General features: G+C 72.6%; 106 protein-coding genes and 1 other RNA gene. 55 read left to right on the forward strand and 52 right to left on the reverse strand.

Annotated features, from left to right (window positions below):
* Positions 1–143: 143 nt before the first annotated feature.
* The 3 genes from ACZ4VW_RS06480 (at position 144) to ACZ4VW_RS06490 (ending at position 3,314) form a co-directional block, all read left to right on the forward strand.
* Positions 144–2,246, forward strand: a complete 2,103-nt coding sequence (locus tag ACZ4VW_RS06480; RefSeq protein WP_467959035.1) for a PIG-L family deacetylase — start codon at positions 144–146, stop codon at positions 2,244–2,246.
* 125 nt (positions 2,247–2,371) lie between these two features.
* Positions 2,372–2,872, forward strand: coding sequence for a pyridoxamine 5'-phosphate oxidase family protein (locus ACZ4VW_RS06485; protein ID WP_467959037.1), 501 nt, complete (start codon positions 2,372–2,374; stop codon positions 2,870–2,872).
* A gap of 10 nt (positions 2,873–2,882) precedes the next feature.
* Positions 2,883–3,314, forward strand: coding sequence for a VOC family protein (locus tag ACZ4VW_RS06490; protein WP_467959039.1), 432 nt, complete (start codon positions 2,883–2,885; stop codon positions 3,312–3,314).
* Positions 3,315–3,428: 114 nt separating this feature from the next.
* Here the strand turns inward: ACZ4VW_RS06490 and ACZ4VW_RS06495 are convergent, their stop codons facing one another.
* The 4 genes from ACZ4VW_RS06495 to ACZ4VW_RS06510 all read right to left on the reverse strand — a co-directional run bounded on the left by ACZ4VW_RS06495 (position 3,429) and on the right by ACZ4VW_RS06510 (position 6,325).
* On the reverse strand, positions 3,429–3,950 hold the full coding sequence (locus ACZ4VW_RS06495) for a GNAT family N-acetyltransferase (RefSeq protein ID WP_467959041.1): 522 nt from the start codon (positions 3,948–3,950) through the stop codon (positions 3,429–3,431).
* A gap of 31 nt (positions 3,951–3,981) precedes the next feature.
* On the reverse strand, positions 3,982–4,392 hold the full coding sequence (locus ACZ4VW_RS06500) for a VOC family protein (RefSeq protein WP_467959043.1): 411 nt from the start codon (positions 4,390–4,392) through the stop codon (positions 3,982–3,984).
* Positions 4,393–4,402: 10 nt separating this feature from the next.
* On the reverse strand, positions 4,403–4,777 hold the full coding sequence (locus ACZ4VW_RS06505; protein WP_467959592.1) for a helix-turn-helix transcriptional regulator: 375 nt from the start codon (positions 4,775–4,777) through the stop codon (positions 4,403–4,405).
* A 186-nt stretch (positions 4,778–4,963) separates the two neighbouring features.
* Positions 4,964–6,325 carry a glutamine synthetase family protein gene (locus tag ACZ4VW_RS06510; protein ID WP_467959045.1) on the reverse strand — a complete coding sequence of 454 codons (1,362 nt, stop codon included), beginning with the start codon at positions 6,323–6,325 and terminating at the stop codon, positions 4,964–4,966.
* A gap of 224 nt (positions 6,326–6,549) precedes the next feature.
* Between ACZ4VW_RS06510 and ACZ4VW_RS06515 the strand changes: the two genes are divergently transcribed.
* From ACZ4VW_RS06515 to ACZ4VW_RS06530, 4 genes are all read left to right on the forward strand, one after another.
* Positions 6,550–6,927, forward strand: a complete 378-nt coding sequence (locus ACZ4VW_RS06515; protein ID WP_467959055.1) for a hypothetical protein — start codon at positions 6,550–6,552, stop codon at positions 6,925–6,927.
* Positions 6,928–7,012: 85 nt separating this feature from the next.
* The gene (locus ACZ4VW_RS06520) at positions 7,013–7,666 is read left to right on the forward strand and encodes a DUF3105 domain-containing protein (RefSeq protein WP_467959057.1); all 654 of its coding nucleotides are present in this window, start codon (positions 7,013–7,015) and stop codon (positions 7,664–7,666) included.
* A 2-nt stretch (positions 7,667–7,668) separates the two neighbouring features.
* Positions 7,669–8,304: a DUF305 domain-containing protein gene (locus ACZ4VW_RS06525; protein ID WP_467959594.1), complete on the forward strand. Its 636-nt coding sequence runs from the start codon at positions 7,669–7,671 to the stop codon at positions 8,302–8,304.
* Between the two features lie 177 nt (positions 8,305–8,481).
* The gene (locus ACZ4VW_RS06530) at positions 8,482–8,901 is read left to right on the forward strand and encodes a CBS domain-containing protein (RefSeq protein ID WP_467959059.1); all 420 of its coding nucleotides are present in this window, start codon (positions 8,482–8,484) and stop codon (positions 8,899–8,901) included.
* Here ACZ4VW_RS06530 and ACZ4VW_RS06535 read toward each other — a convergent pair.
* Positions 8,886–9,719 (reverse strand): alpha/beta fold hydrolase, encoded by an 834-nt coding sequence (locus ACZ4VW_RS06535; RefSeq protein WP_467959061.1) that lies wholly within the window; start codon positions 9,717–9,719, stop codon positions 8,886–8,888. The two genes, ACZ4VW_RS06530 and ACZ4VW_RS06535, sit on opposite strands and share 16 nt — an antisense overlap.
* On the reverse strand, positions 9,716–10,483 hold the full coding sequence (locus tag ACZ4VW_RS06540) for a DUF998 domain-containing protein (protein WP_467959063.1): 768 nt from the start codon (positions 10,481–10,483) through the stop codon (positions 9,716–9,718). Before ACZ4VW_RS06540 ends, ACZ4VW_RS06535 begins: the two co-directional genes overlap by 4 nt.
* A 160-nt stretch (positions 10,484–10,643) precedes the next feature.
* Here ACZ4VW_RS06540 and ACZ4VW_RS06545 point away from each other — a divergent pair, with 160 nt between their 5' ends.
* Together ACZ4VW_RS06545 and ACZ4VW_RS06550 are read left to right on the forward strand one after the other, a co-directional pair.
* Positions 10,644–11,489, forward strand: a complete 846-nt coding sequence (locus ACZ4VW_RS06545) for a DUF4190 domain-containing protein (RefSeq protein WP_467959065.1) — start codon at positions 10,644–10,646, stop codon at positions 11,487–11,489.
* A 67-nt stretch (positions 11,490–11,556) separates the two neighbouring features.
* Complete coding sequence (locus ACZ4VW_RS06550; protein ID WP_467959067.1) at positions 11,557–13,317, forward strand: NAD+ synthase; 1,761 nt, start codon at positions 11,557–11,559, stop codon at positions 13,315–13,317.
* A gap of 30 nt (positions 13,318–13,347) precedes the next feature.
* Here the strand turns inward: ACZ4VW_RS06550 and ACZ4VW_RS06555 are convergent, their stop codons facing one another.
* A complete protein-coding gene (locus ACZ4VW_RS06555; protein ID WP_467959069.1) occupies positions 13,348–14,571 on the reverse strand; it encodes an MFS transporter in 1,224 nt (407 codons plus the stop codon).
* Between the two features lie 214 nt (positions 14,572–14,785).
* Positions 14,786–15,808 carry an endonuclease/exonuclease/phosphatase family protein gene (locus ACZ4VW_RS06560; RefSeq protein ID WP_467959071.1) on the reverse strand — a complete coding sequence of 341 codons (1,023 nt, stop codon included), beginning with the start codon at positions 15,806–15,808 and terminating at the stop codon, positions 14,786–14,788.
* A gap of 295 nt (positions 15,809–16,103) precedes the next feature.
* Between ACZ4VW_RS06560 and panB the strand changes: the two genes are divergently transcribed.
* The 3 genes from panB (at position 16,104) to ACZ4VW_RS06575 (ending at position 18,986) form a co-directional block, all read left to right on the forward strand.
* Positions 16,104–16,967, forward strand: coding sequence for a 3-methyl-2-oxobutanoate hydroxymethyltransferase (gene panB, locus ACZ4VW_RS06565; RefSeq protein ID WP_467959073.1), 864 nt, complete (start codon positions 16,104–16,106; stop codon positions 16,965–16,967).
* A 145-nt stretch (positions 16,968–17,112) separates the two neighbouring features.
* Complete coding sequence (locus ACZ4VW_RS06570) at positions 17,113–18,105, forward strand: ATP-binding cassette domain-containing protein (RefSeq protein WP_467959075.1); 993 nt, start codon at positions 17,113–17,115, stop codon at positions 18,103–18,105.
* On the forward strand, positions 18,102–18,986 hold the full coding sequence (locus tag ACZ4VW_RS06575) for an ABC transporter permease (protein WP_467959077.1): 885 nt from the start codon (positions 18,102–18,104) through the stop codon (positions 18,984–18,986). The genes ACZ4VW_RS06570 and ACZ4VW_RS06575 overlap by 4 nt, the downstream gene beginning before the upstream one ends.
* 33 nt (positions 18,987–19,019) lie before the next feature.
* Here the strand turns inward: ACZ4VW_RS06575 and ACZ4VW_RS06580 are convergent, their stop codons facing one another.
* Positions 19,020–22,490: an AfsR/SARP family transcriptional regulator gene (locus ACZ4VW_RS06580; RefSeq protein WP_467959079.1), complete on the reverse strand. Its 3,471-nt coding sequence runs from the start codon at positions 22,488–22,490 to the stop codon at positions 19,020–19,022.
* 99 nt (positions 22,491–22,589) lie between these two features.
* On the opposite strand from ACZ4VW_RS06580, the gene ACZ4VW_RS06585 reads away from it, so the two are divergent.
* On the forward strand, positions 22,590–23,384 hold the full coding sequence (locus ACZ4VW_RS06585; RefSeq protein ID WP_467959081.1) for a site-2 protease family protein: 795 nt from the start codon (positions 22,590–22,592) through the stop codon (positions 23,382–23,384).
* Here ACZ4VW_RS06585 and ACZ4VW_RS06590 read toward each other — a convergent pair.
* The gene (locus ACZ4VW_RS06590) at positions 23,381–23,608 is read right to left on the reverse strand and encodes a hypothetical protein (RefSeq protein ID WP_467959083.1); all 228 of its coding nucleotides are present in this window, start codon (positions 23,606–23,608) and stop codon (positions 23,381–23,383) included. The genes ACZ4VW_RS06585 and ACZ4VW_RS06590 overlap by 4 nt on opposite strands.
* A 12-nt stretch (positions 23,609–23,620) precedes the next feature.
* Positions 23,621–24,319 carry an NADPH-dependent F420 reductase gene (gene npdG / locus ACZ4VW_RS06595; protein WP_467959084.1) on the reverse strand — a complete coding sequence of 233 codons (699 nt, stop codon included), beginning with the start codon at positions 24,317–24,319 and terminating at the stop codon, positions 23,621–23,623.
* Positions 24,320–24,421: 102 nt separating this feature from the next.
* Here npdG and ACZ4VW_RS06600 point away from each other — a divergent pair, with 102 nt between their 5' ends.
* Positions 24,422–25,024: a hypothetical protein gene (locus tag ACZ4VW_RS06600; protein WP_467959086.1), complete on the forward strand. Its 603-nt coding sequence runs from the start codon at positions 24,422–24,424 to the stop codon at positions 25,022–25,024.
* 102 nt (positions 25,025–25,126) lie between these two features.
* A complete protein-coding gene (locus ACZ4VW_RS06605; RefSeq protein WP_467959088.1) occupies positions 25,127–26,431 on the forward strand; it encodes an MFS transporter in 1,305 nt (434 codons plus the stop codon).
* Positions 26,432–26,462: 31 nt separating this feature from the next.
* Here ACZ4VW_RS06605 and ACZ4VW_RS06610 read toward each other — a convergent pair whose 3' ends face one another.
* Together ACZ4VW_RS06610 and ACZ4VW_RS06615 are read right to left on the reverse strand one after the other, a co-directional pair.
* Complete coding sequence (locus ACZ4VW_RS06610) at positions 26,463–26,801, reverse strand: MerR family transcriptional regulator (RefSeq protein WP_467959090.1); 339 nt, start codon at positions 26,799–26,801, stop codon at positions 26,463–26,465.
* A 785-nt stretch (positions 26,802–27,586) separates the two neighbouring features.
* Positions 27,587–27,817: a hypothetical protein gene (locus ACZ4VW_RS06615; protein ID WP_467959092.1), complete on the reverse strand. Its 231-nt coding sequence runs from the start codon at positions 27,815–27,817 to the stop codon at positions 27,587–27,589.
* A gap of 58 nt (positions 27,818–27,875) precedes the next feature.
* Between ACZ4VW_RS06615 and map the strand changes: the two genes are divergently transcribed.
* Complete coding sequence (map, locus tag ACZ4VW_RS06620; RefSeq protein WP_467959094.1) at positions 27,876–28,733, forward strand: type I methionyl aminopeptidase; 858 nt, start codon at positions 27,876–27,878, stop codon at positions 28,731–28,733.
* A gap of 113 nt (positions 28,734–28,846) precedes the next feature.
* Positions 28,847–29,497 carry a biliverdin-producing heme oxygenase gene (locus tag ACZ4VW_RS06625; RefSeq protein ID WP_467959096.1) on the forward strand — a complete coding sequence of 217 codons (651 nt, stop codon included), beginning with the start codon at positions 28,847–28,849 and terminating at the stop codon, positions 29,495–29,497.
* On the opposite strand, the gene ACZ4VW_RS06630 is transcribed toward ACZ4VW_RS06625, so the two are convergent.
* Both ACZ4VW_RS06630 and ACZ4VW_RS06635 read right to left on the reverse strand, forming a co-directional pair.
* On the reverse strand, positions 29,487–30,167 hold the full coding sequence (locus tag ACZ4VW_RS06630) for a PhzF family phenazine biosynthesis protein (RefSeq protein ID WP_467959098.1): 681 nt from the start codon (positions 30,165–30,167) through the stop codon (positions 29,487–29,489). The two genes, ACZ4VW_RS06625 and ACZ4VW_RS06630, sit on opposite strands and share 11 nt — an antisense overlap.
* The gene (locus ACZ4VW_RS06635; RefSeq protein ID WP_467959100.1) at positions 30,145–31,008 is read right to left on the reverse strand and encodes a hypothetical protein; all 864 of its coding nucleotides are present in this window, start codon (positions 31,006–31,008) and stop codon (positions 30,145–30,147) included. The genes ACZ4VW_RS06630 and ACZ4VW_RS06635 overlap by 23 nt, the downstream gene beginning before the upstream one ends.
* A 190-nt stretch (positions 31,009–31,198) precedes the next feature.
* Between ACZ4VW_RS06635 and ACZ4VW_RS06640 the strand changes: the two genes are divergently transcribed.
* Positions 31,199–32,197 carry an SCO2278 family lipoprotein gene (locus ACZ4VW_RS06640; RefSeq protein WP_467959102.1) on the forward strand — a complete coding sequence of 333 codons (999 nt, stop codon included), beginning with the start codon at positions 31,199–31,201 and terminating at the stop codon, positions 32,195–32,197.
* A gap of 97 nt (positions 32,198–32,294) precedes the next feature.
* Here ACZ4VW_RS06640 and ACZ4VW_RS06645 read toward each other — a convergent pair whose 3' ends face one another.
* Both ACZ4VW_RS06645 and ACZ4VW_RS06650 read right to left on the reverse strand, forming a co-directional pair.
* Complete coding sequence (locus tag ACZ4VW_RS06645; RefSeq protein ID WP_467959104.1) at positions 32,295–33,065, reverse strand: bifunctional DNA primase/polymerase; 771 nt, start codon at positions 33,063–33,065, stop codon at positions 32,295–32,297.
* A 143-nt stretch (positions 33,066–33,208) separates the two neighbouring features.
* Positions 33,209–33,829, reverse strand: coding sequence for a TetR/AcrR family transcriptional regulator (locus ACZ4VW_RS06650; RefSeq protein WP_467959106.1), 621 nt, complete (start codon positions 33,827–33,829; stop codon positions 33,209–33,211).
* A gap of 149 nt (positions 33,830–33,978) precedes the next feature.
* Here ACZ4VW_RS06650 and ddaH point away from each other — a divergent pair, with 149 nt between their 5' ends.
* A complete protein-coding gene (gene ddaH / locus ACZ4VW_RS06655) occupies positions 33,979–34,803 on the forward strand; it encodes a dimethylargininase (protein WP_467959107.1) in 825 nt (274 codons plus the stop codon).
* Positions 34,804–34,828: 25 nt separating this feature from the next.
* Here ddaH and ACZ4VW_RS06660 read toward each other — a convergent pair whose 3' ends face one another.
* Positions 34,829–35,812, reverse strand: coding sequence for a small ribosomal subunit Rsm22 family protein (locus ACZ4VW_RS06660; RefSeq protein ID WP_467959109.1), 984 nt, complete (start codon positions 35,810–35,812; stop codon positions 34,829–34,831).
* Between the two features lie 64 nt (positions 35,813–35,876).
* Positions 35,877–37,136 carry a Bcr/CflA family multidrug efflux MFS transporter gene (locus ACZ4VW_RS06665; RefSeq protein ID WP_467959596.1) on the reverse strand — a complete coding sequence of 420 codons (1,260 nt, stop codon included), beginning with the start codon at positions 37,134–37,136 and terminating at the stop codon, positions 35,877–35,879.
* Positions 37,137–37,226: 90 nt separating this feature from the next.
* Here ACZ4VW_RS06665 and ACZ4VW_RS06670 point away from each other — a divergent pair, with 90 nt between their 5' ends.
* Positions 37,227–38,228, forward strand: coding sequence for a Gfo/Idh/MocA family protein (locus tag ACZ4VW_RS06670; RefSeq protein WP_467959111.1), 1,002 nt, complete (start codon positions 37,227–37,229; stop codon positions 38,226–38,228).
* Here ACZ4VW_RS06670 and ACZ4VW_RS06675 read toward each other — a convergent pair.
* A complete protein-coding gene (locus tag ACZ4VW_RS06675) occupies positions 38,215–39,846 on the reverse strand; it encodes an alkaline phosphatase D family protein (RefSeq protein WP_467959113.1) in 1,632 nt (543 codons plus the stop codon). The genes ACZ4VW_RS06670 and ACZ4VW_RS06675 overlap by 14 nt on opposite strands.
* 135 nt (positions 39,847–39,981) lie before the next feature.
* On the opposite strand from ACZ4VW_RS06675, the gene ACZ4VW_RS06680 reads away from it, so the two are divergent.
* Entirely contained in the window at positions 39,982–40,737 is a 756-nt protein-coding gene (locus ACZ4VW_RS06680; protein WP_467959115.1) for an SDR family oxidoreductase, read from the forward strand.
* Between the two features lie 212 nt (positions 40,738–40,949).
* Here ACZ4VW_RS06680 and ACZ4VW_RS06685 read toward each other — a convergent pair whose 3' ends face one another.
* Entirely contained in the window at positions 40,950–41,273 is a 324-nt protein-coding gene (locus ACZ4VW_RS06685; protein WP_467959117.1) for a nuclear transport factor 2 family protein, read from the reverse strand.
* Between the two features lie 115 nt (positions 41,274–41,388).
* Between ACZ4VW_RS06685 and ACZ4VW_RS06690 the strand changes: the two genes are divergently transcribed.
* Positions 41,389–41,703: a MazG-like family protein gene (locus ACZ4VW_RS06690; RefSeq protein WP_467959119.1), complete on the forward strand. Its 315-nt coding sequence runs from the start codon at positions 41,389–41,391 to the stop codon at positions 41,701–41,703.
* Positions 41,704–41,809: 106 nt separating this feature from the next.
* Here ACZ4VW_RS06690 and ACZ4VW_RS06695 read toward each other — a convergent pair whose 3' ends face one another.
* A complete protein-coding gene (locus ACZ4VW_RS06695; protein WP_467959121.1) occupies positions 41,810–44,188 on the reverse strand; it encodes a hypothetical protein in 2,379 nt (792 codons plus the stop codon).
* 196 nt (positions 44,189–44,384) lie between these two features.
* Here ACZ4VW_RS06695 and ACZ4VW_RS06700 point away from each other — a divergent pair, with 196 nt between their 5' ends.
* Positions 44,385–44,933, forward strand: a complete 549-nt coding sequence (locus tag ACZ4VW_RS06700; protein ID WP_467959123.1) for a hypothetical protein — start codon at positions 44,385–44,387, stop codon at positions 44,931–44,933.
* Positions 44,934–45,042: 109 nt separating this feature from the next.
* On the opposite strand, the gene rnpB is transcribed toward ACZ4VW_RS06700, so the two are convergent.
* An RNA gene (gene rnpB, locus ACZ4VW_RS06705) (RNase P RNA component class A) lies at positions 45,043–45,441 on the reverse strand.
* A gap of 77 nt (positions 45,442–45,518) precedes the next feature.
* On the opposite strand from rnpB, the gene ACZ4VW_RS06710 reads away from it, so the two are divergent.
* Both ACZ4VW_RS06710 and ACZ4VW_RS06715 read left to right on the forward strand, forming a co-directional pair.
* A complete protein-coding gene (locus ACZ4VW_RS06710) occupies positions 45,519–46,283 on the forward strand; it encodes a MerR family transcriptional regulator (protein ID WP_467959125.1) in 765 nt (254 codons plus the stop codon).
* Entirely contained in the window at positions 46,280–47,116 is an 837-nt protein-coding gene (locus tag ACZ4VW_RS06715; RefSeq protein WP_467959127.1) for a hypothetical protein, read from the forward strand. The genes ACZ4VW_RS06710 and ACZ4VW_RS06715 overlap by 4 nt, the downstream gene beginning before the upstream one ends.
* Here ACZ4VW_RS06715 and ACZ4VW_RS06720 read toward each other — a convergent pair.
* Positions 47,067–48,509, reverse strand: a complete 1,443-nt coding sequence (locus ACZ4VW_RS06720) for an RNB domain-containing ribonuclease (RefSeq protein ID WP_467959129.1) — start codon at positions 48,507–48,509, stop codon at positions 47,067–47,069. The genes ACZ4VW_RS06715 and ACZ4VW_RS06720 overlap by 50 nt on opposite strands.
* Positions 48,510–48,606: 97 nt before the next feature.
* On the opposite strand from ACZ4VW_RS06720, the gene yaaA reads away from it, so the two are divergent.
* Together yaaA and eda are read left to right on the forward strand one after the other, a co-directional pair.
* Positions 48,607–49,371, forward strand: a complete 765-nt coding sequence (gene yaaA, locus ACZ4VW_RS06725; RefSeq protein WP_467959131.1) for a peroxide stress protein YaaA — start codon at positions 48,607–48,609, stop codon at positions 49,369–49,371.
* 66 nt (positions 49,372–49,437) lie between these two features.
* Positions 49,438–50,061, forward strand: a complete 624-nt coding sequence (gene eda / locus ACZ4VW_RS06730) for a bifunctional 4-hydroxy-2-oxoglutarate aldolase/2-dehydro-3-deoxy-phosphogluconate aldolase (RefSeq protein WP_467959133.1) — start codon at positions 49,438–49,440, stop codon at positions 50,059–50,061.
* A gap of 149 nt (positions 50,062–50,210) precedes the next feature.
* Here eda and ACZ4VW_RS06735 read toward each other — a convergent pair whose 3' ends face one another.
* The 5 genes from ACZ4VW_RS06735 to ACZ4VW_RS06755 all read right to left on the reverse strand — a co-directional run bounded on the left by ACZ4VW_RS06735 (position 50,211) and on the right by ACZ4VW_RS06755 (position 55,413).
* Entirely contained in the window at positions 50,211–51,056 is an 846-nt protein-coding gene (locus tag ACZ4VW_RS06735) for a GNAT family N-acetyltransferase (RefSeq protein WP_467959135.1), read from the reverse strand.
* A 74-nt stretch (positions 51,057–51,130) separates the two neighbouring features.
* Positions 51,131–52,726, reverse strand: a complete 1,596-nt coding sequence (locus ACZ4VW_RS06740; RefSeq protein ID WP_467959137.1) for a bifunctional RNase H/acid phosphatase — start codon at positions 52,724–52,726, stop codon at positions 51,131–51,133.
* Between the two features lie 8 nt (positions 52,727–52,734).
* The gene (locus tag ACZ4VW_RS06745; protein ID WP_467959598.1) at positions 52,735–53,478 is read right to left on the reverse strand and encodes a zinc ribbon domain-containing protein; all 744 of its coding nucleotides are present in this window, start codon (positions 53,476–53,478) and stop codon (positions 52,735–52,737) included.
* The gene (locus tag ACZ4VW_RS06750; protein ID WP_467959139.1) at positions 53,475–54,293 is read right to left on the reverse strand and encodes a Nif3-like dinuclear metal center hexameric protein; all 819 of its coding nucleotides are present in this window, start codon (positions 54,291–54,293) and stop codon (positions 53,475–53,477) included. The genes ACZ4VW_RS06745 and ACZ4VW_RS06750 overlap by 4 nt, the downstream gene beginning before the upstream one ends.
* 82 nt (positions 54,294–54,375) lie before the next feature.
* Positions 54,376–55,413, reverse strand: a complete 1,038-nt coding sequence (locus ACZ4VW_RS06755; protein WP_467959141.1) for an ABC transporter substrate-binding protein — start codon at positions 55,411–55,413, stop codon at positions 54,376–54,378.
* A 251-nt stretch (positions 55,414–55,664) separates the two neighbouring features.
* Between ACZ4VW_RS06755 and ACZ4VW_RS06760 the strand changes: the two genes are divergently transcribed.
* Positions 55,665–56,780 carry a hypothetical protein gene (locus ACZ4VW_RS06760; RefSeq protein ID WP_467959143.1) on the forward strand — a complete coding sequence of 372 codons (1,116 nt, stop codon included), beginning with the start codon at positions 55,665–55,667 and terminating at the stop codon, positions 56,778–56,780.
* 408 nt (positions 56,781–57,188) lie between these two features.
* Here the strand turns inward: ACZ4VW_RS06760 and ACZ4VW_RS06765 are convergent, their stop codons facing one another.
* The 6 genes from ACZ4VW_RS06765 to ACZ4VW_RS06790 all read right to left on the reverse strand — a co-directional run bounded on the left by ACZ4VW_RS06765 (position 57,189) and on the right by ACZ4VW_RS06790 (position 65,471).
* The gene (locus ACZ4VW_RS06765) at positions 57,189–58,133 is read right to left on the reverse strand and encodes a 3-oxoacyl-ACP reductase (protein ID WP_467959145.1); all 945 of its coding nucleotides are present in this window, start codon (positions 58,131–58,133) and stop codon (positions 57,189–57,191) included.
* Between the two features lie 14 nt (positions 58,134–58,147).
* Entirely contained in the window at positions 58,148–59,224 is a 1,077-nt protein-coding gene (locus ACZ4VW_RS06770) for a Zn-dependent alcohol dehydrogenase (RefSeq protein WP_467959147.1), read from the reverse strand.
* A gap of 26 nt (positions 59,225–59,250) precedes the next feature.
* Entirely contained in the window at positions 59,251–60,114 is an 864-nt protein-coding gene (locus ACZ4VW_RS06775) for a MaoC/PaaZ C-terminal domain-containing protein (RefSeq protein WP_467959149.1), read from the reverse strand.
* 302 nt (positions 60,115–60,416) lie between these two features.
* A complete protein-coding gene (locus tag ACZ4VW_RS06780) occupies positions 60,417–61,874 on the reverse strand; it encodes an MFS transporter (protein ID WP_467959151.1) in 1,458 nt (485 codons plus the stop codon).
* Positions 61,875–62,086: 212 nt separating this feature from the next.
* Positions 62,087–63,295, reverse strand: coding sequence for a lipid-transfer protein (locus ACZ4VW_RS06785; protein ID WP_467959153.1), 1,209 nt, complete (start codon positions 63,293–63,295; stop codon positions 62,087–62,089).
* Positions 63,296–63,308: 13 nt separating this feature from the next.
* Positions 63,309–65,471, reverse strand: coding sequence for an acyl-CoA dehydrogenase (locus tag ACZ4VW_RS06790; protein ID WP_467959155.1), 2,163 nt, complete (start codon positions 65,469–65,471; stop codon positions 63,309–63,311).
* A gap of 190 nt (positions 65,472–65,661) precedes the next feature.
* On the opposite strand from ACZ4VW_RS06790, the gene ACZ4VW_RS06795 reads away from it, so the two are divergent.
* Entirely contained in the window at positions 65,662–66,297 is a 636-nt protein-coding gene (locus ACZ4VW_RS06795) for a class I SAM-dependent methyltransferase (protein ID WP_467959157.1), read from the forward strand.
* 50 nt (positions 66,298–66,347) lie between these two features.
* On the opposite strand, the gene ACZ4VW_RS06800 is transcribed toward ACZ4VW_RS06795, so the two are convergent.
* A complete protein-coding gene (locus tag ACZ4VW_RS06800) occupies positions 66,348–66,938 on the reverse strand; it encodes an RICIN domain-containing protein (RefSeq protein WP_467959159.1) in 591 nt (196 codons plus the stop codon).
* Positions 66,939–67,191: 253 nt separating this feature from the next.
* Positions 67,192–68,751 carry a hypothetical protein gene (locus ACZ4VW_RS06805; protein WP_467959161.1) on the reverse strand — a complete coding sequence of 520 codons (1,560 nt, stop codon included), beginning with the start codon at positions 68,749–68,751 and terminating at the stop codon, positions 67,192–67,194.
* Positions 68,752–69,197: 446 nt separating this feature from the next.
* On the opposite strand from ACZ4VW_RS06805, the gene ACZ4VW_RS06810 reads away from it, so the two are divergent.
* The 4 genes from ACZ4VW_RS06810 (at position 69,198) to ACZ4VW_RS06825 (ending at position 74,513) form a co-directional block, all read left to right on the forward strand.
* Positions 69,198–70,088, forward strand: a complete 891-nt coding sequence (locus ACZ4VW_RS06810) for an N-acetylmuramoyl-L-alanine amidase (protein ID WP_467959163.1) — start codon at positions 69,198–69,200, stop codon at positions 70,086–70,088.
* A 90-nt stretch (positions 70,089–70,178) separates the two neighbouring features.
* A complete protein-coding gene (locus tag ACZ4VW_RS06815) occupies positions 70,179–71,018 on the forward strand; it encodes a DUF5336 domain-containing protein (protein WP_467959165.1) in 840 nt (279 codons plus the stop codon).
* Positions 71,019–71,117: 99 nt separating this feature from the next.
* Entirely contained in the window at positions 71,118–72,128 is a 1,011-nt protein-coding gene (locus tag ACZ4VW_RS06820; RefSeq protein ID WP_467959167.1) for an LLM class F420-dependent oxidoreductase, read from the forward strand.
* Positions 72,129–72,446: 318 nt separating this feature from the next.
* The gene (locus tag ACZ4VW_RS06825; protein ID WP_467959169.1) at positions 72,447–74,513 is read left to right on the forward strand and encodes a pectinesterase family protein; all 2,067 of its coding nucleotides are present in this window, start codon (positions 72,447–72,449) and stop codon (positions 74,511–74,513) included.
* A gap of 39 nt (positions 74,514–74,552) precedes the next feature.
* Here the strand turns inward: ACZ4VW_RS06825 and ACZ4VW_RS06830 are convergent, their stop codons facing one another.
* Positions 74,553–75,122: a hypothetical protein gene (locus tag ACZ4VW_RS06830; protein WP_467959171.1), complete on the reverse strand. Its 570-nt coding sequence runs from the start codon at positions 75,120–75,122 to the stop codon at positions 74,553–74,555.
* A gap of 111 nt (positions 75,123–75,233) precedes the next feature.
* Between ACZ4VW_RS06830 and ACZ4VW_RS06835 the strand changes: the two genes are divergently transcribed.
* Positions 75,234–75,527, forward strand: coding sequence for a hypothetical protein (locus ACZ4VW_RS06835; protein WP_467959173.1), 294 nt, complete (start codon positions 75,234–75,236; stop codon positions 75,525–75,527).
* Positions 75,528–75,654: 127 nt separating this feature from the next.
* Here ACZ4VW_RS06835 and ACZ4VW_RS06840 read toward each other — a convergent pair whose 3' ends face one another.
* The 3 genes from ACZ4VW_RS06840 to ACZ4VW_RS06850 all read right to left on the reverse strand — a co-directional run bounded on the left by ACZ4VW_RS06840 (position 75,655) and on the right by ACZ4VW_RS06850 (position 78,867).
* Positions 75,655–76,734, reverse strand: a complete 1,080-nt coding sequence (locus ACZ4VW_RS06840) for a prenyltransferase (protein WP_467959175.1) — start codon at positions 76,732–76,734, stop codon at positions 75,655–75,657.
* Positions 76,731–77,462 carry a class I SAM-dependent methyltransferase gene (locus ACZ4VW_RS06845; protein WP_467959177.1) on the reverse strand — a complete coding sequence of 244 codons (732 nt, stop codon included), beginning with the start codon at positions 77,460–77,462 and terminating at the stop codon, positions 76,731–76,733. Before ACZ4VW_RS06845 ends, ACZ4VW_RS06840 begins: the two co-directional genes overlap by 4 nt.
* 61 nt (positions 77,463–77,523) lie before the next feature.
* Positions 77,524–78,867: a glycosyltransferase family 4 protein gene (locus ACZ4VW_RS06850; RefSeq protein WP_467959179.1), complete on the reverse strand. Its 1,344-nt coding sequence runs from the start codon at positions 78,865–78,867 to the stop codon at positions 77,524–77,526.
* Positions 78,868–79,074: 207 nt separating this feature from the next.
* Here ACZ4VW_RS06850 and ACZ4VW_RS06855 point away from each other — a divergent pair, with 207 nt between their 5' ends.
* Entirely contained in the window at positions 79,075–79,719 is a 645-nt protein-coding gene (locus tag ACZ4VW_RS06855) for a TetR family transcriptional regulator (RefSeq protein WP_467959181.1), read from the forward strand.
* A gap of 8 nt (positions 79,720–79,727) precedes the next feature.
* On the opposite strand, the gene ACZ4VW_RS06860 is transcribed toward ACZ4VW_RS06855, so the two are convergent.
* From ACZ4VW_RS06860 to ACZ4VW_RS06870, 3 genes are all read right to left on the reverse strand, one after another.
* Positions 79,728–80,666, reverse strand: a complete 939-nt coding sequence (locus tag ACZ4VW_RS06860; RefSeq protein WP_467959183.1) for a hypothetical protein — start codon at positions 80,664–80,666, stop codon at positions 79,728–79,730.
* A 405-nt stretch (positions 80,667–81,071) separates the two neighbouring features.
* Positions 81,072–81,305 (reverse strand): ferredoxin, encoded by a 234-nt coding sequence (locus tag ACZ4VW_RS06865; RefSeq protein WP_467959184.1) that lies wholly within the window; start codon positions 81,303–81,305, stop codon positions 81,072–81,074.
* Positions 81,305–82,774, reverse strand: a complete 1,470-nt coding sequence (locus tag ACZ4VW_RS06870) for an aldehyde dehydrogenase (protein WP_467959186.1) — start codon at positions 82,772–82,774, stop codon at positions 81,305–81,307. Before ACZ4VW_RS06870 ends, ACZ4VW_RS06865 begins: the two co-directional genes overlap by 1 nt.
* A 130-nt stretch (positions 82,775–82,904) precedes the next feature.
* Between ACZ4VW_RS06870 and ACZ4VW_RS06875 the strand changes: the two genes are divergently transcribed.
* From ACZ4VW_RS06875 to ACZ4VW_RS06905, 7 genes are all read left to right on the forward strand, one after another.
* Positions 82,905–83,942: an MBL fold metallo-hydrolase gene (locus ACZ4VW_RS06875; RefSeq protein ID WP_467959188.1), complete on the forward strand. Its 1,038-nt coding sequence runs from the start codon at positions 82,905–82,907 to the stop codon at positions 83,940–83,942.
* A 285-nt stretch (positions 83,943–84,227) separates the two neighbouring features.
* Entirely contained in the window at positions 84,228–85,484 is a 1,257-nt protein-coding gene (locus tag ACZ4VW_RS06880) for a prenyltransferase/squalene oxidase repeat-containing protein (RefSeq protein ID WP_467959190.1), read from the forward strand.
* Entirely contained in the window at positions 85,481–86,188 is a 708-nt protein-coding gene (locus tag ACZ4VW_RS06885) for an SCO2322 family protein (protein WP_467959192.1), read from the forward strand. Before ACZ4VW_RS06880 ends, ACZ4VW_RS06885 begins: the two co-directional genes overlap by 4 nt.
* Complete coding sequence (locus tag ACZ4VW_RS06890; RefSeq protein ID WP_467959194.1) at positions 86,185–87,276, forward strand: energy-coupling factor transporter transmembrane component T; 1,092 nt, start codon at positions 86,185–86,187, stop codon at positions 87,274–87,276. The genes ACZ4VW_RS06885 and ACZ4VW_RS06890 overlap by 4 nt, the downstream gene beginning before the upstream one ends.
* Positions 87,273–89,195, forward strand: coding sequence for an ABC transporter ATP-binding protein (locus ACZ4VW_RS06895; protein ID WP_467959196.1), 1,923 nt, complete (start codon positions 87,273–87,275; stop codon positions 89,193–89,195). Before ACZ4VW_RS06890 ends, ACZ4VW_RS06895 begins: the two co-directional genes overlap by 4 nt.
* Positions 89,192–90,109 (forward strand): ECF transporter S component, encoded by a 918-nt coding sequence (locus tag ACZ4VW_RS06900; RefSeq protein ID WP_467959198.1) that lies wholly within the window; start codon positions 89,192–89,194, stop codon positions 90,107–90,109. Before ACZ4VW_RS06895 ends, ACZ4VW_RS06900 begins: the two co-directional genes overlap by 4 nt.
* Positions 90,110–90,369: 260 nt before the next feature.
* The gene (locus tag ACZ4VW_RS06905) at positions 90,370–90,795 is read left to right on the forward strand and encodes an aggregation-promoting factor C-terminal-like domain-containing protein (RefSeq protein ID WP_467959200.1); all 426 of its coding nucleotides are present in this window, start codon (positions 90,370–90,372) and stop codon (positions 90,793–90,795) included.
* A gap of 81 nt (positions 90,796–90,876) precedes the next feature.
* Here ACZ4VW_RS06905 and ACZ4VW_RS06910 read toward each other — a convergent pair whose 3' ends face one another.
* Positions 90,877–92,055: a steroid 3-ketoacyl-CoA thiolase gene (locus ACZ4VW_RS06910; protein ID WP_467959202.1), complete on the reverse strand. Its 1,179-nt coding sequence runs from the start codon at positions 92,053–92,055 to the stop codon at positions 90,877–90,879.
* A gap of 274 nt (positions 92,056–92,329) precedes the next feature.
* Between ACZ4VW_RS06910 and ACZ4VW_RS06915 the strand changes: the two genes are divergently transcribed.
* From ACZ4VW_RS06915 to ACZ4VW_RS06925, 3 genes are all read left to right on the forward strand, one after another.
* Complete coding sequence (locus ACZ4VW_RS06915; protein ID WP_467959204.1) at positions 92,330–93,577, forward strand: cytochrome P450; 1,248 nt, start codon at positions 92,330–92,332, stop codon at positions 93,575–93,577.
* A gap of 137 nt (positions 93,578–93,714) precedes the next feature.
* Positions 93,715–94,764, forward strand: a complete 1,050-nt coding sequence (locus ACZ4VW_RS06920) for a DUF2330 domain-containing protein (protein ID WP_467959206.1) — start codon at positions 93,715–93,717, stop codon at positions 94,762–94,764.
* A complete protein-coding gene (locus ACZ4VW_RS06925) occupies positions 94,761–95,429 on the forward strand; it encodes an O-methyltransferase (RefSeq protein ID WP_467959208.1) in 669 nt (222 codons plus the stop codon). Before ACZ4VW_RS06920 ends, ACZ4VW_RS06925 begins: the two co-directional genes overlap by 4 nt.
* Here ACZ4VW_RS06925 and ACZ4VW_RS06930 read toward each other — a convergent pair.
* Positions 95,393–96,523, reverse strand: a complete 1,131-nt coding sequence (locus tag ACZ4VW_RS06930; protein WP_467959210.1) for a serpin family protein — start codon at positions 96,521–96,523, stop codon at positions 95,393–95,395. The genes ACZ4VW_RS06925 and ACZ4VW_RS06930 overlap by 37 nt on opposite strands.
* A gap of 12 nt (positions 96,524–96,535) precedes the next feature.
* On the opposite strand from ACZ4VW_RS06930, the gene ACZ4VW_RS06935 reads away from it, so the two are divergent.
* Both ACZ4VW_RS06935 and ACZ4VW_RS06940 read left to right on the forward strand, forming a co-directional pair.
* A complete protein-coding gene (locus ACZ4VW_RS06935; protein ID WP_467959212.1) occupies positions 96,536–96,862 on the forward strand; it encodes an antibiotic biosynthesis monooxygenase family protein in 327 nt (108 codons plus the stop codon).
* A gap of 42 nt (positions 96,863–96,904) precedes the next feature.
* Complete coding sequence (locus ACZ4VW_RS06940) at positions 96,905–97,381, forward strand: GNAT family N-acetyltransferase (RefSeq protein WP_467959214.1); 477 nt, start codon at positions 96,905–96,907, stop codon at positions 97,379–97,381.
* Between the two features lie 3 nt (positions 97,382–97,384).
* On the opposite strand, the gene ACZ4VW_RS06945 is transcribed toward ACZ4VW_RS06940, so the two are convergent.
* Positions 97,385–99,439, reverse strand: a complete 2,055-nt coding sequence (locus ACZ4VW_RS06945) for an MDR family MFS transporter (RefSeq protein ID WP_467959216.1) — start codon at positions 99,437–99,439, stop codon at positions 97,385–97,387.
* A 179-nt stretch (positions 99,440–99,618) separates the two neighbouring features.
* Between ACZ4VW_RS06945 and ACZ4VW_RS06950 the strand changes: the two genes are divergently transcribed.
* Both ACZ4VW_RS06950 and ACZ4VW_RS06955 read left to right on the forward strand, forming a co-directional pair.
* On the forward strand, positions 99,619–100,554 hold the full coding sequence (locus ACZ4VW_RS06950; protein WP_467959218.1) for a peptidoglycan-binding domain-containing protein: 936 nt from the start codon (positions 99,619–99,621) through the stop codon (positions 100,552–100,554).
* Positions 100,555–100,733: 179 nt separating this feature from the next.
* Entirely contained in the window at positions 100,734–101,399 is a 666-nt protein-coding gene (locus tag ACZ4VW_RS06955; RefSeq protein ID WP_467959220.1) for an HAD family hydrolase, read from the forward strand.
* Between the two features lie 203 nt (positions 101,400–101,602).
* On the opposite strand, the gene ACZ4VW_RS06960 is transcribed toward ACZ4VW_RS06955, so the two are convergent.
* Entirely contained in the window at positions 101,603–102,376 is a 774-nt protein-coding gene (locus tag ACZ4VW_RS06960; RefSeq protein WP_467959222.1) for an ABC transporter permease, read from the reverse strand.
* A gap of 187 nt (positions 102,377–102,563) precedes the next feature.
* On the opposite strand from ACZ4VW_RS06960, the gene ACZ4VW_RS06965 reads away from it, so the two are divergent.
* The 4 genes from ACZ4VW_RS06965 to ACZ4VW_RS06980 all read left to right on the forward strand — a co-directional run bounded on the left by ACZ4VW_RS06965 (position 102,564) and on the right by ACZ4VW_RS06980 (position 106,441).
* Positions 102,564–103,235 carry an HNH endonuclease family protein gene (locus ACZ4VW_RS06965; protein ID WP_467959224.1) on the forward strand — a complete coding sequence of 224 codons (672 nt, stop codon included), beginning with the start codon at positions 102,564–102,566 and terminating at the stop codon, positions 103,233–103,235.
* A 60-nt stretch (positions 103,236–103,295) separates the two neighbouring features.
* Positions 103,296–104,948 (forward strand): alkaline phosphatase D family protein, encoded by a 1,653-nt coding sequence (locus ACZ4VW_RS06970; RefSeq protein WP_467959226.1) that lies wholly within the window; start codon positions 103,296–103,298, stop codon positions 104,946–104,948.
* Positions 104,949–105,218: 270 nt separating this feature from the next.
* Entirely contained in the window at positions 105,219–105,668 is a 450-nt protein-coding gene (locus ACZ4VW_RS06975; protein ID WP_467959600.1) for a DoxX family protein, read from the forward strand.
* Positions 105,669–105,829: 161 nt separating this feature from the next.
* Positions 105,830–106,441, forward strand: a complete 612-nt coding sequence (locus ACZ4VW_RS06980; RefSeq protein ID WP_467959602.1) for a DedA family protein — start codon at positions 105,830–105,832, stop codon at positions 106,439–106,441.
* Here ACZ4VW_RS06980 and ACZ4VW_RS06985 read toward each other — a convergent pair.
* Both ACZ4VW_RS06985 and ACZ4VW_RS06990 read right to left on the reverse strand, forming a co-directional pair.
* Positions 106,401–106,649: a DUF2277 domain-containing protein gene (locus ACZ4VW_RS06985; protein ID WP_467959228.1), complete on the reverse strand. Its 249-nt coding sequence runs from the start codon at positions 106,647–106,649 to the stop codon at positions 106,401–106,403. The two genes, ACZ4VW_RS06980 and ACZ4VW_RS06985, sit on opposite strands and share 41 nt — an antisense overlap.
* A gap of 31 nt (positions 106,650–106,680) precedes the next feature.
* Positions 106,681–106,905 (reverse strand): hypothetical protein, encoded by a 225-nt coding sequence (locus tag ACZ4VW_RS06990; protein WP_467959230.1) that lies wholly within the window; start codon positions 106,903–106,905, stop codon positions 106,681–106,683.
* A gap of 191 nt (positions 106,906–107,096) precedes the next feature.
* Between ACZ4VW_RS06990 and ACZ4VW_RS06995 the strand changes: the two genes are divergently transcribed.
* A complete protein-coding gene (locus ACZ4VW_RS06995; RefSeq protein WP_467959232.1) occupies positions 107,097–107,855 on the forward strand; it encodes a GntR family transcriptional regulator in 759 nt (252 codons plus the stop codon).
* Here the strand turns inward: ACZ4VW_RS06995 and ACZ4VW_RS07000 are convergent.
* Positions 107,797–108,591 carry an MBL fold metallo-hydrolase gene (locus tag ACZ4VW_RS07000; RefSeq protein ID WP_467959604.1) on the reverse strand — a complete coding sequence of 265 codons (795 nt, stop codon included), beginning with the start codon at positions 108,589–108,591 and terminating at the stop codon, positions 107,797–107,799. The genes ACZ4VW_RS06995 and ACZ4VW_RS07000 overlap by 59 nt on opposite strands.
* 374 nt (positions 108,592–108,965) lie before the next feature.
* On the opposite strand from ACZ4VW_RS07000, the gene ACZ4VW_RS07005 reads away from it, so the two are divergent.
* Positions 108,966–110,396 (forward strand): hypothetical protein, encoded by a 1,431-nt coding sequence (locus ACZ4VW_RS07005; protein WP_467959234.1) that lies wholly within the window; start codon positions 108,966–108,968, stop codon positions 110,394–110,396.
* 90 nt (positions 110,397–110,486) lie between these two features.
* Here ACZ4VW_RS07005 and ACZ4VW_RS07010 read toward each other — a convergent pair whose 3' ends face one another.
* Entirely contained in the window at positions 110,487–110,987 is a 501-nt protein-coding gene (locus tag ACZ4VW_RS07010) for a hypothetical protein (protein WP_467959236.1), read from the reverse strand.

The raw sequence follows: 110,987 nt of genomic DNA on the forward strand, positions 1-110,987 counted from the left end.
CGCCTTCGTTTCGCAGAGGATCACAGGTGATGTCTCGCACATTCCTTACTATTCGCCGGCGATGAACCGTACTCCTTGAAAGTCCGTCTTCCTGCCCGAAGTCCTGCCGAAGCCCGCTCGTCCTCCGAAAGCGCCCACCACCGATGCCCGTCCGTCTTCGCCGCCGTCCCTCCCTGCCGCCCCGCGCCCGGATCGTCACCGCCCTGACGGCGACCGCGCTCGTCGGCGGCTCCCTCGTGGGACTGCTCCACCTCTCCACCGGCACCGGCTCCGGTGCCTCGGCGACCGAGACGCCGGCGGGGGTCGGCCACGCGCCGCGCACGGCGGGGGTCCCCGGGCCCGCGCCGCGGCAACCGGTCCGCACGCGGGACGTCGCCGTGACGCAGATCGTGGCGCACCCGGACGACGACCTGTACTTCATGAATCCGGACACCGCCCAGTCCATACGCTCGGGCGCCTCCCTCACCTCGGTCTATCTGACGTCGGGCGAGTCGGACGGCGTCAACGCCCGGGCGCGCGCCCCCCACCGCCCCGCGCCCGACAAGGCGGCGTTCGCCGAGGCCCGGCAGAACGGCATACGTGCCGCGTACGCGGAGATGGCCACCGGCAACCGCACCAGCCCCTGGGACCGGACCTCCGTCCCGACGGCCGGCGGTGGCCACGCCGAGCTGGACGTCCTGCGCGCCGAGCCGCAGATAGCCCTGGTCTGGCTGCAGCTGCGCGAGGCAGGCTCCATCACCGGCGACCGCCCGCACAGCCTGAACGGGCTGTGGAACGGCCGCGTGACCTCGCTCGAGTCCCTGCGTGCCGCCGGTACACCCGTCGCCACCGACTTCTCGTACACGAGGGAGCAGGTGATCGACACCCTCACCGGACTCCTCACGCGGTTCCGGCCCACCTTCGTCCGGATGCAGGACCCCACACCGGGCCGCAACCCGAAGACCGGGGCGTACAGCGACCACCAGGACCATCTGTACGGCGCCCGGTTCGCCCAGGCCGCCCTCGCGCGGTACGGGACCACCACCGGCCGGCCGCACTTCGCCGTCCAGAACTACCTCGGGTACCCCGTCGGAACGCTGCCGCGCACCCTCGACCCGGCGACCGCGGGCGACAAGCTGCACACCATGAAGACGTACGCCTGGGTCGACGAGGTCAACGACTGCGCCGACCCGGCCGGGTGCGGCGACCTCAAGGTGGCCGGCCGCCCCGGGGGATGGGGCTGGACCGAGAGCATCCGCTACGCCCGCGGCACCTCCACCTCCTGGGTGCAGCGGGACACCGCCGGCGGCCTGCTCGCCTTCTCGGTGCTCGACGGACGCCTCGCGGTGTGGCAGAGGCCCGCGGGCGGGAAGCAGCCCGCGGACACCGCCACCGACTGGCAGGGCCCGTTCCTGCTCCCGGGCGACGGCCTGGACAGCGGGGTGACCTCCGTACGCCTCCGCGACGGCCGGATCGCCGTGTTCGGCACCCGTACGACGCTCGGGGGCCCGGAGCGGGCGTACGGCCGTGAGGTCGTGACGACCGAGCAGTCCGCGCCCGGTGGCCCCTTCGGACCCTGGCGGTCGCTCGGCACGCCCGAGCGGAACGACGCCCGGGGCACCTCCGACATCAGCGCCCCCGCCGTGGCCGTGGACGGCACCGGCCGGACGACCGTGCTGCTGCGCGACAGCCGCCACCGGCTGACCGCGCGCGAGCGGGGCACCGACGGCGCGTGGGGGCCCTGGCGCTCGCTGGGCGGCGGGAGCCTGTACGGCGATCCGGTGGCCACGACGGACGGAGCGGGCCGGATCCACGCGTTCGCCGGGACGAGGAGCACCGTCCTCACCTGGACGCAGCAGCGACCCGGCGGGCCGCTGTCGGGACCGCAGCGGACCGGACTGCCGACGACGACGCTGGCGCTGAGCGCGAGCCCCTCCCCGGACGGGCGGGGCGTGCGGCTCTGGTTCCGCAAGCCGGCCTCCGGCGTCCTGCGCACGGCCGACCTCTCCGGCGGGACCCTGGTCTCCCCGGTGACCGAGCTGGCCGGCGGGGTCGCGGGGTTCGGCCCGGTGAGCGGAGGCCAGGGTCTGCTGGCGGTCCGTTCCCGTACGGGCGTCCTGGCGACGGCCCCGGCGGCGGGCGCGGGTGAGCGGCCGCTCTGGACGCTGGAGAAGTTCCTGTTCTCCGGCGCTCCCGGCGGGGTCGTGGACGGAGTGGCGGCGATGGGCCTGGACGGGAAGCTGCACTGGACGCCCGCCGTGCGATGAGTTACGGGCCCCGCCCCGGTCCTTCTCCGTGAAGGCGCGTGTCGGCGCGTGTCGGCGCGCGTGGGCCTGTAGGTCTCTTCGGACCCGCCCAGGCCCGTACCGGCAGCTCTGCCCCGGAGGAGATCATGGCCCCGCAGACCACGCTCGACCCCCGCTTCAGCGACCCGAAGGCCCACCCCGCCCCCTGGTCCGAGGCCACCGTCCGGCTCGCCGAGGCGGAGGTCTACTGGCTGACCACCGTCCGCCCGGAGGGCCGCCCGCATGTCACCCCACTGATCGCGGTCTGGTCGGAGGGGGCGCTGCACTTCTGCACCGGCCCCGAGGAGCGCAAGGCGCGCAATCTCGCGGAGAACCCGGAGGTGGTCCTCACCACCGGGTCCGCCTCGCTCGGCGAGGGGCTCGATCTGGTGGTCGAGGGTACGGCCGTTCGGGTGACGGACGAGGGGCGGCTCCATGCCCTGGCCAGGGCGTATGTGGAGAAGTACGGTCCGGCTTGGCGATTCGACGTGCGCGACGGCGCGTTCGTGGGCGACGGTGGGACCGCCCTGGTGTTCGCCGTGGCGCCCCGCACGGCGTTCGGTTTCGCCAAGGGCGACCCCTTCGGCCAGACCCGCTGGCGTTTCTGAGGAGACCCCCATGAACCTGACGCTCGAAGTCGTGCCCGTCCCCGTCACCGACCTGGACCGCGCGAAGGAGTTCTACGGCGAGAAGTGCGGCTTCAAGATCGACCTCGACGACGAGGTCGCGCCCGGGATGCGCATCATCCAGGCGACGCCGCCCGGCTCGCGCTGTTCGATCGCGATGCTCAGCGGGATGCCGACGATGCCCGGTACGAAGGAGATGACTCCGGGCACCCTGCACGGCCTCCAGCTCTGCGTCACCGACATCGAGGCGGCACGCGAGGAACTCGTCGAGCGGGGCGTGGAGGTCACGCCGATCCGGCACGTGGGCGCGACGGGCTGGGAGGAGGGCAAGGGCGAGACCTGGAACTCGTTCATGTCCTTCGAGGACCCCGACGGCAACGGCTGGGTGGTCCAGGAGGCGCCGTCGGAGCTGTCGGAACGCTGAGGTACGAGAAGGGGTACGAGGCGGCGGGGGCGGCCCGGCGGGAAGGCGCGGGGCGGCCCGGCACGTCGGCGCCGGGCGGGCGCTCCAGATCACCGGAGTTCACCCCGCCGGAGTTCACCCCGCCGGCGAGCGCACCACCGGCGTGAACTCCGCCCGGTAGTACCGCACCCGCTCGTCCTGCCCCGCGTACCGCATCCCGGCCGCCTCCATCACCCGCTGCGAGGCGACGTTCGCGAGATCGGCGTCGCCCTTCGCGCCGGCGACGCCCTGCTCCCGCGCCAGGTCGAGCAGGGCCCGCAGTGCCTCCGTGGCATACCCGAGCCCGCGCACCCCGGGGATCAGCCCGTATCCGACGGTCACGAACCGCTCGTCGTCCGGCGGCCCGTGGAACCCGATCCCGCCGACGGCCGCCCCGTCCGCCCGCCGCCGTATCTCGTACGCGCCGAACACACCCGGGTCCCCGTGCGCGGCCCACCCGTCCAGGAACCCGCGGGCCCCGGACACGTCCCCCTCGGCCGGATAGCCCGGTGCCCACCGGTCCTCCCGCGCGGGCGCCGCGGCGACGACGCGTTCGGCCTCGGCGACGGTGAGCGGATGCAGCAGCAGCCGCCCGGTGACGAACGAGGTGATCTCCATCGGGGCAGTGTCCGCCGCACCCGGGGGGCCGTCAACGCGATTGCGTGAAGCGCACCATGTTGCCGGCGGGGTCACGGAAGGCGCAGTCGCGGACGCCGTACGGCTGGTCCACCGGCTCCTGCAGCACCTCACCGCCCGCGGCGCGGATCTTCTCGAAGGCCCCGTCGACGTCGTCGCTGGCGAAGATGACGCCGCGCAGCAGGCCCTTGGCCAGCAGCTCCGCCATGGCCTCCTTGTCGGCGGGCGAGGCGTTCGGATCGGCGAGGGGCGGCTCGAGAACGATGTTCACATCGGGCTGGGAGGGGGCTCCGAGGGTGACCCAGCGCATGCCCTCGAACCCGACGTCGTTGCGCACCTCCAGGCCGAGAGCGTCCCGGTAGAAGGAGAGCGCCTTGTCGTGGTCGTCGACGGCGATGAAGCACTGCGAGAGCGTGATGTCCATGCGCTTCACGCTACGGGCGGGGCTCGCGCTTCGCTTCTCCGTTCCTGACCGGTCGCGTGTAGATCTTGGCGAAGCAGGCGGGGATGGCGGCGCCCTCGTCATGGTCGCGGGCTCGGTAGGCGCTGGGGCTCTCGCCGACCAGCTCGGTGAACCGGGAGCTGAACGACCCGAGCGAGGTACAGCCGACCTCGAAGCAGACCTCCGTGACCGACAGGTCCCCGCGCCGCAGCAGCGCCTTGGCCCGCTCGATGCGGCGCGTCATCAGGTAGCTGTACGGCGTCTCCCCGAAGGCCGCGCGGAAGCTGCGGGAGAAGTGCCCGGCCGACATGAGGGCGACGCGCGCGAGCGCCTCCACGTCGAGCGGCTGGGCGTACTCGCGGTCCATCAGGTCGCGGGCCCGGCGCAGCCGAACCAGATCCTCCAGCGTCGTCACCCGACCACCCTGCCACAGCCGCGGGGCCGGGCGGGCGGCCCGAGGGCGGCCCGGGGCGCGGGGGACGACTCCGGGCCGGTGGCTCACCGCCACCGGCCCGGATCGGTACGTCGGTCGGACTGCGCCCGCGACCTGCGGTTACAGCACAGGAAGGTTCTTGCGGAGCTCGAAGGCGGTGACCTCGGAGCGGTACTCCTCCCACTCCTGCTTCTTGTTGCGGAGGAAGAAGTCGAAGACGTGCTCGCCGAGCGTCTCCGCGACCAGCTCGCTCTTCTCCATCAGGGCGATCGCCTCGCCCAGGTTCTGCGGCAGCGGCTCGATGCCCATCGCGCGGCGCTCCGCGTCGCTCAGCGCCCAGACGTCGTCGTCCGCGCCGGCCGGGAGTTCGTAGCCCTCCTCGATGCCCTTGAGGCCCGCCGCGAGCAGGACGGCGTACGTCAGGTAGGGGTTGGCGCCGGAGTCGATGGAGCGGACCTCGACCCGCGACGAGCCCGTCTTGCCGGGCTTGTACATCGGGACGCGGATCAGCGCCGAGCGGTTGTTGTGGCCCCAGCAGATGTACGAGGGGGCCTCGCCGCCCGCGCCCGCGCTGCGGGCCGAGCCGCCCCAGATGCGCTTGTAGGAGTTGACCCACTGGTTGGTGACGGCCGAGATCTCGGCGGCGTGCTTGAGCAGGCCGGCGATGAAGGAACGTCCCACCTTGGAGAGCTGGTACTCCGCGCCCGACTCGTAGAACGCGTTGCGGTCGCCCTCGAAGAGGGAGAGGTGGGTGTGCATGCCCGAGCCCGGGTACTCCGAGAACGGCTTCGGCATGAAGGTCGCCTGCACGCCCTGCTCCAGCGCGACCTGCTTCATGACCAGGCGGAAGGTCATGATGTTGTCGGCCGTGGACAGCGCGTCCGCGTACCGCAGGTCGATCTCCTGCTGGCCCGGCGCGCCCTCGTGGTGGGAGAACTCCACCGAGATGCCCATCGACTCCAGCATGGTGATCGCCTGGCGGCGGAAGTCCATGCCCACGTTCTGCGGGGTGTGGTCGAAGTAGCCGGAGTTGTCGGCCGGGGTCGGCTTCGAGCCGTCCAGCGGCTTGTTCTTCAGCAGGAAGAACTCGATCTCGGGGTGGGTGTAGAAGGTGAAGCCCAGGTCCGAGGTCTTGGCGAGGATGCGCTTCAGGACGAAGCGCGGGTCCGCGAAGGACGGGGAGCCGTCCGGCATGAGGATGTCGCAGAACATCCGGGCCGTACCGGGGGCCTCGGCGCGCCAGGGCAGGATCTGGAAGGTGCCCGGATCCGGCTTGGCGATCATGTCCGATTCGTAGACGCGGGCGAAGCCCTCGATGGCGGAGCCGTCGAAGCCGATGCCCTCGTCGAAGGCCTGCTCCAGCTCGGCGGGGGCCACGGCCACCGACTTCAGGAAGCCGAGCACGTCGGTGAACCACAGCCGCACGAACCGGATGTCACGCTCCTCGAGCGTCCGGAGCACGAATTCCTGCTGCTTGTCCATATCCACACCCATCTTCGCTGGTCAGGCCGCCTGTTCCCACCGCCTTGGGCACATCGGGGGGCACCTGAGCATCCCACCACATGGTTTCGCGCACGTTGCACACCCATAGTGCCTGCTCGGGTGTGACACAGGTAACGGGGGACCGTCCGATTCCGTGCGTCTGTTCCCCTTCCGTTCCCCCCGCCTGTCCCCTCCCGGCGCTCCGGCCACTACGATCTCGCCCCATGGGGGGCACTCCACTCGTACGCCTGAACCGGCGCGCGCGTCCCATGGCACTGGCGAGTGCCGTGGCGACGCTCCTCGCCGCGCTCTTCGTCTGTCTGGGTGCCGGTGACACCGTCGCCCACGACGAGGCGGCGCAGGCGCACCACCAGCGGACGGCCGGCGGCGGCGAGTACGTCTGCCCGTACGACCGCGGCGACTGCTCGCTGTTCCCCTCGCTCAGCCCGGCGGTCCTCACCGCGCCGCCGCTCGACCCGCCGCCCCAGGCGGAGGGCCGCCTCCCGCGCCTCGAACCGTCGTACGACGCCGTCGGGGCGCCCCGCCACGGTGCGCGGCCCCGCGCGCCGGACCTGTACGTCCTTCAAGCTCTGCGGACATAGCCGGGGGCCGCTTCCGCCCGCCCCATGGCTCACGCCCCACGGCTCGTGCCCCCGCCACCCCACATTCGAGAAGGACGACATCACCATGGCCGCCAACCGCTCCGTCACCGCCGCCTCCCGCGCCCGAATAGAGGAGATGCGCCGCGCCGAGCAGGCCCGCGAGCGCCGCAACCGTTTCATCACCATCGGTGTCTCCGCCGTGGTCGTGCTGAGCCTCGTCGGCTTCGGCGGCTACGTGATGAACCAGCAGTCCGAGAAGAAGGAGCGCCAGGAGGCCGCCGCCAAGGCCCCCATCAAGGACGAGAAGTCCTGGGACGCCAAGAAGCTCGGACGCAACCATGTGAGCACCCCGGTCGCGTACGAGATGAAGCCCCCGGTCGGCGGTGACCATGACCAGGTCTGGCAGAACTGCGACGGCGACGTCTACACGTCGAAGATCGCCGAGATGAACGCCGTGCACTCGCTGGAGCACGGCGCGGTCTGGGTCACGTACAACAAGAAGGCCGCCGAGGCGGATGTGAAGAAGCTGGCCGAGAAGGTCGGCAAGACCCCGTACTCGCTGATGAGCCCGGTCGACGACCAGGCCGGCGCGATCATGCTGAGCGCCTGGGGCAAGCAGGTGACCGTGGACAGCGCGAGCGACCCGCGGATCGACGCCTTCTTCACCAAGTACGTGCAGGGTCCGCAGACCCCTGAGCCGGGCGCGGCCTGCACCGGTGGCGTCGGAGCCGCCCAGTGAAGCTGACCCGTACGCACGGGGCCTCGATCGCCGCCGTCGTCCTCGCGCTGCTCTTCGCGGGAGGCGCCGTCACGGTCGCCTCCGCGGAGCGGGACGAGGCGCCGGCCACCCCCGTGTCGGACTCGGCGGACGCGGGCTTCGCCCGGGACATGTCGGTCCACCACCAGCAGGCCGTGGAGATGTCGTTCGTCGTCCGGGACCGCACCCAGGACGAGGAGGTGCGCCGGCTGGCGTACGACATCGCCAACACCCAGGCCAACCAGCGCGGCATGATGCTGGGCTGGCTGAACCTGTGGGGTCTGCCGAAGGTCGTGTCGGGCACGGAGCCGATGGCCTGGATGGGCATGGACGGTCACGGTGACACCGGTCCCCTCGACGGTGCGCTGATGCCGGGCATGGCCACGAAGACCGAGATGGACCGGCTGCGGAAGGCCGAGGGCAAGGAGGCCGAGATCCTCTACCTCCAGCTGATGACCGACCACCACAAGGGCGGCGTCCACATGGCCCAGGGCTGTGTGGACAAGTGCTCCGTGGAGGTCGAGCGGAACCTCGCGCAGGGCATGGTCGACGCCCAGGAGTCCGAGATCGCCCTGATGGCGGATCTGCTGAAGGCGCGGGGCGCGAAGCCGCGCGCCTGACGGACGGTGACGGAGCGGTCCGCCGTCGGCGGCGGATCGGCCCTCCGACAGCGGCGGAACGGCCCGCTCCGGCCCCCGTGACCCCAGCGGTCGCGGGGGCCACGGCGTGCGCGCAGAATGGGTGACGCTCGGGGACGTACGTACGACGACGTCGACGTTCTACGGAGGACGTACCTCATGACCACCGCGAAGGACATCATGCACACCGGGGCGAAGTGGATCCCCCGGCACGAAACGCTCGACCGCGCGGCGCAGCTGATGCGTGACCTCAACGTGGGCGCGCTCCCCATCGCCGACGAGAACGAGCGGCTGTGCGGCATCATCACGGACCGCGACATCGTGGTCGGCTGTGTCGCCATGGGTCACGACCCGTCGAAGATCACCTGCGGCGAGATGGCGCAGGGCACCCCGCGCTGGATCGACGCGAACTCCGATGTGAGCGAGGTCCTCGACGAGATGACGGGCCACCAGATCAAGCGCCTTCCGGTGATCGAGAACAAGCGTCTGGTCGGCATGATCAGCGAGGCCGATCTGGCGCAGCACCTGGACGACGAGCAGATCAAGGCGTTCTGTACGAGCGTCTACGCCACGTCCTGATCGCGCACCGCCCGCGCCACGGCGTCCGGGCGGTCCCACATCATCAGATGGCCCGACGGTTCGACCGCCTCGTAGTGGGCGTCGAGCCGCCGGGCCAGTGCGCGTTGGCGGCGGGCCCAGCGGGCCGATCCGTCCGGGGCCGCCAGGACGGTGACCGGCAGTCCCGGCGGCAGGGGGAACCGTGCGCGCAGGGCGAGGAGTTCGGCCGCGACGGCGCGGTAGTGGGTGTTCTCCAGGAGGGCGCCCCGCATCACCCGCGAGGTGCCGTACACGCGGCGGACGAGGGCGGCGGGCGCCGGGTCGCCGCCCGTCGCGCGGGAGAGCCGCACGGTGGCGCGACGGACGGCCGGTCCGGCGCAGGCCGGGGCTCCGGCGGCGGCGAGCAGGGCGCCCAGGGCGCGGGCGGCGGCGGTCCGCAGGGCCGGGGCGCGCGGTGTACGGGCGTGCTCCTCGACGGAGGAGTCGACGAGCAGGACTCCGGCGGCGCGGTCGGGGTGGAGCCGGGCGAAGGCCTCGGCGTGGAACCCGGCGATCGAGTGGCCGACGACGGTGGCGGGTCCCGGCAGGGACAGCGCGTCGAGGAGACCGGCGATCCGGTGGGCCTCGCCGGCGGCGCTGGGCGGGACGGCGGCCGGGGCGGAGAGCCCGTGGCCGGGGCGGTCGAAGCGGACGACCGTGCGGTGCGGCGCGAGCAGCGGCACGACGGCGTCCCAGTCGAACCAGCTCATGCCGAGGCCGGCGCTGAGCACGCAGACGGGTCCGGCGCCCTCGACGACGACGTGGTGGGCCACGCCTCCGACCCGTACGAACCCGCTCAAGCTCTCTCCCTGGCCGCGGAGACGGCGAACACTCCGAGCCAGACTGCCACGAGCAGGATCTGCAGCCGCTGTCCGGCCCCCAGCGAGAACGTGCCCCGGCCCGCCTCGAAGGCGGCGACGGCGGCCAGGGTCCAGACGGTGGCGAGGAGTTCGAGGGCGACGAGCCAGGGGCCGGCGCGGGCGAGGGGCCGCCAGATTCCGTAGCGGCGGGCGGCGAGCGTCAGCGCGACCATGGCGGCCAGGGCGCCGGCCATGGCGAGGGTGGAACTGACGGCGTGCGCGGCGTGGGTGGCGGGGACGAGCCCGGCGGTCTCGCGCGCGGCGCACTCCGGGTCGGCGGTGGGCGCGCAGCTGAGCGGCAACCGGGAGTCGACGGCGGTGGCGGCGCCGAAGAGCGCGAGGGCGAACAGCCCGGCGAGGACCCAGGGCCGGCGACCGGCCACGGAACTGGGACGGTGATGGGTCGGGGAGCCGGGACGGTGACCGGCCTCGGACCCGGGACGGTGACCGGTCACGGCTGCGGGCACACGGCCCGGCGGCAGCAGGGCGGCGAGGGCGCCCGCGAGAACCAGCAGGCCCGCGACCAGGTCCGTCGCGCGGAACAGGCCGCCCAGCGGCTGGTCCGCGGCGGCGAGTTCGGAGACGTACGTCCGGACCGGGTCGAGACCGGTGCGGACGACGACTTCGAGGACCCAGGCGGTGTACGCGAGGGCGCCGAGGAACAGCAGGAGGGCGGCGACCTGGCGCGTACGGCTCGTGGACATGGTGGTACGAGATGCTAAGGCGGCGCCTCCTCTCCCGGGCGGTTGGGGTGCACCCGGCGAGCCCCTGATGATCACGAACACATATCGTCCACAAAACCCCTGGCTTCTCCATGATCGGCTGGCTTACGGTCGGGCTTTCAGCCAGCGCGAAGGACGCCGCATGACCATGCCCACGAACACCCCCGGCCCGAACTCCTTCGGGCCGCCGCCCGCCATGCCGGGCATGCCGCCGCCGTTCCCGCCGCAGCCCCGTAACGGGCTCGGGGTGGCGGCGCTGGTCATCGGCATCGTGGGCGTGCTCATCGCACTCGTGTGGTTCATGTTCTGGCTCGGCGCCATCCTGGGTGTGCTGGCCCTCATCTTCGGCGTCATCGGCATCGGCAAGGCCGGCAAGGGCGAGGCGACCAACAAGGGCTCCGCCGTGACCGGCGTCGTCACCGGCGCGCTCGCCATCGTCATCTCGATCGTCTGGGTCGTCGTCCTCGCCACGGCGGTGAAGGACGTCGCCGACGAGAAGGAGAGCGAGAAGCTGAAGGACGTCACCACCGCCCCCGCCGCCCCCGGCAGCGACCCCTCCGACCCGGCCGAGCCCACCGAGACCGCCCCGGCGGCGCTCGCGTTCGGCCAGAGCCACACCTACCCGGACGGGGTCAAGGTCACCGTCTCCAAGCCGCGCGCCTACAAGCCCGACCAGTTCGCCGCCGGGCACGCGAAGGGCAACAGCGCGTTCCAGGTGACGGTCACGATCGTCAACGGCAGCAAGAAGGCCCTGGACGTCACCACCGCCCTGCCGGACGCGAGCGACGCGGAGGGCGCACCGGCCGACGCGGTCTTCGACGGCAGCGACGCGACCGAGATGTTCCAGGGGACGGTGCTCCCGGGCAAGCAGGCCAAGAGCGACTTCGCCTTCTCCCTGCCCGCCGGCGCCGACCACGAGATGCAGCTGGAGATGGCGCCGAAGATCCTGGAGTACGACGACGTGATCTGGACCGGGAAGACCAAGTAGCGCGACCCGGGGGCATCAGGTCTCGGTCCCCAGGACATAGCGTCGGTCTGACGATTACACTGGGCGCGTGCCTCAACTACGCCTCGCTCTGAATCAGATCGACTCGACCGTCGGCGATCTCGCCGGGAACGCCGAGGCGATCGTCCACTGGACCCGGCACTCCGCCGAGCAGGGCGCGCATCTGGTCGCGTTCCCCGAGATGGTGCTGACCGGCTACCCCGTCGAGGATCTCGCGCTGCGCTCCTCCTTCGTCGAGGCGTCCCGGGCCGCCCTGCGGGCGCTCGCCCGGCGCCTCGACGCCGAGGGCTTCGGGGAGCTGCCCGTGATCGTCGGCTACCTCGACCGTTCGGAGCGGGCCGAGCCCCGGCTCGGCCGCCCCGCCGGATCCCCGGAGAACGCCGCCGCCGTGCTGCACCGCGGCGAGGTGGCCCTGCGCTTCGCCAAGCACCACCTGCCCAACTACGGCGTCTTCGACGAGTTCCGTTACTTCGTCCAGGGCGACACCATGCCCGTCGTCCGGGTCCATGGCGTCGACGTGGCCCTCGCGATCTGCGAGGACCTGTGGCAGGAGGGCGGTCGGGTCCCGGCCGCCCGCAGCGCCGGAGCCGGGCTGCTCGTGTCGATCAACGCCTCGCCGTACGAGCAGAACAAGGACGACACCCGGCTCGAACTGGTCCGCAAGCGCGCCCAGGAGGCGGGCTGCACCACCGCCTATCTCGCGATGATCGGCGGCCAGGACGAGCTGGTCTTCGACGGCGACTCGATCGTCGTCGACGCGAACGGGGACGTCATCGCCCGGGCCCCGCAGTTCTCCGAGGGCAGTGTGCTCCTCGACCTGGACCTGCCGGCCGCCTCCCCCGACGCGCCCACGGGCCTGGTCGACGACGGGCTGCGCATCGACCGGGTGATCCTCTCCGAGGAGCCGCTGCCGGCCTACGAACCGGAGCTCACCGGCGGGTACGCGGACCGGCTCGAGGACGACGAGGAGGTGTATTCGGCGCTGGTCGTGGGCCTGCGCGCGTACGTCGCCAAGAACGGCTTCCGCTCGGTCCTCATCGGTCTGTCCGGCGGCATCGACTCGGCCCTCGTCGCCTCGATCGCCTGCGACGCGGTGGGGGCGCACCACGTGTACGGCGTCTCGATGCCGTCCAAGTACTCCTCGGACCACTCGCGCGGCGACGCCGCCGAGCTGGCCCGCCGTACCGGCCTCCACTTCCGCACGGTGTCGATCGAGCCGATGTTCGACGCGTACATGGGCTCGCTCGGGCTCACGGGTCTGGCGGAGGAGAACCTGCAGTCCCGGCTGCGCGGCACGATGCTGATGGCGATCTCCAACCAGGAGGGGCACCTCGTCCTCGCGCCCGGCAACAAGTCCGAGCTGGCGGTGGGCTACTCGACGCTGTACGGCGACTCGGTCGGCGCGTACGGGCCCATCAAGGACGTCTACAAGTCGACCGTCTTCCGGCTCGCGCGCTGGCGCAACCGGGCGGCCGAGGAGCGCGGCCAGACCCCGCCGATCCCGGAGAGCTCGATCTCCAAGCCGCCGAGCGCGGAGCTGCGCCCGGGTCAGGTGGACACCGACTCGCTGCCGGACTACGACGTCCTGGACCGGCTTCTGGCGCTGTACGTCGACCGCGACCAGGGCAAGGACGCCGTCGTGGCGGCCGGTTTCGACGAGGAGCTGGTGACCCGGACGCTGCGGATGGTGGACCTGGCGGAGTACAAGCGGCGCCAGTACCCGCCGGGCACCAAGATCTCGGCGAAGGGCTTCGGCAAGGACCGCCGCCTGCCGATCACGAACCGCTGGCGGGAGGCCCCGGCCCCCTGACGCGTCGGCCGGCCCCCGGAGCGGGGGCGGTCAGGCGGCTCGTTCCGGGTGGGGCGTGCGGTCGGCGGACGGACTCTTCGCGATCACGCGGGACGTTCCCTCCGCCGCACCTCCCGCACGGTCGAGCAGTCCGGCCACCGCGGCGATCGCCAGGCCGACGACGGCGAGGACCGCGCCGACCAGCGTCGGCGAGGTCCAGCCCCAGCCGGCGGCGACGGCCGCGCCGCCCGCCCAGGCCCCGCCCGCGTTGGCGAGGTTGAAGGCCGAGTGGTTGGAGGCGGAGGCCAGGGTCGGCGCGTCCTTGGCCTTGTTCATGACCAGCATCTGGAGCGGGGTGGTGGTCATGAAGCCGACGGCGCCCAGGACGACCACCGTCACCAGGGCCAGCCACGGCACGTGGATCGTGAAGCGGAACGCGACCAGGACGAGCGCGAGCGCGCCCAGGGAGCCGTACAGCGTCGGTCGCAGCGCCCGGTCGGTCAGCGGGCCCGCGGCGAGCGCGCCGGCCGTCATGCCGATGCCGAAGAGCGCGAGGACGAGGGTGACGGAGGACTCGCCGAAGCCCATCACCTCGGTCGTCATCGAGGCGAGGTAGGAGTAGACGGCGAAGACGCCCGCGAAACCGAAGACGGCGGTCAGCAGACCGAGCAGCACCTGCGGGCGGCCGAGCGCGCGCACCTCGCGGCCCAGGTTCTGGTGCGCCTCCACCGGGACGTACGGGACGAGCCGGGCCAGGGCCGCCATGGCCAGCAGACCGATGACGGTCACGACGAGGAAGGTGGCGCGCCAGCCGAGGTGCTGGCCGAGGAGGGTCGCGGCCGGTACGCCGAGGATGTTGGCGACCGTCAGCCCGAGGAACATCGTGGCCACCGCGCGCGCCTGCCGGTCCTCGCGCACGAGCCGTGCTGCGACGACGGCGCCGACGCCGAAGAACGCGCCGTGCGGGAGTCCGGCCAGGACCCGGCCGCCGATCAGCCAGCCGAAGCCGGGCGCGAGCGCGGAGGCCAGGTTGCCGACGACGAACAGCGCCATCAGCAGGAGCAGCATCTTCTTGCGCGGGACGCGGGAGCCGAGGGCGGTGAGCAGCGGGGCGCCGATGACGACGCCGATGGCGTAGGCGGAGACGAGGTGTCCGGCGGTGGGGACGGAGGTGCCGAGGTCGGCGGCGACATTGGGCAGCAGGCCCATCATCACGAACTCGGTGGTACCGATGCCGAAGGCGGAGACGGCGAGCGCGAGCAGCGCCAGGGGCATGGGGAGAGCCTTTCCAGAAGATAGTTCTTCGACTGAACAAATGCTCTCAGGTGAAATGTTCCCGCCGACCACCGCCCGGTGAAGGGGAGGTTTCGTGAGGGGCACGCCCCTCCCCCCGCGTGCGGGTCCCGCCGTACGCGCGGGCGAGGTACGCGCGTGTCGATCCGGGACGCGCGTGCCGTCCGCCACGCGCGCGTCCCGCCTCGTACCCGCGTCAGAGGCGGATGCGCGCCGCGATCGGCAGGTGGTCGCTCTTCGTCTCCGGCAGCGTCCACGAGGACACCGGCTCCACGTTCTTCACGAGGATCTGGTCGATCCGCGCCATCGGGAACGAGGCCGGCCAGCTGAAGCCGAAGCCGTCACCCGACGCGCCCTGGGTGGAGCGCATCTGCGACGTGACCGCGTTGAGCGAGCGGTCGTTCATCGTGCCGTTGAGGTCGCCGAGCAGGACGATCCGCTCCCGCCGGTCGTCGGCGATGGCCTCGCCCAGCAGGTCGGCGCTGTTGTCGCGCTGGTTCGCGGTGAAGCCCGCGTTCACCTTGACCCGTACCGACGGCAGGTGGGCCACGTACACCCGCACCTCGCCCTGCGGCGTGGCGACGGTGGCACGCATGGCGCGCGTCCAGCCCATGCCGATGTCCACCGGCTGCGGATCGTTCAGCGGGTACCTGCTCCACAGCCCGACCGTGCCCTGCACGGAGTGGTACTTGTACGTGGCCGCCAGGGCGCGCTCGTACACCGGGACCATCTCGCCCTTGAGCTCCTCCAGGGCGACGACGTCCGCGCCCGACCCGGCGATCTGGCGGGCGGTCCCCTCGGGATCGGGGTTGTCGGCGTTCACGTTGTGGGTGGCGACGGTGAGGTCGCCGCCGGCGGCGGACTTGTCGGTGACGAGCCCGCCGAAGAGGTTGGCCCAGACCATGGCCGGCAGGAGCAGCGCGATCAGCGCGGTGGCCGAGCGCCGCAGCAGCGCCAGGACCAGCAGGACCGGCACGCACACGCCGAGCCAGGGCAGGAAGGTCTCGGTGAGGCTGCCCAGGTTGCCGATCCTGTTCGGGATCTCGGCGTGGAAGACCATCAGCAGGGTCAGCAGCACCGAGCAGGCGGCCAGGAGGATCCCCCGGCGCCAGATGCCCCGGTCATGACGCCAGCGGTCGAGCGCCGCCCGGAACCGGGACCGGGAGCGCTCGTCCCCCGTGCCGCCGCTCTCGGTCTCCGCCATGTCCACCCGCGCCATCACTCAGTCCTCACTGCCTTGCTCTGTGACCCGACGTCGACACTAGGTGATGCCGGGCCTGCCGTACTGCCACGAGGGACGACAGACCGGCGCGGCGGGTTCCTGGCCGTGGTGCGGGGACGGTCGGCTGTGACAGAACGCGCACATTCGTACGTACGCGCCGAAATTCTTCCGTCCGCGCGGTGTGAAGAGCACCACTCCGGCCCACTTCCCGTGCCACCGCGCGAAGTGCCACCATGGACGGGATCCGGGGACGCCGTCAGGGCGCCTCGAGATGACGAAGGAGCCGTTCACCATGACGCTTCAGCCTGCCCCCAAGCAGTCCCCCGACAGCAGCAAGGCGCTGTACGGAGGCAAGGGCACGCGCCGTATCACCGTCCACGACATCACCGCGGCCAAGGCGCGCGGCGAGAAGTGGCCCATGCTCACCGCCTACGACGCGATGACCGCGTCCGTCTTCGACGAGGCCGGCATCCCGGTCGTGCTCGTCGGCGACTCCATGGGCAACTGTCATCTCGGCTACGACACCACCGTGCCGGTCACGATGGACGAGATGACCCTCCTGTCGGCCGCCGTCGTACGGGGCACCAAGCGCGCCCTCGTCGTCGGCGACCTCCCCTTCGGTTCGTACCAGGAAGGGCCCGTCCAGGCCCTGCGCAACGCGACCCGGCTCGTGAAGGACGCGGGCGTCGGCGCGGTCAAGCTGGAGGGCGGCGAGCGTTCGCTGCCGCAGACCGAGCTGCTCGTCCAGGCCGGGATCCCGGTCATGTCCCACCTGGGCCTGACCCCGCAGTCCGTCAACACCATGGGCTACCGCGTGCAGGGCCGCGGGGACGAGGCCGCGCACCGGTTGCTCAGCGACGCCAAGGCGGCCCAGGACGCGGGCGCGTTCGCGGTCGTCCTGGAGCTCGTACCGGCCGAACTGGCCGCCGAGGTCACCCGCTCGCTGCACATCCCCACCATCGGCATCGGCGCGGGACCGGACACCGACGCCCAGGTCCTCGTCTGGACCGACATGGCGGGGCTGACCGGCGGCAAGGTGCCGCGGTTCACCAAGCAGTACGCCAACCTCCGCGAGACGCTCGGCGACGCCGCGCGCGCCTTCGCCGAGGACGTCGCCGGCGGGGCGTTCCCCGCCGAGGAGCACACCTTCCACTAGTCACGCTTCCCCCCGGGGAACGACAGCCCGCCGGCAGCCTCACCGGCGGGCTGTCGGTGCGTCCGGCCCGCGTGCCGGTCGCCGTGTCGGTCGTCTGTCGGTCGTCTGTCGGCGGGCTGTCAGTGGCGGCTGGTCCCATAGGGGCATGACGCGATCCGCACACAACGCCGTCGAGGTACGAGGCCTCGTGAAGCACTACGGCGAGACGAAGGCCCTCGACGGGGTCGACCTGGACGTCCGGGAGGGCACGGTCCTCGGCGTGCTCGGCCCGAACGGGGCCGGCAAGACCACCCTGGTCCGCTGCCTGTCCACCCTGATCGTCCCCGACTCCGGGACCGCCTTCGTCGCCGGCTACGACGTGGTGAAGCAGCCCCGTCAGCTCCGCCGCACGATCGGTCTCACCGGCCAGTACGCGTCGGTCGACGAGAAGCTCTCCGGCTGGGAGAACCTCTACATGATCGGGCGGCTGCTCGACCTCTCCCGCAAGGACGCCCGGCGCCGCGCCGACGAGATGCTGGAGCGGTTCTCGCTCACCGAGGCCGCCAAACGCCCCGTGATGACGTACTCCGGCGGTATGCGCCGCCGGCTGGACCTCGCCGCGTCGATGATCGGGCAGCCCGCCGTCCTGTATCTGGACGAGCCGACGACCGGTCTCGACCCGCGCACCCGCAACGAGGTCTGGGACGAGGTCAAGCGGATGGTCGCCGAGGGCGTGACCGTCCTGCTCACCACCCAGTACATGGAGGAGGCCGAGCAGCTGGCCTCCGAGCTGACCGTCGTCGACCGGGGCAGGGTCATCGCCAACGGCAAGGTCGACGAGCTCAAGGCGCGCGTCGGCGGCCGCACCCTGAAGGTCCGCCCCATGGACACGGCCGACCTGCCCGCCATGGCGGCGGCGTTGCGCGAGTCGGGCCTGGACGGCATCGCGGGCTCGACGGTCCTCCCCGACGAGGGCCTGCTGTACGTGCCGATCCTCAGCGACGAGCAGCTCACCGCCGTCGTGGGCCTGCTGGGCACCCGGGGCTACGGCATCGCCCACATCGGCACGCATCTGCCCAGCCTGGACGAGGTGTTCCTGGCCATCACCGGCGAGAAGGCGTCCGTTTCCGACACGACCCCCGAGGAGGTCGCCGCATGAGCGCCACGACGCCCACGGCCACCACGACGCCGTCCACGCCGCTCACCAGGACTCCCTCCGGCGCCCCGGACCCGGCCCGGCCGCGCCCCGCGCCCGGCGGCGAGGGCCGGATCGGTCTGCGGGCCAACCTCCGCCACATCGGCGCCCTGGTCCGGCGCAACGCGCTGCAGATCAAGCAGGACCCGGAGTCGATGTTCGACGCCGTCCTGATGCCGATCATCTTCATCCTGCTGTTCGTGTACGTCTTCGGCGGCGCGATCTCCGGCAAGGGCAACAACACCGACTACGTCAACTACGTCACCCCCGGCCTGATGGCGATGATGGGCATGAACATCTCCATGGCCGTCGGAGTGGGCGTCAACGACGACTTCAAGAAGGGGGTCATGGACCGGTTCCGGACGATGCCGATCGCCCGGTCCTCCGTCCTCATCGCGAAGATCGTCGTCGAGGTCGGCCGCATGCTGATCGCGACGTCGATCCTGCTCGGCACGGGCTTCCTGCTCGGCCTGGAGATCAAGACCTCGGTCCTCGACCTCTTCGCCGCGATCGGCCTGTCGATGGTGTTCGGCGCCTCGCTGATGTGGATCTTCATCCTGCTCGGTCTCACCATGAAGACGGCGCAGGCCGTCCAGGGGATGGCCATGCTCGTCCTGATGCCGCTGCAGTTCGGTTCCTCGATCTTCGCCCCGCCGACCTCGATGCCGGGCTGGCTGGAGACCTTCACCGACTACAACCCGCTCTCCAACCTCGCCGACGCCGCCCGCAATCTGATCAACGGCGGTCCGGTCGCCGAATCGGTGGCGTGGACCCTCGGCTGGGCGGTGGCGATCACGGTCGTCACGGCGCCGCTCGCGGTCGCCAAGTTCCGCCGCAAGACGTGACGTTCGGCGTGCCGGCCTGTTCCGTACGGGGGTTCAGGACTCGGCGCGCCCGTTGATCGCGTCGGCGCTGTCGAGCAGGGCGGCGGCCTCCTCCAGGGAGAGGCCGCCGCCCTCGGCGTACGCGGCCTCGAACGCCTCGTCGCCGAGCACGGACCGGGTCAGCCGGGTGGCCTCCTCCAGGGTCTCCCGCTCGTGCGGGGAGCGCAGGTGCCCCGGTGGCAGGAGCGCTTCCGAAGCGCCGAGGAGCTGGGCGCCGAGCGTCGCGTGCGGTTCGCCGAGGCCGGCCAGGGCCCAGGCGACGGTGACCAGGTGGGCCGCCGGCATGTGCGGGGCGACCACCATGGACAGCGAGCCCCTGGACCGCTCCAGGGCCTCCCGCGCGCGCGGCAGCGCGGACGCGTACGCGCCGTCGAGGTTGTCGAGCCACCCCAGACTGCCGAGGGTGAAGCCCTCGAAGATCGACAGGGTTTCGGAGCTGAACTCCCCCAGCAGAGCGGTGAGATGTTCGCGCGCCTCGTCGGTGCGGCCGGTGCGGCCGAGGAGGATCGCGAGGAAGATCCGGGCGGCGAGCATCGGCTCGTGCCCACGGGTGGGGCCGGCCGCCAGGATCTCGCGCAGGACCGCCTCCCCCTCCTCCGCGCGGCCGGTGAGGGTGAGCATGTCCGCGTGACGGGCCCGCAGCAGGTCCGTCTGGGCCTGGGCGCCGATCCGTTCCGCGTACCCGATGGCGGCGGCGAAGTCCTCGGCCGCGCCCTCGTACTCGCACCGCTTCTCGCGGGCCTCGCCGCGCGCGGAGAGCGCCTCGGCCGCGCCCCAGGCGTCGTCGAGCTCCGTGAAGAGCGCGAGGCTCTCGTCGGCGTCGACGCTCGCCGAACGCGCCAGGTCGACACGGTTGGCGAGCATGTTGGCGCGCCACTGGAGGACGTTGGCGAGGTCCCAGGCGTAACCGTGGGCGCGGCACGCCTCGACGGTCGCGTCGAGCATCTCCCTCAGCCGGCCGGCCTCACCGGTGAGCATGTTGGCGAAGATGGCGAGGGAGCCGGGCAGCCGGCAGGTCTGGGGAAGCCCCGGGCGGTACAGGGCGGTGATGCGGCGCAGCCGCTCGACGCCCTCGGGCGTGGTCCAGCGGCCGGTGTGGTGGTCCATGTTGAGCAGTTCGACGAGCCGCACGCCGCGCCGTGCTTCCCAGAGCTGGTCCTCGCCGAGCGGCGGGCCGTCGGGGAAACGCTCGTAGAGCGGTACGACGGGGGGCGCGGCGGGCCCGAACGGGTCGGGGCCGAGAGCGGCGACCGCCTCCGCCCAGTGCAGGGCGTCGGCGCGCAGATCGCGCATCTGCCAGTACCAGAACAGGCAGTGGACCAGGACGAGGGCCTCGTGCTCGTCACCGGCGGCGACGGCGCGGCGCAGGGCGGTGCGCAGGTTCTCGTACTCGGTCCGGAACCAGGCGATGGCACGGAGCTGGCCGCCGCCGCGGAGCTCGGGATCGGTGGCGCGCGCGAGCTCGCGGAAGTGGACGAGGTGCCGCCGCTCGACCGCCGCGCGCTCCCCCGCCTCGTCGAGGCGCTCGCCGGCGTACTCGGCGACGGTCTCCAGAAGGCGGTAGCGCATCGCCCCGTCGTCGGCGGGCGCGGCGACGACCAGCGACTTGTCGACGAGCGACCCGAGCACGTCCAGGGGGTGCGGCTCCGGCTTCCCGGGCCTCGGGGCGGCGGAGGGCGGGTCTCCGGCGGGCGGCCGGTCGCCGGCGGGCGGGCCGAGGGGGTCGGTGCACACCGACTCCACGGCGTCCAGGTCGCAGCCGCCGGTGAAGACGGACAGGCGGCGAAGTACGGCCCGCTCGGACGCGTCGAGCAGGTCCCAGGACCAGTCGACCACCGCGCGGAGGGTCTGTTGCCGGGGCAGGACGGTCCGGGCTCCCGAGGTGAGGAGCCGGAAGCGGTCGTCGAGGCGGTCCGCGATCTGGCGTGGCGTCAGCAGCCGCAGCCGCGCGGCGGCCAGTTCGATCGCGAGCGGGAGGCCGTCGAGCCGTCGGCAGATCTCGGCGCACGCCTCGGGGTCGTCGCCGGGATCGAAGCCGGGGCGGGCGGCGGCGCCGCGCTCGCCGAGCAGGCGCAGTGCGCTCGCGGGCGGCAACGGCTCCACCGGGCGCAGGAACTCTCCCGGGACGCCGAGCGGTTCGCGGCTCGTGGCGAGGACCGTCACGCCCGGGCAGCGGGCGAGCAGCGACTCGGCGAGGGCCGCCGCCGCGTCCACCACGTGCTCGCAGTTGTCCAGGATCAGCAGCATCCGGCGGGCGGCGCAGTGGTCGACGAGGCGTCCGAGCGGGGTCTCCGTACCGCGCAGCTCCTCCGCGCCCGCGCCCCGCAGCACGGTCTCGCGCGCCCCGACGGCCCCGAGCACCGCCTCGGTGACGGCCTCGGGGTCGGTCACGGGGGCGAGTTCGGCGAGCCAGACGCCGTCCGGCCACGCCCCGGCGTCGGCGGCGTGCTCGGCCCCCTCCTGCGAGAGCCGGGTCTTTCCGGCGCCGCCGGGCCCGAGGAGGGTGACGAGCCGGCTGCCGTGCAGGTCGTCCCACAGCTGGGCGATGTCCTGCGCGCGCCCGACGAAACTGGTGAGCCGCGCCCGCAGGTTGCCGGGGGCCGGGGAGGCGGGAGAGGCGGCGCCGGTGAGGGCCGGGGAAGCGGGAGAGGCGGGAGAGGCGGCGCCGACGGGGGCCGTCGCCGCGACCGAGGCCGACGGTGTCGCCGCGGCGGGGCCCGTCGCCGGAGCGGGGGGCGGGGCCGGGGGCGGTGAGAGCAGTTCCGCGTGGAGCGTCCGCAGCGCCGGGGAGGGGTCCGTCCCGAGGCGGACGGCCAGGTCGCGGCGGAAGGACTCGTACGCGGCGAGGGCCTCCGCCCCGCGCCCCGTGTCGCGCAACGCCCTGATGCGCAGGGCCTGAAGGGGTTCGTCGAGCGGGTGGTCCTCGCAGAGGGCGGCCAGTTCGGGGAGGACCGACGCGCCCTCCCCGAGCGCGAGGGCGGCGCCGCAGCGGGCCCGGCGCGCGTCCAGCCGACGGGCCTCCCACCGGGCGGCCTCCGCCGCCCGGTCCGGCAGGTCGGCGAGCGCGGGCCCGCGCCACAGGGCGAGCGCCTCGTCGAGCAGCTCCGCCGCCCGCGACGGTTCGCCGGCGCCGAGCGCCCGTACGCCCTCGCCCGTCAGCCGCTCGAAGCGGTGCGCGTCCACGTCCCCGGAGCCGGCCGCCAGACGGTAGCCGCCCGGGGAGGAGACGACGGCGTGCCGGCCGAGCGCCCGCCGCAACCGTCCCACCAGGGCCTGGAGCGCCGCGGCGCCGTCCGCGGGCGGCGCCCCGTCCCAGACCTCGTCGACGAGGACGGTGACGGGGACGGTCCGCCCGGCCCGGAGCGCCAGGACGGTCAGCAGCGCCCGCAGCCGGGCCCCGCCGACGGCGACAGGGGTGCCGTCGGCGGTGTGGGCCCGGGTGGGGCCGAGGACGGAGTAGTACACAGGCTCTATTCTCCGTGAGCCGGGGATCTTCGCAGGAACTCACCCCCGCCCCGGCACGTTCCCCGCACACACCCCGCCACGTCCCAGGGAGCCCCACCGATGACCACGGCCACCACCCGCAGCCACGAGCGCAGGATCAGCCCGGTCTTCCTGGCGATCCTCGCCGTCATGGCGGTCACCGGCTGGGCCGTGTGGACCGGCTTCGCGGCCTCCCCCGGCCTGGCGATCTTCCTCTTCGTGACCTCGGCGTGGGTGGTCTCGCTCTGCCTCCACGAGTACGCGCACGCCCGCACCGCGCTGCACGGCGGGGACATCACCGTCGGCGCGAAGGGGTACCTCACGCTCAACCCGCTCGCCTACACCCATGCCGTGCTGAGCGTCATCCTGCCGGTGCTCTTCGTGATCATGGGCGGTATCGGTCTGCCCGGCGGGGCGGTCTTCATCGAGCAGGGCCGGATCCGGGGCCGCTGGAAGCACAGCCTGATCTCGGCGGCGGGTCCGCTGGCAAACGTGCTGTTCGCGATCGTGTGCACGGCGCCGTTCTGGCTGGACGCGCTGGACGGCGTCCCGACCGCCTTCCGGTACGCGCTGGCCTTCCTGGCGTTCCTCCAGGTGACGGCCGCGCTCCTGAACTTCCTGCCGGTGCCGGGCCTCGACGGCTACGGAGTGATCGAGCCCTGGCTGTCGTACAGGCTGAAGCGGCAGATCGAGCCGTACGCGCCGTACGGGTTCTTCATCGTGATCGCGCTGCTCTTCGTCCCGGCGGTCAACGGCGCGTTCTTCGACACGATCGACGCGTTGATGCGGGCGCTCGGCGTGCCGGAGATCTCCCGCTACTGCGGCTCGAACCTCTACCGCTTCTGGCAGGAGACGCCGGAGCTCTGCGCGATCTAGGAGGTCTCGACCGCTCGCGCCCGGCGGATGTAGTACCAGGCCATGTTGGAGGAGAGGCCGGCCAGCAGGACCCAGACGATCCCCAGCCAGCTGCCCGAGACGAAGGAGACGACGGCCGCGACGACCGCGAGGGCGCAGACGGCGAGGGCGTAGAGAGCGAGGCGGGGCATGGGGGTCGGCTCCTGTCCGGGTACGGCTGATGGTGCCCGTCCAGTGTCCCCCATGCCCGTGTGCGCTCAGACGTCGGTGACCCGGAGGCCGGCGTGGGCCTTGTAGCGGCGGTTGACCGAGATCAGGTTGGCGACCAGCGACTCGACCTGGTGGGCGTTGCGCAGCCGGCCGGCGAAGACGCCGCGCATGCCGGGGACGCGGCCGGCGAGCGCCTGGACGATCTCCACGTCGGCGCGCTCCTCGCCGAGGACCATCACGTCGGTGTCGATCTCGTCGATCGACGGGTCCTGGAGCAGGACGGCGGAGAGGTGGTGGAAGGCGGCGGTGACCCGGGACTCGGGCAGCAGTGCCGCGGCCTGCTCGGCGGCGGAGCCCTCCTCGGGCTTGAGGGCGTAGGCGCCCTTCTTGTCGAAGCCGAGCGGGTTGACGCAGTCGACGACGAGCTTGCCGGCGAGTTCGGCGCGCAGCGACTCCAGGGTCTTGGCGTGCCCGTCCCAGGGGACGGCGACGATCACGATGTCGCTGCGGCGGGCGCAGTCGGCGTTGTCGGCGCCCTCGACGCCGAGGCCCAGCTCGCCGGCGGCGGTCTGCGCGCGCTCGGCGGCGCGGGAGCCGATGATCACCTTCTGGCCGGCCTTGGCGAGGCGGTAGGCGAGACCGCGGCCCTGGTCGCCGGTGCCGCCGAGGACGCCGACGACGAGACCGGACACGTCGGGGAGGTCCCAGGGGTCCTTGGGAGCGGGCTTGCTGTCAGTCGTAGTCATGGCCCCGACATTACTGGCCGGTCGGGCGCGGGCGTCTCCCGTACGGGTGGATCCCCGGCATCCGGCCGCGCGGCGGGGCGGGGCTGCGGCAGGATGCGGCCCATGGATGCCGTACGCGTCGCGCTGCTGCGGGAAGTGCTGGCCGGGACCGAGTGGCCGGCGGCGGCCCGCGGTTTCGCGGGTTCCCTCCGGTCGTCCGTCGTGCCGCACGGGGGCGGGCTGCTCCTGGTGGGGACGGCGGGGTACGAGCCCTGGCACCTGGCGGCGCATCTGGTGGACGAGGCGGCGTGGTCGGGGCAGCCGGAGCTGGCGCCGACACTGGTGCGCCACCGGGTGCGGCCGGGTGACCCGGCGCATCTGGCGGTGGGGCTCGGCCGTCTGGAGTCGGCGGGGCGCGGGGCGACGCTGCTGATGGTGGCGCCGGAGCGGCCGGAGGCGGGTCTTCTGGAGCGGGTCCACGACGCGCGCAGGGCGGGGGCGACGGTGCTCTCGCTGGACGACGGCGACCCGGAGGTCCACGGCCTGGCGCACGAGACGCTGACGGTGCCCCCGGACGCGGAGGTCGACCTGGACACGGTCCAGCACCTGGTGAGCGCCTCGGCCGGCGAGAACAGCCTGCCTTCCCCCAGGGGCGGCCGCCGCTTCCGGGACCGCCTGTCCCGCCTGGCGGACCATCTGACCGCACCGCCACCCCCTGCCTGGTGACCGCCGCGCCCCGGTCCCACCGTGCGGCGTCAGGACCGCCCGCCCGCTCCGCGCCGTAAATCGGTTGCCCGAGGCGCCGGGACAGACGGAGCATGGCGCTTCGTGACCCCGAAGCTCTCCGCCGTGCTGCCCGATCTGACGCCGTGGCGGGCCTCCCGCGACTTCCGGCTGCTCTGGGTGCAGGGGCTCGTCGCCTTCTTCTCCAGCGCCGTGGCGATGATCGCGCTGCCGCTGCAGATCAAGGAGCTGACGGGCTCGCCCCTCGCCGTCGGCGCGATGGGAGCGGTCGAGCTGGTCCCGCTGGTCGTCTTCGGGCTCTACGGCGGCGCGCTCGCCGACGCCGTCGACCGGCGCAAGGTCCTCGTCGCCACCGAAGCCGGGCTGGCGCTGCTGGCCCTGCTTCTGCTCCTCAACTCGCTCCTGTCCGTGCCGTTGCTCTGGCCGCTGTACGTCGTCGCGGCCGGCGTCTCCGCGCTGGCCGGGCTCCAGCGTCCCGCCCTGGACTCGTTGCTCGCCCGGATCGTGCCGCACGACCAGCAGACCGCCGCCGCCGCGCTGAACTCGCTGCGCTGGCAGATGGGCACCATCGCCGGGCCGGCGCTCGCGGGCCTGCTCGTGGCGTACGCCGGTCACGCTCCCGCGTACGGCGTGACGATCGCCGGTTTCCTCGTCTCCGTACTCCTGTGTCTGCGGCTCTCCCCCGCCCCGCCGGCGCACGACGCGGACAAGCCGTCGCTCCGCGGCATCGTCGAGGGAGCGCGGTACGCCTGGTCGCGACCGGTGCTGCTCGGTACGTACGTGATCGACCTCGCCGCCATGTTCTTCGCCTTCCCGAACACGATCTTCCCGTTCCTGGCGGACGAGCTGGACGCGGACTGGGCGCTGGGGCTGATGTACGCGGCGGGTTCCGTCGGCTCGCTCGTCCTCGGTCTGACCAGCGGCTGGATGTCGCGGATCCGCCGGCACGGGCTCCTGGTCGTCTGCGGGGCGACGGTCTGGGGGCTCGCGATCGCGGCGGCCGGCTGGTTCTCCGACCTCTGGATCGTGCTGCTGTGCCTGGCGCTCGCGGGCGCCGGCGACATGGCGAGCGGACTCGGCCGCTCCACGATCTGGAACCAGACGATCCCGGAGGAGCTGCGCGGCCGGCTCGCCGGGATCGAGGTCCTCTCCTACAGCGTCGGCCCGCAGCTGGGCCAGGTCCGGGCGGGTGCCATGGCCGGCTGGACGGGCACGCGGGCCGCGATCTGGTCCGGCGGCGTGGCCTGCGTGGCCTCGGTGGGCCTGCTGTGCCTGGCCCTGCCGAGGCTCCTCACGTACGACTCCGACACGGACGAGGACGCGCTGCGCCACAAGGCCGCGCAGGAGGAACGGGAGCGGCGTGACACCTCGTCACCGAGCAGGGCGTAGAGGGTCCCGTGGCCGGCGGGCGCGCGCCGTGTCAGGCCGCGGCCGGTGGAGTGGGTGACCCGGCGGCGCGGCGGTACTCGGCGTTGATGCGCTGGGCCTCTTCGAGCTGGTCTTCAAGAATGATGATGCGGCAGGCGGCCTCGATGGGGGTGCCCTGGTCGACGAGTTCCCGGGCCCGCGCGGCGATGCGGAGCTGGTAGCGCGAGTAGCGGCGGTGTCCGCCCTTGGAGCGCAGCGGGGTGATGAGACGGGCCTCGCCGATGGCGCGGAGGAAGCCCTGGGTGGTGCCGAGCATCTCGGCGGCCCGGCCCATCGTGTAGGCGGGGTAGTCGTCGTCGTCGAGACGGCCGTACGAGTCGTCCGCTGTCATCTGCACCTCTCTGTGGAACGCGTAGAGGGGTCCTGGTGCCGTACGGCACCAGGACCCCGGAGGAACTGCTAAACCATCTGCCGGTCTCGGTACTGCGCCGGCTTTCTCTTTCCGCCCGCCCGACCTGGCTGCTGTCGGGGCTGCGGGGATCGCGGTTGCTTGACCGGAGACCACCTCACTATCGATGTCCTGCGGTACCCGGGTTCAGACATCCGCCCGGGCGATCCTGATGGCGCTTCGTTCCTCCGCTCTTCCCTCGGTGATCAACTGCTTACCATGGGGGGTACTGCGAACTGCGGGTACTGCGTACTGCACTTCACGGGCGCCGCGACTGCCATGACAGCGGCCCCGCTTTGGCGGCCCCTGATCACTGCGGGCCACCCGGTCCGGCCGTCAGTCCCGTCGCCGTCCTGCAACATCCCTGGCTTCGAAACTCCACCGCCGCACCGTCCTGCGCACTGCACCTACGGGTACTGCTCCCGGCAGTTCGTCTCTGCCGAGCTCTGCTGTCTCTTCGGGCTACGAGAGAAACCATAACGACGCCACTGCCCAATGTCTACTCCGGCGAGGTTAGATTTTCATGCGTCCGGCGAGGAGGTAATCGGCTGCGTCCGAGCGACCCGGTCAGGGTCGGGAAGACCCCCGCCGTTGCGACGGGGGCGAGGTGACCGCGGGTCATGGGACCGGCACGGACCGGCCCTCGATCGCCCGAGCGGCCGGAAGCGGCCCTTGTCCGCGGATCTCGCCGGGCGGCGGAGGGCCCGGCGAGATCCTGGGAGGGCGCTCTAGTCGGGTGTCTCGTCCGGCTTCGTGGCGTCGTGCCACTTCGGGTCGGTCTCCCACTCCAGGTTGCGTTCCCGCGCGGTCTCCATCGCCTGGGACGCCTCCTCACGGCCGGCGTACGGACCGAAGCGGTTCTTGGCCGGGCACTCCGGGCCCTCCTCGACTTTCTTGTGCTCCAGGCAGTAGTACCACTCGCCCGGTTTGCCCGTCGTGCGCTTCTTGAACAGGGCCATCATCGGCTCCTTCCTCTGAGGCCATGCTGCCCCAGACGTGGTCGTTAGACTCGCTGACATGTCTGGCCAGTCGCTGCTCGTACCGGGGGAGATCTCTCCCCACCGCTCCGTTCCGGGAGCCATCCGCCGTCCCGAGTACGTCGGGAAGCCCGCACCCACCCCGTACACCGGGCCCGAGGTGCAGGACTCCGACACCATCGAGCGGATGCGGATCGCCGGCCGCATCGCCGCGCAGGCGATGGAGGAGGCCGCCAAGCACATCGCGCCGGGCGTCACCACGGACGAGCTGGACCGGGTCGCCCACGAGTTCATGTGCGACCACGGGGCGTACCCCTCCACCCTCGGCTACCGCGGCTTCCCGAAGTCGCTCTGCTCCTCGGTCAACGAGGTCATCTGCCACGGCATCCCCGACTCAACCGTCCTCAAGGACGGCGACATCGTGAACCTCGACGTCACGGCGTACATCAACGGCGTGCACGGCGACAACAACGCCACGTACCTCTGCGGCGACGTGGACGAGGAGTCCCGACTCCTCGTCGAGCGCACCCGCGAGTCCCTGAACCGGGCCATCAAGGCGGTCAAGCCGGGCCGCCAGATCAACATCATCGGCCGGGTCATCGAGTCGTACGCCAAGCGCTTCGGCTACGGCGTCGTGCGCGACTTCACCGGGCACGGCATCAACTCGTCCTTCCACTCCGGGCTGATCATCCCGCACTACGACTCCCCGCACGCCACCACCGTCATCCAGCCCGGCATGACCTTCACGATCGAGCCGATGCTGACGCTCGGCACCCACGAGTACGACATGTGGGACGACGGCTGGACGGTCGTGACCAAGGACCGCAAGCGGACGGCGCAGTTCGAGCACACGCTCGTCGTCACGGACAGCGGGGCCGAAATCCTCACGTTGCCCTGACGCCGCCACGGGGTAGCGTCTTACCGACAGGCCGTCGGGAACCAGTTGACTTAGGTATGCCTAAGTAGCAGGATCTCCCCAGGTTCCCGTCCCATCGGTCACGGAGGCACGCCTTGGACACGCCCTTCTCGACGCTCATCCGCACCGCCTCGCACGAGCAGCACACCGAGGCCGAGACGTCGACCTTCATGAGCGACCTCCTCGGGGGACGCCTCGCCGTGGACGCCTATACGCGGTACACGGAGCAGCTCTGGTTCGTGTACCGCGCCCTGGAGGAGGGCGCCGAGGCGCTCAAGGACGATCCGGTCGCCGGGCCGTTCATACAGCCGGAGCTGTTCCGTACGGCGGCCCTTGAGCAGGACCTCGCCCACCTCCGCGGTCCGGAGTGGCGCACTGGGCTCTCCCCGCTGCCGGCCACCGCCGCCTATGCGGCGCGGGTGGCGGAGTGCGCGCGCGACTGGCCGGCCGGGTATGTGGCGCACCACTACACCCGCTACCTGGGCGACCTCTCCGGCGGTCAGATCATCCGCGACAAGGCGGAGCGGACCTGGGGCTTCGCCCGCAAGGGCGACGGGGTCCGGTTCTACGTCTTCGAGGAGATCGGGAACCCGGCCGCCTTCAAGCGGGCGTACCGGGAGCTGCTCGACGGGGTGAACGCCGACGACCTGGAGAAGCAGCGGATCATCGACGAGTGCAAGCGCGCCTTCGACTTCAACGGCGCGGTGTTCCGGGAGCTGGGGAGCGAGTTCCCGCTCAGCGCGTGAGGATTCCTTCGAGGCGGACCCGGCCGCCCAGCTCGACGACGCCGTCGGGGCCCGGGGCCGTGAGGATCTGCGACCCCCGGCCCTGTGTGATGTTCAGGGCCCGGCCCAGTTCGGCGGTGAGCAGCAGGGCCGCCGCGCCCGTCGCCTCGTCCTCGTCGATGCCGTCCCCGCGCCCCGGGAACGCCCGCGCCCTGATCCGGCCGGCCGCCTCGTCCTCCCAGGCCCAGGCGTAGATCCACGTACCGGGCTCGGGCACCTCCAGCGCGTCGACCTCCGCCGCCGATCCGTACCGCCGCAGCGTGCGCGGCGGGGCCCACTCGGCGCGGGCCTCGATCCAGGTGAACTCCCCGTCGCCGCGCACCCAGACCTCGCCCGCGGGCGGACGGACGACCTCCAGGTCGAGGAGCCAGGCCGCGCCGACGAGCGGGTGACCGGCGAACGGCAGCCGCGATCCGGGGGTGTAGATGTCGATGTCCCCGCGCTCCGGGTCGTCGACGAACACGGTCTCGCTGAAACCGAGTTCCTTGGCGAGCGCCTGCCGGGACGCCTCGTCGGGATGCGTGCGCCCGTCCCGTACGACGCCCAGGGCGTTGCCGAACCGGCCGTCGCCGGCACAGAAGACCCGCAGGACGTCGATGTCGGTGGCGTTACTCGTCACGGTCGTGTTCATGGCGGAATTCAAGCATCCAGGCGTCCCACTCGGCGGCCCCGCCCGGAATCGGCCAGGCACGGGTGCGGGCTTCGTCGTACGGGACGCCCGCGGCGAAGTCGGAGAGGCCCCGGACGAAGGCGGCCCGCTGCCGCTCCGGATCGGGGCCGGTGAAGTCGCGCGCCAGCAGCCGCTCGTACCTCTCGGGCACGGAATCGAGGAGCGCCGCCACAGTCTCCTCGTCCTCGGCGCGGTACAGCACGACCGTGCGCGGCGTCCGCCCCTCGGCGAGCGCGGCCACCGCGCGGTCGTGGCCGTCCAGGAGGAGCCAGCCGTCGAAGGCCGTCACCCACCACAGCAGCACGGGCGGGAGGCTGCCGTCCCTCGCCTGCTTGCGGTACGCCTTGACGCGCGGGGCGTCGGCCGGGGAGAGCCGTCGCAGCGGGACGACGCCGTTCCAGCCGTCGTCCCAGTCGAGATGGGCGTCGGGCCACGCCGAGAGGAAGTCGCTGCCCCAGACGTACGGCGGGAACATCTCCCGCGTCCCGAACACCCAGCGGCCCGGGTGCAGAGGGCCCTCCCCGGCCGCGGCCAACGCGCTCGCGTACCGCGGAGTCCAGTCCGGCCCCCGCCGGGCCTCGTCCGCCCGTATCGGCGGGAGCGGCGAGCGGTAGCCCGTGCGGCGGTGGAGTCGTATTCCGCCCCGGTCCTCGTCGACTCGGCCGAGGAGCACCGGCCGGTCGCCCTGGCGGAGCAGCATCCGGCGGCCGTCCGTCATCTCCAGACGCAGGGGCGGGGGTTCCGCCGGGCCGTCGACGGCGAGGACCACGGGCCCGGGAAGGTTCTCTCGGCGCAGGCGCATGCCCGCACGCTAACCGGGCGAGCGGCGGGGCCGCACCGCCGTTTCCGGTCCGGGGTGCCGCGGCCGCGGCCCGGGCCGACGGTTCGTCAGGTCACGGTGTGGGCGCACTGACCGGTCCCGGCGCCCGCCCTGTTCCCGGCCCCGGTAGGGTCGGGTCCGTCCGTGCCGGTGGAGAAGCAGAAGGCGACCGATGAGAAGGCTGAGGCGACCGTCGAGGGGACTCGTGGCGGCGACGGCGGTGACCGTGCTCGCCCTGACCGCGAGCGGCTGCGTGACGGTGCACGGCGAGCGGGAGCTGCTGCCGGCGGCGACGAAGGCGGAGGCCGAGCAGGCCCTCAAGGACTTCACCGACGCCTACAACAAGGCCGACAAGGCGTACGACCCGGCGCTCGACGCGGGCCGGGTCACCGGTCCGCTCGGGGCGATCAACCAGGCGGGTCTGACGTCCCGTTCGATCACCAACCCCGAGGGCAATCCCGCCCATCAGCCGCTGGAGCTGACGGACGCGAAGTTCGTGCTGCCCAGGAAGGCGGGCTGGCCGCGCTGGTTCGTCGCCGACACCGACTCCAACCGGGACACCGACCAGGGCAGCGGCGACAACCGCTGGCTTCTGGTCTTCGTGCGCAACGGCTCCCAGCAGCTGTGGGAGGTCGCCTATCTGGCGATCCTGACCCCGGACGAGATCCCGGCGTTCAAGAAGGACGCGGCGGGGTACGCGGTGCCGGTCCCGGCGGACTCCACCGAGCTCGCTGTCGCCCCGAAGGACCTGGGCCGGAGCTACGTCTCGTTCCTGGGCGGCGGGGAACAGGGCCAGTTCGCGGCGGGCCCGCACACCACCGAGTGGCGGGAGCAGCGGCAGAAGGGCGCCAAGCGGGTGGGTCTGGTGACGCAGTACGTCGACCAGGTCGCGGACGCCGGGGACTTCGCGCCGCTGGGTCTCGCGACGGAGGACGGCGGGGCGCTGGTCTTCTTCGCGACGCGCTACTTCGAGCAGCAGACCGCGGCGCAGGGCTACCGGCCGAAGGTCACCCCCGACGTGAAGGCCCTGATGACCGGCGAGGTGAAGAGCACGGTCACGAAGGAGTGGGTCTCGAGCCAGAGCGTCCTCGTGAAGCCGGCGGGCACCCAGCAGGACGGCGTCACGATCGCGGGCCGGCTCCAGGGCGTCACGGGGGCGAAGGGCTCGTAGCCCCTTCGCGCGACCTCTCGCACCACCTCGCACAGCGGCGCGCGACCGGCGCTCGGCGGAGGTGCGCCCGTTCCCCGTCAGCGCGGGCGACCCTCGCTCAGCGGCGCCCGAGCGGCCAGGCGACCTCGTGCCCGGTGTGCTGCTCGCCCTGCTCGGCGAGGTGCCGGGCGCAGGCGTCGGTGAGGGTCTCCAGCAGGTTCAGCGGATCGGGCAGGGCGTGCTCGGGCCCGCGGAGCCAGGAGACGGCCGGCCGTTCCTCCTCGTCGCCGATGAGCCGGGCCGGCGGTACGAGGACGTAGCTGCCGCGGCAGTGCCAGCGCAGCCCCGGGTGCTCGTCCATGGTCTCGGGGTGGCAGTCCAGCTCACAGGGCCACCACTCGTCCTCGTCCTCGGGCGTGCCGCGGGTGGCGGTGAAGAAGAGCATCCGGCCGCCGTCGCCGGCGCTCTCGGCGGACTCGGCGACGGGTCCGACGTCGACGCCCTGGGCGAGGAGTCGCTCCAGGGCGGCACGGCCGGCTTCCAGGGGGACGTCGAGGACGTCGTGGACCATGCCGGTGGCGGTGATGAAGTTGGCCTCGGGCTGACCCAGCGCCCAGCGCTCGATCTGGGCGCGGTCGGTGGTCGACTGGGTCTGCCAGGCGAAGGAGACGGGGTGCCGGGCGGGGGTCGGACAGCCGATGCGCTCACAGGAGCAGCGGTAGCCGACGGGGTACGCGGCGGGGGCCAGGGGCATTCCGGCGGCGGCGGTGGCCAGGAGCAGCGTCACGCGGTGGTTCTCGTCGTCCGCCGCGGTGCGCTTGGGACGCCTGCGCAGCCACTGCGCGAGTTTGCTCTCCGTGCCGCGGTAGCGGCCGATACCGTCGCCCATCTATCCCCTCACACCTTGCTCGCCCGTTCGGCTCTGCCCATGGTCCCACCATCCTGCGCCTTGGGTGACCGGAGTGGGGAACCGGGGTACATATCGGGGTTGCTCCCGGGGCGCGAGGGGGCGCTCGTGGGGGGCGCGGGGGGTCACGCGCGGGGTGCGAGCCCACGCAGCGCGTAGTCGACGAGGGTGTCGGCGTAGGCGTGGGTGAGAGGCAGCGTGCGGTGCAGCCAGCGGTGGTGCAGGGGGCCGACGAGGAGTTCGAGGGCGATGCGCGGGTCGACGGAGGGGTCGATGTCCCCCGCTGCCTGGGCGGCCTCGATACGGCGCACGTAGAGCTGGAGCTGGGGTTCGAGGAGCCGCTCCACGAACTGGGCGCCGAGTTCGGCGTTGACGACGCCCTCGGCGACCAGGGCGCGGGTGGGGGCGTCGTACGTCGGATCGTTCAGCTCGTCGACGGTGGCGCGCAGGACGTACGTGAGGTCGGCGGCGAGGTCGCCGGTGTCGGGGATCTCACTGTGGGCGTCCGCGCCCACCGCCTCGCCGGCCCGGGCGGCGAGGTCGAGGAAGGCGTCGAGGAGGACGGCGGCCTTGGAGGGCCACCAGCGGTAGATGGTCTGCTTGCCGACGCCGGCGCGGGCGGCGATGCCCTCGATGGTGGTCCTGGCGTAGCCGGCCTCGGAGACGAGGGCGAGGGCGGCGTCGAAGATGGCGCGGCGGGAGCGCTCGCTGCGGCGGGAGGCGTCGGGGGCCTTGGTGTCGGGCATGGGTTCAATCTAGCAGGACGGCGAGACGCGTCGTCTCGTTGTCTGATGTTCGGCCGAACCACCCGAACGGTCCACTGTGCGGAGGTGGGCGGAGGGCGGACCATGGGCTCCGTCCGACCATCTCGCTCTCCGTCCGTGAGGAGCCCTCATTGCGCCACACTCCGCGCGAGGCTTCGCCCCGCCGCTACCTGATGTGCCCACCCACGCACTTCCAGGTGACGTACTCCATCAACCCCTGGATGGACCCCACGAAACCGGTCGACCTGCCGCTCGCCCTCGTGCAGTGGGAGGACCTGCTGACCCGCTACCGCTCGCTCGGCCACACCGTCGAGCTCCTCGATCCCCGGCCCGGCCTGCCGGACATGGTCTTCGCCGCGAACGGCGCGACCGTGGTGGACGGGCGCGTGCTGGGCGCGAAGTTCGCCTATCCGGAACGTACGGACGAGGCGGCCGCGCATCTGGACTGGTTCCGGGCGAACGGCTTCCCGGAGGTGCGGGAGCCGGACCACGTGAACGAGGGCGAGGGCGACTTCGCGGTGACCTCGTCCTGGATCCTGGCCGGCCGCGGCTTCCGCTCCAGCCCGCTGGCGCACCACGAGGCGCAGGAGTTCTTCGGGCGCCCGGTCATCGGTCTGGAGCTGGTGGACCCGCGCTACTACCACCTGGACACGGCGCTCTGCGTCCTGGACCCGGCGGGTGAGGAGGTCATGTACTACCCCGACGCCTTCTCCCCCGGCAGCCGGGCGGTCCTGCGCCGCCTCTTCCCCGACGCCCTGCTCGCGACGGAGAGCGACGCGGCGGCGCTGGGCATGAACGCGGTGAGCGACGGCCGGCACGTCCTGCTGCCGCAGGCGGCGGTGGATCTGTTCGCCCCGCTCCGCGACCGGGGCTTCGAACCGATGGGCATGGACCTGACGGAGCTGCTCAAGGGCGGCGGCAGCGTGAAGTGCTGCACCCAGGAGCTGCGCTCCTGACACCGCCACGGGTGACGCCCGGCCGCTACTGCGGGGGCCAGGCGTCGCCCCACTCCGCGTCCCTCGCCGCCTTGTACAGCGCACCGTGACGCTTGCTGACCGTCTCCCGCGCGAGGCCCGTCTCCTCCGCGCCGCAGAGCTCCAGGAGGACCTGGCCCTTGCGGATCTGGGGCCTGCGGGTGACCCGGGAGAGGGCCGGTGTCACGGGGAACCGGGTCGCCGCGACGTAGCTGAACTTCTCGTCCTCGTACGGCAGCGAGCCGCCCTTCACCTGCCGGTGGAGCGACGACCTGCTCACCCGCGCCGCGAAGTGGCACCAGTCGGCGCCGGGCTCGATGGGGCAGGCCCCGCTGTGCGGGCACGGCGCGGCGACGGTGAGCCCGGCGTCGACGAGGAGCGCGCGGGCGGCGATGATCCGCTCGTAGCCGTCGGGGGTGCCCGGCTCGACGATCACGACGGCCTGCGCGACGCGCGCCGCCTCGGTGACGACCGCGCGGCGGTCGGCCTCGGTCAGCTCCTTCAGGACGTACGAGACGGTGACGAGGTCCGTCGCCTCCAGCTCCAGGGCGCCGCTGATCCGGGCCCGCCGCCACTGGGCCTCGAACGTGCCGCTCGCCAGCTCCCGCCCGAGGGCGAGCGCCGGCTCCGCCCAGTCCAGGACGGTCGTGCGGGCCGTGGACTCCCACGCCTCGGCGACCGCCCAGCTCGCCGCTCCGGTGCCGCCGCCGATGTCGGTGTGCGTCGCCGGCTCCCACGCGGGGGCGGCGTCCCGCAGCGCGCCGAGCGCCGCCCGTACCGCCTCGAAGGTCGCCGGCATCCGGTACGCGGCGTACGCGGCGACGTCGGAGCGGTCGCGCAGCACGGGGGCGTCGGTCGGGGTGGTCCCCCGGTAGTTGGCGATCAGCCGGTCGACGGCCTGGGCGGCCTGACGCGGCGGCAGCCCGCCGAGAAGCCCGGCGAGGGCGGCGCGCAGCGCGTCACCGGAGGCGAGGGAGGGGAAGTCGTCCACCTCCACATTTTAGGCGCCCCCCGGGAACACCCGGCTCCACCCGCGGCGCCCTCGCCCGGCGGGGTCAGGCGCGGGGCTGCCAGGGGCGGCACAGGGCCAGGAAGCACACCACCGCGGCGGCCGCGCAGGTCAGCTGGACCACCGCCATGGGGACGGCCGTCGTCTCGCCCGCGATGCCGACGAGCGGCGAGGCGACCGCCCCGACGAGGAAGGACGAGGTGCCCAGCAGCGCGGAGGCGGAGCCGGCCGCGTGCGGGGTGCGCATCAGCGCCTGCGCGTTCGTGTTGGGCAGCGCGAGGCCCATCGCCGACATCAGGACGAAGAGGCCCGCCGAGACCGGGGCCAGGCCCACCCGTCCGAACACGCCGCTCGTCATGAGCACCAGCGCCACCGACGCGAGCAGGATCACGCCCAGCCCCCAGCCCAGGACCCTGTCCAGGCTGACCCGTCCGACGAGCAGCTTGCCGTTGATCTGTCCGACGGCGACGAGGCCGACGGAGTTGAGGCCGAAGAGCAGGCTGAAGGTCTGCGGCGAGGCGCCGTAGATCTCCTGCACGACGAACGGCGAGGCCGAGATGTACGCGAAGAGCGCGGCGAAGGCGAGCCCGCCGGTCAGCGTGTAGCCGGTGAAGACGCGGTCCGCGAGCAGCCCGCGCATGGTGCGCAGCGCCTCTCCGACCCCGCCCGCGTGCCGCCGCTCCGGCGGCAGGGTCTCGTCGAGGAACTTCCACACCACGACCGTGAGCAGAACGCCGATGACGGCGAGGACGTGGAAGACGCCGCGCCAGTCGGTGATCCGCAGGATCTGGCCGCCGATGAGCGGGGCGATGATCGGTGCGACTCCGGAGATCAGCATCAGCGTCGAGAAGAACCGCGCCATCTCCACGCCGTCGTACAGGTCGCGCACGACCGCGCGGGCGATCACGATGCCGGCCGCGCCCGCCAGGCCCTGGAGCAGCCGGAAGGCGACGAGGAGTTCGGCGGAGGGCGCGAAGGCGCAGACCGCGGTGGCGGCGACGTACACGATCATGCCGATGAGCAGCGGCCGCCGGCGGCCCCACCGGTCGCTCATGGGGCCGACGACGAGCTGGCCGAGCGCCATGCCGGCGAGGCAGGCGGTGAGGGTGAGCTGGACGGTCGCGGCGGGCGCGCGCAGCGACTCGGTGACCTCCGGCAGCGCCGGGAGGTACATGTCCATGGAGAGCGGGGGCAGCGCGGTCAGACCGCCGAGCACGAGGGTGACGAGCAGCCCGACGCGGCGGGCGGCGGCCTTCGGCAGGGCGGATATGTGGTCCTGGGTGGTGGTCCGGCCGCTCTCCGGCATCGACAGCTCCATTTCGTTGAATCCTTCCCTATGCTCTCAGCTCGTCAGCAGTGGTCGAGACCTTTTTCGGGACGGGTAGGGGTGGGGCACATGAGTGGCACCGTGCGGTGGGGCGTGCTGGCGACGGGCGGGATCGCGGAACGGTTCACCACCGACGTACGGTCCATGCCGGACGCCGAGGTCGTGGCCGTGGCGTCCCGTACGGAGGCGTCGGCACGGGCGTTCGCGGATCGCTTCGGGATACCGCGGGCGTACGGGGACTGGGCCTCGCTCGTCGCGGACGAGGACGTCGACGTCATCTACGTGGCGACACCGCACCACGCGCACCGGGCGGCGGCCGGGCTCGCCCTGGAGGCGGGCAAGGCGGTCCTGTGCGAGAAGGCGTTCACGCTCAACGCCCGCGAGGCGGAGGAGCTGGTCACACTCGCCCGGGACCGGGGTCTCTTCCTGATGGAGGCCATGTGGATGTACTGCAACCCGCTGATCCGGCGGGCGGTGGAGCTGGTCCGGGCCGGGGCGATCGGCGAGATCCGCACCGTCCAGGCGGACTTCGGGCTCGCGGGCGCGTTCGGTCCGGACCACCGGCTGCGGGACCCGGCGCTGGGCGGCGGCGCGCTGCTCGACCTCGGCGTCTACCCGGTGTCGTTCGCGCAGCTGCTGCTCGGTGAGCCCGACTCCGTACAGGCGCACGCCCTGCTCTCGCCCGAGGGCGTGGACCTGAACACGGGGATGCTGCTCGGCTGGGCGTCCGGGGCGTCGGCCCTGCTGTCCTGCTCGATCGTGGCGGACACTCCGCTGACCGCGTCCGTGACGGGCTCGGAGGGCCGCATCGACTTCCCGCGCGGCTTCTTCTTCCCGGAGCGGTTCACGCTGCTGCGCAGCGGCGAGGAGCCGCGGGAGTACGTGAACGAGGACGATCCGCACTCGATGCGGCACGAGGCGGCGGAGGTGATGCGCTGCCTGCGCGCGGGTGAGACCGAGTCCCCGCTCGTCCCGCTGGACGGTTCACTCGCGGTGATGCGGACGCTCGACGCGGTACGGGACCGCGTCGGCGTCCGCTATCCCTCCGAACTGGCGGTCACGCCGGTGTGAGACCCGGGTTGCCCGCCTCCGTGACGAAGGAGCCGGCCGTGACGACCGGGGCGCCGGGGGTCGTCACGGCCGCGACCGTGCGGAAGTCCGCGCGGGCGCTCCGCTCGCCCAGTTCGACCGTCACGTAGCCGCGCCGCCCGTTGTAGAACCTCATGTGCGGATTGGCCGCCGTGAGGTTGTCGTAGTTGGCGGGCCGGTCGGCGCCGTCCTTGCCGCTGGCGATGGAGGTGGCGACGATCTCGGTGCCGAGGGTCCGGGAGGCCGGGTCGCGGTAGTCGGCCTTGATGTCGAGGCCGTATCCGACGTGGACGTCACCGGTCAGCACCATCAGGTTCTCCACCCCGGCGGCCGCCGCCCCGTCGAGGAGACGCCGCCGGGACGCCGGGTAACCGTCCCAGGAGTCCATGGAGAGCTTGAAGCCGGCCGTCGGCACGTTGCGCCGCTCGGCGAAGACGACCTGCTGCGGGAGGACGTTCCACAGCGCGCGCGAGTCGCGCCAGCCGTCGAGCAGCCACCGCTCCTGCGTGGCGCCGGTCATGGTCCGGCTCGGGTCCTCGGACTCGGGCCCGGGCACCTGCCAGCCGTCGCCGTACGCCTGGTCCGAGCGGTACTGGCGGGTGTCGAGGATGTCGAACTGCGCCAGCCGGCCGAAGCGGAGGCGGCGGTAGAGCCGCATGTCGGGGCCCTCGGGGCGCTGGGCCGTGCGGAGCGGCTGGTTCTCCCAGTAGGCGCGGTAGGCGGCGGCGCGGCGAAGCAGGAACTCCTCCGGCGGCACGTCGTTCTCGGGGGTCCCGCCCGCGTAGTTGTTCTCGGTCTCGTGGTCGTCCCAGGTGACGACGAAGGGGTGCGCGGCGTGCGCGGCCATGAGGTCGGGGTCCGACTTGTAGAGGGCGTACCGCAACCGGTAGTCCTCCAGGGTGATCGTCTCCCGGTTGAAGACGGCGGGCAGAGCACGATTCTTGTAGGCGCGGGCGCCGCCGGTGGCGTTCACGGCGTACTCGTAGAGGTAGTCGCCGAGGTGGAAGACGACGTCGACGTCCTCCCGGGCGAGGTGTCCGTAGGCGGTGAAGTAGCCGTCGTGGTACGCCTGGCAGGAGACGGCGGCGAGCCTGAGCCCGGATATCCGGGCGTCGGCGGCGGGCGCGGTACGGGTGCGGCCGACGGGGCTGATCCAGTCACCGGCACGGAACCGGTAGAAATACACGCGATCGGGGTCGAGGTGGTCGATCTCGACATGCACGGCGTGGTGGAACTCGGGGTGCGCGGTGGCCCGGCCGCGCCGGACGGTCCGGGTGAAGCGCTCGTCGTGGGCGAGCTCCCAGCGGACGGCGACCCGGGAACGGGGAAGTCCGCCGTCGGGCTCGAAGGGGCGGGGCGCGAGGCGGGTCCACAGGAGGACGGAGGCGGGCCGGGGGTCACCGGACGCCACCCCCAGGGTGAACGGGTCCTCGGTGATTCCGGCGGGGTTCAGCTCGGCGGCGCTCGCGGTCCCGGCGGCCGGCAGGCCGACGGCGAAGGCGAGCGCGGCGGCGGCGCCCGTGACGGTCAGGAAGCGGCGGCGCCCGAAGTGGCGTGCGGCGGCGCGCAGTTCCTCGCCGTGCTGGTGAACGTGTGTCATGTACCCCTCCCCAGGCGGATGTTGTCCGTCCGGTATTCGAGCGGGGCGGGACGACCTCAGGTTGTCGGGTACAGGACATCCACGTGTCGGACGGATGAGTTCATGGGGCACGCGTCTGCCGTACGCTGCGCGGCCATGAGAACTGAGTCGCGCGTCGCAGTGGTGACGGGAGCGGGTTCGGGCATCGGCCGCAGCGTGGCCCTCGCCCTGGCGGAGGCGGGCTGGTCGGTGGCGCTGGCGGGCCGCCGGCGGGAGCCCCTGGAGGAGACGGCCGCGTCCGCCTCCTCCCCGGACGTCCTGTGCGTCCCGACGGACGTGACGTCACCGGAGGCGGTGGCCGCCCTCTTCGCGGCGGTACGGGACCGGTTCGGCCGCGTCGACCTGCTCTTCAACAACGCGGGTACGTTCGCGGGCGGCGGCGTCCCGGTGGAGGACCTGGACCACGAGACCTGGCGCTCGGTGGTCGACGTGAACCTGACGGGCGCCTTCCTGTGCGCCCAGGCGGCCTACCGGGCGATGAAGGAGCAGTCCCCGCAGGGCGGCCGGATCATCAACAACGGTTCGATCTCGGCGCACGTGCCGCGCCCGCACTCGATCGCGTACACGGCGACGAAGCACGCGATGACGGGCCTGACGAAGTCGCTGTCGCTGGACGGGCGCCCGTACCGGATCGCCTGCGGCCAGATCGACATCGGGAACGCGGCGACGGAGATGACGGCGCGGATGCAGGCGGGGATCCTGCAGGCCGACGGGGAACTGGCGGTGGAGCCGGTGATGGACGCGGCGGACGTGGCGGCGACGGTGGTGCACATGGCGGGGCTGCCGCTGGAGGCGAACGTGCAGTTCGCGACGGTGATGGCGACGACGATGCCGTACATCGGGCGGGGGTAGGGGCGCGGGCGCCTTCGGGAGGCGGGGGCGCTTTGAGGGGCGGCGGACGCGCCTTGAGGGGCGGGGCGCCTTGGGGGCGGGGGCGCGCCTTGAGGGGCGGGGGCGCCTTGGGGGCGGGGGCGCGCCTTGAGGGGCGGGGGCGCCTTGGGGGCGGGGGCCGTTTCCGGGCCTTCCGGGCCTCGCCAGGCCCCGGGCCCCCGCCCGGTCGCGGACTACGCCTGGCCGGTCTCGAAACGGGCGATCTTGCCGCCCTCGACGACGAAGCGCCAGCGGGTACGCATCTCGCCCCAGGTGTCGTTGCGGAAGCGGGCGACGAGGGAGCGCCCGTCCTCCTTCACGGACTCGATCTCCATGTGGCCGCGCGAGGCGAAGACCTCCTTCTCGGTCCACTCCTCGATGTTCCGGTCCGAGCCGTCGTCGGACATGGTGGCGCCGGGTGTCAGGGCCGCCAGGAAGGCGTCGCGGTCGTTGGCGTTGAGGGCCGTGACGAAGGCGCGCACGGCGGGGTCGCTGAGTCTGTCCACGGGGATGGTCATGGCCTACCCGTACACCGCGCCGCCCGCGTACCCGTGGACCCGGGCCGAGGATGTGGCGCACGGCGGTGGCCGGAGTCGGCCACCTGGGCGAGCGGGACCGGCAGGCTTCGGCCCCATGACCGACACCTGGAACACCATCGACCGGCTGACGAGCTGGATCTCCGCGCACCACACCCTCCCGCCCGAGCAGGACGTCCTGCTGCGCGTCCTGAAGCTCTCGGAGGAGGTCGGCGAGGTGGCCGAGGCCGTCATCGGCGCGACGGGACAGAACCCGCGCAAGGGCGCCTCGCACACCTGGCAGGACGTCGAGTCCGAACTGTGTGACGTGATCATCACGGCGATGGTGGTGCTGCGGACGCTGACCCCGGACGCGCCCGATGTCTTCGCGGGTCACCTGCGGCGGGTGGCGGAACGCTCCCTGGAGCACTGACGACCCCGGGGCGACGGTCGAGAGGGCGGCCCAGGACAGCGGAACGGCCCCGCACCCTGGGGTGCGGGGCCGTTCGTTCGTATCGGGTGGTGCTGTGTGCTGCCGGTCAGCCCTGGGCGTGCGTCCGGCGGCGGCGCCACCACACGAGGAGTCCGCCGGCCGCCACCGCGAGGGCGGCGAGGGAGGAGATCAGCCCGATGGGGGTGTCCGAGCCGGTGTCGGCGAGGTCGCCGTCAGGATCCGGCGTGTTGCCGCCCGGCTTGCCCGGGACGGTCGCCGAGGGGTCCGGGGCCCCCGGGCCGGTCGGGGACGGGGTGGGGTCCGGCGTGCCGGGGTCCGTCGGCGTCGGCGTGGGCGTGGGGTCGGGCTTGCCGTCGTCGGTCCTGGCCGCCGCGTTGCCGCCGAGGAAGGCGGTGTCACTGTCGCGGGCGGAGGTCTCGGCGCGGACGGAGTCCTTCGTGGTCCGCGGCAGCTCACGGTGCCGGGTCTGGAACTCCGCACCGGTGATGTTGCGCTTCGGTGCCTGCGAGAAGTCCACTCCGCCGACGGTGAAGGTGTAGATGGTGCCGCCGGTAGGCCATTCGTACGTGAACTCGCCCTCGGTGAACGACTTGCGCATCTGCTCCCACACGGTGCGCTTGTCCCAGTTCTTGTTCTCCCCGCGCAGCGGCCACCGCTTGAGGTCGTTGCTGTTGATGATGGAGCGGAAGTCGGTGGCCTGCTTCGCGTCCTGCTGACGGATCCACTCGGCCGCGACCCGCGAGCGGTAGACCGAGCGCAGGTCCTGGTACTTCGGATCCTTGTTGACCTTCTCCTGGACCGCGGGCATGATCCACTGCTTCATCAGCTGGACGCTGTACTCCTTCTCGGCCTTCGTCAGCTTCTTGTCGCAGCGCTCACCGGGCACCGGCGTGGTGAAGTCCATCGGCGCGTGGTTGACCTTGAGCGGGGCGTCGAGGATGTAGATGCCGCCGTCCTGCTCGCGCACCTTCGCCCGGTCGGGGACGATCCAGTTGCGGCCCGGGCCCCAGCACGGGACACCGTCGACCTTCGGGGCCGCGGCCATGAACTCCCGCCCCGGGGACTTCTTCGGGTCCAGGGCACGGGACCAGTCCCGCTTCATCTCCATGTCGGCTTCGAGCAGGATCCGGCCGGCGTCGGTCTCGCCGAACGCCTTGTCCATGATCGTATTGGGCTGGTCCGGGTTCAGGTTCACCCACATCCGGTCCGGAGACAGCGCCAGCCAGGTGAAGAACGCGTCCGAGGCGAGGGTCAGCTTGGCCTCACCGCCCCATCCGGGTTCGGTGTCCTCGTCGGGCATGAAGTCGGCCTTCATGGAGTAGTCCATGCCCTTGCCCTTGACGGGGTTGCCGACGTACTGGAGCTCGAGGGTGGAGAAGTCCACGCCGCCGGGGCCGCGGCCGAGCGCGGAACGGGTGTCGACCCGGTTGTGCTCGGCCTGGATCTGGCGGGCCTGGGCCGGGTTCTTGCCCGACTGGTGGGCGAGAGAGTTGAGCGGACCCTGGGTGCCGGTGTTCGGCAGCGGGTTGAACACCGGGAAGGTCTTGGTGTACTTCGTCTGCGGCCACAGGCCCTTGGCGGTCGCCCTCCGCTCGGCGATCCGGATCGGGTTGTTACCGGTTCCGCGCTCGGCCCGCAGGGCCTTGTTCTCGGCCGCGTACTCGCGGCTGGTGACAGCGTTGGGCTTTTCACCGGTGAACATCGTGAACTTCGACTTCGTGAAGTCGTACTTCGCGTCCTTGTGGCGCAGGATGATCTTGTCGTTCCTGAACTGATCGATCTTGCGCTTGCCGTTGGACTTGAACTCGCCGAGATCGCCGGTCCGCTGGTTGTACGCGTCGTAGCGACGCGAGGCGATCTTCTTGCCGTCCTTGTCGTAGATCTCGATCGTGACTTCACAGAGCCAGTCGGGGCCGACGAGGTTGAAGTCCTGGACGGTCTTGCGCTCGAAGACGCCGCCCTTCTGCCCGTTGGCCTGGTTGTTGATCAGGTAACGGGTCATCCAGGAGCCGAACGGCTTGGGGCTCGCGGAGTCCAGCTTGTGTCGGTGATAGCGCGCGTAGATGGCGCGCCTCATGTCCTCGGGATCCTTGGACTTGGCGTACCGGGCGTCCCACTTGTCGATGTCCGCCCGCCCGGACCCGGCCGCGTTCAGGTCGGCCTGGGTGGGGACGGGAACGTTCTCGAAGCCCTTGAAGTCGTTGTTGTAGTAGTACTCCTCGTCCGGGCCCGACCGGGTCCAGTGGTGCTGCCCGGTGGGCGCGCCGGAGTTGTTGGGAGTGCGCGGGAACGTCTTCTTCAGGTGCATCTTGTCGCACCTGCCGCCGGATGTGATCTTGGCGTAGTCCCCGGGCGCGGCGGACGCGGAGGCGGGCAGACCCACCAGCAGCATCCCCGCGGAAGCGACGACTGCGAGGCACTCGGTCAGGCGCCGCCGCAGTCGGGTCGTTATCGGTGTACTCACGTACGTGTCCCTGTGGGGGCTCATGGGACAGGAAGGGAGGGCGGGGAAGGGCCCCCGTGACATGTCTCCGCCACTCCGTCGGCCAGCCTAGGGGCTGACGGGCCGTGAGGAGCAGCGCATTATCGACGTTGCATGTGTCAACTCAGTGAAGATCCCCACCCGTTGACCGACACACGGCCGCGCTAGCGTGAACGGCATGAGCGACCACACTCACCACCACCCGGCCGGCGACCCGGCACAGCACCCGGAACTTCTGGAGTGGCTGGCCGAACGACAGGCCGCCTTCCCGCACTGGGCCGAGAACGCCGGAGGAGCCGACCGCTTCGACTTCACCCCGGCCTCGCTGGACACCCTCGACGACCTGATCCGGGACAGGTTCGACAGCTCCGAGGACATCGACTCCCGGCGGCGGCGTGAGGCATTCGTGCAAGGCGCGGTCTGGTACGTCGGCGAGATGATGTGCCGCACGCACGGCATGGTGTGGAGGTACACGCCCGAACCCCTCGACGACGGCACGTACCCGCCGCTGTTCGACCCCGCCGACACCCCGGCCCTCGACACCCCCAGTGTCGCTTTCCCCGGCGCCGGCCCGTACGAGGGCTTCTACCCGCTCAACATCCTGCGCCGGATGCTCATCGACGAGGACGAGACCGGGATGCCGGTGGAGGAACGCCTGGTCGACTTCCTCGACCCCGACCACCTCAAGGACGAAGAGGACGACGAGGACGACGAGGACGACGAGTGACATTGCGTCCCTGACCGGCGGGCCTGACCGACACCGACGGGAGGCGGGGCCCGCCGCTCCACGCGAAAGGCTCCTGAGCAGTGATTTCACTGATCAGGAGCCTGAGGGGCAGACGAGTCGGGCTGTACGCCGGGTTCTGTACCCCGGGACCTCGCGGTCGTCGGGGCGACGGCCATCCATCTAGGGCCGGCGTTGCCACCGGCCTCGTGCGGTCTACCCGCGAACTCGGGCGGGCCGCCCTCGAACATTCGCGCAGGGACACCGGGGTGTCCCCTCTTGACCTTGCTCCGGGTGGGGTTTACCTAGCCGCCTGAGTCACCTCAGGCGCTGGTGGTCTCTTACACCACCGTTTCACCCTTACCGAGGACCGAGGTCCCCGGCGGTCTGTTTTCTGTGGCACTGTCCCGCGGGTCACCCCGGGTGGCCGTTAGCCACCACCCTGCCCTGTGGAGCCCGGACGTTCCTCGGGAGGATCCGGAGATCCCCACGCGGCCGCCCGCCCGGCTCGTCTGCCGTGCCGACCATGCTACCCGCCGCGCCGGGCAGGCTTGACCTTGTCGCAGCGTCAGGGTTTCTACTGGGCCCATGCGAATCGGCGAGATCGCCGCCCTCGTCGGGGTCACCCCTCGGGCCGTGCGGCACTACCACCACCTCGGACTGCTGCCCGAGCCCGTACGGCGGGCCAACGGCTACCGCGCGTACGGCATCCGGGACGCCGTCCTGCTCGCCCGGATCCGGCGGCTGACCGAGCTCGGTCTCGGGCTCGACGAGGTGCGGGACGTGCTCGCCGACGACGAGGGGCGGGAGCTCGTGGAGGTGCTGGAGGAGCTGGACGCCGACCTCGGGCGGCAGGAGGCGCTGATCCGCGAGCGGCGGGCGCGCCTCGCCGAGCTGCTCGGGGAGGCGCGGGCCGGGCGGCTGACCGCCGAGGGGCCCGTGTCGCCCGAGCTGTCCGGCCTGTTGGCGGGGCTGGGCGAGGTCCCCGAGTCGCCGATGGCCGCCGCGGACCGGGAGGTGCTCGTCCTGCTCGACACCGTGGCTCCGGACGAGGAGCGGGCGAAACTCATGAGCGCGATGCGCACCATGACCGAGGATCCGCGGGCCGTCGCGCGCGCCCACGAGATGTACGCCCGCCTCGACGCCCTCGTCGACGCCGATCCGGACGACCCGCGGGTGGCACAGGCGGCGCAGGCGCTCGCGGACTGTCTGCCGGACGCGGTGGTGGCGCAGCTCCAAGGCCAGGGCCTGCCGCAGGGGCGGCTCACCGAGGCGTTCTTCGGCGGCTTCTCCCCCGCCCAGACCGCCGCCGTCCACCACGCCCTGCTGCTGGTCCAGGAGCGTTCCCGGTGACCGCCGTGATCCGGCTGCTGCGCGGGCTCGCCTACGCCTCCCTCCCCGCCGAGGTCGTCCTTCTGATCTGTCTGGCCGCCGGTGTACGGATACCTGCGGCCGCGCTCGCCGCCGCCGAGGCCGCCGGCCTGCTGCTGCTCCTCCTGAGCGGTGCCGCGTTCCTCGGACTGCGGCGGCGCGGGCTCTCCGCGCGACAGGCCCTCGGCACCCTCGTGCCCCGGCCCGTGCTGCGGCTCGCGGGGCACGAGCTGCGCCTCATGGCGAGCCTCGGCCTGTGGGCCGCCCGGCGCCGCAGCGGCGTGCGCCCCGGCGACCAGGCGTTCCCGCACGCCCGCGACCAGGCCGCGCTCCTGTACGGCTTCACCTTCGTCTGCCTCGTCGAGACCGTCGGAATGGCGTACCTGCTCGCCGACGTGCCCGTGGTCCACGAGCTCGTACTCGTCCTGGACGTGTACACGGTGCTGTTCGTGCTCGGCCTGCACGCCGCCTCCGTCACCCGGCCGCACGTCCTCTCCGGCGACACCCTGCGCCTGCGGCAGGCCGCGCACGTCGACCTCCGCATCCCGCTCGACCTGATCGCCTCGGTCCGGTACGAGCTGCTCTTCTCGCACGCGAAGAAGGAGGGTGAGCTCGACCTGGCGGTCGGCTCCCAGACGTCCCTCACCATCGAGCTGACCGAACTGGTCGACGCGCCCCGTCTGCTCGGCGCGCCCCGTCCCGTACGGACCGTGCGCTGTCACGCGGACGACGCCCGGGCCTTCCGCCGCGCCCTCGACCAGGCCCTCACGCGGGCGCGAACAGCACCTTCGCCGACGCCGGGTCCGCCTCGGTGAGCCGTACCCGCAGCCGCTCGCCGAGCGGAAGCGGTGCCCCGTCGGCCTCGACCCGGCCGATCACGGCGGGCTCCCGCAGGTGGACGGTACCGACGTCCGGTTCCTGCTCCTTCACATCGACGACGACCGAGTCGAAGGTCTCGCCGATCCGGTTGCTCATCAGGGCCGCCTCGACGATGTCGACACACGCGCGTTCGGCCTTGTTGGCGAGCTTCGACCCCCTCGCCATGTCCTCGGGCAGGCCCTCCAGCGCGCGCAGCACCCACTCGGGCGGCTCGGCGCCCGAGGCGGCCGCCAGGCACAGCTCGCCCGTGTAGCGGTCGACGAGCCGGCGCAGCGGGGCCGTGCAGTGGGTGTACTCGTCGGCGACGGCGGCGTGGACCGAGGGCGTGGGGAGGTGCCCGCCGGTGAACGGGGTGTAGTCGGAGCCCCGCAGCAAGGTGGTGCAGTCCTGGAGGAAGGCGGCGTGCCGGCCGTCGCGCGGGTCGAGCGAGCGGATCAGCTCCGCGTACGAGACGTGGTGCGGCCACTCGATGCCGAGCGCCGTCGCCGAGCGGCGCAGACGGGCGACGGCCCCGTCCGGAGCGGTCGGCAGGGTCCGCAGGACGCCGGTGCCGGCCGCGATCATCAGATCGGCCGCCGCCATGCCGGTGAGCAGGGAGATCTGGGCGTTCCAGCCGTCGACGGGGAGCGGGGCCCGGTAGTGGAGGGAGTACGAGCCGTCGGTCTCGATGATCTCCTGCTCGGGAACGCTGAGCGAGACACCGCCGCGTTCGATCTCCCGGGCCTCCAGGAGGCGGCCGATGGGCTTGAGCAGGGCGAGCGGCTCCTCGGCGGCGCCGGTGTCGATCTGCGCCTGGACGCCCGCGTAGTCGAGCTTGGCGCGGCTGCGGACGAGGGCGCGCCGCACGTCGGTGGCGACGCGGCGGCCCTCGGCGTCGAGGTCGATCCGCCACAGCAGGGCGGGGCGGGGTTCACCGGGCAGCAGGCTCGCGGCGCCCTCGGAGAGGACGGCGGGATGGAGGGGCACCTTGCCGTCGGGGAAGTACAGGGTGAGGACACGCCGGTGGGCCTCGGCGTCGAGGGCGGATCCGGGGACGACGAAGGCGGCGACGTCGGCGATGGCGTAGTGGACCCGGTAGCCGCCGTCGGCGCGCCGGGCCAGGTGCATGGCCTGGTCGAGGTCCGTGGACGTCGGCGGGTCGATGGTGAAGAAGGGGATGTCGGTGGCGTCGTACCCGGGGAGCCGGGGCGCCTCCGCCGCCACCGCCGCCTCGGCGAGGACGGCGGGCGGGAAGGCGTCGGGGATCGCGAGCTCGGTACGGAGTGCGCGCAGGGCGGCCCGCAGCGGAGCCTCGGCTGCGCCGGTCACGTGGAGGTGGCGGCGGGGCATGCACCCGAGCGTAGGGCGAGGGGCGGGCCGCGGCACTTTGTAGGCTGAACGTTCTGGGGCCGCACCCCCAGCCCCGTACGTACGAAGGAGAACCACCGTGCTCGTGATGTTGCCGCCGTCCGAGGGTAAGGCCGCGTCCGGGCGTGGGGCGCCGCTCAAGCCGGAGTCCCTGTCGCTGCCGGGCCTGGCCGAGGCACGGGCGGCGGTCCTGGACGAGCTGGTGGAGCTGTGCGCCGCCGACGAGGAGAAGGCGCGCGAGGTGCTCGGCCTGAGCGAGGGGCTGCGCGGCGAGATCGCCAAGAACGTGGAGCTGCGGACGGCGGGGGCGCGGCCGGCCGGCGAGATCTACACGGGCGTGTTGTACGACGCGCTGGGTCTGGCGACGCTGGACGCGGCGGCGCGCAAGCGGGCGCGGGCGTCCCTCCTGGTGTTCTCGGGGCTGTGGGGCGCGGTGCGCGTGGACGACCGGATTCCGTCGTACCGCTGCTCGATGGGTGTGAAGCTGCCCGGGCTCGGGGCGCTGGGTGCGCACTGGCGGAGCGCGATGGCGACCGTCATGCCGGAGGCCGCCGGGGACGGGCTCGTCCTGGACCTGCGGTCCTCCGCCTACACCTCGGCGTGGAAGCCGAAGGGCGAGGTGGCGGCGCGGACGGCGACGGTACGGGTGCTGCACGCGCCGACCCGGAAGGTGGTCAGTCACTTCAACAAGGCGACGAAGGGGCGGATCGTACGGAGCCTGCTGAAGGCGGGCGCGGCCCCGAAGGATCCGGTGGAGCTGGTGGAGGCGCTGCGGGACCTGGGGTACGTGGTGGAGGAGGGCAGGGCGGGGGCGCTCGACGTGCTGGTGGACGAGATCCACTGACCCGCCTGCGTTGCGCACTGCGCAACGCTCATTGCACAGCGCGTTCGCCATGGGCAGGATGAGCCCATGACGAGCGTGCTTGACCTTGCCCCCGTCGTCCCGGTCGTCGTGATCGAGGACGCCGCCGACGCCGTGCCCCTGGCCCGTGCCCTGGTGGCGGGGGGTCTGCCCGCGATCGAGGTGACCCTGCGGACTCCGGCCGCGCTCGACGCGATCCGGGCCGTCGCCGCCGAGGTCCCGGACGCGGTCGTCGGGGCGGGCACCGTCGTCTCGGCGGCCGGGGTCGCCGACGCGGTGGGCGCGGGTGCGCGGTTCCTGGTGAGCCCGGGATGGACCGAGAGCCTGCTGGACGCCCTGCGGTCCTCGGGTCTGCCGTTCCTGCCGGGCGTCTCGACCACCTCGGAGGTCGTGGCGCTGCTCGAACGCGGGGTGAGCGAGATGAAGTTCTTCCCGGCGGAGGCGGCCGGTGGCGTCCCGTACCTGAGGTCGCTCTCCGGGCCGCTCCCGCAGGCCCGCTTCTGCCCGACCGGCGGGATCTCCCTGGCTTCCGCCTCTTCGTACCTGTCGCTGCCGAACGTCGGCTGCGTCGGCGGTACGTGGATGCTCCCGCCCGACGCGCTCGCCGCCCGCGACTGGACTCGGGTGGAATCGCTGGCACGCGAGGCGGCCGGGCTGCGGACCTCCCGCTGAGAACCCGGTCGGCCGTCCGGCCCGTCAGGCGACCGGTCGGCCGTCCAACCCGTCAGGCGACCGGTCGGCCGTCCGGTCCCTCGGACGGTTGGCCGGGCCGGCCTGTCCCTCGGACGGTTGGCCGGGCCGTCGGTCGGCCGTCCGGTCCCTCAGCGGAACGTCAGGCCGACGTGGTCGGTCACCGGCCGGTACCCGAGCCGCTGGTACAGCGCGTTGCTGGTGGGGTTGGAGAGGTCCGTGAAGAGCAGGACCTGCTGCGCGCCCGCGTCCAGGGCCGCCCGGCTGACCGCGCCGGTGACGGCGCCCGCGTAGCCGCGACCGCGGAGCTCGGCCGGCGTGTACACGGGTGACACCCGTGCCTGGCCCGCGACGATCGGCGAGACGCTCGCCATCGACACCGGGCCGTCGTCGGTCTCCCAGAAGTGCAGCCGGCCCTCGGCGACCCGCGGCTCGATGTTCGGGGTGTAGTCGATGTCGCCGTCCTCACCGATGTCACGGGCGAAGCCCCGCATCCAGGCCACGGCGAGAGGGGTGTCCTCGGCGGACGCCGTCCGCGCCCGCCCCGGTGGGGCGGGGTCCGGCGGGGTGAGCTCGCCGAGCCGGTACAGCCGCATCCGGCGCGTGGTCGTCCACGCCCGAGAGCCCGGCCCTCCGCCCGGCTCCCCGCACAGCTCCGCGGCGAACGCCTCCGCCGTCTCCCGCTCACCGCGCACACCGGTCACGTCGGCCGCGTCCGGCAGCGCGTGGACGAGGGCGCGGGCCGCCTGCACGGGCATCGGCCCGAGCGCCGGCTCGTGCGGGAGTGTGCACAGGAAGGCACCGGTGACCTTTCCTCCCGGCTCGGTCCACCAGCCGTACCGCGCGGACTCGACCGGCCGCCGGCGGGCGCCCTCGCTGAGGGTGAGCAGCACGGTGTTGCGCGCGGGGTCGGCGGCGAAATGGTCGTGGGCGGCGGCGCGGAAGGCACCGGCGTCCTCGGTGATGTGCCAGGTCATGGCGTCGATGGTGCTACGGAACGAGGGGCGGGGCCACGGATTTCCGTGACCCCGCCCCCTGCTTCCGTGCCGGGTCACCTCAGGTGCGAGGTGTCGTTCAGGAGCCGTACGGAGGCGTTGCCGTCCGCGTAGTACGCCACCGCCGACAGTGAGGCCGCCGACAGCTCCATCCGGAACAGCGACTCCGGCGGGGCGCCCAGGGCCAGCCGCACCAGCGTCTTGATGGGGGTGACGTGGGTGACGAGGAGGACGGTTCGGCCGGCGTACGCGGCGGTCAGCCGGTCCCGGGTCGCCGAGACCCGGCGCGCGACGGTCGCGAAGCTCTCGCCGCCACCGGTCGGGGCGGCCTTGGGCGAGGCGAGCCAGGCGTCGAGGTCAGCGGCGTACCGCTCCCGGACCTCGGCGAAGGTCAGCCCTTCCCAGGCGCCGAAGTCCGCCTCGCGCAGCCCGTCCTCGACGCGCACGTCGAGGCCGAGGCGGGCGGCGACGGTCTCCGCGGTCCGGCGGCAGCGCTTGAGTGGCGAGCTGACGATCTCCTGGATCGTCCCGCGCGCGGCGAGCGCGGCGGCGACGGCCTCCGCCTGACGCGTCCCGGCGGCGGACAGCTCGGGGTCGGTGCCCCCGCTCCCCGAGAACCGCTTCTCGGGCGTCAGCGCGGTCTCCCCGTGCCGGAGCAGGACGAAGGTGGCGGGCGCCCCCATGTCGGGTGCCCCCCAACCAGGGGCGGCGGCATCGCCGGTGCGGGTGGCGCCTTCGGTGCCGGGTGCGGGAACCAGCACGCCGTTCGCGGCCCGCTCCGGCCCCGCGACGGACGCCCCGGACACCGGCGCCTGCGGCCCGGCGAGGCCGGCCTCGGCCGGGCGGCCGTGGGCAGCGTGGCCGGGGTGGCCGAGGACGCCCGCCTCGGCCTCGAAGTCGCCGCTCGCGGTCGTCGCCGACTCGCGCTCGGCCGTGGAGGCGGCGGCCAGCGAGGCGCGGGCCCGGGCCGCGATCGTCTCGTCGGCGGCGAACAGGCCGTCGTCGGTGCGTGCGCCCGGGCCGCCGTCGACCCCGGCGCCCGCCGAGCGCCGTGCGGCGGCTCCCGTACCCGCACCGGCCGCGACGCTCGCTCCGGCACCGGCACCCGCGAGAGCCGCCCGCGCGCGGGCCGCGCCCGCCGTCGCGTCGCCCGGGGCTCCCGAAGGCGCCGTCGCCGTCGCCGCGTTGCGCGCGGCGGAGGCGTCCAGGGCCGCCGAGGAGGCGGAGGGCTCCCACTGCCTGCCCCGCTTGCCCGCGTCCATCGCCTCGTTCGCGAGGCGGTCCGCGTGCTTGTTCTTCTCGCGCGGGATCCACTCGTAGCGGACCTGGCTCGCCGGGAAGACCCGGGCCGCCTCGGCCGCCAGCGGCTTCATGTCCGGGTGCTTGATCTTCCAGCGGCCGGACATCTGCTCGACGACCAGCTTGGAGTCCATCCGGACGTGCACCCTGGCGTCCGGGAACAGCTCGCGCGCCGCCTTGAGACCGGCCACCAGGCCCTTGTACTCGGCGACGTTGTTCGTCGCGACGCCGATGTACTCGGCCCGCTCCGCGAGCGTCTCGCCGGTCACCGGGTCCAGGACGACCGCCCCGTACCCGGCGGGCCCCGGGTTGCCCCGGGAGCCTCCGTCGGCCTCGACGACGACTTCCCTCATGGCCGTCATTACAGGCCGGACTCCGACGTGCGGACCAGGATCCGACGGCAGTTCTCGCAGCGCAGCACCGTGTCCGCCGCGGCCGCCCGGACCTCGTTCACCTCGGTGATGTTGAGCTCGATGTGGCAGCCCTCGCACTTGCGCTGGTAGAGCCGCGCCGCGCCGACCCCGCCCTGCTGCTCGCGCAGCTTCTCGTAGAGCTTCAGCAGGTCGGCCGGGACCGAGGCGGCCACCAGCTCCCGCTCCTTGCCGACGGACGCCGCCTGGCTGTCCAGCTCGGCCTCCGCCGCGTCGCGGCGGGCGATCGCGTCGTCGGTCTTGGCCTGGACGGCGGAGGCCCGCTCGGTCAGCTCGGCCACCCGCTCCTGGGCGGACTCGCGGCGCTCCATGACCTCCAGGACGATGTCCTCCAGGTCGCCCTGGCGCTTGGCGAGCGAGGTGATCTCCCGCTGCAGGCTCTCCAGGTCCTTCGGGGAGGCGACGGCACCGGAGTCCAGGCGCTGCTGGTCCCGCACGGCGCGCTGGCGCACCTGGTCGACGTCCTGCTCCGCCTTGGTCTGCTCGCGGGCGCAGTCGCTCTCCTCGGTCTGCGCGGCGACGAGCAGGTCGCGCAGCTGGGTGAGGTCCTTGGTCAGCGACTCGATCTCGGCGTGCTCGGGCAGGGACCTGCGCTTGTGGGCGAGCTGCTGGAGGCGGACGTCCAGGGCCTGGACGTCGAGAAGTCGGATCTGGTCGGCGGGCGCGGCGTTCAGTTGGGGGCTCCAGGGGAGGTGTGGTGGGAGGACCAAGGGTCGGTGACCGTCTTCGAGACGTGGACGCGCAGGTCCCAGCCGTGGCGGTCGGAAATCTCGTCGAGCTGGGCGGCGGCCTGCTCGCACCAGGGCCATTCGGTGGCCCAGTGGGCGGCGTCGATCAGACCGATCGGTGCGCGCTGGGTGGCCTCGGAGACCGGGTGGTGGCGCAGGTCGGCGGTGAGGAAGGCGTCCACGCCCGCGGCCCGTACGGCGTCGAAGAGGCTGTCGCCCGAGCCGCCGCTGACGGCGACCCGGCGGAGCGTCGTCCGCAGGTCTCCGGCGACCCGGATGCCCTGCGCGGTGGCGGGCAGCCGCTTCGCGGCACGGGCGGCGAACTCGGCCAGTGTCTCGGGATGGTCCAGCTCGCAGATCCGGCCGAGGTTGTTCTCGGGGACCAGAGGGCCGGTGACCCGCAGGCCGAGCGCGCCGGCGAGGGCGTCGGAGACGCCGGGGTCGGCGGTGTCGGCGTTGGTGTGCGCCACGTGCAGGGCGATGTCGTGCTTGATCAGCGTGTGCACGACCCGGCCCTTGAAGTGGGAGGCCGCGACCGTCGTCGTACCCCGGAGATAGAGCGGATGGTGGGTGACGATCAGGTCGGCGCCGAGCGCGATCGCCTCGTCGGCGATCTCCTGGACGGGGTCGACGGCGAACAGGACGCGGGTGACCTCGGCATCGGGGTCGCCGCAGACCGTCCCGACGGCGTCCCACTGCTCGGCCCGCTCGGGCGGCCAGAGAGCGTCGAGCGCGGCGATGACTTCAGACAGACGGGGCACGGGGGAAAGGCTACCTGGCCTCCGTGCCCCGCCGTCCTGCCTGTGGGCAGGGAAGATTCCGCTTACGCGGTGTGACCGTGTGCTACTTCTTCACGAGGTCGGCGCGCAGGTCGTCGAGGACGCTGTCGGCCGCGGTCACGCCGAGGCCGAGGTACCAGGTCTCGTCCGGGACGTCCTTGGCCCGGCCGGACTTGACCGCCTCGAGGTTCTTCCACAGCGGGTTGGCCTGGGCGGTGTCGCGCTTGGTGGCCTTCGGGTCGCCGTAGACGCCGGTGAAGATCCAGTCGGCGTCGGCCTGGTCGATCTTCTCGGGGCTGATCTCGGCGGCGAGCTCGTCGATCTGCTGGTTCTTCGGCCGCGGCAGGCCCGCGTCCTCCAGGATCGTGCCGATGAAGGACGCCTTGGCGTAGAGGCGGATCTTGCCCGGGAGGTAGCGGACCATGGAGATGGTCGGCTTGTTCGGGCCGATGTCCGTGCCGAGCTGCTTCGCCTTGGTCTCGTAGGCGGCGAGCTTCGACTTCGCGTCGGCGGTCTTGTCCAGGGCCGCGGCGTTGAGGAGGTAGTTCTCCTTCCAGGTGAAGCCGGGGCGGATGGAGAAGACGGTCGGGGCGATCTTCGAGAGCTCGTCGTACTTGTCCGCGGCGCGCAGCTGGCTGCCGAGGATCAGGTCGGGCTCCAGGTTCGCGATCGCCTCGAGGTTGAGGTTGTTGATGGTGCCGACGGACGTGGGGCTGCCCGCGTCCTTCTTCAGGTACGCGGGGATGCCGTCGTCGCCCTCGGCGGGGGCGTAACCGACCGGCTTGATGCCGAGCGAGACCACGTTGTCGAGCTCGCCGACGTCGAGGACGACGACCCGCTTGGGCGCGGCCTTGATCTCGGTCGTCCCCAGCGCGTGGGTGAGGGTGCGGGGGAACTGGCCCGCCTTGGCGTCCGTGCCCATGGCCGCGGTCTTGGCCGCCGCGTCGCCGAAGTCCTTGCCGCCGGTGGCGACGTCCTTCTTGGCGGCGCCCTCCTTCTTCTCCGGGGCGCCCGAGGCGCCGTCACCGCTTCCGCATGCCGCGAGGGAGACCGCGGCGGCGAGGGCGAGGGCTGCGGCGGTGCCGCGGCGGCGGAGGGACATGAGGGTTCTCCTGTACAGGGACGGGGGCGGGGCGGCGGCTCGGCGACCGGTACGGGACATGCCCCGTACCCGGAGCCGCAGACTCCACTTAGGCTCGCCTTACCTTAGGCCCCACCCTTCTCTCCAGCACAACCACCCCCCTCCCCTCAGCAGAATCGATTCATGGCCACCCTTATGTGTGAAGTGACCGGGGTCGTGTTGTTCGGCAGGAAGTGCGAAAACTAGCTTCGGTGGCCGGAGGTGACGAGTCGATGACAGCCTGTGCCATCGAGACAGCGGCGGATGACGGCGGCGCGGCGTGGCCGGCGCGGTTCACGATCACGGCGAACGGGGCGTACGCGGCGCGGCTCGCCGGTGTGGGGGACGCCCTGTACGCGGAGCGGTGGACCCTGGACGGGCCGGAGCCGTACGCCGTACCCCTTCCGCTCGGCCAGCCCGAGGAGCCCCACACGCAGCTGCTGCCGCTCGCGGACGGGCGGGTGCTGACCGGCCGCCGGGTGGACGGCGACCGGCACACGTTCTCGCTGCTCTACCCGACAGGGCCGGGCACGGGGGAACTGTCCCTGGGATCCGTCGAGTCCGAGAACCTCACCCTGCTGCCCCCCTCGCCGGACGGCATCTGCGGGTACGCGATGTGCGTCGGCGCGAACACGACCACGATCTGGCTGGTGGCGGGCGGGGCGTTCGGCCCCGAGCAGGTCGCCGAGGTCAGGGGCCGCTGCACGGGCGGGGTGTGGCTCGACCGTACGGGACGGATGCTCGCCCTCGACCGGCAGCTGGACGACGGCCCGGTCAAGGCGGTGGCGGTCGACCTGGAGCGCGGCGGCGAGGTGACACCGCTGCTGCAGATCACCGAGGCGAGCGACGACCGGCTGCTGATGGCCGACCCGGACAGCGGGCTGCTGCTGATCCGCTCGGACGCTCCGTCACCGGGGCACGAGCGGCTCGGCTGGGGCGTCCTCGGCAGTCTGCTGCCGGTCCGGTTCCCCGACTGCCTGCGGCTGGACGACGCGGCGGTGACCCCGTTCGCCGTGCAGCCGGGACAGGTGCTGATGCCGGAGAACTGCTCGGTCGCGCTGCGGATCGACGCGGCGGCGGGGAGCTGGGTCGGGATGTGGCGCCCGGCCGACCGCCGGATTCACCAACTGGCCGCGCCCGTGGGGTGGGTGGCCGGATCAGGGGTCTGGACGGCGGAGGGCGTGCTGCGCCTCCCGTACGCGACGGAGGAGACGCCCTGCGGCCTCGCCGGCCTGGCGGTCCCGCCGGAACCGGAGCCGGAGCCGGTGACGGTCGTGGTGACACCGCGGATCTGCCGCCCCGTACCCCTGCAGCAGGCACCCCTCGCCGACCGAAAAGCCGCTGGTTAGACTCTCGGCCGCATGACAACAGCGAGCGCTACGGGGTGAGTCACACCATGTCGGAAGCACGGACGGACGGGACGGAGCCGCACGGCTCCGGAAGGCATCGCGGCGAGGCGGCGCCGTCGGAGGACTCCACGTCCTCTCCCCACGGCCGCCACCGCCGCGAAGCGGAGCAGTAGACCGCGACGGCACCGGCCACGGCAGCACCGGCCGCTCCGGGGGCGACCTCCCCGGACCGCCGGTCCACCGCGGTCGCGGAACGGGAAACGGCCCCGGCGGGGAGTATCCGCCGGGGCCGAACCGTGTCCGGGGGCGCCCCGTGTGCGGGGTGGTAGGTGTCCGGAGTGGTAGGTGTCCGGGGCCGATCCTGCGTCAGGGGCCGATCCGGCCCTCCCCCGTCCTTCAGGACCTTCCTCAGCCCTTCTTCAGGCCGAGGACCTCCACCGCCGCGAACGTCTCCCCCGCGGGGCGCGACGCGTAGTGCGGGGACAGCAGGCCGTCCAGCTCCTCGTACGTGAACGCGTCCTTCGCCGTGTCGAACTTGGCCGACACCCTCGGGCGGTCGACGATCGCGACGATCCCCCCGTGGACGACCAGGAGCTGGCCGTTCACCTCGGCGGCGGCCGGTGAGGCCAGGTAGCCCACCAGCGGCGCCACGTGCTCCGGCGACAGCGGGTCGAGCTCGGCGTCGTCCGCCGGCTCCTGGAAGCCGGCGAAGACGTCCTCCGTCATCCGGGTCCGTGCCCGCGGGCAGATCGCGTTCGCCGTGACGCCGTACTTCGCCAGCGCCAGGGCCGTCGACGTCGTCAGGCCGACGATCCCGCCCTTCGCCGCCGCGTAGTTCGGCTGCCCGGCCGACCCGGCGAGGAACGCCTCGGACGAGGTGTTGACGATCCGGCCGTACACACCGGACTCCCCCGCCTTCGCCCGGCCCCGCCAGTGCACCGCCGCGAAGTGGGTGGTGTTGAAGTGGCCCTTGAGGTGCACCCGGATCACCGAGTCCCACTCCTCCTCGCTCATCGAGAAGACCATCCGGTCCCGCAGGATGCCCGCGTTGTTGACCAGGACGTCCAGCTTCCCGAACTCGCCGACGGCCAGGTCGACCAGCCCCCGAGCGGTCTCGAAGTCGGCGACGTCGCCCAGGTGAGCCACCGCCCGGCCGCCCGCCGCGCGGATCTCGGCGGCGACCTCCTCGGCGGGGGCGGCCGACGCCTCGCCGGAGCCGTCCCGCCCCGGCTGCCCGTAGTCGTTGACGACGACGGACGCGCCCAGCCGGGCGAGTTCCAGCGCCTCGGCCCGGCCGAGGCCCCGGCCGGCGCCGGTGACGATCGCGGACAGACCCTCAAGGGGGAGTGACATGTGTCCTGGTCCTCTCAGATCTCGATGCAGGTACGCAGCGCGACACCCGTACGCATCTGCTCGATGGCCTCGTTGATCCCGGAGAGCGGCACCCGGTGGGTGATCAGCGACTCCAGGTCGATCCGGCCCGCCCGCCAGAGCGCGATGGCCCGCTCGTACGAACGGAGCACGTCACCGCCCCCGTACATCGACGGGAGGATCCTCTTCTCGTCGAAGAACAGCTCGAACATGTTGAGCTGCAGGAAGTCGTCGAGGGCGCCCGCCCCGACCACGCAGAGCGTGCCGCCACGCCGGGTCGTCTCGTACGCCACGCGCGCGGTGGCGGACCTGCCGACGACCTCGAAGACGTAGTCGAAGCCCTCGCCCGCGGTGATCCGCTGCTTGGCGTCGGCGAGCCCGTCGGGGGCGACGGCCTCCGTGGCGCCGAAGCGGAGGGCCGCCTCCCGGCGGGACTCGACGGGGTCGACGGCGACGATCTGGGCGGCGCCCTGGAGCTTGGCGCCCTGGATGGCGGAGATGCCGACGCCGCCGCAGCCGATCACGGCGACCGAGGAACCGGCCTCCACGCGCGCGGTGTTGATGGCGGCGCCCAGTCCGGTGGTGACGCCGCAGCCGATGAGGGCGGCGATGTCGAAGGGCACGTCGTCGGGGATCGGCACGGCGCAGCCGGCGTCGACGACGACCTCCTCGGTGAACGTACCGGTCCCCGCGAAGCCGAAGACCTCCCCGCCGGGCCTGCGGAAGTTGGGGGTGCCGGCGTTCATGAACCCGGCCAGGCACAGCTGGGTCTGGCCGCGCTTGCAGGCGGCACAGGTGCCGCAGGCGGGCAGCCAGCAGAGCAGGACCCGCTGCCCTTCGCTCAGGCCGGTGACGCCGTCGCCGATGTCGAGGATCTCGCCCGCGCCTTCGTGGCCGGGGACGAACGGAGCGGGCTGCGGGAGCACACCGCTCATGGCGGAGACGTCGGAGTGGCACAGGCCGGTCGCCCTGACCCGGATCTTCACCTTGCCCGGGCCGAAGCCCACCGCCTCGACGTCGTCGAGGACCTCCAGTTTGTCCTGGCCGATCTCGTGCAGTACGGCTGCGCGCATGGTGCGACTCCCTCCAGAAGGAACGGTCACGAACACTCGACGAGGGTGTCGGCGAGCACCGGAGCGTCGTCGCGCTCGACCGCCGTGACCGACACCTGGACGTGGCCGGGCTCGGGAGAGTCCTGCCACATCCGGATACGCAGGGTCTCGCCGGGGAAGACGACCCCGGCGAAACGCGTGCGGTAGGAGCGGACACGGGTGACGTCTCCGCCGAGCACCGTGTCCACCACCGCCTTGAGGGTCATGCCATACGTGCAGAGTCCGTGGAGGATCGGCCGGTCGAAGCCGGCGAGCTCGGCGAACTCGGGGTCGGCGTGGAGCGGGTTCCAGTCGCCGGAGAGCCGGTAGAGCAGTGCCTGGTCCGGGCGAACGGTCCGCTCGACGGTCTTGTCCGGGTCGCGGCCGGGGAGTTCGAGGCGCTCGGAGGGCCCGCGGTCGCCGCCCCAGCCGCCTTCCCCCCGCACGAAGATCTGGGCGTCGCTGGTCCACAGCGGGCCGTCGTCGTCGGCGGCCTCGGAGCGCAGGACGAGGACGGCGGCCTTGCCCTTGTCGTGGACGGCGGCCACGCGGGAGGTGGTGGTCGCCCTGCCCTCGACGGGAAGGGGACGGTGGAGGGTGATCGACTGGCCGCCGTGCAGGACGGCGGCCAGGTCCACGTCGATGCCGGGCGCGGAGAGCCCGCCGACGACGCCCATGCCGGCGCCCGCGACGGTGGCGAAGGTGGGCAGCACGTGCAGCCGGGATTCGAGGGTGTAGCGGAGTTCGGCGGGGTCGGTGGCGGGGGTGCCGGCGCCGAGGCCGAGGTGGTAGAGCTGGACGTCCTTGTGGTCCCAGGCGATCTCGGCGCTGCGGGGCTCGGCGGCCACGGCCTTGGCGGCGTCAATGGGCATCGGGATGCTGCTCCTTGGAGATCCCGGAGGATCCTTGAAGAGGGAAGACCTCGGTGCGACCGTCCGCACCGTCGGCCACACCGAGGCCGTACGGGACCGACCGTCCCGAGCGCGCCCGTTCTAGAACGCGTTCTAGGTCGGTGATCCTCATGTATAGCCGAGCGGAGCAGCGTTGAGAACCCCTTCGCCAAAGGGGTTCTGACGATACGTCAGTTCCGGGCTCGGGACGTTCGTACCGGCCGGCTCCGTACGTTCACTCCTGCCGGGGCGAGCCCCGGTGCGGTGGGACCGGGGCCGGTGTGTCAGGCCGGGTGTGAGCGGTCGCGGTCAGCCCGGCGGTCCGGCCTCGGCAGCCACACCAGCATCAGCACCGCCGCTCCGACCAGCACTCCCGTCGCCGTACGGAAGGCGAGGGCATAGCCCTCGGTGACCGCCTCGGGGCTCGGGTCGCCGCCGGTCCGCGCCGCCGCGACGGTGGAGAGGACGGCCAGGCCCAGAGCGCCGCCCATCGTGCGCGAGGTGTTGAGGAGGCCGGAGACGAGGCCCGCGTCGGCGGGGGCGGCGCTGGAGGTGGCGAGCGTGGCCAGCGGAGGGGTGAGCAGGCCCATGCCCGCCATCATCAGGATGCCGGGGCCCAGGATGATCGTGAGGAACGTCCCGTCGGCGGTCATCGTCGACTGCCAGCCGAAGCCGGTGGCGGCGACGAGGGCGCCGATCACCGCGAGATTGCGGGCACCGGCCACCGGCATCAGACGCGGGGCCAGCTTGGAGCCGACGATGACGCTGACGGAGCTCGGCACCAGGGCCACACCGGCCTCCAGCGGGGTGTAGCCGAGGACGTTCTGCGCGTACACCGTCATGAAGAACCACATGCCGAACGAGGTCGAGGCACACAGCAGGAGCGCCACGTTGGCCGCCGAGACGGCTCGTGAGCGGAACACCTTCAGGGGCATCAGCGGGGCCGCGGTGCGGGCCTCGACGGCGACGAAGACGGCGAGCAGCACCAGACCGCCGAGCAGCGGAACCAGCGTCGTCGGATCGCCCCAGCCCGCTTCCTCCGTCCGGACGATGCCGTACGCGACGGAGGCGAGGCCGGCGGTGACGAGAACGGCACCCGGCAGGTCGAGCCGGCGGTCGCCGCCGGCCCGGCTCTCGCTCAGCCACAGCACGGCGCCCAGCAGGACCAGGACACCGACGGGCACATTGATCAGGAGCACCCACCGCCAGGAGAGCAGCTCCACCAGGACTCCGCCGACGAACCCGCCCGCCGCGCCCCCGGCCGCGCCGACCGCCGTCCAGGTGCCGATGGCCCTCGTTCTCGCCGGTCCGTCCGGTACGGCGGCGGTCACGATGGTGAGCGTCGCCGGGGCGAGCACCGCGGCGCCCAGCCCCTGCGCCGCGCGGGCCGCGATCAGCTGCCAGCCCTCCTGCGCGAGGCCGCCCGCGACGGAGGCGGCGGTGAAGAGCCCGAGCCCGAGCAGGAACATCCGCTTCCGGCCGAAGAGGTCGGCCGCCCGTCCGCCGAGCAGCATGAAGCCGGCGAACGCGATGGAGTAGGTGCTGAGGACCCACTGCAGCGCGGTGGCCGAGAGACCCAGGTCGGCCCGCATCGACGGCAGCGCGACGTTCATCACCGACACGTCGAGGACCACCAGGAACTGCCCGGCGCACGCGGCGAGCACCACGAGCCAGGTACGGGGGGTGGGACGCAGGGAGGACGACTGGGCGGCGGCTGACTCGGTGCGGACCATGGTCGTCATGGTCGCAGACCACGCGTGCCCCGTACATCGGACCGTCGGCCCTCCCTGGGAGGCCGACGGTCCTACGACCTGACGGTCCTCCTGCCTCGGTGGACCGTCACGGCCTCCGTACACCGTCACGTCCGCCCGGAGCATCGTCACTCCCCCGGAGCACCTCACGACCGCCGGAGCGTCGTCACTCCCTTGGAGCATCCTTACGGCCCCGGAGCACCTCACGACCGCCGGAGCATCGTCACGACCGCCGCGCCGCCGAGCCCGATGTTGTGGGCGAGGCCGACCCGGGCGCCCTCGACCTGGCGTGCGCCCGCCTCGCCGCGCAGCTGCCAGACCAGTTCGGCGGCCTGGGCGAGCCCTGTGGCCCCCAGGGGGTGGCCCTTGGAGATCAGCCCGCCCGAGGGGTTCACGACCCACCGTCCCCCGTACGTCGTCGCACCCGACTCGACGAGCTTGCCGGACGCGCCCTCCTCGCACATCCCCAGGGCCTCGTACGTCAGGAGCTCGTTGATGGAGAAGCAGTCGTGCAGTTCGACCACGTCGACGTCCTCGATGCCGAGCCCGGACCGCTCGTAGACCTGTCGGGCGGCGGCGCGGGACATGGGCCGGCCGACCGCGTCGATGCAGGATCCGGAGTCGAAGGAGTCGGCGGTGTCCGTCGTCATCGCCTGGCCGGCGATCTCGACCGCCTTGTCGTGCAGGCCGTGCTCGACGACGAACCGCTCCGAGACGACGACCGCCGCCGCCGATCCGTCGGAGGTCGGCGAGCACTGGAGTTTGGTCAGCGGCCGGTGGATCGTCCTGGCGGCGAGAATCTCCTCGACGGAGTAGACGTCCTGGAACTGGGCGTTCGGATTGTTCGCCGAGTGCTGGTGGTTCTTGGCGGCGACGGCGGCGAGCTGCGCCTCGGTCGTGCCGTGGCGCTCCATGTGTTCACGGGCGGCGTTGCCGAAGATCTGCGCGGTGGGCGGGGACATCTCGAACCCGTGTGCGGCGGCCATGATCCCGTAATGCCGGGCGACCGGAGAGGTCGCGCCTCCCGCGCCACCAGCTCCTCCGCTGCCGGAGCCGCCACCGAGCGCGCCGCGCGTCATCTTCTCGAAGCCGAGCGCGAGGACGCAGTCGCTGACACCGCCCTCCACGAACTGCCGCCCCATCATCAGCGCCGTGGACGCCGTCGCGCAGTTGTTGTTGACGTTGTAGACGGGGACGCCGGTCAGGCCGAGTTCGTACGCGGCGCGCTGCCCGGCCGTCGACGCCTGGAAGCAGTAGCCGACGGGCACCTGCTCCACCTGGGCGTACGAGATCCCGGCGTCGGCGAGCGCCGCCGTTCCCGCCTCGCGCGCCATGTCCCAGTACTGCCAGTCGCGCGTCTCGGGCTTCTCGAACTTCGTCATTCCGACGCCGACGATGTACGCCTTCCGCATCTCCGGTTCCCTCTCAGTCTCTCGGCAGGCCGAGCAGGCGCTCGGCGACGACATTGAGCTGGACCTGCGTGGTGCCGCCCGCGATGGTCAGGCAGCGGGACATCAGCAGCCCGTGGACGGCCCGCTCCCCCGCGCCTTCCCGCACCGCGCCCTCGGGGCCGAGGAGTTCGAGCGTGAGCTCGGCGACCTTCTGCTGGTGGACGGTCTGGACGAGTTTGCGGACGGACGCGCCCGCGCCGGGTTCGAGTCCCGACACCTGGAGCATCGTGGTCCGCAGCCCGATGCAGGCGAGCGCGTGTGCCTCTGCGGCGAGCGCCCCGATCCGTACGCGTACGGCGCCGTCGGCCTCGGCCGCCCGCTCGATCAGCGCTTCCAGGCCGGAGTCGAAGGCGACCTGGTCGGCCATGTGGACGCGTTCGTTGCCGAGGGTGTTGCGGGCGACCGTCCAGCCGTCGTTCACCTCGCCGACGACGGCGTCGGCCGACAGCGGGACGTCGTCGAAGTACACCTCGTTGAAGAGCGAGTCGCCGGTGATCTCCTTCAGCGGCCGGATGTCGATCCCCGGCGTGTTCTTCATGTCGACGAGGAAGTACGTGAGCCCGCGGTGCTTGGGGGCGTCCGGGTCGGTCCGGGCCAGCAGGATGCCGTGGTCGGCCCCTTGGGCGGCGCTCGTCCACACCTTCTGTCCGTTGATCCGCCAGCCGCCGTCCTCGGTGCGTTCCGCCGTGGTGCGCAGGGAGGCGAGGTCGGAACCGGCGCCGGGCTCGGAGAACAGCTGGCACCACAGCAGCTCGCCGCGCAGGGTGGGGCCGAGGTAGCGCTCGTGCTGCTCCGCGGTCCCGTGGGCGAGGAGGGACGGGACGACCCAGGTGGCGATGCCCAGCCCGCTGAGTGTGACGCCGGCGTCGGCCAGTTCGCGTTGCACGGCGAGCTGCTGGAGCGGGCCGGCGCCGAGGCCGTGCGGCGGGGGGAGGTGCGGGGCGGCGTAGCCGGTGGGGGCCAGGGTACGGCGGGCGGCGCCGGGGTCGAGGCCGGCGGCGGGGGCTATCGCGTCCCGTGCGGCCGCGCGGAACCCGTCCGCCTCGGGCGGCAGTTCGAGGCGCAGCGGTCGGCGGGCTCCCCCGGCCGCCAGGCGGACGGCGTGCGCGCGGTGGGTGTCGCCCGGGCCGAGGAGCTGGCGGGCGACGAGGGTGCGGCGCAGGGTGAGATGGGCGTCGTGTTCCCACGTGAAGCCGATGCCGCCGAGGATCTGGATGCAGTCCTTGGCGCAGCTGTAGGCGGCGTCGAGGGCGGTGGCGGCGGCGAGCGCGGCGGTCAGGGAGCGCGACTCGTCGTGGGTGGAGCGGGCGGCGTCCCAGGTGAGGGCGCGGGCCTGTTCGAGCCGTACGAGCATGTCGGCGCAGAGGTGCTTGACCCCTTGGAACTGCCCGATGGGCCGCCCGAACTGCTCGCGCACCGTGGCGTACTCCGCTGCCGTCTCCAGCGCTCGGGCGGCGTTCCCGCAGGCGTCGGCGGCGTACAGGACGGCGGCGAGATCCGTGACGAGTGCCGGGTCGACGTCCAGGGTCCGGTGCGCGGGGACCCGCGTACGGGTCGCGGTGACCTCGGCGGTGGGCCGGGTGGGGTCGGCGCTCACATGGGGGCGTACGGCGAGGGCGTCGGCGTCCACGGCGGCCCAGACGGTGCCCCGTGCGGTGGTCGCGGCGAGAACGAGCAGGTCGGCGTGGGCGGCGCCGAGCACGGGCGGCGCGGTCCCGTCGAGAAGCAGCCCTCCGTCGGTCTCGGCGGCCGTCAGCCCGCCGGGCGCGAGGGCGACCGCCCCGATGCGCTCCCCGCCGGCGAGGGCGGCGGCCAACTCCCGGTGTCCGGCGCGCGCGAGGATCTCGCCGGCGAGCACGGAGGCCAGATGGGGCCCGGGCAGCAGCGCCCGCGCGGCCTCCTCCAGCACGACGGCCAGGTCGACGAGATCGCCGCCCCCTCCCCCGTACTCCTCGCCCAGATGGATCCCGAGGAGCCCTTGCTCCGCGAGTCCGTCCCAGTGGGCGGGGCGGCCGGTGACGGAGCCGGTCGGCGCGTCGAGAAGTTTGCGCACGTCCTCGACCGGCACGGTACGGCCGATCCACCCGCGCACGGCCCGGGCCAGCTCCCGCTGCTCCTGCGTGATTCCGATGCCCATGCGCGGCAGACTAGAACACGTTCCAATCTGACGGAAGGTCAGAACAAGGTGGAGTTCTCGACATCGTCCGCGAACTCCTGGACAGCTCGAAGGGCTCCTACCGACCCTCCGCCGGTGGCCGTGTGGTTCGCCCGCGACGCGTAGGGCACCATGGCTCCCCGTACGTGCGTACCGACCAGTAGGAGCACCCATGCCCGCGCCCGAGATCCTCGCCGCCTTCGAGGCCGCCAAGGGCTTCATGCCCGTCGACGAGGGACGTGCGCTGCACGCCGCCGCCGCCGAGGCCGCGAAGCTCGGGCTGCCGCTGCTCGAGGTCGGCACGTACTGCGGGCGCTCCACGATCCTTCTCGCGGACGTGGCCCGGGAGGCCGGGACCGTCGCGGTGACCGTGGACCACCACCGGGGCAGCGAGGAGCAGCAGCCGGGGTGGGAGTACCACGACCCGACCGTCGTGGATCCCGAGGTCGGCCTGATGGACACCCTGCCCACGTTCCGCCGGACGCTGCGGGGGGCGGGTCTCGAGGAGCACGTCATCGCGGTCGTCGGGCGCTCGCCGCAGGTCGCGAAGGTGTGGGCCGGCGAGCTCGGCCTCGTCTTCATCGACGGCGGCCACACCGACGAGCACGCCACGGCGGACTACGAGGGGTGGGCCCCGAAGGTCGCCGTGGGCGGCCTCCTCGTCATCCACGACGTCTTCCCGAACCCGGAGGACGGCGGCCAGGCCCCGTACCGCGTCTACCGCCGGGCGCTGGAGTCCGGCGCCTTCGAGGAGCTGTCGGTCACCGACTCCCTCCGGGTCCTGCGCCGCACGGCACCGGCGGCCTGAGGAGACGGCACCGGCGGCCTCAGGAGGCGGGCGGGCGGGCACGCCCGGCGCTATCCGCCCGACGGCCTCTCGAAGCGCCAGAGCTGGTTGAGACCGGGTTCGGTGCCGTTCCCGAGCTGCGCCTGGACCACCGGGGCGCCGTGCTTCCGGCTGGCGTGGGCGACGTCCAGCACCATCCCGGTGTGGTCCGCGACGATCGAGGCGCTGTTGGCGATGTGGGACACACGCCCGTCGGGGCCGTTCGCCAGCGGCGCCCTTCCCGCCGCGGGTGCGAACCACCACACCTGATTGCTTCCGCCCGAGCAGTGCGCCTGTACCACCGGGGCGCCGTGCTTCCGGCTGGCGTGGGCGACGTCCAGGCACATGTTGGAATGCCTCGCCTGGATCTTGAACTTGCCGTCGCCCTGCGGCACGAGGCGCCACTGCTGATTGTGGCCTTCCCAGCAGCGGGCCTGCACGACCGGCGCGCCGTGCGCCTGGCCGGCGTGGGCGACGTCGAGGCACATGTTGGAATGCCTCGCCTTGACGAGGAAGTAACCCCGGTCGACCGGAACCGTCGGCGTCGCCGCCCCGGCTGTTCCGCCCAGGCCGGACAAGACGCAGGCGGCCGCGAAGCCGCAGCAGGCCACGGCACGCGACATCCTTCGCACGGTGTGGGACATGGCACTTCACCTTCAGGCAGTGGGCGACCGCCGCCCCGCCCACCGGGAGGGTGGGCGAGGCCGGCGAGCACGCGAGCGTGAACGGTTGAACGAGATACGGCCTGTTCGCGGAGTCCTGGCCGGACTCGGGTACGGCCGCTGGGCGAACCTGGTGGCCTCGTACTCGCCGGGGCCAGGAGCGCAACGCACGCACTTCTCAGGCTAGGCCGGGCACCGGGCCGGCGCGACTCCGCTAGAAGCCGTACCCGGACGTCACGTACAGGCAGTTCGTGTAGCTGTAGCCCGGTTCTATCTTCGCCGTGCTCGCCTTGTCCCCGGCCGATGTGGTGATCGTACGGTCCCGCTTCTGGAGGAAGTGGTAGTCGCCGGCGGGCAGAAGGAGTGTGGCCTTCGGGTACTTCGACGAGGGGCCGGTGCACGCCTTGATCTTCGGGGCGTTGCGGGCGAGGCTGCCCTGATACGCCTTGCAGGTCCCGCACGCCTTGAGGGTGACGCGGCCGGTGACCGGCCCGGTGTAGAGGAGTTCGACCTCACCGGGGCCGTCGTTGCTGACGACCATGACCATCCGGGAGCCGCCGGGGGCCTGGGCCGGGGGCAGTTGCTTCCCCGCGGCCGGGGACTCCTGGGCGATCTCCGCGGCGATGGCGATGTTCCGGGCGTGCCCCGCCTCCGGGCTGCCCGGGTGGTCCTTGGCGTACTGCGTCATCGTCTCGACGGCCTGCGTGTACTCCTTGTCCTTGAACTGCTCGACGCCGCAGGCGAAGTCGCCCTTGCGCACCGCCTCGTCCTGCTGCCGCGAGACGCCGGCGAAGGTCGCGGCGGGCAGCAGGTCGACCGTGGTGCCGTAGCGCCGCAGTGCGGTGACGCCTTCGCACGGGTCGGTGGTGCCGGCCGCGATGGCGGCGGAGCGGGTCCTGATGCCCTCCGCGACCTTGGGCTCGACCTGGCGCGCGTACGACGACTGCGGGAAGGTCGACAGCAGTGCGTTCAGGTGCTCGCCGGCCGACGTCTCGACGCCCGCGACGCCGAGTCCGGACGTTCCGCACTCGTACCAGGAGTGGGCGAGCGGATCGTCCGCCTTGCCGGGCAGCCCGTCGAGCAGGCGGCGGTCCACCGTCTCGGGCAGCGTCCGCAGGTGCTTGAGGGCCGGGACGGCCTCGCAGTACTTCTTCTGCTCGTACGGGGCGGAGACCGCCGTGTAGTAGTCCGCGATCCGGTCGGGGACGAGCCGACCGGCCCGCGATCCGGCGTGTTTCGTGCCCAGGTCCTGGTAGACGGCGAGCGCCTTGCGGTAGGTGTGCTCGGCTCCGGTGAAGCTCTGGCCCGCCACGGACTTCACCTGCGTGTCGGCCGCGGCGAGGCGGTCCAGGAGGGACTGCTCCACGGCTTCGTCGCGCGCCCCGCCGTAGGCCACGGAACCGCCCACGGGCACGACGAGCAGCACGAGCGCCAGGGCGAGCGGGAGAGCGAGGCGCCGGGGCGTGGCGCCGGGTCCGGCACCGAGGACGAGCGGGGCGCGCAGGCCGCGCCGGGCACCGTCGGCGGCCGCGGCCAGCAGGAACACGCCGTACCCGGCGAGGAGCGCGGTGGGCACGCCGTCCACGTCGGCGGGCAGCGCGACCAGCAGCAGAAGGGCCGTGGCGGCCCAGCAGACGGCGGCGAGGGCCCACTGCTTGAGCAGGACGTACCCGAGGCCCAGGCAGGAGAGGTTGAGCAGCCCGACCAGGACGGCCTGCGCGGGGTTCGACTCGGGCGGGGGCGCGGGCGGCCCCCAGTCCGGCGCCCCGGGCACTCCCGGCATCCCGGGCGGCTGCGCGGGCGGTGGCGGTATCGCCGCCCCCGACCAGCCCCCCGACGCACCAGGCGTTCCGGACACCCCGGGCCCGCCCGGTTCACGGGGCGCGCCCGCCGCGTCCGACACCCCCGGCGTCCCCGGGGACCCGTACGCCCAGGGCGTCTCGGCGACCTCCGGCTCCGGCCCCGGCCGCGTCGCCTCTCCCGGCTCCCGCGGGTCGCCCGGCGCGCCGGACGGACGTGCGTCGTTCGGCTCTTCCCCCGCCATACTTCCCCCCACTGTTCCCCCAGCTTCCACAGTTCCCACGGGTCCTCGGTTTCCCGTGGTCCGTGCGCGCGGTTCCCCTCACCGGCGCACCCGTCTCCCCCATACCCGCCACAGACCCTTCACAGTCACCCCGCGCCGGAGGACTGTTCGGCGGCGCGTCCCGTTAGAGTCGCAAGGTGCCGTACGACCACCGGAAGATCCTCGCTCTCGCGAGCGCCCTCACCGCCTGTGCCGCCCTCGCGGGGTGCGGCGGGCAGTCGCAGGCCCCCGGGGCCGCCGACGCCAAGGCGACGGGCACCTCCGCCTCCTCCCCCGCCTCCACCGCCTCCACCGCCTCCACCGCCTCCACCGCCGAGCCGACGCGGAGCGCTCCCCAGGCCCGTCCCCAGGACCGCCCGCTGGCCGGACGTACCGTCGCCGTCGACCCCGGTCACAACCCCGGCAATTTCCGTCACTCCCGGGAAATCAACCAAAAGGTTGACATCGGTACGGGTCGCAAGGAATGCGACACCACCGGCACCTCCACGAACGCCGGCTACACCGAGGCCGCGTTCACCCTCGATGTCTCCCGCCGCCTGCGCGATCTCCTCGAGGCCCAGGGCGCGAAGGTCGTCCTCACCCACGACGCCGAGCGCCCCTACGGCCCCTGCATCGACGAGCGCGCGCGGGCGGGCAACGAGGCCCGCGCCGACGCCGTCGTCTCCGTGCACGCCGACGGGTCCGGCACCGGCCACCGCGGGTTCCACGTGATCCTGCCCGCGCGCGTGAACTCCGGCGCCGCCGACACGGCGAAGATCGTGGGCCCCTCCCGTACGCTCGGCGAGGCCGTCGCCCGCCACTTCGCCCTCGCGACCGGCAGCGCGCCGGCCAACTACCTCGGTTCCGGCACGGGGTTGGACGTGCGCGGGGATCTCGGCGGACTCAATCTCTCAACCGTTCCCAAGGTGTTCGTCGAATGCGGCAATATGCGTGATCCGAAGGATGCCGCACTCCTCACCGATGCGGCATGGCGCCAGAAAGCGGCGCAGGGAATCGCGGACGGCATCGGGACCTACCTCAAGGGGTAGAACCGGCGGGCGATAGATTCGCTCCGTACGATGGGGCCGCCCCCGTGCTTCGCGCCACCCCGACGAGACGACCCGACGAAGGACTCTTACGTGAATATCCGCTCCCTCACTCGAGGCGATGGCGTTGTGATCGGTGCAGCGGTGGTGCTGTTCATCGCCTCGTTCCTCGGCTACGCCAGCTGTGAAGGCAGTTTCTGCGACAAGGTCGACTCCCCGTTCTCGTGGGAGTTCTCCCCCCTGGGCTGGGGTGCCTTCCTCCTCGGCATCGTGGGCGCCGCGCTGGTCGTCCTCTCCCACGCGATGCCGCAGCCCCGCAAGGTGGCCGGCCTGGAGCCGGGCCAGATCGGTGTCGCGTTCACCGTGGCCTCGGCCTGGACCATCCTGATGTGGATCTTCGAGTCGGAGAACGCCGGCGCGGGCCTCGTCCTCGGCCTGATCGCCTCCCTGGTCCTCGCGGGCGCGGCCATCGCCGGCCCGCTGGTCCCGGCGCTGAAGGCCCCGCTCGTCGGCGCCCCGAAGCCGCAGACCCCGCAGCCGTACGGTGTCCAGCCGGGTCAGCACGGCCAGCCGGGCGTCCCCGGTGGTTACGGCTACCCGGGCGCCCAGCAGCAGCCGTACGGCGGGCAGCCCCAGCCGTACCCCGGCCAGCAGCAGCCCGAGCCGCACGCCGCCACCCCGGCGCCCCAGCCGGCCCAGGCCCAGGCCCAGGCTCAGGCCCCCCAGCCCGCCGCCGACTTCGCGCCGTTCTGGTTCGCGGTCCCGGTGGCCCGTCCGCTGTACGCGGAGGACGGCTCGCCGACCCCGATCGCCGAGCTGGCCCCCGGCACCTGGTACCTGGCGGTCGAGCAGCGCGGCCCCGGCCTGGTCGCCCAGACCCAGGACGGCCGCCGCGGCGTCCTCCAGGACACGACCGGCATCCAGCGCGGCTGAGCGTTCCACCCAGCGGCCCCTCGCCCTTCCGGGCGGGGGGCCGTTGTCGTACAGTCCCCCGGGAAGTGAACTGACGGATCGTCAGAAGGGCGTTTCGCCATGCGTCTCGGACTCGCGCTCGGCTACTGGGGCCGCGGCCCCTCCCCCGCCCACGTCGAGCTGGCCCGCGAGGCCGAGCGGCTCGGCTACGACTCCGTCTGGACGGCCGAAGCCTGGGGTTCCGACGCGTTCACCGCGCTGACCTGGATCGCCGCCCACACCTCGCGCATCCGGCTCGGCACCGCCGTCGCGCAGATGGCCGCCAGGACGCCGACCGCCACCGCCATGCACGCACTCACGCTCGACCACCTCTCCGGCGGCCGGATGACGCTCGGACTCGGCCTCTCCGGGCCGCAGGTCGTCGAGGGGTGGTACGGGCGGCCGTTCCCCCGCAGCCCGCTGACCGCGACCCGGGAGTACGTGGACGTGATCCGCCAGGTGCTGCGCCGGGAGGGACCCGTCGCGCTCGACGGGCGGTTCCACTCCCATCCGTACGCCGGAGCCGACGGCACCGGACTCGGGAAGGCCCTCAAGCCGATCACGCACCCGCTCCGGGCGGACCTGCCGGTCCTGCTCGGCGCCGAGGGGCCCAAGAACATCGCGCAGACCCTGCGGATCGCCGACGGCTGGCTCCCGCTCTACTGGTCGCCGTCGCGGTACGCCGAGGTCTACGCGCTCCCGGACCGGCTCCCGGAGACCTTCCTGGTCGCCCCCATGGCGCGCGCGCAGCTCTGCGACGACCCGGCCGAGGGGCTGCTGCCCGTCAAGGCGATGCTCGGCTTCTACATCGGCGGCATGGGGCACACGGCCCGCAACTTCCACGCGGAGCTGATGGGCCGCATGGGGTACGCGTCCGAGGCCCGGCACGTCCAGGAGCTGTTCGCGGCCGGCCGCCGCGAGGAGGCGGTGCTCGCCGTACCGGACGCCTTCGCGGACGAGATCTCGCTCGTCGGCCCCCGGGAGCGGATCGCCGAACGGCTGGAGCTGTGGCGCAAGGGCCCGATCACCGACCTGCTGGTCACGGCCCCGGACCCGGCCACCCTCCGGGTCCTCGCGGAGCTCAACTCCTAGGCCGTGTCCGGAAAGTAGCGCCGTCTGCCCGCAGGGCAGGGCTCGCGGCGTCTGGTGCGTGCGATCGCAAGGCGGAGGGCCGCCCTCGTACTGGGCGTAGGTCTCGGGGCAGCAGGTCGCGGACGCCGACCGGTAGGGCGACGGTGGCGTCGGCGGAGGCGGTGGAGTCGTGTGCGGTGTTCACGGCCACGAACATGCCGATCGCCGCAGACGCACGGCAATTCCTTTCCGCGCGGGCGCCGCAGGCCCCGACGGCAACCTTCTGCCGCCCGGCGGCGACAGGGGAGCGAACCGTCCCCCACACGAACGGAATCCACCGTGAGCGAGAACCGCACCCCCAGAGCCCGGCACCGCAGGCGACGGACGGGACTGATCGTCGGGCTGCCGCTGGCCCTCGGTGCCGCGGGGGTCATGGCCTACGGCGCCACGTTCGGCCTCTTCGGCCAGGGCGCCGCACCCGCGGCGTCGGCCGCCGGCGCACCGGCCTGGGCGACGGACGCCGCCGACGGCTTCGCGTCGGTCGACGCGCTGGGGCAGAGGGGGACGTACGGAGGCCGGGACGGCCGGACCGTCACGGTGAGGACCCCGGCGGATCTGGAGAAGTACGCGACGGCGCCGGAGCCGTACGTCATCGTGGTCGCCGGGACGATCACGATGAACCCGGTCGGCAAGGAGATCAAGGTCGCCTCCGACAAGACGATCGTCGGCTCGGGGACGGCCGGCCACATCGTCGGGGGCGGCTTCTTCCTCGGGCCGGGCGTGCACAACGTGATCATCAGGAACCTGACGATCCGGGACGCGTACCAGGGCGTCTGGAACGACAAGGAGCACGACTTCGACGCCGTGCAGATGGACGGCGCCCATCACGTCTGGATCGACCACAACGATCTGCGGCACATGGCGGACGGGCTCATCGACGTCCGTAAGGACAGCACCTACGTCACCGTCTCCTGGAACAGGCTCAGTCAGAACAACAAGACCTTCGGCATCGGGTGGACCGAGAACTCCGTCACCGACATCACGATCCACCACAACTGGATCCGTGAGACCGAGCAGCGCAACCCCTCCACGGACAACGCCGCCCACGCCCACCTCTACAACAACTACCTGGAGGACGTGGCGGGGACGGGCATCACCTCGTCCTACGGCAACTACGCGCGCGGGAGGACGAAGATGGTCCTGGAGAACTCCGTCTTCCAGGGCGTGAACAACCCCGTCATCAAGGACACCACCGCCTCCCTCGTCCAGCGTGGCAACCTCTTCCCGGCCAGCCGGGGCCGTAACGAGAGCGGTGGCACCGCCTTCGACCCGAAGGCGTTCTACGGCTACGTCCTCGACAAGGCCGCCGACGTGCCCGCGCTGCTGAAGTCCGGTGCGGGCCCGCGCGGTTCCCTCGGTACGGCGACCCCGTCCACGGCCGCCGCCACCACCCTCACCGTCGCCCGGGACGGTTCCGGCCAGTACCGGACGGTGCAGGCGGCCGTGGACGCCGTCCCGGTGAACAACCCCGCCCGGGTCGTCGTCCGCGTCGAGCCGGGCACCTACCGCGAGCCGGTCAAGATCCCCCCGAACAAGCCGCACGTCACCATCCAGGGCACCGGCGCCAGCCGCAAGGACACCGTCATCGTTTACGGCAACGCGGCCGGGATGCGGAAGCCGGACGGCTCCGGCACCTACGGCACGCCGGGCAGCGCCACCGTCTCCGTCCAGTCCGACGACTCGCACCTGCGCAACCTCACCGTCACCAACGACTTCGACGAGGCGAGCCACCAGGACATCGCCCAGCAGGCGGTGGCGGTGCTGACGTCCGCCGACCGGATCGTTCTGGACGGCGTCATCGTCGACGGCGACCAGGACACCCTGGAGATGGAGACCGCCGCCAAGGACAAGCCCGGTCGCGTCTACATCACCCACTCGTACATCACGGGGAACGTCGACTTCGTCTTCGGCCGGGCGACCGCCGTCGTCGACCGGTCGGTCATCACCCTCAAGAAGCGCTGGAACGGCACCTCGGCGGGGTACGTCACCGCTCCGAGCACGCCCGCCGGCCGCAAGGGCATCCTGATCAACCGCTCCACCGTCAACGGCGACGTGGCGGCCGGCAGCTTCTTCCTGGGCAGGAACTGGCACCCCGGCGGGGACACGACCGTCGACCCGCAGACGACGGTCCGCGACAGCACTCTCAGCGCGGCGATCAAGGCCACGCCCTGGACCGACATGGGCGGCTTCTCCTGGAAGGACGACCGGTTCGCCGAGTACCGGAACACCGGCCCGGGAGCGGGCACGGGCGCGACGAGCGCCGACCGTCCGCAGCTGACGGACGCGCGGGCGGCGGACCAGGAGGTCGCGGACTGGCTCGGCGGCTGGAACCCCACCACCGCCTGAGGAGGAGGCGCGGGCGCCTCCGGCCGGTTCGGAGGCGCCTCAGCCGCCGAGTTGGGAGGTGCTGGGCACCTTCTCGGTCACCTCGGCGCCCGCGCTCTTCCCGGCGTCCTTCACGTTCTTGATGACATCCTCGAACGCGCCGACGTCCGCCTCGCTCGCCTCGCCCTTCCTCAGCTTCGTCCCGAGGTCCTTCAGCGAGTCGATGCCCGCCGTCAGCGGCGCCACCGCCTTCGACAGCAGCGGGTCGCCCTTGGCGTTGTTCACCGCCGCCTTGAGCCGGTTGTACGCGAACGTGCCCGCGAGGCCCGCCTTCACCAGGGCGAAGGTCCGGCTGTCGGCGCCCTTCTTGAACTTGCCCTCGCGGTACGGCTTGACGATCCACTGGTACGTGGCGCCCGCCGCGAGGCCCGCGTTGGCCACGAACCGGGTCTTGGCGAGCCGCTGCTGCTCGAAGGAAGCCGTGCTCGTCGGTGTCGCGCTCCCCGGCGCGCTGCCGCTCGCGTTCGGCTCGCCGTCACCGCCGCACGCGGCCGTGGCCCCGAGCAGCGCACAGGACAGGAACACGGCGACGACGGCGCGGCGCAGTCGTATCGGGGCGCATGTGGGCACGGCTGGACCTCCCTGAGGGCTTTGGCGTCAGCCTCGCCCCCGGCCCCGGCTCCCACCACCCGGGCGACTCCGAACGGGTTTCGAACGGCGACGCGGGGCAACACGAGCCGCATGACTTCCGGACGGAGTAACACCACGCAAGCGGCGAGGGTGATCAGCGTCGTCGCCGATGTCATGGCCGCGATCATCGGTCTCTGGATCCTGATGTACCTGCTGGGCGCCAACCGGGCCAACGGGTTCGTGGACTTCGTCCGCGACATGGCGAGCTGGCTGGCGGGCTGGTCGCACGACCTGTTCACCTTCGACGAGGCATGGGCACGGGTGGTGGCGGGCTACGGTCTCGCCGCCGTGGTGTACCTCGTCGTCGGCCACATGGTGGCGGGCCGCCTGCTGCGCCGTCACTGACGCGCCCCGACGCCGAGCCGAGGTCCCCCGACCGTCGTTCGGCCGGCGCCCGACGCGGTGTGAGCGGCTCGGCGCCGGCTCGACGTCTCCCGACGTCGAGCCGGCGCCCCCTCATGTCGGACCGGCGTCAGGCTCCGCAGCAGTCCGGCTCCAGGCCGCCGGGCAGCCGTTCCCCGCCGAACACGGCCACCGTCGCCTCGTCGCCCCCGAGCGCCGCCACGGCGAGCAGCAGGGAGCCGGCGGTCCAGGTGGTGAGCTCCTCGGGCCACATGGCCGTCTTGCCCTCGAAGACGTACCCGGTCCAGTACATGCCGCCCTCGGCCCGCAGGTGCTGGATGGACTGGAGGATCTCCAGGGCCCGGTCGGACTCCCCCATCGCCCAGAGCGTGAGGGCGAGTTCGCAGCTCTCGCCGCCGGTGACCCACGGGTTGGGCAGCACGCACCGCACACCGAGCCCGGGGACCACGAACGCGTCCCAGTGCGCGTCGATGCGGGCCTTCGCCGCCGCGCCCGTGAGGGCGCCGCCGAGGACCGGGTAGTACCAGTCCATGGAGTAGCGCGACTTGTCGAGGAAGCGCTCGGGGTGGCTGCGGATCGCGTGGCCGAGCGCGCCGGCCGCCAGCTCCCAGTCGGGCTGGGGCTCCTCGCGCGCCTCGGCGATGGCGAGCGCGCAGCGCAGCGCCTGGTGGATGGAGGAACTCCCGGTCAGGAGCGCGTCGTCCACCGCCGTGCCGTCCTCCTCGCGCTTCCAGCCGATCTGCCCGCCGGGCTGCTGGAGGGCGAGGACGAACTCGACGGCGGCGTAGACGACCGGCCACATCCGGTCGAGGAAGGCGTCGTCGCCGGTCGCGAGGTAGTGGTGCCAGACGCCGACTGCGACGTACGCGACGAAGTTGGTCTCACGGCCCCGGTCGGTGACCTGGGAGGCGTCGCCGTCGTGGTAGGCCGCGTACCAGGAGCCGTCGGGGTTCTGGTGGCGTGCCAGCCACTCGTACGCCCGGGTCGCCGCCGCGTGTTCGCCGGCCGTGTCCAGGGCCATGGCGGCCTCGGTGTGGTCCCACGGGTCGAGGTGGTGGCCCCGGAACCAGGGGATCGCGCCGTCCTCGCGCTGGCCGGCGAGTATCCCGGCGACGGTTTCGGCGGCCTGTTCGGCGGTGAGGACGCCAGGCAGGAGCAGGTGCTCGGCGATCCGCTCGGGACTCGTCACGCGTCACCCTTGGGGAGGTGGGGCTTGGTCGCGTACGCCACGAAGCTCTTGCCGACGACCGGGTTGAGCAGCTGCTCGGCGACCCGGGTCAGGGCGGGCTTCTTCATGATGTCCCAGACCAGGAGCTTGTGGTACGCCCGCACCGGCAGCGCCTTGTCGTTGTCCACGCCGAACGCGCACTTGAGCCACCAGTACGGCGAGTGCAGCGCGTGCGCGTGGTGGGTGCCGTACGGCTTGAGGCCGGCCTGGCGGATCTTGGCGAGGAGCTCGTCCGCCTTGTAGATGCGGATGTGGCCGCCCTCGACCTCGTGGTACGCGTCGGAGAGGGTCCAGCAGATCTTCTCGGGGCCGTAGCGCGGGACGGTGATGGCGATGCGGCCGCCGGGCTTGAGGACGCGGACCATCTCCGCGAGCACACCCTTGTCGTCCGGGATGTGCTCCATGACCTCGGAGATGATGACGACGTCGAAGGACTCGTCGGGGAAGGGCAGGTTGAGCGCGTCGCCCTCCATGGCGGTGGCGGTCGCGCCCGCCGGGGCCTCGCCGGCCTCCTTCATCGCCGCGAACCACGTGGCGACCTCGCGGATCTCCTCGCCGTTCTGGTCGAGGGCCACGACCTGGGCGCCGCGCCGGTAGCACTCGAAGGCGTGCCGGCCCGCACCACAGCCCAGGTCGAGCACGCGGTCGCCGGGGGCGAGCGGGAAGCGGGTGAAGTCGACGGTCAGCACGGGGTCTGCCCTTCCGGAGGGGTGGCGGTGCGGGGGTGGGGACGGTGGAGCCGGGGTGCGGTCACCCGCGGGCTCTCCGGCGGGCGGCGCTCCTTCGCGAGGCGATCGCCTCACGGTAGAGGTCCGCGGTGCCCTGGGCCGCCCTGGCCCAGGTGAAGTTGGCCAGAACCCGTGCGCGTCCCGCGGCGCCGAGCCGGGCCCGCAGGTGCGGGTCGCCGAGCAGCCGGGCGAGCGCGGCCGAGAGCGCGTCCGCGTCGCCGGGGGGCACGGCCAGGCAGGTCTCGCCGTCGGGGCCGGCGACCTCGGGGATCGCGCCGCCGGTGGTGGCGACGAGCGGGGTCCCGGTGGCCATGGCCTCGGCGGCCGGCAGCGAGAACCCCTCGTACAGCGAGGGCACGCAGGCGATCTGGGCGGAGCGCACGAGGTCCACGAGTTCGGCGTCCGTGATGCCCTTGACGAACTCGACCGCGTCCTGGAGTCCGTACCGCTCGATGGCCTGCGCGACCGGACCGTCCTCGGCGCGCCTGCCGACGACGACGAGGTGGGCGGCCGGGTTCTCGGTACGGAGTTTGGCGAGGGCCTCGACGAGGTGGACGAGGCCCTTGAGCGGGACGTCGGCGCTGGAGGTCGTGACGATCCGGCCGGGGATCTCGGCGACGGACGGGTCGGGGGACCACAGGTCGGTGTCGGCGCCGATGTGGACGACCCGGACGCGGTCCTCGCGGACGCCGAGGTGGTCCACGATCTCCTGCTGGGAGGAGCCGGAGACGGTGAGGACGGTGGGCAGCCGGCGGGCGACCCGCTTCTGCATCCGGGTGAAGCCGTACCAGCGGCGGACGGAGGCGCGGCGCTTCCAGCCGTCGGCGGCGTCGAGGTCCAGCTGCCGGTCGACGGTGATGGGGTGGTGGATCGTGGTGACGAGCGGGGCGCCGAGCACCCGGGGGCCGCCGAGGAGTCCGTAGCCGAGCGTCTGGTTGTCGTGGACGACGTCGAAGTCGCCGCGGCGGGCGGCGAGCATCCGCCGGGCGCGCAGGGAGAAGGTGAGCGGCTCGGGGAAGCCGCCGGTCCACATGGTGGCGACCTCGAGGGCGTCGATCCAGTCGCGGTACTCGTCCCGCTTCGGCGTGCGGAAGGGGTCGGGCGAGCGGTAGAGGTCGAGGCTGGCGATCTCGGTGAGCGGGACGCCTTCGTCGAGGGTGGGGTACGGCTGCGAGCCGATGACCTCGACGTGGTGGCCGAGGCGGGCGAGCTCGCGGGAGAGGTGCCGGACGTAGACACCCTGACCTCCGCAGAAGGGGTTTCCCTTGTACGTGAGGAGAGCGATCCGCAACGGACGGTCACCGTCGGCGGGGGCACCCGGGGCGGCGCCCTGGCGGGGGCCTGCTTCTATGGCCTCAGCGGTCACTCGCGGCCCCCTTCGAGCTTGCGTTTCGCGGGAGCGTAACCGCTCGCGCTAATCTAGAACAAGTTTCAGACTTGATCGTTCTTGATCGTTCAAGGAGCACAGAATCTACCGGCAGGTAGCCCCGCTGTAAGAGCCGGATCAGGTGATTCGCGCCACGGCCGGAGCCCCGCCATACTGTCGCTCCCCCACCGCACGGAACGGGACCTCATGACGTCGGAAGACAGACCTGCCTCGCCGCCCCTGACAGAGCGCCAGGAGGCGCGTCGCCGCCGCATCCTGCACGCCAGCGCGCAGCTCGCCGGGCGGGGTGGTTTCGACGCCGTACAGATGCGTGAGGTCGCCGAGGCGGCCGGGGTGGCGCTCGGCACGCTGTACCGGTACTTCCCGTCCAAGATCCATCTGCTGGTCGCGACGATGCAGGACCAGCTCCAGCACATGCACACGACGCTGCGGAAGCGTCCGCCGGCGGCCGAGAACGCGGCGGAGCGGGTGGCGGAGACGCTGATGCGGGCGTTCCGGGCGCTGCAGCGGGAGCCGCAGCTGGCGGACGCGATGGTGCGGGCGCTGACGTTCGCGGACCGGAGCGTGAGCCCCGAGGTGGACACGGTCTCGCGGCTGACGACGGCGATCATCTTGGACGCGATGGGCCTGGAGAACCCGACGCCGCAGCAGCTCTCCGCGGTACGGGTGATCGAGCACACCTGGCACTCGGCGCTGATCACCTGGCTGTCGGGGCGGGCCTCGATCGCACAGGTGAAGATCGACATCGAGACGGTCTGCCGGCTGATCGACCTGACCGCGCCGGAGGGGACGACCGCGCCCGCGGCCGCCGAGGGCCGCGGGGCGGTCTGAACGAGCCGTTACGGCTTCTTGTTCTTCTCCAGGTCGGCCTTGAACAGGGCCTCGCACTGCGGCGTGTTGTCCGTACCGATGAACATCACGATCGAGAACCCGGCGGCGCCGTGGTTGCTGGCCTTGAGCGACCAGGTTCCCTTGGTGAGCGTCTTGATCGTGGACCCGGCCTGCTCCGTGCCCGGGCCGCCCTCCGACCAGCCGCCGCCGGACAGCGTCTTGACCGTGGCGTCGTAGGACTTCTTGGGGTCGGCCGCCTTCTCCGCGTCGGCCGTCCAGGACACCATGCAGGTCTTCAGGCCCTCCGGGACGTCCTCGCCCGAGGAGTCTCGGACGAAGCCCGCCGCGGTGGCCGCGGCCTCGATCTCCTTCTCCACGGCGGCGGCGTCCGGGCTCTCGCCGCCACCCGCCTCGGAACCGCCGGTGGTGGAACCGGTCGTGGACTCCGACGACGAGCCACCTTTGTTCTTGCCCGAGCCGCCCTCGCCGCCACAGCCCGCGACCAGCAGCACCACACCGGCGGCCGCGGCCACCCACATCGCCTTGCGCACAACTCTCCCGATTCCCGGCGCACGAAAGCCCGTTGCCCCCGCGATCAAGGGAATAGTTTTGCACGTGAGAACGGATCGCCGATGCGTGTCCGGTCCGCTCCAGCGTTCGCCCCCGCTCAGCATCAGCTTCCACTCCTGCTCGGTGAACCAGTTCATGCAGGCGTCCTCCGTCGCCTGGAAGGACAGCATGTCCACGTCCCCGAGGTCCGTATGCCGGCCCATCAGCGACCAGCCGCTCTTCTTGAGCGTCATGCCGAGCATGCCGCCCTTCGCGCCGGCCTTGTCCTCGCGCCGGTCCGCGGACGTCTTCCAGCCACGCTCCACCAGTCCGGCGACGGTCGTGTCGAACTTCGCGCGCGCGACGCCATCTCGGCGCAACAGCGGCTCCGAGCTCATCCAGTGTGCCGAGCACGCCGCGGCTCGGGCCTTGAGCCTGTCCTTCTCCGAGGCCGGGGCCGTTGCCGTGGCCGTGGTCCGGGCGTCGGACGGCAGCGGCTCGGGCCGTCCGGGCGCCGGCAGACCGGCGGCGGCCGTGGCCCCGTCGATGTCTGCCTGCGCCGCCGTCCGCCCGAACGCCTGTCCCGCCCCGCCCGGCCGGGCGGACGACGTGGCCGGCCCGGACGACGCGGCCCCCTCCCCAGCACCACAACCGGTCGCCGCCGCCACCGGGATCACGGCCGCGACCGCCCCCGGGCAGCCGTCCCCCACGTCTCCCGCATGTCCCCCACTACTGCTTGTCGTGTACCGCAGGAGTGTCACACCGGGCCTGGACAGCCTCGCGGGAAAGGTCATCCCTGAAGGTCATTCCTCAGGAGGGAAGACCGGCTCCCCGCCGTCCAGGAGCGTGATCGAGATGGCCTCCACCGGGCACCCCTCGGCCGCCGCGAGGACCTTCTCGTTCGCGTCCGACTCCGGTGCGCGCGGGTGCGACTGGCGGGCCGAGTCGAGGCGGAAGCCGTCCGGTGCGTGGTTCACGCACATGGCGGAGCCGATGCACACCCGGCGGTCGACCTCCACGTGCCAGCGGTCTCCCATCAGGCGCCACCCGACCCCTCGTACCCGGCCGGCAGGTGGATCATCTTGTGCTCCAGGTACTCGCCGAAGCCCTCCGGGCCGAACTCCCGCCCCAGACCGGAGTTCTTGTAGCCGCCGAACGGCCCCAGCATGTCCAGGCTGAAGGTGTTCACGTTGAACGTGCCCGTGCGCACCTGCCGGGCGAAGTCGACGCCGTGCTCCACGTCCCCGGTCCAGACGCTGCCGCTGAGCCCGTAGTCGGAGTCGTTCGCGATCCGCAGCGCCTCGCTCTCCTCCCCGTACGGAAGGAGGCAGATGACCGGCCCGAAGATCTCCTCGCGGGCGATCCGCATCGTGTTGTCGACGCCGCCGAAGAGGGTCGGCTCGACGTACCAGCCGCGCTCCAGGCCGGCCGGGCGGCCGCCGCCCGAGAGGACCTTGGCGCCCTCCTCCTGGCCGATCGCGATGTAGTCGAGGGAACGCTGCTGCTGCCTCCTGGCCACCAGCGGCCCGACCTGGGTCGCCGGGTCGAGCGGGTCGCCGACCACGAGTGCGCCCGCGGCCGCGGCGAACGCCTCGGCGATCTCGTCGTACCGGCCGCGCGGGGCGAGGATGCGGGTCTGGGCGACGCACGCCTGGCCGTTGTTCATCCAGGCGGCCGGGACGATGCCGGCGACGGCCGTGGCCACATCGGCGTCGGGCAGGATGACCGCGGCGGACTTGCCGCCGAGTTCGAGGGTGACGCGGGTCAGGTTGCGGGAGGCCACCTCCATCACACGCTTCCCGGCCGCGACCGATCCGGTGAAGGAGACCTTGTCGACGCCGGGGTGCCCCACCAGGTACTCGCTGACCTCGCGGTCGGCGGGCAGGATGGACAGGACGCCCTCGGGCAGCCCGGCCTCGGCCGCGATGTCCGCGAGGATGTACGAGTCGAGCGGGGACTCCGGGGACGGCTTGAGGACCACCGTGCAGCCGGCGAGGAGCGCGGGGCCGAGCTTGGCGGCGGCGGTGAACTGCGGGACGTTCCACGGCACGACCGCCGCGACCACACCCACCGGCTCGCGCCGCACCAGGATCGGCCCGAGGACACCGGCACGCTGCTTCTCGTAAGGGAAGTCGCGCGCGACGGTGATCGCCGCGTCCCAGACCATCATCGCGCCGAGCGCCTGGGCGAGAACGCTCCAGGAGTACGGGGAGCCGTTCTGCGCGCTGATCGCGCGGGCGATCTCCTCGTGGCGTACGGCGATGGCGTCCTTGATGCGGGTGACGACCTCGATCCGCTCCTCGACGGTCATCCTGGGCCAGGGGCCGTGGTCGAAGGCCTCGCGCGCGGCGGCGACGGCCCGGTCGACATCGGCCTCGGAGGCGTGCGGCACGCGGCCGATGACGTCCTCGGTGTGGGGCGAGATCACCTCGATGACACCGTCGCCGAGCGGATCGGTCAACTTGCCGCCGATGAACAGCTTTCCGTGCTCCACAAGCTCGGTCATGACCGACTGCCTCCAGGAACCCGTCTCGTTTTCTGACTGTGTCTCAGAACTGATACCAGTTCTAGTTATAGTGGGCAATGGCCGAGCAGGCGCCGCGCCGTCCCGGGGTGATCCGGAGAGATGAGGCCCCATGAGTCAGGTGACCGAGCACGGTGGAGGCATCTGGTCGATCCAGGTCCCCATCCCCGACAACCCTCTCGGGCACACCCTGGTCCACGTCCTCGACACCGACCGGGGCCCCGTCCTGATCGACACCGGCTGGGACGACCCCGCCTCCTGGACCGAACTCTCGGACGGGCTCCTCGCCTTGGGCACCTCCGTACGGGACGTCCATGGCGTCGTCATCACCCACCACCACCCCGATCACCACGGGTTGTCGGGGAAGGTCCGCGAGGAGTCCGGCGCGTGGATCGCGATGCACGCCGCGGACACCGCCGTCGTCCGCCGCACCCGCGAGTCGGAGCCCGGCACATGGCTCGACTACCTAGCCCGGAAACTGGCCACGGTCGGTGCGCCCGAGGAGCACATCGCCCCGCTCCGCGCCGCCCGCTCGGGCGGCCGGACCCGCACCCTGCCCGGGCTCCGCTCCGCCCTCCCCGACCGTGAGATCGTCCCCGGCGAACTCCTCGACCTCGCCGGGCGGCGGCTGCGCGCGATCTGGACCCCCGGCCACACACCCGGTCACGTCTGCCTCCACCTGGAGGAGGAACACCCCGCACGACTGGCCGGCCACGGCCGGCTCTTCTCCGGCGATCATCTGCTGCCCGGGATCACCCCGCACATCGGCCTCTACGAGGACCCGGACGACGCCACCGTCACCGACCCCCTGGGGGACTACCTGGACTCCCTGGAGCGGATCGGGAGGCTCGGCGTCGCCGAGGTGCTCCCCGCCCACCAGTACGCGTTCGCGGACGCGGCCGGCCGCGTCCGCGAACTGCTCGACCACCACGAGGAGCGGCTGACCGGCCTCCTCGGCCTGCTGGCGACCCCGCTCACCCCGTGGCAGCTCGCCGAGCGCATGGAGTGGAACCGGCCCTGGGAGCAGATCCCGTACGGCTCCCGGAACATCGCGGTCAGCGAGGCGGAGGCCCATGTGCGACGGCTGGTGAAGCTGGGCCGCGCGGAGATGGCGGAGGGCACGGATCCGGTGGCGTACGTCGCGGTGTGAGGGTGGCTCCCGGGCGACGGCGCGGGTGCGCGGAGCGTGCGTGTGAGGCGCCTCGCACCCACCGTTCGCAGACGCTACGGGCCGGTAGAGTGTGCGAGTCGTCATCACACCCGTACGGGGGAAAGCCGGTGCAAATCCGGCGCTGACCCGCAACCGTGAACCACCTCCGGGTGGTGAGTCGGAATGCCCCGCCCGGGACGTGACCGCCGGCACCGTCGAGGAATACGGAGCCGAGCCTGGTGCCCTGAGCGTGCCGGTGCCCGGCCGCAGGAGAGGCCAGCACGCATGACCACCGTCCGCCGCGGCGCCGCCGCGTTCGCCGCCGCCGCGGTGCTCTGCACCGCCATGGCCCCCGTCGCCACCGCCGCGCCCTCCCCCACGCCCACCCCGGCGCCCGCGATCCCCGCCGGTCTCTACGGCACGAAGGACCCGACGTACGACGGTGTCTGGCGCCAGTCGCTCGCCTTCATCGCCCAGCGGACCCAGGGCGTGCAGCCCGCCGAGCAGGCGGTGGCGTGGCTGAGCGGCCAGCAGTGCGAGAGCGGTGCCTTCGCCTCGTACCGTCCGGACCCGGCCAAGCCCTGCGACCCGGCGACGATGCTGGACACCAACGCGACCGCCGTCGCCGTCCAGGCCCTCTCCGCGGTCAAGCCCGGCAGCGCGGAGAAGGAGAAGCTCGGCAAGGCCGTCGACGCCGCCGCGGGCTGGCTGAAGGGCGTCCAGAACAAGGACGGCGGCTGGGGCTACAACCCCGGCAGCCCGAGCGACGCCAACTCCACCTCGCTCGTGATCGGCGCCCTCGCCTCGCTGGGCCAGAAGCCGGGCGAGGTGAGGTCCGCCGGGGGCAGGACGCCGTACGACGCGCTGCTCTCCTTCGCCATCCCCTGCGCGACGAAGGACGGGGCGGGTGCCTTCGCGTACCAGCCCGACAAGAACGGCAAGCTCCTCGCGAACGCCGACGCCACCGCGGCCGCCGCGCTCGCCGGGATCGGCAAGAGCATCGCGGCCCGTTCCGTCACGCCCCCGCAGACCCCCATCTGCACGGACCTGGCCGAGCCGACCGTCGAGCGGGCCGCCCGCAACGGTGCCTCCTACCTGGCCGGAGCGCTCGCCGGGACCGGTCACCTGAACACCCCGCCGATGCCCGGCGCCACGGACCCCACGGCGCTCCCCGACCACGGCAACACGGCCGACGCCGTCGTCGCGCTCGCCGCGAGCGGCGCCACGAAGGAGGCGGAGGGCGCCCTCGCCTGGCTGCGACAGAACTCCGCCGCGTGGGCGAAGGAGAACGGGCCCGCCGCCTACGCCCAGCTGGTCCTCGCCGCGAACGCGATGCGCACCGACCCGCGCGCCTTCGGCTCCGTCGACCTCGTCAAGGAGCTGAACGCCACCGGCCCCGCGCCTCGGGCCGTCCCGTCCGCGACCCCGTCGGCGAGCGAGGGGAACGAGGACTCCGGCTCCTTCGACGTGTGGTGGATCATCGGCATCGGCATGGTCGTCGGCGTCGGGATCGGCTTCCTGGTGAGCGGGCGCAAGAAGTGAGGACCGCCCGGCTGATCGGCGCGGCGGCCGGCGTCGTCCTCACGCTGGCCGCCGCCGCTCCGGCGGAGGCCGCCGGGTACCGCTACTGGTCGTTCTGGCAGAGCGACGGCGGCGCGACGTGGGCGTACGCGACCCAGGGCCCGGCAACCGCCCAGCCCGCGGACGGCGACGCGATCGGCTTCCGCTTCGCGGTCAGCGAGGACACCGGCGACGCCTCCCGGCCCTCCGCCCGCCCCGACTTCTCGGCGCTCTGCACCGGCGTCGAGAAGAAGGCGGGCACCAAGCGGGTCGCGGTCGTCGTCGACTTCGGCTCGGCGGCGGACGCCCCGCAGGGCGAGACGCCGCCCGCACCGGCGCTGCGGACCGGCTGCGCGCAGGTCCGCGAGGACGCCACCGGAGCGGAGGCACTGGCCGCGGTGGTGAAGCCGCTGCGGTACGACAGCGCCGCGCTGCTCTGCGGGATCGCCGGATACCCGGCGAAGGGCTGCGGCGAACAGGTCGCGGCGACGGGCCCGACGACCCCCACGTCCACGGCGGGGACGCCCACCGCGCGAGCGACGGTGACGGTCACCGCGACGGCGGGCGGCGACACCGCCGACGGTGACGGCGGCGGCGGCGGTCCCTCCGCCGGGATCGTCGTGGGCGGTGCGGCCGTCCTCGCGCTCGGTGGCGCCGCGATCTGGAAGGCGCGCCGCCGCGCATGATCCGTGCCCCCGAGGCGAACCGCTCCAACGCCTTGCACGCCGGCGCCTGGTGGCTGTGGGCGCTCGGGCTGGCCGTGGCCGCCTCCCGTACCACCAACCCGCTGCTCCTCGGCCTGATCGTCGGGGTCGCGGGCTATGTCGTCGCGGCCCGCCGTACGGACGCGCCCTGGGCGCGCTCGTACGGTGCGTTCGTGAAGCTGGGGCTGTTCGTGGTGGTCCTGCGGGTGGTCTTCTCGGTCGTCCTCGGCTCGCCGATCCCCGGCTCGCACGAGCTGTTCGCGCTGCCCGAGGTGCCGTTGCCCGCGTGGGCGCAAGGGGTACGGATCGGGGGCCGGGTGACGGCCGAGCAGGTGGTCTTCGCGGTGTACGACGGGGCCAAGCTGGCGACGCTGCTGATCTGTGTGGGCGCGGCGAACGCGCTCGCCAATCCGGCGCGGCTGCTCAAGTCGCTGCCGGGCGCGCTGTACGAGGTGGGGGTCGCCGTCGTCGTGGCGATGACCTTCGCGCCGAACATGGTCGCGGACGTGGTGCGGCTGCGGACCGCCCGGCGGCTGCGTGGGCGGCCGACGGGCGGCGTCCGGGCGGTGCTCCAGATCGGGCTGCCCGTCCTGGAGGGCGCGCTGGAGCGGTCGATCGCGGTGGCGGCCTCCATGGACGCGCGCGGTTACGGGCGGACGGCGCAGGTGCCGGCGGCGGTGCGGCGCACGACGAACGTCCTGACGCTGGGCGGACTGCTCGGGGTGTGCGCCGGCTCGTACGGACTGCTGGCGGCGCAGGGCGCCGGGTACGGGCTGCCGCTGGTCGTCGCCGGGCTGGTCACGGCGCTGGCCGGGCTCCGGCTCGGCGGGCGCCGGGCGGTACGGACGCGGTACCGGCCCGACCGGTGGGGGGCCCGCGCGTGGCTGGTCGCCGGCTCGGGCGTGGCGGTGGCGGCGCTGATGATCTGGGCGAACGGCTACGCGTACGAGGCGCTGCATCCCGGGGTCGTTCCCCTGGTGGCGCCGGAACTTCCGCTGTGGCCCGCCGTGTCGTTGCTGGTGGGCCTGGCGCCCGCGATCGTCGCCCCCGTACCCGAGGAGTCTTCGTGATCCGGTTCGAGAACGTCTCCGTGACGTACGGGGATGCCGGCGAGCCCACCCTGAGGAACCTGGACCTGACGGTCCCGGAGGGTGAACTGGTCCTGCTGGTCGGCCCGTCGGGAGTCGGCAAGTCGACACTGCTCGGCGCGGTGTCGGGGCTCGTCCCGCACTTCACGGGCGGCACGCTGAGCGGCCGGGTCACGGTCGCGGGCCGGGACACCCGGACGCACAAGCCGCGCGAACTGGCGGACGTGGTCGGCACGGTGGGCCAGGACCCGCTCGCGCACTTCGTGACGGACACGGTCGAGGACGAGCTGGCGTACGGGATGGAGTCCCTGGGCCTCGCGCCGCAGGTGATGCGACGCCGGGTGGAGGAGACCCTGGACCTGCTGGGCCTCGCGGAGCTGCGCGACCGGCCGATCGCCACGCTCTCCGGCGGCCAGCGGCAGCGGGTGGCGATCGGCTCGGTGCTGACCCCGCACCCCAAGTTCCTGGTCCTCGACGAGCCGACGTCCGCACTGGACCCGGCGGCGGCGGAGGATGTCCTGGCGGTCCTGCAGCGCCTGGTGCACGACCTCGGCACGACGGTCCTGATGGCCGAGCACCGTCTGGAGCGGGTGGTGCAGTACGCCGACCAGGTCCTGCTGCTGCCGGAGGGGGTCATGGGCCCACCGGCCGACATCATGGCGATCTCGCCGGTGCACCCCCCGGTGGTGGCCCTGGGCCGGCTGGCGGGCTGGACCCCGCTCCCCCTGACGGTCCGCGACGCCCGCCGCCGCGCGGGCGACGTGCGCGCCCGCCTGCAGAACCGCCTCCCGGCACCGGCCCCCGCGGGACCCGGCCCCCACACTTCCCCTTCCCGTGACGGGGGACCCGGCCCCCAGGCCCCCACCACCCAGCACGAGACCTCCCCGGGGCCGGTTTCCCCGCACCCCGCGCCCCCGGACGTCCAGCCCCAGCAGGGCACCGGCATACGGGGACCCGTAGGGGCAGAGGCCCGTGTGCTGCGGCGCGAGGCTGCCGCGCAGCAGGGGGCGGGGGCCGCAGCTCCCGGAGATCAGCCACACCCCAGCCCCTGGCAGGGTCTCGGGAAGGGGCGGGGTGGGGGGCTCCCCCTCTTCCGGCGGCGCCCCCGGGCCGGCGTTCCCGCCCCCGAGCCCACCACCCTCGTCGACGTCCGCGCCCTCGTCGACGTCCGCGCCCTCGGCGTCCGCCGGGGCCGCGTCGAGGCGCTGCGGCGCGTCGACCTGGCCGTCGCCCCCGGCGAGACCGTCGCGCTCATGGGACGCAACGGCGCCGGCAAGTCCACGCTGCTCAACGCACTCGTCGGCATGATCCCGCCGACCTCCGGCACCGCCCTCGTCGGCGGCCGCGTCCCGCACCGGACCGACCCGCGCGAGCTGATCCGCCAGGTGGGTCTCGTACCGCAGGAACCGCGCGATCTGCTCTACGCGGACACCGTCGCCGCCGAATGCTCCGCCGCCGACACCGACGCCGGCGCCGCGCCGGGGACCTGCCGGTCCCTGGTGTCCGAGCTGCTGCCGGGCGTGGCGGACGCCACCCACCCCCGCGACCTGTCGGAGGGCCAGCGCCTCGCGCTCGCCCTGTCCGTCGTCCTCACCGGCCGCCCTCCGCTCCTGCTCCTCGACGAGCCGACCCGCGGACTGGACTACGCGGCCAAGGCCCGTCTCGTCGCGCATCTGCGCGAGCTGGCCGCCGCCGGTCACGCCCTCGTGCTCGCCACCCACGACGTGGAGCTGGCCGCCGAGGTGGCGCACCGGGTGGTGATCCTCGCGGGTGGTGAGGTCGTGGCGGACGGTCCGACGGCGGAGGTCGTCGTCTCCTCCCCCGCCTTCTCCCCGCAGGTCGCGAAGATCCTGGCCCCGCAGCCGTGGCTCACCGTCGAGCAGGTCAGGGAGGCGCTGTGAAGAGGGGCGCGGCGGCGGAGGACGCCGGGCGACCGCGGAGGGAGGCCGCCCCGGTCCGAGGGCCCGTCCGGCTCGGTCCCCGTTCCGTCGCGGCCCTCGTCCTGGTCTCCCTCACCGGACTGATCGCCATCGGCTGGCCGCTCTTCGCGGACGGCTCCTCCGCCGTGACCACGCACGCCGCCGACGCCCCCTGGTTCTTCGCCGCCCTGCTGCCCCTCCTCATCGCGGTCGTGGTCGCCACCATCGCCGACTGCGGGATGGACGCCAAGGCGGTCGCGATGCTGGGCGTGCTGGCCGCCGTGGGGGCGGCGCTGCGGCCGCTCGGGGCGGGTACGGCCGGCCTGGAGCCGATGTTCTTCCTCATGGTGCTGAGCGGCCGGGTGCTCGGGCCGGGTTTCGGTTTCGTCCTCGGCGCGGTGACGATGTTCGCGTCCGCCCTGCTCACGGGCGGTGTGGGCCCCTGGATGCCGGTCCAGATGCTGGCGATGGGCTGGTTCACGATGGGCGCGGGCCTGCTGCCGGGACCGGTGCGGGTCCGGGGCCGGGCCGAGCTGCTGATGCTGTCGGCGTACGGGTTCCTGGCGGCGTTCGCGTACGGCACCGTCACCAATCTGTACGGCTGGGTCACGGTGGCCGGTCTCGGGACGGGAGTCTCCTTCGTCCCCGGCGACCCCGCCCAGGAGAACCTGGTCCGTTTCCTCGCCTACGTCCTCGCCACCTCTCTCGGCTGGGACCTCGGCCGGGCCGCGCTCACCGTCGTCCTCACGCTGACCGTCGGCGGGACGCTCCTGAAGGCCCTCCGGCGGGCCACACGCCGTGCGAACTTCGAGGCCCAGGTCACATTCGGGGCCCCGGAAGGGCCCGCTTCGGGTGAGGCGCCCCACAGGACCTACGTCACGTACGAAGCGAAATAGGAGTAGGGCATACCCCGCCAAATTACCCCATAGCATGCCGTGACCTGCGAAAACATCAGACTCGCGGCACCCGCCTTCCGCCCCCGGGTCCGATTCCGCCTCGTACCAGGGGTCGTTGCATCGGCGTTCCAGCCCTGCTTGTCTGGTGGACGTCGCCAGGCAGCAGCGCTCAGCGCAGCGCCTCGGACAGGCCGATTCCCCCCAGGATCCGGATTCCCCGGGCTCTGGTTCCGGCTTGCCGAAATCGTCCGGCGCACCCCATGTCCCCGACGTTAGGTCGCTTCGTGTTCCGCTCGCTCTCCACTCGTGTCTCGTCCCGCAAGAAGACCTTCGCCGCCTCCGCAGCCGTGCTGCTGGGCGCCTCGGGTGCGGTGCTCGGCACGACGTCCACGGCCTCGGCCGCGACTCCGCAGGAGATCGCCAAGCAGATCGTCCCGGCTTCGCAGTACCAGTCGTTCAGCAAGATCGTCGCCCACGAGTCCGGCTGGAACCCCTCCGCCACGAACTCGTCCAGCGGCGCCTACGGCCTGGTCCAGGCCCTGCCGGCCTCCAAGATGGCCTCGGCCGGTTCCGACTGGAAGACCAACCCGGCCACCCAGATCAAGTGGGGCCTCGACTACATGAACGAGCGCTACGGCAGCCCGAACGCCGCCTGGGCGTTCTGGCAGGCCAACGGCTGGTACTAAGAGTCACCGCCGGCAGCCCCGCACCCGCAAGGCCCCGCCCTCCCTTCGGAGGGGCGGGGCCTGCGGCGTTTCCGTGCGCGCCTACAACCGCTGGATGATGGTCCCGGTGGCCAGCGCCCCACCGGCGCACATCGTGATCAGCGCGAACTCCTTGTCCGTGCGTTCCAGTTCGTGCAGGGCGGTGGCGATCAGGCGCGCGCCGGTGGCCCCCACCGGATGGCCGAGCGCGATGGCCCCGCCGTTGACGTTGACCTTCTCGAGCCCGTCCAGGTCCCGGTCGAACTCCTGGGCCCAGCTCAGGACCACCGACGCGAAGGCCTCGTTGATCTCCACCAGGTCGATGTCCCTGAGCGACATGCCGGCCTTGCCCAGGACGGCTCGGGTGGCGTCGATCGGTCCGTCGAGGTGGAAGTGCGGATCGGAGCCGACGAGGGCCTGGGCGACGATCCGGGCGCGGGGCCTGAGCTTGAGCGCGCGGGCCATCCGCTTGGAGGCCCACATGAGCGCGCAGGCGCCGTCGGAGATCTGGGAGGAGTTGCCGGCGGTGTGCACGGCGGTCGGCATGACCGGCTTGAGCCGGGCGAGCGCCTCCGTACTGGTGTCGCGCAGCCCCTCGTCGCGGTCCACGAGCCGCCACATGCCCTGTCCCGCCGCCTGCTCCTCCTCGGTGGTCGGCACCTGGACGGCGAAGGTCTCGCGCTTGAAGCGCTCCTCGGCCCAGGCGTGTGCGGCCCGCTCCTGGGAGAGCAGGCCGAGCGCGTCGACCCGTTCGCGGGTGAGGCCGCGGCGCCGGGCGATGCGCTCGGCGGCCTCGAACTGGTTGGGCAGGTCGACGTTCCACTCGTCCGGCCAGGGTTTGCCGGGCCCGTGCTTGGAGCCGGAGCCCAGGGGGACGCGCGACATGGCCTCCACTCCGCAGCTGATGCCGATGTCGATGACTCCCGAGGCGATCATGTTGGCGACCATGTGGCTCGCCTGCTGCGAGGAGCCGCACTGGCAGTCGACGGTGGTGGCGGCCGTCTCGTAGGGAAGGCCCATGGTGAGCCAGGCGGTGCGCGCGGGGTTCATGGACTGCTCGCCGGCGTGGGTGACGGTGCCGCCGACGATCTGCTCGACGCAGTCGGCGTGGATGCCGGTGCGCCCGAGGAGTTCGCGATACGTCTCGCCCAGGAGGTAGGCGGGGTGCAGATTGGCGAGCGCGCCCCCGCGCTTGCCGATGGGGGTGCGTACTGCTTCGACGATGACGGGTTCCGCGGCCATGAGCTCGTCCTCTCCTCGCCCCGGCGGGGTGTCCCGGCACTCCGCGACGGGGGCGGTACGGGGAACTAGTACGCGTTCTAGTTCTGACCGAAGTCTTATGACTGCTACCCCGGGTACGCAAGGGTTGTGCACGCACCCGCGTGCACCGATCACCGGCAACAGGTCCCGTCGCATCCCTTGCGACTTGTAGAACCCGTTACTACCTTGCGGACATCTTCTGATGGACCGTCAGACATGCGGCGGACAAGTGCCTCAGACATGGAGTGTGTTGCCGATGCCCTGCCCTCACCTCCCCGAAGGGTTCGACGCCACCGACCCCGATCTGCTCCAGAGCCGCATCCCCCTGCCGGAGTTCGCCCGGCTGCGGCAGGCGGCACCCGTCTGGTGGTGCGCGCAGCCGCGCGGCATCACCGGCTTCGACGACGAGGGCTACTGGGCGGTCACCCGGCACGCGGACGTCAAGTACGTCTCCACACACCCCGAGCTCTTCTCCTCCACGGAGAACACGGCCATCATCCGCTTCAACGAGCACATCACCCGGGACCAGATCGAGGTCCAGAAGCTGATCATGATCAACATGGACCCGCCCGAGCACACCCGGGTCCGCCAGATCGTCCAGCGCGGCTTCACCCCCCGCGCCATCCGGGCCCTGCAGACGGCCCTGCGCGAGCGCGCCCGCGCGATCGTCGAGGAGGCGAAGCGGAACGCCGCCGCCGACGGCTCCTTCGACTTCGTCACCCAGGTCGCCGTCGAGCTGCCGCTCCAGGCGATCGCCGAGCTCATCGGCGTACCGCAGGAGGACCGCACCCGGATCTTCGACTGGTCGAACAAGATGATCGCGTACGACGATCCGGAGTACGCCATCACCGAGGAGATCGGCGCCGAGGCCGCCATGGAGCTCATCGGCTACTCGATGAACCTGGCGGCCGAGCGCAAGAAGTGCCCCGCCCAGGACATCGTGACCCAGCTCGTCGCCGCGGAGGGCCAGGGCAACCTCTCCTCCGACGAGTTCGGCTTCTTCGTGCTGCTGCTCGCGGTGGCCGGGAACGAGACCACCCGCAACGCCATCAGCCACGGCATGCACGCCTTCCTCACCCACCCCGAGCAGTGGGACCGCTTCAAGCGGGAACGGCCCGCGACCGCCGCGGAGGAGATCGTGCGCTGGGCCACCCCGGTGGTCTCCTTCCAGCGGACGGCGACGCAGGACACCGAGATCGGCGGCCAGAAGATCCGCAAGGGCGACCGGATCGGGCTCTTCTACTCCTCCGCCAACAACGACCCCGAGGTCTTCGGGAACCCCGAGGTCTTCGACATCACACGCGACCCGAACCCCCACCTCGGCTTCGGCGGCGGAGGCCCGCACTTCTGCCTCGGCAAGTCGCTCGCCATCCACGAGATCGAGCTGATCTTCCACGCGCTCGCGGACGAGCTGCCCGATCTGACCCTCGTGGGCGAGCCGCGCCGCCTGCGCGCGGCCTGGCTCAACGGGATCAAGGAGTTGCGGGTCCGGGTCGGCTCCTGACGGACCGGGCGGCGGGAGCTCACCCCCTACGCCTGGGACTCCCGCCTCCCGCCCCTCCCGCCGCTCGCCACCACCGGAACCGGATCTTGGTGCTCCGCGTCTGAGGGGGCATGCGGGGGACACATAGATTTCTGGCCATGCTCGTCGCGCTGTTCGCGCTCCAGCTCGGCTCACTCGTCGCACCGGCGTACGCGTGCGGCTGCGGAGCCATGATCCCGGACCGGAACCAGCGCATCGGCGTCGACCGGGAGACCTCGGCCGTGCGCTGGGACGGCCGTACGGAACAGATCGTCATGCGCTTCACCGTGCGCGGCAACGCCGAGCGGGCCGCCTGGATCATGCCCGTACCCGGCCGGGCCGACGTCGCGCTGGGCGACCCGGAGCTCTTCGACGCGCTCGACCGGCTCACCCGGCCCGAGCACAGGAAGCGGCACTACTTCTGGCCGCGCTCGAAGGACTGGCCCTTCGCCGGGGGCGCCTCGGACGGCGCGGGCGCCGCACCTCAGCACCCGGGCTCGGTCGGCGTCGTCGGCCGGGAACGGCTCGGCCCCTTCGACGTGGCACGGCTCACCGCCACCGACCCGAAGGCGCTCAGCGACTGGCTGAAGGAGAACGGCTTCGAGCTCTCCGACAGACTCACGGCCGAACTCCGGCCGTACGTCGAGCAGAAGTGGGAGTACGTGGCGGTGCGCCTCGCGCCCGGCGCGGACGGGGCGGCGCTCCAGGGCGAGCTCGACCCGCTGCGGATCAGCTTCGCCAGCGAGCGGCTGATCTATCCCATGCGGCTCTCCCGCCTCGCGAAGACGCCTCAGTCCCTGGGCCTGTACATCCTCGCCGACCACCGCATGGAGCCGCGCGACGACATCGGCGGGAAGGCACCCGAGGTGACCTTCGCCGGCAGGATCGAGCCGGAGGGCGCGGTGGCCGCGCTCACCGGTGGAGGACCGGTCCATCTGACCGCTCTGGAACAGGAGTTCCCCGAGCCCTCGCTGATCGACGGCGACCACGAACTGAGGACCGTCGCCGACACCCCGTACCGGGAAGTCATCTACCACGACCGGCTGCTCACGGTCGCCGGCGGCATCCCGGTCTGGCTCCTCACCGTGCTGGGCGTGCTGGTGGCGGCCGGGACGACCGTGGCGGTACGCCTCCGGCAACGGCGGCCTGAGGTACGTTCGGCCGCATGACCAACGACCAGTGGATCACCGTCGACCGCTACGTCACCGATCTGCTCACCCCGGCCGACGACGCGCTCGCCGCCGCCCTCGCCGACTCCACGGCCGCCGGGCTCCCCGAGATCGCCGTCGCCCCCAACCAGGGCAAGCTCCTGCACCTGCTCGTCGCGATGCAGGGCGCCCGCACGGTCCTGGAGATCGGCACGCTCGGCGGCTACAGCACCATCTGGATGGCCAGGGCGCTGCCGGCCGACGGCCGGTTGATCACCCTGGAGTACAACCCGGCCCACGCGGACGTGGCCCGCGCCAACATCGCCCGGGCCGGACTCGACACGATCGTCGAGGTCCGGACCGGCGCGGCCCTGGACACCCTGCCGGAACTGGAGTCGGAGGGCGCGGGACCCTTCGACTTCGTCTTCGTCGACGCCGACAAGGCGAACAACCCGCACTACGTGGAATGGGCCCTGAAGCTGTCCCGCCCCGGCACGGTCGTCATCGTCGACAACGTGGTGCGCGGCGGCAGGATCACCCAGGAGGACGCCGACGACCCGGCGATCGCCGGCACCCGCGCGATGTTCGAACTTGTCTCGCGCGAGCCCCGGTTGGACGCGACGGCGTTCCAGACGGTCGGCCTGAAGGGTTACGACGGGCTGCTGCTCGCCCGCGTGGTGGCGTAACGGGGCGCGCTCGACTGCCGGCCGGCGAAGAGCGGCACCTCGCCGGAGCCGTCGAGCACCACCACCCCGAAGGGCCGGTCGAAGGCGACCCGTTCGATCCTCTCGTGGCGGTGCCCCGCGGCGCCGCGGGTCATCGCGACGACGGTGACCGCGGCGGCCTCCACGCCCTCCTCGGCGACCTGGACGACGGCCTCCTGGACGGCGGCGGAGATCCACAGCGGCCGCTCGGCCGCGAGCCCCGTGAAGTCGGCCTCCGGCCGGGCCGCGAGGCCGGCTCCCAGGGCCCCGAGGCGCGCGTGCACATCGGTCCGCGTCCGTAGCGAGAAGCGGGGCAGCGAGAGGTCGACGGCCTCGGCGGCGAGCGGCTGCCGTCGCCCGGCCGGCGCCCAGGCGGCCGGCAGCGTGTCGGCGGCTCCCGCGCCCTCGGGGCCGAGGGCGAACCGGACCAGCGGCCCCCGCTCCCCCGCGCACGGCAGCTCCACGACGATCACCCCGTCGACCGTCCACGCCCAGCGGGCGGGCACGAGCTGACGCATCGTCGGTACGGGGACGGTGACGCCAAGCCCGTCCGTGAAGGGCTCGTCCCGGGTCAGGGCCGCCTTGAAGGCCGTGCGCCAGGACGCCTTGAGGGCCAGCGCGTTGACGAGGACGAGCGCCTCGGAGCCGTCCAGCGTGAGCGGCAGCCGCTCGATCCGGCCGCCGCTGGACTCCCGTACCCATGCGTCGAGCCGGGCCTGCGCGTCGCGGTCGAGCACCCCGCGTCCGATGTCCGGCAGGGCCTTCACGTACGCCGGGAGCAGCGGGACGCGGCTCCACACCCCGGTCGCCACCTCCAGCGCGCCGGTCCTCGCCAGCTCGCGCTCCACGGCCGTCACCGCCTCGGCCGCCTCCTCTCCCGCGACCCCCAGCAGGGCCCGCAGCTCCTCGGCGGTCTCCCCGCGCGCCCCGGCCGCGACGGCGCCGAGCGCCAGCCACAGTCCGGCGGGCGAGCAGACGAAGTCGTCCTCGCCCGCCTCTTCGGCGAGGAGCAGCAGCCAGAGCTCGCCGAGGGCGCGCACGGCCTCCGCGCGCGTGATCAGTTCCGTACCACCCATATCCTGCCCCTCATGAGCATCGTGAAGATCAACGTCCTGACCGTTCCGGACGAACAGCGTGAGGTCCTCGAGCAGCGGTTCGCGTCCCGTGCCGGGGCCGTGGAGGGCTCCGACGGCTTCGAGTGGTTCGAACTGCTGCGTCCGCTGGAGGGTACGGACCAGTACCTGGTGTACACCCGCTGGCGCAGCGAGGAGGACTTCCAGAACTGGATGAGCGGTTCCATGAAGGCCGCCCACGGGGGTGGTTCCGGTGGCTCCGCCGAGGACCGTCCGAAGCCGGCGGCGACCGGCTCGACGCTCTGGTCGTTCGAGGTCGTCCAGCAGGCGTCCCCCCGATAATCGGTGCGACGGGTACGGGTCATGCCCGGCACACTGACGCGCATGACCTGGACCTTTCGCCCCGAGCCCGTCGACACCCCGGACGCCACCGCCCTGCGCCGCGACTACTACGACGACGTCGCGAGCCGCTACTGGCGGCGGCCCGCGACAGCGGCGGAGATCGACGAGGGTCTGACGAACGACGGGGTGGAGCTGCTGACCCCGCCGACCGGCCAGTTCCTGGTGGGCCGGTACGAGGGGAAGCCGGCCGCCTGCGGCGGTGTGCTGCTCCTCGACGAGGAACGGGCCGAGCTGACGCGGGTGTTCCTGCGGCACGCGTTCCGGGGCACGGGCGGGGCCGGGACCCTGATGGGGCGGTTGGAGGCGGCGGCCCGCGCGCTCGGGGCGCGCCGGATGGTCCTCAACACGCGCCTGGACCTGATCGAGGCGCGCACGCTCTACACGCGCCACGGGTACGCCGAGATACCCGCGTACTGCGAGGGTCCGTACATGGACATCTGGTACGGCAAGGAGCTGTAGAGGTCACGCGTGGTGGTCGCGGGGCGGCTCGGGCAGGTGGGGCCGCTCCGCGTCCGAGCCGCTCAGTTCGGCGGTCAGTTCCTCCACCAGTTGCACGAGGTCCGTGGGCCGGTCCGGCCCCCACCAGTCCCCCAGCAGCTCGGCGAGCGACTCCTCGCGCGCCTTCGCCAGCCTGACCGCCACGTCGAGTCCCGCGTCGGTCAGCATCAGCTGCAGCCCCTCGCGGCGCGCGAGGCGGCGCTCCTCGACCTGGCGGGACGCCTCGGTGATGGCCCGCAGGGGTACGGGCGTGGTCTCGGCGAGCCGGGCCGGTTCCACGGTCCCGTGGCGGCGGATCCGCAGCAGCAGCCAGCTCGCGGCCGGCAGCAGATCGAGCCCGGCCTTCGCCGTGATCTTCTCGTAGACCGCCTTGCGTCCCTCGCGTGATCCGAGCACGGACAGCGCGCGGGCGCACTCGTCGTACGAGGACCGCTCCACCGGGTTCGAGGCCAGGGTCTGGCTGGTGTCGGGGGCGGTGACCGAGCCGCGCAGCTTGTCCTCCTTGAGGAACCAGGCGACGACGAAGGCGACGAGGACCACGGGCGCCGCGTAGAGGAAGACGTCGGTGATGGAGGTGGCGTAGGCGTGCAGGACCGACGGCCTCAGTTCGGCCGGGAGCGCGGAGATGGCGCGCGGGTCGGCCGCGATCTGGTCGGGTCCGGTCCCCGGCGGCAGGGCCTGGCCGGCGAGCGCGTCGTCGAGCTTGGTGGTGAGCCGGTTGGTGAAGACGGTGCCGAAGACGGCTACGCCGAAGGAGGCTCCGATGGACCGGAAGAAGGTCGCGCCGGAGGTGGCGACGCCGAGGTCCTGGTACGAGACGGCGTTCTGCACGACGAGGACGAGGACCTGCATGACCAGGCCGAGTCCCGCGCCGAACACGAAGAAGTAGAAGCTCATCTCCCAGGTGGAGCTGGTCTCCTTCAGTTCGTTGAGCAGCAGCAGTCCGATGCCGGTGATGGCGGTGCCGGCGATCGGGAAGACCTTCCAGCGGCCGGTGCGGGAGACGATCTGGCCGGAGGCGGTCGAGGTGATGAGCATGCCGAGGACCATGGGCAGCATGTGGACGCCGGACATGGTCGGGGTGACGCCCTGGACGACCTGGAGGAAGGTCGGCAGATAGGTCATCGCGCCGAACATCGCGAAGCCCACGACGAAGCTGATGACCGAGACGAGGGTGAAGGTCCGGATCCGGAAGAGCTTCAGCGGCAGGACGGGCTCGGCCGCGCGCTTCTCGACGTACACGAACCACACCAGGAGCACGGCGCCGAGGACGGCGAGCCCGATGATCTGCGGGGAGCTCCAGTCCCAGGTGGTGCCGCCGAGGGAGGCCACGAGGACGAGGCAGGTGGCGACCGAGGCGATGAGGAAGGTGCCGAGGTAGTCGATGGTGTGCCGGGTGGAGCGGACCGGGATGTGGAGCACGGCGGCGATGACGAAGAGGGCGACGACGCCGATGGGCAGGTTGATGTAGAAGACCCAGCGCCAGGAGAGGTGCTCGGTGAACAGTCCGCCGAGCAGCGGCCCGAGGACGCTGGTGGCCCCGAAGACGGCGCCGAACAGCCCTTGGTACTTCCCGCGCTCCCGGGGTGAGACGAGGTCGCCGACGATGGCCATCGACAGGACCATGAGACCGCCGCCGCCGAGGCCCTGGAGGGCGCGGAAGGCGATGAGCTGCGGCATGTTCTGCGCGATGCCGCAGAGGGCCGAGCCGACGAGGAAGATGACGATGGCGGCCTGGAAGAGCTTCTTGCGGCCGAACTGGTCGCCGAGCTTGCCCCACAGCGGGGTTCCCGCCGTGGAGGCGAGCATGTAGGCGGTGACGACCCAGGAGAGGTGCTCCATGCCGCCGAGCTCGCTGACGATGGTCGGCAGGGCGGTGGAGACGATGGTCTGGTCGAGTGCGGCGAGCAGCATGCCGAGCAGCAGCGCACCGATCGCGACGATGACGCTTCGGTGGCTCTGCCCCTCTCCCGGCGCGGGGTCGCCGCCGACGTCCGGCGTGCGTACTTCCTGGGCCATGGGCATCTCCGGGGCGTGTCCTCGGGGGCAGTACCTCTCCATCCTGATCGTTATGTCCGTTTACGTCCTGCCGAGGGGGCCGTGGTTCACCTGACCGACGGGGGTGGCCTGCATAATCGCTCGCAGTTGGAATGGGGAGGGGACCCACGATGGTCGGACAGGTCTGTCCTGCATGCGGTGTGGAGAGAAGACCGGGCTGCGCCTGCGTCCAGGCGGAGGTCGCCGCGGCGGAGGACTTCGATCCGTTGCGCATACGGCCGTACGTGACGCTGGACGCGCCGGAGCCGGGTACGTACGAGGCGCCGGAGGCTCCACCCGTACCGCCGGCCGTGCCCGCGCGCGGCCCGGCGCAGCCGGCCGGGGATGCCGCCGAGACGATGCCGCTGTTGCTGCCCGAGGTCGCGCACGGCGTCGGAGCCGGGCCGCAGCGGCCGGACTCCGCCGACGACGACGACCCTGACGACGCGTACGACGGTTTCGACGGATACAGCGGGTACAGCGGGTACGACGAGCCCGAGCCGCGCCCTGCCACGCGCCGGCGCGGCGCGCTCGTGGCGCTCGCGGCGGCGGTCGCGGTGGCCGTCATCGGCACCGCGACCGTCGCGACGGGGCTGCTGGGCGACGACGACGGAGGGACGGACGACCGGGCGGCCGTACCCACGGTCAGCACGAGCGCATCGGAGAACGTCGCCGTCTCCGAGGAGCCGTCCGCGACGCCGTCCACCTCGGCCTCCGCGTCCGCCTCCGCGTCGGCCTCGCCCTCCGCCTCGGCCTCCCCCTCGCCCTCCGCCGTCCGGACCGCGCGGGCCACCACCGCGCCCGCCGCACCGCCGTCCCCCTCGGCCACCCGGACCACCTCCTCCCCCGCCCCGTCGACCGGTCCGGACGGTCCAGATCCCACCCTCCGCTACGGGGACTCCGGGGCCGAGGTCGAGGAGCTGCAGCGGCGCCTCATCCACGTGCGGGCCTACGACGGCCCGATCGACGGCGCGTACACCCGGCAGGTGCGCCGGGCGGTCGAGAGGTTCCAGTCGTGGCAGTACATCCGGGAGGACGAGGAGGGCGTGTACGGGCCGGAGACCCGGCGGGCCCTGGAGGCGCAGACCCCCGACTAGGACCTGTCGGACGGGACTGTCGGCACACGCCCCGGGTCCGCCGGAGTCCGGGATACGGGACGGACTGGCGGAGACGGCCCCCCGTTTTGTATCGTGGAGGAACAAAGTGGCCCCGCCCGCACTCCCTGACCGGCGGGCGGGACCGCTCTGTTCTCCTCCCACCCCTCTGGAGACCGTCGATGCCCGCCATCACCCCGGCAACGCTCACGACCCGCGCCCTCCTTCTGGACATGGACGGCACCCTCGTCAACTCGGACGCCGTCGTCGAGCGCTGTTGGCACCGCTGGGCCGTCCGGCACGGACTGGACCCCGAGCAGGTGCTCACGGTGGTGCACGGCCGCCAGGGGTACGCGACGATGGCCGTCCTCCTCCCGGACCGGCCCATGGAGCAGAACCACGCGGACAACCGGGTGCTGCTGGCGGAGGAGACCGCCGACCTCGACGGCGTCGTGCCCGTCCCCGGCGCCCCGGCCTTCATGGCCGCCGTCGAGGGTCTTCCGCACGCCCTGGTGACCTCGGCCGACGAGGCCCTCGCCCAGGCCCGGATGGGCGCGGCGGGGCTGCGGATGCCAGAGACCCGGGTCACGGCGGAACGGGTCGGCGCGAGCAAGCCGGACCCCGAAGGCTTCCTCAAGGGCGCGGCGGAACTGGGCTTCGACCCGGCCGACTGCGTGGTCTTCGAGGACTCCGAGGCCGGCATCCAGGCGGGGCGCGCGGCGGGCATGCGCGTGATCGGCGTGGGCCCGAGGGCGACGGCCTTCGCCCCGGACGTCCACGTCATGGACCTCACGGCGCTGAAGGTCGAGCCCTGCCCGGACGGCATACGTCTCACCTTCCCGGCCTGACGCCCCCGGCCGGCCGGACCCCCTCGCCACCACCCACCGGCGGCAGCCGGAGCACCACCCGACGGAACCGCCCCCGCGCAGCCACCCACCCCCGGTCGGCCGCCCGCCCTCGCTCAGCCGCCCGCCCCCGGCCGACCGCCCGCCCCCGCGCAGCCACCAACCCCCGGTCGCCCACCCACCCCCGCTCGGCCGCCCGCCCTCGCTCAGCCGCCCGCCCCCGGCCGACCGCCCGCCGCGGGCTCCCGCGACAGCGCGCCCCTCGCCACCAGCTCCAGGACCGCCGCCACCGCCACCGCCTGGACCACGAGCAGCGCCACCAGCACGAACAGCTGCACCGCTCCCGCCTCCCACGGTGACGCCCCGCCCAGCAGCATCCCCACGAACGCGCCCGGCAGCGTGACGAGTCCGACCGTCCGCGTCTGGTCGAGGCCGGGGAGCAGCGCGTCCGACGCCGCTCGTCGCGCCACCTCCAGACGCGCCTCCCGCTCGGCCAGGCCGAGGGCGAGCCCCGCCTCCACCTCGCCCCGCCGGGTCTCCAGCTCGTCGAGCGCGCGCCGTCCGGCCAGCACGGTGGCGGTCAGCGCGCCGCCGATGAGGATGCCGGTCACCGGGATGAGCGCCACGCCCCGCACGGGTACGAGCCCGGTGAGCACGAGCGTCCCGACGACCGGCACCACGCCCGCCGCGATCGGTACGCCGGCCCACCACCAGCCGCGCCCCGGGGAGGGCACCACCCGCCGCCCGGCCGTCCACACGGCCACCGCGTACATCAGCAGCAGGAACGTCAGCAGCAGCGGCAGGTGCCGCATCACCCAGCCGATCACGAGCGACACCGCGATCAGCTGGACCGCCGCGCGGCCACCGGCGACCAGTGTGTCGCGGGCACGTCCGAGCCGGGCGAGCGCGACGACGCCCGCGGCCGTGGCCAGCAGAACGGCGAGAACCACCGCAAAGGTGACGTTCACTTCCAGAAGCACACGCCAACCCTAGGGCCGGAAAACGGAACTGTCGTTCCGTCATACCCCTTGATGTGACGTGCCCATGTCGCCACTCTGTTACCTGGCGCACCCCTCAGCGAAACCTCGCGCCGCCACGATGACCGGGCCGCCGGGCACCCGCCCGGGGACGCCACGGTCAAGGTCCCCCCACAACAAGGGAGTTCGTATGCCCGCCGCCAACGCCGCCAACGTCTACGCGCGTCGAATAGCCCGTCGCGCGACCGTACTCGCCGCCACCGCCGCCCTCTCGGTCACGGGCCTCCTCGCCACCGCGCCCACCGCGCAGGCAGCCATGCCGACCCCGGTCAGCGCGGCCACCGCCCGTACGTACCTCGCCTCGCTCACGGTGAAGGCGGAAGGTTCCTCCACCGGCTACAGCCGCGACCTCTTCCCGCACTGGATCACCCAGTCCGGCGCCTGCAACACCCGTGAGGTCGTCCTCAAGCGCGACGGCGTGAACGTCGTCCAGGACTCCAGCTGCGCCGCCGTCAGCGGCAGCTGGTACTCCGAGTACGACGGCGCCACCTGGACGGTCGCCTCCGACCTCGACATCGACCACGTCGTGGCCCTCGCCGAGGCGTGGCGCTCCGGCGCCAACTCCTGGACGACGGCCAAGCGCCAGCAGTTCGCCAACGACCTGACCCGCCCGCAGCTCATCGCGGTGACGGACAACGTCAACCAGGCCAAGAGCGACCTCGACCCGGCGGAGTGGCTGCCGCCGCGCACCGCGTACCGCTGCACGTACGCCCGCGCGTGGGTCCACACGAAGTACTACTGGGGCCTCAGCGTGGACTCGGCCGAGAAGAGCGCCCTGCAGTCGGTCCTGAACGGCTGCTGAGAACGCTTCCGGTGCCCCTCCGTCGTTCCGTACCGTACGGCGGAGCGACGGAGGGGGATCATGATGGCGGCCGGACTCAGACTCGGACCACTGCTGCGGTACGTCGACGGGGTGAAGGGCGACTCCGCGACGATCTGGATCGAGGCGGACCGCCCGTGCACGGCTGAGGCCCGGTGCGCGTCCGGCGCGGGCGGCACGACCCGTACCTTCCAGATCGCCGGCCACCACTACGCCCTGATCCCGGTGACGGGCCTGACGCCCGGCACGACGACGGAGTACGAGATACGGCTCGACGGCCGCCCGGTCTGGCCGCTGCCCGACTCCCGTTTCCCGCCCGGCACCCTGCGCGTCCCGGCGCCCGGCGACGGGATCGTCGTGGCGTTCGGCTCGTGCCGCTGGGCGGCCAAGCCCGCGCGGGGCCACGACCCGGTCGGCCCCGACGCCCTCGACACGCTCGCGACGCGCCTGGCGGGTGACGCGGAAGCCGAACGCCCCGACGCGCTCCTGCTGTTGGGCGATCAGGTGTACGCCGACGAGACCTCGGCCGACACCCGCCGATGGCTCGCCGCCCGCCGGGATCCACGCGACCCTCCCGGCGCGGAGGTCGGGGACTACGAGGAGTACACCCGGCTCTACGACGAGTCCTGGGGGGACCCCGAAGTCCGCTGGCTCCTCTCCACCGTCCCGAGCTGCATGATCTTCGACGATCACGACGTCATCGACGACTGGAACACGAGCGCGGCCTGGCTGCGGCGGATGCGCGCCACGCCCTGGTGGAATGAGCGGGTGCTCAGCGGGCTGATGTCGTACTGGGTGTACCAGCACCTCGGCAACCTCTCTCCGGCCGAGCTGGCCGCCGACGCCTTGTACGCCGAGGTGTGCGCCGTGCCCGACGGCACCGAGGCGCTGCGGCGGTTCGTCGCGGCGGCGGACGCCGATCCGGCGCGGGTGCGCTGGAGCTACCGGAGGGACTTCGGCCGGACCCGTCTGCTGATGATCGACACCCGGGCGGCGCGCGTGCTGCGGGAGGACGGCCGGGCGATGCTGGACCCGGCGGAGGCGGCCTGGGTACGGGAACAGGCGCTGACGGGCCGCGGCTCGTACGACCATCTCCTCGTGGGCACCTCGCTGCCCTGGCTGCTGCCGCCGCTGATCCATGACGCGGAGACCTGGAACGCGGCGCTGTGCCGGGGTGAGCGCGGCGGACCGGGCGGGCGGTGGGCACGGTTCGCGGAGGGTCTGCGGCAGCGCGCCGACCTGGAGCACTGGGCGGCGTTCCCGTCGTCGTTCGAGGCACTGACGGGCCTGCTGGCGGAGGCGGGCAGCGGCCCGGGGGCGCCGGCGACGGTGTGCGTCCTGTCGGGGGACGTCCACCACGCGTACGTGGCGGAGCCGCGGTGGCCGGCGGGGGAACCGCAGGCGCGGGTGACCCAGTTGACCTGCTCCCCGCTCCACAACGCGATCCCGCGCGCGGTGCGCCTCGGCTTCCGCTTCGGCTGGAGCCGGACGGGCCGGCTCCTTGGCCGGGCCCTCGCGCGCCACGCCCGCGCCGACCGCGCCCCGGTCAGCTGGCGCAGGACGGGCGGGCCCTGGTTCGGCAATCAGTTGATGACCCTCAGCCTGCGGGGCCGGTCGGCCCGTCTGACGCTGGTGCAGGCCCGCCGGGGCGGCCGACTGGTGACGGTCGACGAGCGGACCCTCAGCGAGGGGTGATCCCGGTCGAGCGGCCCGCCGACGGCTCTGCGGCGACGGCCCGTGGACACCGACGGACATCCCGCCTGCTCGCCAACCGCCGCGCCCACCACGGTTGTTGACGTCTGCGCGCGTGACGTGACGCTCGCCACAGATCGCCGTCCAGTCGAATGTTGAACTTGCAAGTATTACTGAGGGGTGCCTAACCTGACGGCCTCATCGGTTCCGTCCCCCACGTTCCGCCTCCCCGGAGGCGGACACGACCGAAGGAGTCCCGCCCCCATGAACAACCTGGTGAACCGCCTCGACCAGGCCCAGCCGTACGCGCTCGGCCTGTTCCGCGTCGTCATAGGTCTGCTCTTCGCCTGCCACGGCGCCGCCTCGCTCTTCGGCGTCCTCGGCGGTGCGATGGGCGGTGGCACCGTGCCCACCGGCGCGTGGCCGGGCTGGTACGCGGCCGTGATCCAGCTCGTCGCGGGTGGACTGGTGCTGGCCGGCCTGGGCACTCGTACCGCCGCGTTCCTCGCCTCCGGATCGATGGCGTACGCGTACTTCAAGGTCCACCAGCCCGAGGCCCTGTTCCCGCTCCAGAACAGCGGCGAGTCCGCGGCGCTGTTCTGCTGGGCGTTCCTGCTGATCGTCTTCACCGGCCCGGGCGCGTTCGCGCTCGACCGGCTCTTCGGGGCCCGCGGCTCCGGCGCCGAGCAGGGCGAGAAGCAGGGCGCGCCGGTCGCCGCGTGACGCCCGCGCTCCCCGCGACAGCACGCGGCGGAGCGCCACAGGGTGCCACGAGGCGCCGCCGGGCAGGGGCCGGAAGACCGCACAGGGCGGTTTCCGGCCCCTGCCCCGTTTTCGAGCCCGCCCCCCGCGTAGGCTCTGGCGCTGTGAACGTGCTCGACAGCATGGGGTCACTGAGGTCGTTGACCGCGGGCCCGTGGATCTACGCGGCGGTGGCCACGTCGGTGCTTCTCGACGTCTTCCTGCCGGTGCTGCCGAGCGGGGTCCTGGTGATCACGGCGGCGACGGCGGCGGCGACCGCCACGGCGGCCTCGCCGGACGTCCCGTCCGTCCTTCCCCTCCTCCTCTGCGCGGCCACGGCCTCGGTCCTCGGCGACTTCGTCGCGTACCGGCTGGCCTGGCGCGGCGGGCCCCGGCTGGACCGGGCGATCGCCCGGTCACGCCGGCTGACCGTCGCGCAGGAACGTCTCGGCGCGGCGCTGGCGCGGGGCGGAGGGCTGCTCGTGGTGATCGCGCGGTTCGCCCCCGCGGGCCGCTCGGTGGTGTCGCTGGGCGCGGGCGCGGCCCGGCGCCGGATCGTGGAGTTCCTGCCGTGGTCGGCGCTCGCGGGCGTGGCCTGGGCGGGTTACAGCGTGGCGCTCGGCTGGTTCGGCGGGCTGTGGCTGGGCGCGACCTGGATCGGCGCGGGGGTGTCGATCCTCGCGCTGTTCCTCGCGGGGGCGCTGGCCGCCTATGTCATACGGCGTCCGGCTGCGGCTCCCGCGCCGGCTTCCTGAGCCCGCGCACCTCCAGGCCGTCGAGGAGCCGCGCGGTCGCCGCGGCGATCTCGTCCACGGCCTCCTCGAACACCTCGCGGTTGTGCGCGGCGGGGTGGTGGAAGCCGGAGACCTTGCGTACGTACTGCAGGGCGGCGGCGCGGATGTCGTCCTCGGTGGCCTCTTCGGGCAAGACGGGCGGTCGGAGGGTCTTGATGCTGCGGCACATGTCTCCAGTGTGGCGCGCGCCACCGACAACGTCAGCCTCCGAGGCCGCGCCTGCTCCGTGCGTTGATCTCCGCGGCGCGCGCCCGCAGCTCCCTCATGGGCGTGGCGAGCTGTACGTTCCCGGGCTCGGCCTCCCACTCGCGGCCGCCGTTGACGGGCCGGATCAGAAACCGGCCGGCCACGCTGTCCACGTAGAAGCCGACCAGTCCGGTGGCGGTGTCGCGTACGAGGTCGCCGACCTCGGGCAAAGGCTGCACGAATCCCCTCCGTCCGGAATCCCAGATCTCTAGAGATACACCCAGAGAAACCCGGCGCCTCCCCCCTGTCAACGTATCTCTAGAGATGTCCCCCGATGGATGGATCGACCGCACGGGTCGGCGCACACGTGTGCCTCTCCTCCTCCGGGCGCGCCGTAGGGTGTCCCGCAGACGAAGGGAGTGGTGCACCCATGACTGACCAGGACAGCGGTCGTCGGCCCAAGTACCAGCGCATCGCCGACGAGTTGAGAACCGCCATCCAGTCAGGCGTCTTCGCCCCCGGCGACCGGCTCCCCGGCGAGAACGATCTGATGACCACGTACGACGTGGCCCGGATGACGGCCCGCCAGGCCCTGTCGGTGCTGCGCAACGAGGGCCTGGCCGAGGCCCGCCGGGGTGCCGGGGTCTTCGTCCGCTCCTTCCGCCCGCTCCGCCGCCGGGGCATCCCCCGGCTCGCGCAGGACCACTGGGGCACCGGCCGCTCGGTCTGGTCGGCGGACATTGACGACCGGGCGCTGGTCGTGGACCAGATCGAGGTCGGCGAGGCGGCGGCGAGCGCACGGGTCGCCGGAGCTCTGGGGCTGCCGCCGGACTCCCCGGTCTGCGTCCGCAGCCGCCGTTTCGTCCTGGACGACAAGCCGGTCCTGCTCTCGGTCTCGTACCTCCCGGCCTCCCTCGCCCAGGGCACACCGATCGCTGAGCCGGACACGGGCCCCGGCGGCACCTACGCCCGGCTGACCGAGCTCGGCCACCAGCCGGTCCACTTCCGCGAGGAGATCCGCTGCCGGATGCCCACGTCGGAGGAGTCGGCCCGGCTCGCCCTGGAGTTCGGGACTCCGGTGATCCTGATCGGCCGTACGGCCTTCACCAAGAAGGGGGTCGCGGTGGAGCTCAACGAGATGACGCTGGACTCGTCGTCGTACGTCCTGGAGTACGACTTCGACGCGTGACGGCGAAGAGGCGCCCGGGCGCGGCGTACGCGACCTCGCCCCCGAACGTCCCCGCCGCGCGCTCCACCGCGGCGGCCGGTTCGGTCCCGGGCCCCACGTGCGTCACGACCAGCCGGCCGACACCGGCCTCGGCGGCGGTACGCCCCGCCTGCTCGGCGGAGTGGTGACCGGGACCCGCCCCGTCGGCCTCGCAGACGAACAGATCGCAGTCCCGGGCGAGTTCGGTGAGCGACGGGCAGGGCTCGCAGTCGCCGGAGTACGCGATCCGGCGCCCTTCCGCGTCCTCGATCCGCAGCCCGAAGGCGGGCATTCCCCCGTGCTCGACGGCCCGACTGCGCAGACCCAACCCGCCGATCCGCACCTCGTGCCCGTCGTACAACTCCGCGAAGGCGAAGGCGGCTTCGACGGGACTTCGCTCCGGCCCGTTGGTCAGGAACCCGGCGAGCCGGTCGGCGGTCCCGGGCGGCCCGTAGAGGGGCAGGGGCGCGGCGCGCCGGACGTCGGCGTAGAGAAGGCCGTAGTAGGCGGTGAGCAGATCGGCGCTGTGGTCCGCGTGGAGATGCGAGATCCACACCGCGTCGACCTCGCCGAGCCCGGCGTACCGCTGCAGCTCACCGAGCGCCCCGCTCCCTGCGTCCACCCAGACCCGGACGCCGCCACCCTCGACGAGATACCCGGAACAGGGGTTCCCGGGCCGGGGATACGGCGTGGCGGATCCGAGCACGGCGACCCGCAAGCCCCCCTCGTCGGCCCCATCGGACCGGGACTCCGCTACGCCGCGCCCCTGCGGCACGGTCCGGACGCCGAGGGCGTCCGACCGCTCGATCCGCCGGCCGCCGGCCCCGTGCGGAGTTCTGCCCACGCCCTTGGCTCCGGTCACCGGAGCGCCCCCCACCTGTCCATGCCCAGGAGTAGACCGCCCGCGCGCGTTCGGGGTCAACTCCCGCTCCTCGCCGTCTGGATCTCCAGCGCCCAGGGGAACGTCACGGAGGCGCGTCGGGGCCTTGTGTGACGGTCGTGAAGATCACCGGGGTCGTGATCACCGGTTCGACCGGCCCCCTATGCTGCCGTGAGCATTTCAAGATCTCGTGCAGCAGAACCAACGGGGACATGAACAAGTACACAGTGATGGCCACCGGCCTCGTCCTGTCGCTCGGGCTGGTCGCAGGCTGCGGCTCGTCCGAAGGCGACAACTCCGCCGCCCAGCCGAAGGACGGCCCCTCGGCGGCCCAGGCCCGGGACCGCGCGAAGTCCGAGGGACCCGCATACACCGGGCCGGCCGTACCCGGTCTCGCCGCCGAGCCCGCGTGGAGTCTGGCGCCCTCCGACGCCATCGATCTCGGTGACACCTTCCTGTTCGTCAAGGACGCCCAGGGCGCGTACGCCCTCGGCCACGGGTGGAAGTGGGAGCCGATCGACGGCTCCGTCGGCGTCCTCCACTCCACCGACGAACCCGAGCCGGCCACCCTGGAGTTCCGGGACGTGAAGACGGGCCAGGTGCGCAGGACCCTCAAGGTGACGACGGACCGCGTGGCTGCCACGACCTGGCACAACGGCGTCCGGGCGGTCGCGGTGTTCGCCGGCGCCACGACGGAGTCGGACGGCCTGAGCGCGGAGAAGTCCACCACCACCGTCACCGTCTACGGCAGTGACGGCGCGGAGCTGGGCAGGGCCACGGCCGACGGCGACGCCTTCCACGTCCACGAGGGCCACATCATCGAGCAGGACGGGGACGCCGGCCTGAAGCTCACACCCATCGACGGCGGCGCGGCACACAAGGTCACCTGCACCGGACAGCTGGCGTCCTGCGGCTTCGACCCGCGCACCGACGAGATCGACGGCGGTCAGGCCCACGCCCCCTTGATCACGGGCACGTACGCCTTCCACGTGGAGAACGCGTCCACGTACGAGTCGGACCCCGAACAGCTCGTCATGACGGACCTCACCACCGGCAAGAAGGCATGGAGCACCGCGGACGTCACCCCGCCGGCGGGCGTGGAGCTCGACGAGGACGGCAAGCGCACCAGCGGTGCGCTGCGGGTCCTCGACGTACGCGACGGCCGTGTCCTCACCGCCTGGGGGGCGGGCGCGCTCTCTCCCGACACCTGGGTGACGGCGACGTACGACCTCGCGAGCGGCAAGCAGGTCGGCGGCTCGTCGACGTACTCGTACGAGGACGAACCCGCCGACACGATCGACACCGAGGGCTCCTCCGTCTTCACCCCCGACCGCACCCTGGCCGCCGCCCGGACGAAGCGGGGCACCGCCGTCTGGCAGCCCGCCGACGGCACGGAGGTCTGGGTGCAGAAGGACGACGAGAAGAAGCTCGAGCCCCTGCGCTTCTCCCCGACCGGCGTCCTCTACGGCACCACGGACGGCGACGGCTCAGGCGGAAGCGTCCACCTGGCGGTCGACGGCCGCACCAAGAAGGTACTGGCCAAGAGCCTGCCCGAGGAGAACATCCCGCTCTTCACGCAGCCGTCGGGGTTCGGCTACATGAGCACGGAGAAGGGCTTCTTCGTCTTCCCGACCCAGGGCTGACCGAGGACCGCGCGGGGACCGGGGGACCGCCGCCGTGCAGGGTCCCCGCAACGAGTCGCTGCGGGGGCCGCTCGGTCTGCCACGGTGCCTCTACGTCTCGGACGGCCCCGGGTCGTTCGGAGGGATCGCAGGCCGGTCTTTCAGCGCCAGGTACGCGCGTTCCACCTCGCCCAGGTACTGCTCCAGACGGAAGCGAACCTCCTCGATGGGCCTTCCGTCGTGGCCCGGGTACATCAGGTCGGACCAGACGACGGTCCCGCCCCGGAGCCGAACCCGAACGGTGAGCGTGTCCGGCCCTGGTTCGGGCTGTTCCTGGTGCGCCACCTCCACCACGCGCGGCGCATCGGTCGGGTGGAGGGGCCCGCCCGGGCGGAGCAGCCACCTCGGATCGAGGCCGGCCATCCTGCTGTCACTGCGCGCGACCACGTCGAGGCCGTCGACGAAGAGGTACGTGTGCACGGCACCACACACCGGCGGCCCGGGACACGCGCTGATGAGCAGCGTGCTCACCGCGCCATCGCTCCGCCCGCCGGACACGGCGGGCACGGCGGGCACGGCGTCCCTCAGCTCGCGCGGGGACCTACGCGCCAT

The sequence above is a fragment of the Streptomyces sp. NPDC029139 genome (genome assembly GCF_055564335.1).

Coding starts and splice junctions, on each gene's coding strand:
- ACZ4VW_RS06890 (WP_467959194.1), top strand. CDS start 86,185: ATGATCCGTGCCCCCGAGGCGAACCGCTCCAACGCCTTGCACGCCGGC.
- ACZ4VW_RS06945 (WP_467959216.1), bottom strand. CDS start 99,439: ATGGCCCAGGAAGTACGCACGCCGGACGTCGGCGGCGACCCCGCGCCG.
- ACZ4VW_RS07010 (WP_467959236.1), bottom strand. CDS start 110,987: ATGGCGCGTAGGTCCCCGCGCGAGCTGAGGGACGCCGTGCCCGCCGTG.
- ACZ4VW_RS06980 (WP_467959602.1), top strand. CDS start 105,830: ATGGGGTCACTGAGGTCGTTGACCGCGGGCCCGTGGATCTACGCGGCG.
- ACZ4VW_RS06905 (WP_467959200.1), top strand. CDS start 90,370: ATGTCCCCGACGTTAGGTCGCTTCGTGTTCCGCTCGCTCTCCACTCGT.
- ACZ4VW_RS06540 (WP_467959063.1), bottom strand. CDS start 10,483: ATGTCCACGAGCCGTACGCGCCAGGTCGCCGCCCTCCTGCTGTTCCTC.
- ACZ4VW_RS06490 (WP_467959039.1), top strand. CDS start 2,883: ATGAACCTGACGCTCGAAGTCGTGCCCGTCCCCGTCACCGACCTGGAC.
- ACZ4VW_RS06590 (WP_467959083.1), bottom strand. CDS start 23,608: ATGGGGGACACTGGACGGGCACCATCAGCCGTACCCGGACAGGAGCCG.
- ACZ4VW_RS06915 (WP_467959204.1), top strand. CDS start 92,330: ATGCCCTGCCCTCACCTCCCCGAAGGGTTCGACGCCACCGACCCCGAT.
- ACZ4VW_RS06495 (WP_467959041.1), bottom strand. CDS start 3,950: ATGGAGATCACCTCGTTCGTCACCGGGCGGCTGCTGCTGCATCCGCTC.
- map (WP_467959094.1), top strand. CDS start 27,876: ATGTCTGGCCAGTCGCTGCTCGTACCGGGGGAGATCTCTCCCCACCGC.
- ACZ4VW_RS06685 (WP_467959117.1), bottom strand. CDS start 41,273: ATGACCATCCCCGTGGACAGACTCAGCGACCCCGCCGTGCGCGCCTTC.
- ACZ4VW_RS06570 (WP_467959075.1), top strand. CDS start 17,113: ATGACGCGATCCGCACACAACGCCGTCGAGGTACGAGGCCTCGTGAAG.
- ACZ4VW_RS06545 (WP_467959065.1), top strand. CDS start 10,644: ATGACCATGCCCACGAACACCCCCGGCCCGAACTCCTTCGGGCCGCCG.
- ACZ4VW_RS06710 (WP_467959125.1), top strand. CDS start 45,519: ATGCGAATCGGCGAGATCGCCGCCCTCGTCGGGGTCACCCCTCGGGCC.
- ACZ4VW_RS06955 (WP_467959220.1), top strand. CDS start 100,734: ATGCCCGCCATCACCCCGGCAACGCTCACGACCCGCGCCCTCCTTCTG.
- ACZ4VW_RS06700 (WP_467959123.1), top strand. CDS start 44,385: ATGAGCGACCACACTCACCACCACCCGGCCGGCGACCCGGCACAGCAC.
- ACZ4VW_RS06740 (WP_467959137.1), bottom strand. CDS start 52,726: ATGAGGGAAGTCGTCGTCGAGGCCGACGGAGGCTCCCGGGGCAACCCG.
- ACZ4VW_RS06995 (WP_467959232.1), top strand. CDS start 107,097: ATGACTGACCAGGACAGCGGTCGTCGGCCCAAGTACCAGCGCATCGCC.
- ACZ4VW_RS06635 (WP_467959100.1), bottom strand. CDS start 31,008: ATGCGCCTGCGCCGAGAGAACCTTCCCGGGCCCGTGGTCCTCGCCGTC.
- ACZ4VW_RS06585 (WP_467959081.1), top strand. CDS start 22,590: ATGACCACGGCCACCACCCGCAGCCACGAGCGCAGGATCAGCCCGGTC.
- ACZ4VW_RS06935 (WP_467959212.1), top strand. CDS start 96,536: ATGAGCATCGTGAAGATCAACGTCCTGACCGTTCCGGACGAACAGCGT.
- ACZ4VW_RS06650 (WP_467959106.1), bottom strand. CDS start 33,829: ATGCCCGACACCAAGGCCCCCGACGCCTCCCGCCGCAGCGAGCGCTCC.
- ACZ4VW_RS06610 (WP_467959090.1), bottom strand. CDS start 26,801: ATGACAGCGGACGACTCGTACGGCCGTCTCGACGACGACGACTACCCC.
- ACZ4VW_RS06720 (WP_467959129.1), bottom strand. CDS start 48,509: ATGCCCCGCCGCCACCTCCACGTGACCGGCGCAGCCGAGGCTCCGCTG.
- ACZ4VW_RS06940 (WP_467959214.1), top strand. CDS start 96,905: ATGACCTGGACCTTTCGCCCCGAGCCCGTCGACACCCCGGACGCCACC.
- ACZ4VW_RS06600 (WP_467959086.1), top strand. CDS start 24,422: ATGGATGCCGTACGCGTCGCGCTGCTGCGGGAAGTGCTGGCCGGGACC.
- ACZ4VW_RS06560 (WP_467959071.1), bottom strand. CDS start 15,808: ATGGCGCGGGTGGACATGGCGGAGACCGAGAGCGGCGGCACGGGGGAC.
- npdG (WP_467959084.1), bottom strand. CDS start 24,319: ATGACTACGACTGACAGCAAGCCCGCTCCCAAGGACCCCTGGGACCTC.
- ACZ4VW_RS06770 (WP_467959147.1), bottom strand. CDS start 59,224: ATGCGCGCAGCCGTACTGCACGAGATCGGCCAGGACAAACTGGAGGTC.
- ACZ4VW_RS06865 (WP_467959184.1), bottom strand. CDS start 81,305: ATGGGAGACCGCTGGCACGTGGAGGTCGACCGCCGGGTGTGCATCGGC.
- ACZ4VW_RS06630 (WP_467959098.1), bottom strand. CDS start 30,167: ATGAACACGACCGTGACGAGTAACGCCACCGACATCGACGTCCTGCGG.
- ACZ4VW_RS06875 (WP_467959188.1), top strand. CDS start 82,905: ATGAGTCAGGTGACCGAGCACGGTGGAGGCATCTGGTCGATCCAGGTC.
- ACZ4VW_RS06485 (WP_467959037.1), top strand. CDS start 2,372: ATGGCCCCGCAGACCACGCTCGACCCCCGCTTCAGCGACCCGAAGGCC.
- ACZ4VW_RS06555 (WP_467959069.1), bottom strand. CDS start 14,571: ATGCCCCTGGCGCTGCTCGCGCTCGCCGTCTCCGCCTTCGGCATCGGT.
- ACZ4VW_RS06970 (WP_467959226.1), top strand. CDS start 103,296: ATGATGGCGGCCGGACTCAGACTCGGACCACTGCTGCGGTACGTCGAC.
- ACZ4VW_RS06530 (WP_467959059.1), top strand. CDS start 8,482: ATGACCACCGCGAAGGACATCATGCACACCGGGGCGAAGTGGATCCCC.
- ACZ4VW_RS06820 (WP_467959167.1), top strand. CDS start 71,118: ATGCGTCTCGGACTCGCGCTCGGCTACTGGGGCCGCGGCCCCTCCCCC.
- ACZ4VW_RS06790 (WP_467959155.1), bottom strand. CDS start 65,471: ATGGGCATCGGAATCACGCAGGAGCAGCGGGAGCTGGCCCGGGCCGTG.
- ACZ4VW_RS06760 (WP_467959143.1), top strand. CDS start 55,665: ATGACAGCCTGTGCCATCGAGACAGCGGCGGATGACGGCGGCGCGGCG.
- eda (WP_467959133.1), top strand. CDS start 49,438: ATGACGAGCGTGCTTGACCTTGCCCCCGTCGTCCCGGTCGTCGTGATC.
- ACZ4VW_RS06615 (WP_467959092.1), bottom strand. CDS start 27,817: ATGGCCCTGTTCAAGAAGCGCACGACGGGCAAACCGGGCGAGTGGTAC.
- ACZ4VW_RS06735 (WP_467959135.1), bottom strand. CDS start 51,056: ATGACCTGGCACATCACCGAGGACGCCGGTGCCTTCCGCGCCGCCGCC.
- ACZ4VW_RS06500 (WP_467959043.1), bottom strand. CDS start 4,392: ATGGACATCACGCTCTCGCAGTGCTTCATCGCCGTCGACGACCACGAC.
- ACZ4VW_RS06775 (WP_467959149.1), bottom strand. CDS start 60,114: ATGCCCATTGACGCCGCCAAGGCCGTGGCCGCCGAGCCCCGCAGCGCC.
- ACZ4VW_RS06855 (WP_467959181.1), top strand. CDS start 79,075: ATGACGTCGGAAGACAGACCTGCCTCGCCGCCCCTGACAGAGCGCCAG.
- ACZ4VW_RS06880 (WP_467959190.1), top strand. CDS start 84,228: ATGACCACCGTCCGCCGCGGCGCCGCCGCGTTCGCCGCCGCCGCGGTG.
- ACZ4VW_RS06515 (WP_467959055.1), top strand. CDS start 6,550: ATGGGGGGCACTCCACTCGTACGCCTGAACCGGCGCGCGCGTCCCATG.
- ACZ4VW_RS06665 (WP_467959596.1), bottom strand. CDS start 37,136: ATGCCGGAGAGCGGCCGGACCACCACCCAGGACCACATATCCGCCCTG.
- ACZ4VW_RS06690 (WP_467959119.1), top strand. CDS start 41,389: ATGACCGACACCTGGAACACCATCGACCGGCTGACGAGCTGGATCTCC.
- ACZ4VW_RS06670 (WP_467959111.1), top strand. CDS start 37,227: ATGAGTGGCACCGTGCGGTGGGGCGTGCTGGCGACGGGCGGGATCGCG.
- ACZ4VW_RS06870 (WP_467959186.1), bottom strand. CDS start 82,774: ATGACCGAGCTTGTGGAGCACGGAAAGCTGTTCATCGGCGGCAAGTTG.
- ACZ4VW_RS06505 (WP_467959592.1), bottom strand. CDS start 4,777: ATGGACCGCGAGTACGCCCAGCCGCTCGACGTGGAGGCGCTCGCGCGC.
- ACZ4VW_RS06755 (WP_467959141.1), bottom strand. CDS start 55,413: ATGTCCCTCCGCCGCCGCGGCACCGCCGCAGCCCTCGCCCTCGCCGCC.
- ACZ4VW_RS06510 (WP_467959045.1), bottom strand. CDS start 6,325: ATGGACAAGCAGCAGGAATTCGTGCTCCGGACGCTCGAGGAGCGTGAC.
- ACZ4VW_RS06800 (WP_467959159.1), bottom strand. CDS start 66,938: ATGTCGCGTGCCGTGGCCTGCTGCGGCTTCGCGGCCGCCTGCGTCTTG.
- ACZ4VW_RS06835 (WP_467959173.1), top strand. CDS start 75,234: ATGACTTCCGGACGGAGTAACACCACGCAAGCGGCGAGGGTGATCAGC.
- ACZ4VW_RS06480 (WP_467959035.1), top strand. CDS start 144: ATGCCCGTCCGTCTTCGCCGCCGTCCCTCCCTGCCGCCCCGCGCCCGG.
- ACZ4VW_RS06785 (WP_467959153.1), bottom strand. CDS start 63,295: ATGCGGAAGGCGTACATCGTCGGCGTCGGAATGACGAAGTTCGAGAAG.
- ACZ4VW_RS06860 (WP_467959183.1), bottom strand. CDS start 80,666: ATGAGCTCGGAGCCGCTGTTGCGCCGAGATGGCGTCGCGCGCGCGAAG.
- ACZ4VW_RS06520 (WP_467959057.1), top strand. CDS start 7,013: ATGGCCGCCAACCGCTCCGTCACCGCCGCCTCCCGCGCCCGAATAGAG.
- ACZ4VW_RS07005 (WP_467959234.1), top strand. CDS start 108,966: ATGAACAAGTACACAGTGATGGCCACCGGCCTCGTCCTGTCGCTCGGG.
- ACZ4VW_RS06675 (WP_467959113.1), bottom strand. CDS start 39,846: ATGACACACGTTCACCAGCACGGCGAGGAACTGCGCGCCGCCGCACGC.
- ACZ4VW_RS06780 (WP_467959151.1), bottom strand. CDS start 61,874: ATGACGACCATGGTCCGCACCGAGTCAGCCGCCGCCCAGTCGTCCTCC.
- ACZ4VW_RS06985 (WP_467959228.1), bottom strand. CDS start 106,649: ATGTGCCGCAGCATCAAGACCCTCCGACCGCCCGTCTTGCCCGAAGAG.
- ACZ4VW_RS06925 (WP_467959208.1), top strand. CDS start 94,761: ATGACCAACGACCAGTGGATCACCGTCGACCGCTACGTCACCGATCTG.
- panB (WP_467959073.1), top strand. CDS start 16,104: ATGACGCTTCAGCCTGCCCCCAAGCAGTCCCCCGACAGCAGCAAGGCG.
- ACZ4VW_RS06680 (WP_467959115.1), top strand. CDS start 39,982: ATGAGAACTGAGTCGCGCGTCGCAGTGGTGACGGGAGCGGGTTCGGGC.
- ACZ4VW_RS06795 (WP_467959157.1), top strand. CDS start 65,662: ATGCCCGCGCCCGAGATCCTCGCCGCCTTCGAGGCCGCCAAGGGCTTC.
- ACZ4VW_RS06765 (WP_467959145.1), bottom strand. CDS start 58,133: ATGTCACTCCCCCTTGAGGGTCTGTCCGCGATCGTCACCGGCGCCGGC.
- ACZ4VW_RS06930 (WP_467959210.1), bottom strand. CDS start 96,523: ATGGGTGGTACGGAACTGATCACGCGCGCGGAGGCCGTGCGCGCCCTC.
- ACZ4VW_RS06965 (WP_467959224.1), top strand. CDS start 102,564: ATGCCCGCCGCCAACGCCGCCAACGTCTACGCGCGTCGAATAGCCCGT.
- ACZ4VW_RS06575 (WP_467959077.1), top strand. CDS start 18,102: ATGAGCGCCACGACGCCCACGGCCACCACGACGCCGTCCACGCCGCTC.
- ACZ4VW_RS06910 (WP_467959202.1), bottom strand. CDS start 92,055: ATGGCCGCGGAACCCGTCATCGTCGAAGCAGTACGCACCCCCATCGGC.
- ACZ4VW_RS06640 (WP_467959102.1), top strand. CDS start 31,199: ATGAGAAGGCTGAGGCGACCGTCGAGGGGACTCGTGGCGGCGACGGCG.
- ACZ4VW_RS06920 (WP_467959206.1), top strand. CDS start 93,715: ATGCTCGTCGCGCTGTTCGCGCTCCAGCTCGGCTCACTCGTCGCACCG.
- ACZ4VW_RS06645 (WP_467959104.1), bottom strand. CDS start 33,065: ATGGGCGACGGTATCGGCCGCTACCGCGGCACGGAGAGCAAACTCGCG.